This is a genomic window from Mycobacterium sp. NGS41 (assembly GCF_059812725.1).
Genome location: NZ_JCALDF010000006.1, coordinates 1 through 114,923, shown reverse-complemented (window position 1 = coordinate 114,923; position 114,923 = coordinate 1). Strand labels below are relative to the sequence as shown.

The 114,923-nt window shown below is 66.6% G+C and carries 105 protein-coding genes and 6 pseudogenes (1 of these 111 running past the window's edge); 38 read left to right on the top strand and 73 right to left on the bottom strand.

All coding sequences use genetic code 11. The features are described 5' to 3' along the window. Positions 1-547: the 5' portion of a riboflavin synthase gene (locus AC5Y21_RS08290; RefSeq protein WP_499911189.1), read on the bottom strand. 92 nt of this gene lie to the left of the window's left edge; 547 of the gene's 639 nt are visible here — the first part of the coding sequence; the start codon lies at positions 545-547; the stop codon falls past the left edge of the window. An 84-nt stretch (positions 548-631) separates the two neighbouring features. Here AC5Y21_RS08290 and AC5Y21_RS08285 point away from each other — a divergent pair, with 84 nt between their 5' ends. Together AC5Y21_RS08285 and AC5Y21_RS08280 are read left to right on the top strand one after the other, a co-directional pair. Further along, positions 632-1,348, top strand: a complete 717-nt coding sequence (locus AC5Y21_RS08285) for an LppX_LprAFG lipoprotein (RefSeq protein WP_499911187.1) — start codon at positions 632-634, stop codon at positions 1,346-1,348. Between the two features lie 5 nt (positions 1,349-1,353). After that, positions 1,354-2,961, top strand: coding sequence for an MFS transporter (locus AC5Y21_RS08280; RefSeq protein ID WP_499911185.1), 1,608 nt, complete (start codon positions 1,354-1,356; stop codon positions 2,959-2,961). Between the two features lie 12 nt (positions 2,962-2,973). Here the strand turns inward: AC5Y21_RS08280 and ribD are convergent, their stop codons facing one another. Genes ribD through AC5Y21_RS08255 form a run of 5 tightly spaced genes read right to left on the bottom strand, consistent with a single transcriptional unit; the run spans position 2,974 to position 7,561 of the window. Further along, positions 2,974-3,999, bottom strand: a complete 1,026-nt coding sequence (gene ribD / locus AC5Y21_RS08275) for a bifunctional diaminohydroxyphosphoribosylaminopyrimidine deaminase/5-amino-6-(5-phosphoribosylamino)uracil reductase RibD (RefSeq protein WP_499911183.1) — start codon at positions 3,997-3,999, stop codon at positions 2,974-2,976. Further along, positions 3,996-4,697 carry a ribulose-phosphate 3-epimerase gene (gene rpe, locus AC5Y21_RS08270; protein WP_499911180.1) on the bottom strand — a complete coding sequence of 234 codons (702 nt, stop codon included), beginning with the start codon at positions 4,695-4,697 and terminating at the stop codon, positions 3,996-3,998. Before rpe ends, ribD begins: the two co-directional genes overlap by 4 nt. Before the next feature lie 10 nt (positions 4,698-4,707). Continuing rightward, the gene (locus tag AC5Y21_RS08265) at positions 4,708-6,102 is read right to left on the bottom strand and encodes an RsmB/NOP family class I SAM-dependent RNA methyltransferase (protein WP_499911179.1); all 1,395 of its coding nucleotides are present in this window, start codon (positions 6,100-6,102) and stop codon (positions 4,708-4,710) included. Beyond that, positions 6,099-7,037, bottom strand: coding sequence for a methionyl-tRNA formyltransferase (gene fmt / locus AC5Y21_RS08260; RefSeq protein WP_499911177.1), 939 nt, complete (start codon positions 7,035-7,037; stop codon positions 6,099-6,101). Before fmt ends, AC5Y21_RS08265 begins: the two co-directional genes overlap by 4 nt. A gap of 44 nt (positions 7,038-7,081) precedes the next feature. Next, a complete protein-coding gene (locus tag AC5Y21_RS08255) occupies positions 7,082-7,561 on the bottom strand; it encodes a MarR family winged helix-turn-helix transcriptional regulator (RefSeq protein ID WP_499911359.1) in 480 nt (159 codons plus the stop codon). A gap of 200 nt (positions 7,562-7,761) precedes the next feature. Between AC5Y21_RS08255 and AC5Y21_RS08250 the strand changes: the two are divergent. Beyond that, positions 7,762-8,590 (top strand): annotated as a pseudogene (locus AC5Y21_RS08250) (class I SAM-dependent methyltransferase). 15 nt (positions 8,591-8,605) lie between these two features. On the opposite strand, the gene AC5Y21_RS08245 reads toward AC5Y21_RS08250, so the two are convergent. After that, positions 8,606-10,564, bottom strand: coding sequence for a primosomal protein N' (locus AC5Y21_RS08245; RefSeq protein WP_499911357.1), 1,959 nt, complete (start codon positions 10,562-10,564; stop codon positions 8,606-8,608). Positions 10,565-10,699: 135 nt separating this feature from the next. Then, positions 10,700-11,464: a lysoplasmalogenase gene (locus AC5Y21_RS08240; protein ID WP_499911176.1), complete on the bottom strand. Its 765-nt coding sequence runs from the start codon at positions 11,462-11,464 to the stop codon at positions 10,700-10,702. Between AC5Y21_RS08240 and lipI the strand changes: the two genes are divergently transcribed. Together lipI and AC5Y21_RS08230 are read left to right on the top strand one after the other, a co-directional pair. Continuing rightward, positions 11,463-12,428, top strand: a complete 966-nt coding sequence (gene lipI, locus AC5Y21_RS08235) for an esterase LipI (RefSeq protein WP_499911174.1) — start codon at positions 11,463-11,465, stop codon at positions 12,426-12,428. The two genes, AC5Y21_RS08240 and lipI, sit on opposite strands and share 2 nt — an antisense overlap. Positions 12,429-12,485: 57 nt before the next feature. After that, complete coding sequence (locus AC5Y21_RS08230; RefSeq protein WP_499911172.1) at positions 12,486-13,451, top strand: alpha/beta hydrolase; 966 nt, start codon at positions 12,486-12,488, stop codon at positions 13,449-13,451. Here the strand turns inward: AC5Y21_RS08230 and AC5Y21_RS08225 are convergent. Further along, positions 13,448-14,476, bottom strand: a complete 1,029-nt coding sequence (locus AC5Y21_RS08225) for an AraC family transcriptional regulator (RefSeq protein WP_499911170.1) — start codon at positions 14,474-14,476, stop codon at positions 13,448-13,450. The two genes, AC5Y21_RS08230 and AC5Y21_RS08225, sit on opposite strands and share 4 nt — an antisense overlap. A 76-nt stretch (positions 14,477-14,552) precedes the next feature. On the opposite strand from AC5Y21_RS08225, the gene AC5Y21_RS08220 reads away from it, so the two are divergent. Beyond that, positions 14,553-15,947: a cytochrome P450 gene (locus AC5Y21_RS08220; protein ID WP_499911168.1), complete on the top strand. Its 1,395-nt coding sequence runs from the start codon at positions 14,553-14,555 to the stop codon at positions 15,945-15,947. Continuing rightward, positions 15,948-17,432: a flavin-containing monooxygenase gene (locus AC5Y21_RS08215; RefSeq protein WP_499911166.1), complete on the top strand. Its 1,485-nt coding sequence runs from the start codon at positions 15,948-15,950 to the stop codon at positions 17,430-17,432. Between the two features lie 209 nt (positions 17,433-17,641). Here AC5Y21_RS08215 and AC5Y21_RS08210 read toward each other — a convergent pair whose 3' ends face one another. After that, positions 17,642-19,261: a GMC oxidoreductase gene (locus tag AC5Y21_RS08210; RefSeq protein WP_499911165.1), complete on the bottom strand. Its 1,620-nt coding sequence runs from the start codon at positions 19,259-19,261 to the stop codon at positions 17,642-17,644. Positions 19,262-19,591: 330 nt separating this feature from the next. On the opposite strand from AC5Y21_RS08210, the gene AC5Y21_RS08205 reads away from it, so the two are divergent. Together AC5Y21_RS08205 and AC5Y21_RS08200 are read left to right on the top strand one after the other, a co-directional pair. Continuing rightward, a complete protein-coding gene (locus tag AC5Y21_RS08205) occupies positions 19,592-20,650 on the top strand; it encodes an alkane 1-monooxygenase (RefSeq protein WP_499911163.1) in 1,059 nt (352 codons plus the stop codon). Between the two features lie 48 nt (positions 20,651-20,698). Further along, complete coding sequence (locus tag AC5Y21_RS08200; RefSeq protein WP_499911161.1) at positions 20,699-21,265, top strand: pyridoxamine 5'-phosphate oxidase family protein; 567 nt, start codon at positions 20,699-20,701, stop codon at positions 21,263-21,265. Positions 21,266-21,355: 90 nt separating this feature from the next. Here the strand turns inward: AC5Y21_RS08200 and metK are convergent, their stop codons facing one another. From metK to mihF, 5 genes are all read right to left on the bottom strand, one after another. Beyond that, positions 21,356-22,567 (bottom strand): methionine adenosyltransferase, encoded by a 1,212-nt coding sequence (gene metK / locus AC5Y21_RS08195; protein WP_499911158.1) that lies wholly within the window; start codon positions 22,565-22,567, stop codon positions 21,356-21,358. Between the two features lie 94 nt (positions 22,568-22,661). After that, complete coding sequence (coaBC, locus tag AC5Y21_RS08190) at positions 22,662-23,927, bottom strand: bifunctional phosphopantothenoylcysteine decarboxylase/phosphopantothenate--cysteine ligase CoaBC (protein WP_499911157.1); 1,266 nt, start codon at positions 23,925-23,927, stop codon at positions 22,662-22,664. 16 nt (positions 23,928-23,943) lie between these two features. After that, positions 23,944-24,276 carry a DNA-directed RNA polymerase subunit omega gene (gene rpoZ, locus AC5Y21_RS08185; RefSeq protein ID WP_499911155.1) on the bottom strand — a complete coding sequence of 111 codons (333 nt, stop codon included), beginning with the start codon at positions 24,274-24,276 and terminating at the stop codon, positions 23,944-23,946. Between the two features lie 43 nt (positions 24,277-24,319). Beyond that, on the bottom strand, positions 24,320-24,970 hold the full coding sequence (gene gmk, locus AC5Y21_RS08180) for a guanylate kinase (RefSeq protein WP_499911154.1): 651 nt from the start codon (positions 24,968-24,970) through the stop codon (positions 24,320-24,322). A gap of 72 nt (positions 24,971-25,042) precedes the next feature. Then, complete coding sequence (gene mihF, locus AC5Y21_RS08175) at positions 25,043-25,360, bottom strand: integration host factor, actinobacterial type (protein WP_003407240.1); 318 nt, start codon at positions 25,358-25,360, stop codon at positions 25,043-25,045. A gap of 431 nt (positions 25,361-25,791) precedes the next feature. Here mihF and AC5Y21_RS08170 point away from each other — a divergent pair, with 431 nt between their 5' ends. Further along, a complete protein-coding gene (locus tag AC5Y21_RS08170) occupies positions 25,792-26,214 on the top strand; it encodes a TOBE domain-containing protein (RefSeq protein ID WP_499911115.1) in 423 nt (140 codons plus the stop codon). A 71-nt stretch (positions 26,215-26,285) separates the two neighbouring features. Here the strand turns inward: AC5Y21_RS08170 and pyrF are convergent, their stop codons facing one another. The 7 genes from pyrF to pyrR form a co-directional block, all read right to left on the bottom strand. After that, the gene (gene pyrF, locus AC5Y21_RS08165; RefSeq protein WP_499911112.1) at positions 26,286-27,107 is read right to left on the bottom strand and encodes an orotidine-5'-phosphate decarboxylase; all 822 of its coding nucleotides are present in this window, start codon (positions 27,105-27,107) and stop codon (positions 26,286-26,288) included. Then, positions 27,104-30,466, bottom strand: coding sequence for a carbamoyl-phosphate synthase large subunit (gene carB, locus AC5Y21_RS08160; protein WP_499911111.1), 3,363 nt, complete (start codon positions 30,464-30,466; stop codon positions 27,104-27,106). Before carB ends, pyrF begins: the two co-directional genes overlap by 4 nt. Before the next feature lie 105 nt (positions 30,467-30,571). Beyond that, positions 30,572-31,699 carry a glutamine-hydrolyzing carbamoyl-phosphate synthase small subunit gene (gene carA / locus AC5Y21_RS08155; protein ID WP_499911109.1) on the bottom strand — a complete coding sequence of 376 codons (1,128 nt, stop codon included), beginning with the start codon at positions 31,697-31,699 and terminating at the stop codon, positions 30,572-30,574. Further along, complete coding sequence (locus AC5Y21_RS08150) at positions 31,692-32,309, bottom strand: PH-like domain-containing protein (RefSeq protein ID WP_499911107.1); 618 nt, start codon at positions 32,307-32,309, stop codon at positions 31,692-31,694. The genes carA and AC5Y21_RS08150 overlap by 8 nt, the downstream gene beginning before the upstream one ends. Next, entirely contained in the window at positions 32,306-33,598 is a 1,293-nt protein-coding gene (locus AC5Y21_RS08145; RefSeq protein WP_499911105.1) for a dihydroorotase, read from the bottom strand. The genes AC5Y21_RS08150 and AC5Y21_RS08145 overlap by 4 nt, the downstream gene beginning before the upstream one ends. Beyond that, entirely contained in the window at positions 33,595-34,554 is a 960-nt protein-coding gene (locus AC5Y21_RS08140) for an aspartate carbamoyltransferase catalytic subunit (RefSeq protein ID WP_499911355.1), read from the bottom strand. Before AC5Y21_RS08140 ends, AC5Y21_RS08145 begins: the two co-directional genes overlap by 4 nt. Beyond that, positions 34,551-35,120: a bifunctional pyr operon transcriptional regulator/uracil phosphoribosyltransferase PyrR gene (gene pyrR / locus AC5Y21_RS08135; protein WP_499911103.1), complete on the bottom strand. Its 570-nt coding sequence runs from the start codon at positions 35,118-35,120 to the stop codon at positions 34,551-34,553. The genes AC5Y21_RS08140 and pyrR overlap by 4 nt, the downstream gene beginning before the upstream one ends. Before the next feature lie 202 nt (positions 35,121-35,322). Between pyrR and AC5Y21_RS08130 the strand changes: the two genes are divergently transcribed. Beyond that, positions 35,323-35,985 carry a class I SAM-dependent methyltransferase gene (locus AC5Y21_RS08130; RefSeq protein WP_499911101.1) on the top strand — a complete coding sequence of 221 codons (663 nt, stop codon included), beginning with the start codon at positions 35,323-35,325 and terminating at the stop codon, positions 35,983-35,985. A 5-nt stretch (positions 35,986-35,990) separates the two neighbouring features. Here the strand turns inward: AC5Y21_RS08130 and AC5Y21_RS08125 are convergent, their stop codons facing one another. The 4 genes from AC5Y21_RS08125 to AC5Y21_RS08110 form a co-directional block, all read right to left on the bottom strand. Further along, the gene (locus AC5Y21_RS08125) at positions 35,991-37,010 is read right to left on the bottom strand and encodes a sulfotransferase domain-containing protein (protein ID WP_499911099.1); all 1,020 of its coding nucleotides are present in this window, start codon (positions 37,008-37,010) and stop codon (positions 35,991-35,993) included. Then, on the bottom strand, positions 37,010-38,191 hold the full coding sequence (locus AC5Y21_RS08120) for a type III polyketide synthase (protein WP_499911098.1): 1,182 nt from the start codon (positions 38,189-38,191) through the stop codon (positions 37,010-37,012). The genes AC5Y21_RS08125 and AC5Y21_RS08120 overlap by 1 nt, the downstream gene beginning before the upstream one ends. Then, complete coding sequence (locus tag AC5Y21_RS08115; RefSeq protein ID WP_499911096.1) at positions 38,188-39,654, bottom strand: fatty acid desaturase; 1,467 nt, start codon at positions 39,652-39,654, stop codon at positions 38,188-38,190. The genes AC5Y21_RS08120 and AC5Y21_RS08115 overlap by 4 nt, the downstream gene beginning before the upstream one ends. A gap of 121 nt (positions 39,655-39,775) precedes the next feature. Then, complete coding sequence (locus AC5Y21_RS08110; RefSeq protein ID WP_499911095.1) at positions 39,776-40,381, bottom strand: LppX_LprAFG lipoprotein; 606 nt, start codon at positions 40,379-40,381, stop codon at positions 39,776-39,778. Between the two features lie 623 nt (positions 40,382-41,004). On the opposite strand from AC5Y21_RS08110, the gene AC5Y21_RS08105 reads away from it, so the two are divergent. The 3 genes and pseudogenes from AC5Y21_RS08105 to AC5Y21_RS08095 form a co-directional block, all read left to right on the top strand. Next, a complete protein-coding gene (locus tag AC5Y21_RS08105; RefSeq protein ID WP_499911094.1) occupies positions 41,005-42,210 on the top strand; it encodes a serine hydrolase domain-containing protein in 1,206 nt (401 codons plus the stop codon). A 14-nt stretch (positions 42,211-42,224) separates the two neighbouring features. Next, positions 42,225-42,764 carry a GNAT family N-acetyltransferase gene (locus AC5Y21_RS08100; protein WP_499911090.1) on the top strand — a complete coding sequence of 180 codons (540 nt, stop codon included), beginning with the start codon at positions 42,225-42,227 and terminating at the stop codon, positions 42,762-42,764. A gap of 123 nt (positions 42,765-42,887) precedes the next feature. After that, positions 42,888-43,121, top strand: a pseudogene (locus AC5Y21_RS08095) (NAD(P)-binding protein); the annotation flags it as partial. Here the strand turns inward: AC5Y21_RS08095 and AC5Y21_RS08090 are convergent. The 3 genes and pseudogenes from AC5Y21_RS08090 to AC5Y21_RS08080 form a co-directional block, all read right to left on the bottom strand. Then, positions 43,115-43,186, bottom strand: a pseudogene (locus tag AC5Y21_RS08090) (4Fe-4S dicluster domain-containing protein); the annotation flags it as partial. The pseudogenes AC5Y21_RS08095 and AC5Y21_RS08090 overlap by 7 nt on opposite strands. After that, on the bottom strand, positions 43,183-43,950 hold the full coding sequence (locus tag AC5Y21_RS08085) for a GntR family transcriptional regulator (protein ID WP_499911353.1): 768 nt from the start codon (positions 43,948-43,950) through the stop codon (positions 43,183-43,185). The pseudogene AC5Y21_RS08090 and the gene AC5Y21_RS08085, both read right to left, overlap by 4 nt. A 191-nt stretch (positions 43,951-44,141) precedes the next feature. Then, complete coding sequence (locus AC5Y21_RS08080) at positions 44,142-45,608, bottom strand: FAD-dependent monooxygenase (RefSeq protein WP_499911088.1); 1,467 nt, start codon at positions 45,606-45,608, stop codon at positions 44,142-44,144. A gap of 83 nt (positions 45,609-45,691) precedes the next feature. On the opposite strand from AC5Y21_RS08080, the gene AC5Y21_RS08075 reads away from it, so the two are divergent. After that, positions 45,692-46,306 carry a TetR/AcrR family transcriptional regulator gene (locus AC5Y21_RS08075; protein WP_499911087.1) on the top strand — a complete coding sequence of 205 codons (615 nt, stop codon included), beginning with the start codon at positions 45,692-45,694 and terminating at the stop codon, positions 46,304-46,306. A 14-nt stretch (positions 46,307-46,320) separates the two neighbouring features. Here the strand turns inward: AC5Y21_RS08075 and AC5Y21_RS08070 are convergent, their stop codons facing one another. The 12 genes from AC5Y21_RS08070 to efp form a co-directional block, all read right to left on the bottom strand. Then, positions 46,321-46,740, bottom strand: a complete 420-nt coding sequence (locus tag AC5Y21_RS08070) for a type II toxin-antitoxin system VapC family toxin (RefSeq protein WP_499911085.1) — start codon at positions 46,738-46,740, stop codon at positions 46,321-46,323. Next, positions 46,737-46,961, bottom strand: coding sequence for an antitoxin (locus AC5Y21_RS08065; RefSeq protein ID WP_499911084.1), 225 nt, complete (start codon positions 46,959-46,961; stop codon positions 46,737-46,739). Before AC5Y21_RS08065 ends, AC5Y21_RS08070 begins: the two co-directional genes overlap by 4 nt. Before the next feature lie 64 nt (positions 46,962-47,025). Continuing rightward, positions 47,026-48,204, bottom strand: a complete 1,179-nt coding sequence (locus AC5Y21_RS08060; RefSeq protein ID WP_499911083.1) for an AAA family ATPase — start codon at positions 48,202-48,204, stop codon at positions 47,026-47,028. Between the two features lie 58 nt (positions 48,205-48,262). Next, positions 48,263-51,100, bottom strand: a complete 2,838-nt coding sequence (locus tag AC5Y21_RS08055) for an aminotransferase class I/II-fold pyridoxal phosphate-dependent enzyme (protein ID WP_499911081.1) — start codon at positions 51,098-51,100, stop codon at positions 48,263-48,265. A 336-nt stretch (positions 51,101-51,436) separates the two neighbouring features. Further along, positions 51,437-51,901 carry a GreA/GreB family elongation factor gene (locus AC5Y21_RS08050; RefSeq protein WP_499911080.1) on the bottom strand — a complete coding sequence of 155 codons (465 nt, stop codon included), beginning with the start codon at positions 51,899-51,901 and terminating at the stop codon, positions 51,437-51,439. Next, positions 51,898-52,248 (bottom strand): GreA/GreB family elongation factor, encoded by a 351-nt coding sequence (locus AC5Y21_RS08045; protein ID WP_499911078.1) that lies wholly within the window; start codon positions 52,246-52,248, stop codon positions 51,898-51,900. Before AC5Y21_RS08045 ends, AC5Y21_RS08050 begins: the two co-directional genes overlap by 4 nt. A gap of 94 nt (positions 52,249-52,342) precedes the next feature. Then, positions 52,343-53,641: an NAD(P)/FAD-dependent oxidoreductase gene (locus AC5Y21_RS08040; RefSeq protein ID WP_499911077.1), complete on the bottom strand. Its 1,299-nt coding sequence runs from the start codon at positions 53,639-53,641 to the stop codon at positions 52,343-52,345. Positions 53,642-53,770: 129 nt separating this feature from the next. Further along, positions 53,771-54,388 carry an Rv1733c family protein gene (locus AC5Y21_RS08035; RefSeq protein ID WP_499911075.1) on the bottom strand — a complete coding sequence of 206 codons (618 nt, stop codon included), beginning with the start codon at positions 54,386-54,388 and terminating at the stop codon, positions 53,771-53,773. 127 nt (positions 54,389-54,515) lie between these two features. Next, entirely contained in the window at positions 54,516-56,042 is a 1,527-nt protein-coding gene (locus AC5Y21_RS08030) for a PucR family transcriptional regulator (protein WP_499911073.1), read from the bottom strand. Positions 56,043-56,079: 37 nt separating this feature from the next. Beyond that, on the bottom strand, positions 56,080-56,466 hold the full coding sequence (locus tag AC5Y21_RS08025) for an antitermination protein NusB (protein ID WP_499911071.1): 387 nt from the start codon (positions 56,464-56,466) through the stop codon (positions 56,080-56,082). After that, the gene (gene nusB / locus AC5Y21_RS08020; protein ID WP_499911070.1) at positions 56,463-56,993 is read right to left on the bottom strand and encodes a transcription antitermination factor NusB; all 531 of its coding nucleotides are present in this window, start codon (positions 56,991-56,993) and stop codon (positions 56,463-56,465) included. The genes AC5Y21_RS08025 and nusB overlap by 4 nt, the downstream gene beginning before the upstream one ends. A 3-nt stretch (positions 56,994-56,996) precedes the next feature. After that, on the bottom strand, positions 56,997-57,560 hold the full coding sequence (gene efp / locus AC5Y21_RS08015) for an elongation factor P (protein WP_499911069.1): 564 nt from the start codon (positions 57,558-57,560) through the stop codon (positions 56,997-56,999). A gap of 658 nt (positions 57,561-58,218) precedes the next feature. On the opposite strand from efp, the gene AC5Y21_RS08010 reads away from it, so the two are divergent. Next, positions 58,219-59,856, top strand: a complete 1,638-nt coding sequence (locus AC5Y21_RS08010) for a serine/threonine-protein kinase PknH/PknJ (protein ID WP_499911067.1) — start codon at positions 58,219-58,221, stop codon at positions 59,854-59,856. After that, entirely contained in the window at positions 59,853-60,014 is a 162-nt protein-coding gene (locus AC5Y21_RS08005; protein WP_499911065.1) for a sensor domain-containing protein, read from the top strand. Before AC5Y21_RS08010 ends, AC5Y21_RS08005 begins: the two co-directional genes overlap by 4 nt. Before the next feature lie 34 nt (positions 60,015-60,048). Here the strand turns inward: AC5Y21_RS08005 and AC5Y21_RS08000 are convergent, their stop codons facing one another. After that, on the bottom strand, positions 60,049-61,170 hold the full coding sequence (locus AC5Y21_RS08000) for a M24 family metallopeptidase (protein WP_499911064.1): 1,122 nt from the start codon (positions 61,168-61,170) through the stop codon (positions 60,049-60,051). Between the two features lie 33 nt (positions 61,171-61,203). Here AC5Y21_RS08000 and AC5Y21_RS07995 point away from each other — a divergent pair, with 33 nt between their 5' ends. Further along, positions 61,204-61,977, top strand: a complete 774-nt coding sequence (locus AC5Y21_RS07995) for a B-4DMT family transporter (RefSeq protein ID WP_499911062.1) — start codon at positions 61,204-61,206, stop codon at positions 61,975-61,977. A 200-nt stretch (positions 61,978-62,177) separates the two neighbouring features. Here AC5Y21_RS07995 and aroQ read toward each other — a convergent pair whose 3' ends face one another. The 10 genes from aroQ to AC5Y21_RS07945 all read right to left on the bottom strand — a co-directional run bounded on the left by aroQ (position 62,178) and on the right by AC5Y21_RS07945 (position 71,671). Further along, entirely contained in the window at positions 62,178-62,612 is a 435-nt protein-coding gene (aroQ, locus tag AC5Y21_RS07990) for a type II 3-dehydroquinate dehydratase (protein WP_499911060.1), read from the bottom strand. After that, positions 62,609-63,706, bottom strand: coding sequence for a 3-dehydroquinate synthase (gene aroB / locus AC5Y21_RS07985; RefSeq protein ID WP_499911058.1), 1,098 nt, complete (start codon positions 63,704-63,706; stop codon positions 62,609-62,611). Before aroB ends, aroQ begins: the two co-directional genes overlap by 4 nt. Then, the gene (locus AC5Y21_RS07980) at positions 63,703-64,269 is read right to left on the bottom strand and encodes a shikimate kinase (protein WP_499911056.1); all 567 of its coding nucleotides are present in this window, start codon (positions 64,267-64,269) and stop codon (positions 63,703-63,705) included. Before AC5Y21_RS07980 ends, aroB begins: the two co-directional genes overlap by 4 nt. Before the next feature lie 5 nt (positions 64,270-64,274). Further along, positions 64,275-65,483: a chorismate synthase gene (gene aroC, locus AC5Y21_RS07975; protein WP_499911054.1), complete on the bottom strand. Its 1,209-nt coding sequence runs from the start codon at positions 65,481-65,483 to the stop codon at positions 64,275-64,277. Positions 65,484-65,504: 21 nt separating this feature from the next. Next, entirely contained in the window at positions 65,505-65,924 is a 420-nt protein-coding gene (locus tag AC5Y21_RS07970; protein ID WP_499911052.1) for a prepilin peptidase, read from the bottom strand. A gap of 11 nt (positions 65,925-65,935) precedes the next feature. Continuing rightward, complete coding sequence (locus tag AC5Y21_RS07965) at positions 65,936-66,772, bottom strand: shikimate dehydrogenase (RefSeq protein ID WP_499911049.1); 837 nt, start codon at positions 66,770-66,772, stop codon at positions 65,936-65,938. Then, entirely contained in the window at positions 66,750-67,994 is a 1,245-nt protein-coding gene (locus tag AC5Y21_RS07960) for an endolytic transglycosylase MltG (protein ID WP_499911047.1), read from the bottom strand. The genes AC5Y21_RS07965 and AC5Y21_RS07960 overlap by 23 nt, the downstream gene beginning before the upstream one ends. Further along, on the bottom strand, positions 67,987-68,466 hold the full coding sequence (gene ruvX, locus AC5Y21_RS07955) for a Holliday junction resolvase RuvX (protein WP_499911046.1): 480 nt from the start codon (positions 68,464-68,466) through the stop codon (positions 67,987-67,989). Before ruvX ends, AC5Y21_RS07960 begins: the two co-directional genes overlap by 8 nt. Further along, on the bottom strand, positions 68,467-71,190 hold the full coding sequence (gene alaS, locus AC5Y21_RS07950; RefSeq protein WP_499911044.1) for an alanine--tRNA ligase: 2,724 nt from the start codon (positions 71,188-71,190) through the stop codon (positions 68,467-68,469). A 91-nt stretch (positions 71,191-71,281) separates the two neighbouring features. After that, complete coding sequence (locus tag AC5Y21_RS07945; RefSeq protein WP_499911351.1) at positions 71,282-71,671, bottom strand: secondary thiamine-phosphate synthase enzyme YjbQ; 390 nt, start codon at positions 71,669-71,671, stop codon at positions 71,282-71,284. Positions 71,672-71,852: 181 nt separating this feature from the next. Between AC5Y21_RS07945 and AC5Y21_RS07940 the strand changes: the two genes are divergently transcribed. Further along, positions 71,853-72,473 (top strand): hypothetical protein, encoded by a 621-nt coding sequence (locus tag AC5Y21_RS07940; protein WP_499911043.1) that lies wholly within the window; start codon positions 71,853-71,855, stop codon positions 72,471-72,473. A 126-nt stretch (positions 72,474-72,599) separates the two neighbouring features. Here AC5Y21_RS07940 and AC5Y21_RS07935 read toward each other — a convergent pair whose 3' ends face one another. Both AC5Y21_RS07935 and AC5Y21_RS07930 read right to left on the bottom strand, forming a co-directional pair. Continuing rightward, positions 72,600-72,935 carry a hypothetical protein gene (locus AC5Y21_RS07935; protein WP_499911041.1) on the bottom strand — a complete coding sequence of 112 codons (336 nt, stop codon included), beginning with the start codon at positions 72,933-72,935 and terminating at the stop codon, positions 72,600-72,602. Further along, positions 72,932-74,293 carry a replication-associated recombination protein A gene (locus tag AC5Y21_RS07930; RefSeq protein WP_499911039.1) on the bottom strand — a complete coding sequence of 454 codons (1,362 nt, stop codon included), beginning with the start codon at positions 74,291-74,293 and terminating at the stop codon, positions 72,932-72,934. Before AC5Y21_RS07930 ends, AC5Y21_RS07935 begins: the two co-directional genes overlap by 4 nt. Positions 74,294-74,431: 138 nt before the next feature. Here AC5Y21_RS07930 and AC5Y21_RS07925 point away from each other — a divergent pair, with 138 nt between their 5' ends. After that, complete coding sequence (locus tag AC5Y21_RS07925) at positions 74,432-75,487, top strand: hypothetical protein (RefSeq protein ID WP_499911037.1); 1,056 nt, start codon at positions 74,432-74,434, stop codon at positions 75,485-75,487. Positions 75,488-75,658: 171 nt separating this feature from the next. Next, positions 75,659-78,328 carry a circularly permuted type 2 ATP-grasp protein gene (locus AC5Y21_RS07920; protein ID WP_499911036.1) on the top strand — a complete coding sequence of 890 codons (2,670 nt, stop codon included), beginning with the start codon at positions 75,659-75,661 and terminating at the stop codon, positions 78,326-78,328. A 101-nt stretch (positions 78,329-78,429) separates the two neighbouring features. On the opposite strand, the gene AC5Y21_RS07915 is transcribed toward AC5Y21_RS07920, so the two are convergent. Beyond that, positions 78,430-79,449, bottom strand: coding sequence for a zinc-binding metallopeptidase family protein (locus AC5Y21_RS07915; RefSeq protein WP_499911035.1), 1,020 nt, complete (start codon positions 79,447-79,449; stop codon positions 78,430-78,432). Continuing rightward, a complete protein-coding gene (locus AC5Y21_RS07910; protein WP_499911033.1) occupies positions 79,442-80,374 on the bottom strand; it encodes a transglutaminase family protein in 933 nt (310 codons plus the stop codon). The genes AC5Y21_RS07915 and AC5Y21_RS07910 overlap by 8 nt, the downstream gene beginning before the upstream one ends. 45 nt (positions 80,375-80,419) lie before the next feature. On the opposite strand from AC5Y21_RS07910, the gene AC5Y21_RS07905 reads away from it, so the two are divergent. Both AC5Y21_RS07905 and AC5Y21_RS07900 read left to right on the top strand, forming a co-directional pair. After that, positions 80,420-81,661 (top strand): esterase/lipase family protein, encoded by a 1,242-nt coding sequence (locus AC5Y21_RS07905; protein WP_499911031.1) that lies wholly within the window; start codon positions 80,420-80,422, stop codon positions 81,659-81,661. A gap of 95 nt (positions 81,662-81,756) precedes the next feature. Then, a complete protein-coding gene (locus tag AC5Y21_RS07900; RefSeq protein WP_499911030.1) occupies positions 81,757-82,146 on the top strand; it encodes an MmcQ/YjbR family DNA-binding protein in 390 nt (129 codons plus the stop codon). Positions 82,147-82,162: 16 nt separating this feature from the next. On the opposite strand, the gene AC5Y21_RS07895 is transcribed toward AC5Y21_RS07900, so the two are convergent. Together AC5Y21_RS07895 and AC5Y21_RS07890 are read right to left on the bottom strand one after the other, a co-directional pair. Next, positions 82,163-83,245, bottom strand: a complete 1,083-nt coding sequence (locus tag AC5Y21_RS07895) for an FUSC family protein (RefSeq protein ID WP_499911028.1) — start codon at positions 83,243-83,245, stop codon at positions 82,163-82,165. 36 nt (positions 83,246-83,281) lie between these two features. Next, complete coding sequence (locus AC5Y21_RS07890) at positions 83,282-83,713, bottom strand: nitroreductase family deazaflavin-dependent oxidoreductase (RefSeq protein ID WP_499911027.1); 432 nt, start codon at positions 83,711-83,713, stop codon at positions 83,282-83,284. Between the two features lie 199 nt (positions 83,714-83,912). On the opposite strand from AC5Y21_RS07890, the gene AC5Y21_RS07885 reads away from it, so the two are divergent. Then, positions 83,913-84,266 carry a DUF4189 domain-containing protein gene (locus tag AC5Y21_RS07885; RefSeq protein WP_499911026.1) on the top strand — a complete coding sequence of 118 codons (354 nt, stop codon included), beginning with the start codon at positions 83,913-83,915 and terminating at the stop codon, positions 84,264-84,266. A gap of 67 nt (positions 84,267-84,333) precedes the next feature. Here AC5Y21_RS07885 and aspS read toward each other — a convergent pair whose 3' ends face one another. Beyond that, positions 84,334-86,106, bottom strand: a complete 1,773-nt coding sequence (gene aspS, locus AC5Y21_RS07880) for an aspartate--tRNA ligase (protein ID WP_499911024.1) — start codon at positions 86,104-86,106, stop codon at positions 84,334-84,336. Positions 86,107-86,199: 93 nt separating this feature from the next. Between aspS and AC5Y21_RS07875 the strand changes: the two genes are divergently transcribed. Next, positions 86,200-87,096 (top strand): oxidoreductase, encoded by an 897-nt coding sequence (locus AC5Y21_RS07875; RefSeq protein ID WP_499911350.1) that lies wholly within the window; start codon positions 86,200-86,202, stop codon positions 87,094-87,096. Positions 87,097-87,224: 128 nt separating this feature from the next. Beyond that, positions 87,225-88,109, top strand: coding sequence for a KPN_02809 family neutral zinc metallopeptidase (gene ypfJ / locus AC5Y21_RS07870; RefSeq protein WP_499911023.1), 885 nt, complete (start codon positions 87,225-87,227; stop codon positions 88,107-88,109). A gap of 12 nt (positions 88,110-88,121) precedes the next feature. Here ypfJ and AC5Y21_RS07865 read toward each other — a convergent pair whose 3' ends face one another. After that, entirely contained in the window at positions 88,122-89,015 is an 894-nt protein-coding gene (locus AC5Y21_RS07865) for a dihydrodipicolinate synthase family protein (RefSeq protein WP_499911021.1), read from the bottom strand. Between the two features lie 17 nt (positions 89,016-89,032). Continuing rightward, a complete protein-coding gene (locus AC5Y21_RS07860) occupies positions 89,033-89,818 on the bottom strand; it encodes an aldolase (RefSeq protein ID WP_499911019.1) in 786 nt (261 codons plus the stop codon). 91 nt (positions 89,819-89,909) lie between these two features. On the opposite strand from AC5Y21_RS07860, the gene AC5Y21_RS07855 reads away from it, so the two are divergent. Beyond that, positions 89,910-90,416, top strand: coding sequence for a helix-turn-helix domain-containing protein (locus tag AC5Y21_RS07855; protein WP_499911018.1), 507 nt, complete (start codon positions 89,910-89,912; stop codon positions 90,414-90,416). 19 nt (positions 90,417-90,435) lie between these two features. Here the strand turns inward: AC5Y21_RS07855 and AC5Y21_RS07850 are convergent, their stop codons facing one another. Continuing rightward, positions 90,436-90,888, bottom strand: coding sequence for an Rv2576c family protein (locus AC5Y21_RS07850; protein ID WP_499911016.1), 453 nt, complete (start codon positions 90,886-90,888; stop codon positions 90,436-90,438). Between the two features lie 106 nt (positions 90,889-90,994). Beyond that, on the bottom strand, positions 90,995-92,023 hold the full coding sequence (locus AC5Y21_RS07845; RefSeq protein WP_499911014.1) for an Rv2578c family radical SAM protein: 1,029 nt from the start codon (positions 92,021-92,023) through the stop codon (positions 90,995-90,997). Positions 92,024-92,071: 48 nt separating this feature from the next. Here AC5Y21_RS07845 and AC5Y21_RS07840 point away from each other — a divergent pair, with 48 nt between their 5' ends. The 4 genes from AC5Y21_RS07840 (at position 92,072) to AC5Y21_RS07825 (ending at position 94,212) form a co-directional block, all read left to right on the top strand. Continuing rightward, the gene (locus AC5Y21_RS07840; RefSeq protein WP_499911012.1) at positions 92,072-92,224 is read left to right on the top strand and encodes a hypothetical protein; all 153 of its coding nucleotides are present in this window, start codon (positions 92,072-92,074) and stop codon (positions 92,222-92,224) included. Between the two features lie 30 nt (positions 92,225-92,254). After that, a complete protein-coding gene (locus AC5Y21_RS07835; protein ID WP_499911010.1) occupies positions 92,255-92,905 on the top strand; it encodes a hypothetical protein in 651 nt (216 codons plus the stop codon). A 224-nt stretch (positions 92,906-93,129) separates the two neighbouring features. Then, the gene (locus tag AC5Y21_RS07830; RefSeq protein WP_499911008.1) at positions 93,130-93,456 is read left to right on the top strand and encodes a hypothetical protein; all 327 of its coding nucleotides are present in this window, start codon (positions 93,130-93,132) and stop codon (positions 93,454-93,456) included. A 165-nt stretch (positions 93,457-93,621) separates the two neighbouring features. Continuing rightward, entirely contained in the window at positions 93,622-94,212 is a 591-nt protein-coding gene (locus AC5Y21_RS07825) for a hypothetical protein (RefSeq protein WP_499911006.1), read from the top strand. Here the strand turns inward: AC5Y21_RS07825 and hisS are convergent. Both hisS and AC5Y21_RS07815 read right to left on the bottom strand, forming a co-directional pair. Next, positions 94,209-95,474 (bottom strand): histidine--tRNA ligase, encoded by a 1,266-nt coding sequence (gene hisS / locus AC5Y21_RS07820; RefSeq protein ID WP_499911004.1) that lies wholly within the window; start codon positions 95,472-95,474, stop codon positions 94,209-94,211. The genes AC5Y21_RS07825 and hisS overlap by 4 nt on opposite strands. Positions 95,475-95,477: 3 nt before the next feature. Further along, entirely contained in the window at positions 95,478-96,146 is a 669-nt protein-coding gene (locus AC5Y21_RS07815) for an MBL fold metallo-hydrolase (protein WP_499911002.1), read from the bottom strand. Between the two features lie 74 nt (positions 96,147-96,220). Between AC5Y21_RS07815 and AC5Y21_RS07810 the strand changes: the two genes are divergently transcribed. The 4 genes and pseudogenes from AC5Y21_RS07810 (at position 96,221) to AC5Y21_RS07795 (ending at position 100,622) form a co-directional block, all read left to right on the top strand. Next, entirely contained in the window at positions 96,221-97,102 is an 882-nt protein-coding gene (locus AC5Y21_RS07810; RefSeq protein ID WP_499911000.1) for a peptidylprolyl isomerase, read from the top strand. A gap of 20 nt (positions 97,103-97,122) precedes the next feature. Further along, positions 97,123-97,878, top strand: a pseudogene (locus AC5Y21_RS07805) (serine/threonine-protein kinase); the annotation flags it as partial. Between the two features lie 351 nt (positions 97,879-98,229). After that, positions 98,230-98,871: pseudogene (locus tag AC5Y21_RS07800) on the top strand (peptidylprolyl isomerase); the annotation flags it as partial. Between the two features lie 47 nt (positions 98,872-98,918). Continuing rightward, on the top strand, positions 98,919-100,622 hold the full coding sequence (locus tag AC5Y21_RS07795) for a protein kinase domain-containing protein (RefSeq protein ID WP_499910999.1): 1,704 nt from the start codon (positions 98,919-98,921) through the stop codon (positions 100,620-100,622). Between the two features lie 15 nt (positions 100,623-100,637). On the opposite strand, the gene AC5Y21_RS07790 is transcribed toward AC5Y21_RS07795, so the two are convergent. From AC5Y21_RS07790 to yajC, 7 genes and pseudogenes are all read right to left on the bottom strand, one after another. Beyond that, positions 100,638-103,025, bottom strand: coding sequence for a RelA/SpoT family protein (locus AC5Y21_RS07790; RefSeq protein ID WP_499910997.1), 2,388 nt, complete (start codon positions 103,023-103,025; stop codon positions 100,638-100,640). A 54-nt stretch (positions 103,026-103,079) separates the two neighbouring features. Continuing rightward, positions 103,080-103,619: an adenine phosphoribosyltransferase gene (locus AC5Y21_RS07785; RefSeq protein ID WP_499910995.1), complete on the bottom strand. Its 540-nt coding sequence runs from the start codon at positions 103,617-103,619 to the stop codon at positions 103,080-103,082. Positions 103,620-103,629: 10 nt separating this feature from the next. Continuing rightward, positions 103,630-105,282: an ABC transporter substrate-binding protein gene (locus tag AC5Y21_RS07780; protein WP_499910994.1), complete on the bottom strand. Its 1,653-nt coding sequence runs from the start codon at positions 105,280-105,282 to the stop codon at positions 103,630-103,632. A gap of 15 nt (positions 105,283-105,297) precedes the next feature. Then, positions 105,298-106,566 (bottom strand): protein translocase subunit SecF, encoded by a 1,269-nt coding sequence (gene secF, locus AC5Y21_RS07775; RefSeq protein WP_499911348.1) that lies wholly within the window; start codon positions 106,564-106,566, stop codon positions 105,298-105,300. Between the two features lie 342 nt (positions 106,567-106,908). Next, positions 106,909-107,691, bottom strand: a pseudogene (locus tag AC5Y21_RS07770) (serine/threonine-protein kinase); the annotation flags it as partial. 3 nt (positions 107,692-107,694) lie between these two features. Continuing rightward, positions 107,695-109,443 (bottom strand): protein translocase subunit SecD, encoded by a 1,749-nt coding sequence (gene secD / locus AC5Y21_RS07765; RefSeq protein WP_499910992.1) that lies wholly within the window; start codon positions 109,441-109,443, stop codon positions 107,695-107,697. 111 nt (positions 109,444-109,554) lie between these two features. Next, positions 109,555-109,938, bottom strand: a complete 384-nt coding sequence (yajC, locus tag AC5Y21_RS07760; RefSeq protein ID WP_499910990.1) for a preprotein translocase subunit YajC — start codon at positions 109,936-109,938, stop codon at positions 109,555-109,557. Between the two features lie 186 nt (positions 109,939-110,124). On the opposite strand from yajC, the gene gabT reads away from it, so the two are divergent. After that, a complete protein-coding gene (gene gabT, locus AC5Y21_RS07755) occupies positions 110,125-111,465 on the top strand; it encodes a 4-aminobutyrate--2-oxoglutarate transaminase (protein ID WP_499910989.1) in 1,341 nt (446 codons plus the stop codon). Here gabT and AC5Y21_RS07750 read toward each other — a convergent pair. Then, a complete protein-coding gene (locus tag AC5Y21_RS07750; RefSeq protein ID WP_499910988.1) occupies positions 111,462-112,295 on the bottom strand; it encodes an alpha/beta fold hydrolase in 834 nt (277 codons plus the stop codon). The genes gabT and AC5Y21_RS07750 overlap by 4 nt on opposite strands. 60 nt (positions 112,296-112,355) lie before the next feature. Between AC5Y21_RS07750 and AC5Y21_RS07745 the strand changes: the two genes are divergently transcribed. Beyond that, entirely contained in the window at positions 112,356-112,820 is a 465-nt protein-coding gene (locus tag AC5Y21_RS07745; RefSeq protein ID WP_499910987.1) for a MarR family winged helix-turn-helix transcriptional regulator, read from the top strand. A 132-nt stretch (positions 112,821-112,952) separates the two neighbouring features. After that, positions 112,953-114,923, top strand: a 1,971-nt coding sequence (locus AC5Y21_RS07740; protein WP_499910985.1) for an AMP-binding protein, incomplete at its 3' end; no start/stop codon positions are given.

Below are 114,923 nucleotides of genomic sequence, written 5' to 3'. Positions count from 1 at the left end.
TCACCTGCGCTCCGACCGGCGCACTCCCGAGGGTGGTCAGTTCCCGGGTGGTCGGGATCAGCGAGACCTCGAACCACTCCCCCGGCTCGGCGCCCAGTCCCGAGACCGTCAGCGAAATCCCGTCGACTGTGATGGATCCCTTCTCCACCACGTAGCGGGCCACCGCGGCGGGCACTTGAATCCGCACCACTTCCCAGTGCTCGGACGGTGTACGGGACACCACCTCGCCGGTGCCGTCCACATGCCCCTGCACGATGTGCCCGCCCAGGCGGCTGTTGACGGCCGCCGCGCGCTCCAAGTTCACCCGGCTGCCGACCCGCAGTTCACCCAAGTTGGACCGATTCAGCGTCTCGGCCATCACATCGGCACTGAATTGGCCGTCCGGCAGCACTTCTACGACCGTCAGGCACACACCGTTGACGGCGATCGAATCTCCGTGACCGGCGTCGGCGGTGACGACGGGACCGCGAACGACCAATCGCGCGGCATCCGACAGGCTCTCCCGGCCGGTTACCTCTCCGAGTTCCTCGACAATTCCGGTGAACATCGCACCAGGTTAACGGCCATTGCGACGCTCCCGCACCCTACTGGTTCACCGGTCTGGTCACCAGCACCCTCTACGATGCAGACTATGCAGACCCGCTGTCGCCGTCTTTTCGCTGTCCTCGCCGCCCTGAGCCTCGCCGTCGCCCTGATTGCCGGTTGTTCGGGCTCCAAAAAGAGCGGCGCACCACTTCCGGACGCGAAGACGTTGGTCAAGCAGTCCGCCGACGTCACCAAGACCGTCAAGAGCGCACACCTGGACCTATCGGTGGCCGGCAAGATCCAGGGGCTCCCCCTCAAAACGCTGACCGGCGACCTCACCACCGCCCCGACCACCGCCGCAAAGGGCAACGCCAAGATCACGGTCGGCGGCACGAATGAAATAGACGCCGACTTCGTCATTTTGGACGGCGAGCTCTACAGCAACGCTCTCAGCCCGGGCAAATGGGACGACATGGGGAAGGCCGACGACCTCGTCCATTACGACCCTTCGTCGATTCTGAACCCGGACACCGGTCTCGCCAACTTGTTGGCAAACCTCACCGACCCCAAGGCCGAGGGCCGCGACACCATCGGCGGACAGCCCACGATCCGCATCAGCGGAAAGGTCAGCGCGGACGCCATCAACAAGCTCGCGTCATTCCTGAATGCGTCCCAGCCGATGCCGACCACCGTTTGGATTCAGGAGACCGGCGATCACCAGCTGGCGCAGGTGAAGATCGACAAGGGCTCGGGTAATTCGATTCAGATGACCTTGTCGAACTGGGGCCAGCCCGTGGACGTCAAAAACCCGACGGCAGGCTGATCAGCATGCGGGCCGGACGCAGAGTCGCGATCAGCGCGGGCAGCCTCGCGGTATTGCTGGGTGCCCTGGACACGTATGTCGTCGTCACGATCATGCGCGACATCATGGGTGACGTTCACATCCCGGTTAACCAGCTCCAGCGGATCACCTGGATCGTCACGCTGTACCTGCTGGGCTACATCGCCGCGATGCCGCTGCTGGGCCGCGCTTCCGACCGATTCGGCCGCAAGATGCTGCTGCAGGTCAGCCTCGCGACGTTCATGGTCGGGTCGGTGATCACCGCGCTGTCCGTGAAACTAGGCGACTGGAGTCTGACGATCGCCGATCACGACATCCTCGCCGCGGACCCCAACAGGGCCTTCCATGTATTGATCGTCGGCCGCACCATCCAAGGCATCGCCAGCGGTGCGTTATTGCCGGTCACCCTGGCGCTGGGAGCCGATTTATGGGCACAGCACAACCGCGCCGGCGTACTCGGCGGCATCGGAGCCTCACAGGAATTGGGCAGCGTGCTGGGCCCGTTGTACGGAATCTTCATCGTCTTTCTGTTCCACGATTGGCGATACGTGTTCTGGATCAACGTCCCGCTGACCCTGATCGCCATGGCGATGATCCATTTCAGCCTGCCGTCGCACGACCGGAGCTCCGAGCCGCAGAGAATCGACGTGATCGGTGGTCTTTTGCTGGCGATCACACTGGGTCTCGCGGTCATCGGGCTGTACAACCCCAAGCCCGACGGCAAACAGGTGCTGCCCAGCTATGGGTTGCCCTTGGTGATCGGCGCGGTCGTGGTGGCGGTGCTCTTCTTCGCGTGGGAGCGTTTCGCGCGCACCCGGCTCATCGACCCGGCCGGCGTCCAGTTCCGGCCGTTCCTGGCCGCGCTGGGCACGTCGATCGCGGCCGGCGCGGCGCTGATGGTGACGCTGGTCGACGTGGAGCTGTTCGCACAGGGCGTGCTGCTCAAAGATCAGACCGACGCCGCAGGCATGCTGCTGTGGTTCCTCATCGCACTGCCGATCGGGGCGGTCCTGGGCGGGTGGATCGCGACCAGGGTTGGCGACCGCACGGTGACCTTCGTCGGGATGCTCATCGCCGCCTACGGATATTGGCTGATTCACTACTGGCGGCAAGACCTGCTGGACCGCCAGCACAGCATCCTCGGGTTGTTCAACGTGCCTTGGGTGCACACGGATCTGCTGGTCGCCGGTTTGGGGCTGGGCCTGGTGATCGGACCACTGTCGTCGGCCACCCTGCGCGTAGTTCCATCAGCGCAGCACGGCATCGCCTCGGCGGCCGTGGTGGTGGCCCGCATGACCGGCATGCTGATCGGTGTGGCTGCGCTGAGCGCCTGGGGCTTCTACCGGGTCAACGAGATCTTCGCGGACAAGTTGGCCAAGCTGCCGCCGGACACCAGCCGCGGACTCGGACGACTGGCGGTGCAAGGACAACTGATGCTGGAGTCGTTCGCGGAGATGTACGGGGGCATATTCACGGCCACCGCGGTCATCTGCGTCGTCGGTGCGCTGCTGGGCTTGCTGATCGGCGGTCGCAAGGAGCACGCCGAAGAACCGGAAGTCGTCGAGGAAGCGGAGCCGGTCGCACCCACAGTGTGAGGGCCCTCAGGACTAACCGCCCTTCGACACCAGGCTGAGCACCAGATCGGGACCGAGGCGGTCCACGCTGTCGAACTGCCAGCGCAGCGCCCGCGAAATGCTGGACACTCCCACGTCGTCGACCGCAACGACGGGACCGCCCAGCAGGATCGGCGCGACATAAGCCAGGATGCGGTGGATTGCCCCCTCCCGCAGGAACGCACCGGCGAGAGTGGGACCACCCTCCAGCAGTACATCGGTGCGGTCGGAGAGCGCCTTGAGCACCTCCTGGGGATCGTGGGTCCGGATCACCATGGTGCGCGCATCGTCGTTGAGAACCTTTGCCTCCGAAGGTATTTCACGCCTCCCCACCACCACGCGCAGCGGTTGCCGCTCGGCCAGTGAGCCGTCGGGCAACCGCGCCGTCAAAGCCGGATTGTCGGCCAGCACGGTGCCGGTGCCGACCACGATCGCGTCGGCAGCGGCGCGGCGCCGGTGCACGTCGGTGCGCGCGGCCTCACTGCTGATCCATTGGCTGGATCCGTCGGCGGCAGCGCTGCGCCCGTCGATGCTGGCGGCGTACTTCCACGTCACGTGCGGCAGCCCGGTCCGCTGCTTGTGCAGCCACTCCCGCAGCGGACCGCTCGCCACCTGATCGGCCAGCACGCCGGCGCGCACCTGCACGCCCGCCGCAGACAGCCGGTCCGCCCCACCCGCCGCGATTCCGTTCGGGTCGGTGACCGCGTAAATCACCGTCTTCACTTGCGCTTCGATCAAGGCGTCGACGCACGGCGGAGTCTTGCCGTAGTGATTACACGGCTCAAGAGTCACCACCGCCGTGCCGCCGGCGGCCAGACCGCCCGCCCGGCGCAGCGCGACCACCTCGGCGTGGTCGCCGCCCGCCGGCTGGGTGCCACCGACGCCGACCACTCGGCCTTCCTGGTCCACGATGACGGCCCCGACCGGCGGGTTCGGATAGGTGCTGCCCTTGACTTGGTAGGAGTGCTCGATGGCCAGACGCATCGCGGCATCGATGCTGTCGACCTGCTCGTCGCTCATCTGCCGCTCATACGGCCCAGATGTGGTGACGCGGCACCGGCCTGGCGCCGAAGTGCCTCGACCGCGGCCTCGGGGTCGTCCGCGGCGTAAACCGCCGACCCGGCGACAAAGCAGTCGACGCCAGCCTCGGCTGCCTGCTCGATGGTGTCCTCGTTGATGCCGCCGTCGATCTCGACCAAGATGGTCAACTCGCCCGCATCGACCATCTTGCGCACGATGCGCACCTTCCCCAGCACTTCGGGGATGAAGTCCTGGCCGCCGAAGCCGGGCTCTACCGACATGATCAGCAGCGTGTCGAAGTGCGGCAAAATATCCAGGTAGGGCTCCAGCGGGGTTCCCGGCTTGACGCTGATCCCGGCTTTGGCGCCCGCGGCCCGGATATCGCGCGCCACCCCAATCGGATTGTCGGTTGCCTCGGCGTGGAAGGTGACGTTGTATGCGCCCGCCTCGGCGTACGGCGGCGCCCAACGGTCCGGATTCTCGATCATCAGATGGCAATCCATCGGGATGCTGGTGGCCGCCAACAGGCTCTCCACCACCGGCAGACCGATCGTCAGATTCGGCACGAAGTGCGCGTCCATCACGTCGACGTGCAACCAGTCGGCGCCGTTTACCGCGGCTGCCTCGTCAGCGAGCCGAGCGAAATCAGCGGCCAGGATCGACGGCGCTATCAGCGGTCGCGTGTTGCCGGCAGACATGTGCGCCACACTACTGGCGCCGTAGCGCGGCCGCGAACATTGCGTCGGTGCCGTGCCGGTGCGGCCAAAGCTGTACGGACGGGCCGTCCCCCAAGCCCTCGCGCAACGGCTCGAACAGCGGCCGGGTGTCCAACGCGCACACCGGATGACGGCGCAGCGCGTCGGCGACAATGCCGGTGGTTTCGGCCAGATGCGGCGAGCAGGTCGCATACAGCACCACTCCCCCCGGCCGGGTCAGCGCGATCGCGGCCGCCAGCAGCTCGCGCTGCAGCCTGGCCAGCGCCGGCACGTCTGACGGCTGGCGCCGCCAGCGGGCCTCGGGTCGACGACGCAATGCGCCCAACCCGGTGCAGGGCACGTCGACGAGCACGCGGTCGAAAACGGGCTCGAGATCGGTATGCCGCCCGTCTACCTGCAGCACGTCGACGGGCAGCCCGCGGGTGTTCTCGGTCACCAGCTCCGCGCGACGCGACGACGGCTCGACGGCGGTGACCCGGGCCCGCGGGCCGGCGCTTTGGCTCAGGAGCGCGGCCAGCAGCGCGGTCTTGCCTCCCGGCCCCGCGCACAGGTCCAGCCAGCGTCCGGTGTCGCCGTCGACCGGCGCCAGCGTCAGCGCGCGAGCCACCAATTGGCTGCCCTCGTCCTGGACCAGCGCCGTACCCTCGCGCACCGGCGCCAGCTGTGCGGGGTCGCCGCCCGGCAGGTATACCGCATACGGCGAATACTGTCCTACGGTGCCGTGCACCGTATCGGCCAATTCGGCGGCGGTCAGCACTCCAGGGCGGGCCGCCAGATGTACCTGAGGCCGTTCGTCGTCGCTGGCCAGTACGGCAGCGAGATCCCCGGCCGCCGCGCCCAGCGCATCGGCGAAGGCCTGGGCGATCCAGCGCGGGTGAGCGTGAACGAAAGCGGCGTGGCCGACGGGATCGCGCGACGGGTCGGGAGCCAGCTCGTCGACCCAGGACCGCTCGTCCCGCGCGGCGATGGTACGCAGTACACCGTTGACGAAACCAGCTCGCGCCGAATCGAATTCGATGCCAGCCTGCTCCACAGTGGTGGATACAGCCGCGTATGCGTCGACGCGAGTGCGCAGCAGCTGGTAAGTGCCGAGCCGCAGCAGGTCGAGCAGCACCGGATTGATCGCTTCCGTCGAGCGGCCGGCGGCCGCACTGATGACCGCATCGAGCAGGCCCTGCGTGCGACAGGCGCCGTAAGTCAACTCGGTGGCAAACGCGGCGTCACGTCCGCTGATACCGCGCTGACGCAGCAGCGCGGGCAAGGCCAGGTTCGCGTAGGCGCTGCGTTCGCTGACGGCCCGCAGCACATCGAACGCTGCGCGACGTGCAGGGTCCAGCGGCCGGCGGCGCGGCTTTGGCCCCGGGGTTTTTGGTCGGGGCGGGGTCATGACGCCCGCGCGGCGGGATCGAGCCGGGCGCCACGAGCCCAGTCGACGGCGTTCATGACTTTCTTGCCAGGCGGCTGAATCTGGCTCAGCCGCACTGGATCTGAGCCGGTACCGATCCACACGCTCTTGCGCTCTACACGAATTCCGCCGGGCGGCAAGGATTCTGGAGTCGACGAGCTCGAACCGAGATGCACGGGCCCAAGCTTTACTCGCAGGTCTCCGATGAGCGTCCAGGCACCGGGATTGGGCGTGACGGACCGAATCCGGCGCTCGACGACCGGCGCCGGCAGATCCCAACGCACCCGGGCCTGCTCGACGGTGATCTTCGGGGCCATGCTGACTCCGTCTGCGGGTTGGGGTCGCGGTGTCAGCGTCCCATCGGCGATGCCGTCCAGGGTCGTCGACAGCAGGACAGCACCTGAATTCGCCAGCCGGCCAAGCAAATCGCCCGCGGTGTCGGTCGGCTGGATCGTCTCGGTGACCACGCCGTAGACCGGCCCGGAGTCCAGCGTTCGCTCGATCTCGAACGTCGTCGCTCCGGTGATCGTGTCCCCCGCCGCGATCGCGGCCTGCACCGGCGCCGCGCCGCGCCAAGCCGGCAGCAGCGAGAAGTGCAGGTTGACCCAGCCGTGCGGGGGGACCGCCAGCAACGCGTCGCCGAGCAGCGCACCATACGCCACCACCGCGCAACACTCCGGCGCCAGCTCCGATAGCTCGCCGACGAACTCCGGCGAGTTCGGCCGCGACGGTCGCAGCACCGGGATACCGCGGTCGAGCGCCTCGCGGGCCACCGCCGACGGCGCCGGCTTTCCCCGCCTGCCGGAGGCGGCATCGGGGCGGGTCAGCACGGCCACCACGTCGTGGCGCGGCGAGTCGACGAGGCGACGCAGGGCGGGCAGTGCGGTTTCGGGGGTGCCGGCGAAGACGAGGCGCACTGGCACAGTTTAGAAACCGACGTGCGTCCGAGGGCCGGCCGAGTCTAAATGTCGTCGTCGAGGTACGCCGGCTCACCGCCGGCGGTGGTGAACGCGGTGAGCGCGCGCACCAGCCCGTGCCGATCCTGCGGCGGCATTTGCTCCACGATGCGGGCAATCTCGGAGCGCCGGTGTGCGGTGACCTGCCGGACGATCTTGCGTCCATGTGGCGTCAGCGCAGCCAGTAACTCACGCCGCGAGGTCGGGTGCGGCATCCGGTCGATGAGCCCGGCGCTGACCAGCCGATCGACCATGCGGCCGGTGGCCGAGGGCTTGACGCCCAACAGTCCGGCCAGCGTCGCGAGGTTTATCGGGCCCTGGTTGGACAGGATCACCAGAGTCCGGAACTGCGGAATGGTGATGCTCTCGTCCACCAGAGCGATTGAGCGGGCCGAGATGCCCACCAACAACCGGGACGCGGTCAGCAACGCATCGGTGATCGCGTCGAGTGATTCGTCGACCGGTAAGGCGTTTTCCGCCGGCAACGTGGGTTCCCCCTTTTCCCGAGCCGTGAACTTCGTCACCGCGCCACCCAAAAGATATGGCTCGGTGAGTCTAGCAAAGCCCAAATGTAGTATGTGTATACTATTGTCTATACAAACCGTAGCTGGCGCCAACGACGACGAGGTCGGCGGGCACCGGCTTTTCCTCTCGCTTCTCCCCTTTCCATGCCCCAGGAGGTCTGATGACGACAATCGACACGCCTATTCGCGAGGACGACAGCCTCGCGGCCACCCATCGTGCCGTGTGGGCATCCGGCGACTATGCCCTGATGGCCGAGGACGTCATGGCCCCGCTCGGCCCAATCCTGGTGGCAGCGACCGGAATTGGCCGAGGCCAGCGGGTGCTGGACGTCGCCGCCGGCTCTGGCAATTATTTCGCTGCCCGCGACCAAGGCGGGCGGCATCGTGATGTCCACCGACCTCACACCCGAGCTGCTTGATCGGTCTCGGCTCAGGGCCGCGGAGCTGGGCCTGACCCTGGACTGGCAGCAGGCCAACGCGCACGCGCTGCCCTTCGCCGACGGCGAGTTCGACACCGTGATATCGGCGATCGGGGTGATGTTCGCGCCGGAACAGCAGCGCGCGGCCGACGAGCTGGCCCGCGTATGCCGCCCCGGCGGCACCATCGGCGTGATCAGTTGGACACCAACGGGATTCTTCGGGCGGATGCTGGCCGCTATCCGGCCGTATCGCCCGACCCTTTCGGCGTCCGTCCCTCCGGCGGCGTTGTGGGGTCGCGAGGACTACGTCCTTGGGCTGCTGGGCGATCGGGTCACCAATGTCAGCGCGAGCCGAGACATGTTGACCGTCAATCGATTCGACAGCGCCGAGGATGTGCACTACTACTTCAAGAATCACTACGGCCCGACGATCGAGGCCTTCGCAAACATCGGCGATAATGCGGTGCTGGCGGCCGCGCTCGACGCGCAGCTGATCGAACTCGCGCAGGAGTTTCTGGTGGACGGCGTCATGGGTTGGGAATATCTGATTGTCGTCGCCCGCAAGCTTTGAGGCGGAGCAGCCACGCTAGCCGACGTGCAGTGGGTCGATCTGTACCCGAACCGGCTCGTGGGTTTGCCTGGTGCTGAGCACGCTGACGCCGCGCCGCAGCGCCGCTGCCAGCTCCAGGCCGCGCTCGCGGCGGACCCGGACCAACATCCTGGTGACCGTGGCGCCAGCAGGGGTGCCCGCCGGGCGGCGTGACCCCGGCGGCAGGTCGACCGGACCGAGCAGGTCGGCTTGCAGGCGCTGCAGGTCCGGCGATTGGACCGCGTCGAGCAGGGCCGCAACACCTTCGGCACTGCCGTCCAGCGCGGCCAGGTGCACGCTGGGCGGCAGGCCGACTTCGGTTCGGGCCGCCAGCTCGGCGTCCGCATGACCCACCGGATCCCACCGAATCAGCGATTGCACCGTCGGGATGGATGCGTCGGCGACGACGGTCACCACACCGCCGTCGCCGCGGGCCCGCACCAATGCCGCCGCGGTCATCCATCGCCACAGCGCGTCCTCGGCGGCGCGCAGGTCCTGTCTGCCCAGCAGCGCCCAGGTATCCAGCAGCAGCGCCGCCCCATATCCGCCCGACGCGCGGGGTTCGGCCCCCGGGGTGGCTACCACCACTGCCGGGCGGGCGGGGACCTCGGATACGACGGCCTCCCCCGCCGAGGTGACGACGGGCGTACCCGGGAATGCCCGGCCGAGCTCCTCAGCGGTGCGTCGGGCCCCGACGACGGCGGCGCGAACCGAATCCGATCCGCAGCGCGTGCATTTCAGCGTCGAATCCATGCGCCCGCACCAGCGGCACGCTGTCCCTGGTGCACCACGGTCCTGCAGCGCCAGCGGACCGGTGCAATGCCGGCAGCGCGCGATCTTGCGGCAACGCGCGCAGGCCAGCGACGGCACATACCCGCGCCGCGGCACCTGTACCAGCACCGGTGCCCCGGCTTCCAGCGCCGACCGGGCGGTACGCAGCGCGATGGACGGGAGCCGCGCAGTGCGCGCCGCGGGGTCGCGTTCGTCGGCGTATCCGCTGTCGTCCAGCGCGACGACCCGGGGAGTGCGGGACCGTACCACCGGCCGTGCCGCGACGATGTCGTGCGCCCATCCGGTGCGCACCAGCGCGTGGGCTTCGGCGGTCCGCGCATAGCCACCGATCAGCGCCGCGCACCTCGCCTGATGCGCGCGCAGCATCGCCACCTCCCGGGCATGCGGATAGGGCGCCCGCGGCTCGGCCAGCGTGTCGTCGGCGTCGGACCAGACCATGACCAGGCCCAGGTCGCTCAGCGGCGCGAACACCGCGCTGCGGGTGCCGATCACCAGCCGTGCGCTGCCCCGCAACGCGGCCAGCCAGCGCCGATAGCGCGCCGCCGGCCCCCGGCCCGCTGACAGCGCCACCACACTGTCCTCGTCGATGCGAGCCGTCACCGCCTGCCACAGCGCGTCCAGATCCCGCTGATCGGGCACGATCGCCAGCGCCGAACGTCCTGCCCGCACGGTTTGCGCGGCGGCGTCGGCGAATCGGTCCGCCCACGGCTCGCCGGGCAGCGCCTGCCAGACGGCGCGGGCGGCACGCGATTCCGCCAACGCGGTCAGGAACTGCCCGCCGCGGCCGTAAACCTCCCACCCACCGGGGTCGACCGGCGCGATCGCCGGCCGCGCAGGGATCACGATGGGTTCGCGTTCGGCCTTGGCGTGGCGGGCCGGCACCGCCAGCCGCAATACGTCCGGCCGGGTGCCGGCGTAGCGCGCCGCGACCGCGTCGACCAACCGGCGAATTTCCGGAGTGAGCACGGGTTCGGGCGAGACGACCCGGTCGAGCCAGCCCAGTTTGCCGGTGTGGTCGGTGTCGTTGCGCCGCTCCAGGAGGAACCCGTCGACCAGCCGGCCGTGAAATCGCACCCGTACCCGCACTCCGGGCTGCGCGTCGTCGGACTGCTCGGCGGACACCAGGTAGTCGAACTCGCGGTCCAGGTGCGGCAACGACAGCATCGGCAGCACTCGCGCGATCGGCTCTACCTCGAGGGGTGTGCGAGCTGTGCCGTCGCGCGTCACCGATTACCGTCCGGCGCGGCGAGATTCGCTGTTACACAACATCGCTCTAGTGATACCGGAAGCCACCGACAATCAGTCGCCGCCGGTGACCGCGACGTCGTCGGCGGCGGATTCATCGGCGGATTCGTCGGGGACCTCGCGGCCGAAGAAGAACCCGGCCGTGATCAGGATCTGGGCCGCCGCGTACGACCACCAGATCGGCACCGCCAACGCCTCGTTGCCGAGGATGAACCTGCCGATGGCGATCATCGCGTCCGACACCGCGAAACAGACCGCCCCCACCGCGGTCCAGATCGTCGGCAGCTTCGCCAGCAACGCCGTGCACACCATCACGCACAGCACAGCGATGTAGACGGTCACCGGAAAGGTCAGCTTTTCCGCGCCGAGGTGGGGCCAGAACCAAATCAACAGCGCCACGCATACCACGACCATCACCCCGACGGCCGCGATGCGAACCCGCGACGGCCCCGACCGCCACGCCAGCGGGAGCAGTGCACCGAAGAAACACCAGTGCGCGAAGAGGAATGCACCCAGCCCGAAGAGGAACGACAGCGTCCACCACGGGATCGCCAACAACCAGTCGCCGATCGCTGACAGGAGCAACGCGGGCATCAGCCACCTTCGCTCGCGCACGATGGGATGCACGGCGGCAGCCAACATCAGCAACACCGCCATCGACGCTTTGAACGGCGGTTGCAGAACCCAGTGACCAGTCAGTTCGGCACCGGGAGGTGAGCGCAACGCGAGCACGGTCAAGTACACGCCGTAGGCGATGCCGACCCATCCGGCGACCACCCAGCCGCCAGCCACCAATCGAGGTGCGTACGGTTCCTCCATGCCCAGTTTGGAAAAAACTGCCGACGAGAAACCCGCTATCGACCCCATCTTGATGAAGGTACTGGATAAGGTTCCGTTCCAGCTATCGGCGCACGACGGGATCGACGCAGCCCGGCAACGATTGCGCGACCTCAAGCGCCGGACGGTGCACCCCGAGTTGCGGGTCGAAGATCGCGCCATCGATGGACCCGAAAGTTCGATCGATCTGCGGATCTATTGGCCGCCAAGTGATTCCGAGTATGGCGCGGCACCGCCGGCGGTCGTCTTTTTCCACGGCGGCGGCTTCGTCATGGGTGATCTGGACACGCACGACGGAACTTGTCGGCAGCATGCGGTTGGCGCCGGCGCGGTGGTGGTGTCGGTCGGCTACCGCCTGGCACCGGAGCATCCCTACCCCGCTGCGGTCGAAGATGCTTGTGCCGCAACGGTATGGGTTGCCGATCACGGCCCGGAGATCGGTGCCGACACGACCCGGCTGGCCATTGCCGGGGATTCGGCGGGCGGCACCATCGCCGCGGTGGTCGCGCAGCGGGCCCGGGACGAGGGAGGTCCGCCGATCGCGTTCCAGCTGTTGTGGTATCCCTCCACGCTGTGGGACGTTTCACTGCCGTCCTTCACCGAGAACGCGACCGCGCCGGTCCTCGATACCGCCGCAATCGCCGCGTTCTCCCGTTGGTACGCAGGCGAAGTCGACCTATCCGACCCGCCGGCGGGGATGGCGCCGGGCCGGGCCAAGAACCTGGGCGGCCTGCCACCCGCCTACATCGCTGTCGCGGGCTACGACCCGCTGCGCGACGACGGCATCCGCTATGGCGAGCTGCTGTCGGCGGCCGGCATTCCGGTCGAGGTGCACAACGCCGAGACGATGGTGCACGGCTACCTCGGTTACGCCGGCGTGGTGCCCGCCGCAACCGAGGGAATGGAGCGCGGACTGGCCGCGTTGCGGGCTGCGCTGCACGCCTAGCTCAGCCGCAGAGCAGGGGTAGATCGACTTGAATCAGCCATTGCGTACGGTAGGCCCATGACCGACCCGACCACTGCCCGGCAACCCATCGATCCGGCTTTCAAGGCGCTGCTCGATGCGGTTCCGCTGACGTTCAACGCCGCCGAAGGCGTCGAGGTCGCACGCGCCCGGATGAAACAGCTCCAAGCGCCCCCGGAAATGCTTCCCCAGCTGCGGATCGAGGAGCGAACGGTCGGTTACGGCGAGCTCACCGCCATCCCGGTCCGCATCTACTGGCCGCCGGTCAGCGCGGACGAGGGCCTGCCCGTCGTCGTCTTGTACCACGGCGGCGGCTGGTCGATCGGCGACCTGGACACCCACGACCCCGTCGCCCGCATGCACTCGGTCGGCGCGGAGGCGATCGTGGTGTCCGTCGACTACCGACTGGCGCCGGAGCATCCGTTCCCGGCCGGGATCGACGACAGCTGGGCGGCACTGCGCTGGGTCGGCGAGCATGCCGCCGAACTGGGCGGCGACCCCGACCGGATCGCCGTCGTCGGCGACTCCGCGGGCGCCAACATAGCGGCGGTCATGGCGCAGCTGGCGCGCGATAACGACGGGCCGCCGCTGGTTTTCCAGTTGCTGTGGTATCCGTCGACCACGGCCGACCTGTCGTTGCCGTCGTTCACCGAGAATGCCGACGCACCGATCCTGGACGGCGACGTCATCGACGCATTCATGCAGTGGTACATCCCCGGCGTCGACATCACCGACCACGCGACGCTGCCCGCCACCCTCGCCCCCGCGAACGCCGCCGACTTGTCCGGCCTGCCCCCCGCTTTCATCGGCACCGCCGAACACGACCCGCTGCGCGACGACGGGGCTCACTACGCCGAGTTACTCCGGGCGGCCGGCGTGCCCGTGGAGTTGCGCAACGAGCCGGACCTGGTGCACGGGTACGTCAGCTTCGCGCTGGTGGTTCCGGCCGCCGCCGAGGCCGCCAACCGGGGCGTGGCGGCGTTGAAGAAGGCGCTGCACGGTTAGACCTGACGGGAATATGCGCTGGGCGCCACGCCGTACCAGCGTTTGAACGCGTGCGAAAACGTCGAAACCTCGGTGTAGCCCAACCGCTTCGACACCTCCTCCACCGTCAGCCCGACGTTGCGCAGCAGGTCTACGGCCACGGTGGAGCGCGCTTCGTTCAGCAGTGCGCGAAAAGAGGTACCTTCTTCGGCGAGTCGCCGGCGCAGCGTGCGCGGATGGACGTCGAGTTCGCCGGCGATATCGGGAAGCGTTGGGAAGGAACCGGAATCGCGGAACAGCTTGGTGCGCACCAGCGCGGTGATCCCTTGGCGGCGCTCGCTGCGCTGCATCAGCACGTCGCACTGCGCCATGCACATCTCCAGCGTGTGACGGTCGGCCTGCGGCAGCGGCTCGTCGAACATGGCGCGCGGGAAGTGCAATCTGTTGTGTGCCCGGCCGAATGCCACGTCGTGCACCGGTAGCACGTCAAGTAGCGGACGTAACAGCTCCTCATGGATTGCGACTTCGGCCAAGACCTGTTCGGCATACTTTTCCGCTACCGGCAATGCGAAACTGGTTGTGGTGGCGATGATTCCAGCAATATCTCGTTCGATGAAGAATCCGCGCACGTCTTCGGGCAAATGGGCGGCGCCGAATTCCACCAGGCAGTCGTCGGCGGTCTCGAAGACCGCGACGTCGATGTGCATCATCGTCAGGGCGAAGTAGCGCGTCGTGACGTCGAGAAGTTCACGCAGGGTGCCGCACGACATGGCCGCAAACCCGAACAACCCGAAGTGGGTAAGTGTGAACCGGCTGCCCACGTCGATGCCGATGCCGGTCTCATCGGGTAGCCGGGCCAACAGCCGGCGCACCGCCTGGATCTCGTCGAACCCGCTGACCATGGCATTCGGATCGTCCAGATCGGCCGGTTCGATCGCCGTGCCCGCCAGCACGTCGCTGGTGGGCACCCCACGTTCAGCGGCCACCTCGCACAACACCCTGGTCGCATAGACCGGGTGGGTCACCTCGCGCGGCGTGTGGGCCATCAGCTTGTCCTAAATTCCCAACTCTGTGTCCGATACTCTCATTACCCCGCGCAGTCGTCATCCATACAGTGGAGTAATGGCCACCGTGACCGCCGGGCGGCCGCGCAGCGGACCCGCCAGACGGCTGAACACCTGGACGATGACGCGCGAGGCCATCACCATCGGATTCGACGTGAGCGATGGCTTCGTGGGCCGGTTGAACGACAGCGACATCTTCCGATTTCGTTGTGCTGGACGGCGTTTCGTCTCCATCAAGCATCCCGACTACGTCGATCACGTGCTACACGAAGCGCGCCTGCGCTACGTCAAGTCCGACGAATACGAGCCCATCCGGGCCGCGGCGGGCATCAACCTGCTCACCGACGAAGGCGATTCCTGGGCCAGCCACCGCGGGGCGCTGAACCCGACATTCGCCCGGCGCCACCTCAATGGTCTCGTCGATTTGATGATCGAACCGATCGCCGACGTCATCGACACGCTGAGAACCGATCAGTTCGACATCCACGAGACGATGGTGGAGTCGACTCTCCGTGTGGTCGCCAATGCCCTGTTCAGCCAGGACTTCGGGCCGCTGGTGCAGAGCATGAGCGACCTGGCGACCCGGGGGCTGCGGCGTGCCGAGAAGTTCGAGCGGCTCGGGCTGTGGGGCCTGATGCCGCGTCCGGTCTACGACGCGCTGAACTGGTGTGTCTATTCCGGTGTCCACCTGCCGCCGCCGCTGCGTGACGTCCAGGAAATCGTGTTGACGCTGGACCGGTCGGTCAACTCGGTGATCGACCAGCGCATGGCGCACCCAACCGACTCCGCCGACCTGCTCAACGTGTTGCTGCATGCCGACGGGGGAACCTGGCCCCGTCAGCGGGTCCGCGACGAAGCCCTCACCTTCATGCTCGCCGGACACGAAACCACCGCGAACGCCATGTCTTGGTTTTGGTACCTGATGGCCCTGCACCCCGAGGCCCGCGACCGGTTGCTCGCCGAGATCGACGACGTGCTCGGCACCCGCCGCCCCACCGCCGACGACCTGAGTCGGTTGCCATGGACCACCGCGTGCCTGCAGGAATCGCAGCGCTGCTTTTCGGCGGTGTGGCTCATCGCACGGCGGGCGATCGTGGACGACGTCATCGGCGGCACCGGCGGGGCTCACCACATTCGTCGCGGCACCACCGTCATCATCCCGATCCACCACATTCACCACGACCCCCGCTGGTGGCCCGAGCCGGAAACCTTCGATCCCAGCCGGTTTCTGGCCGTGGACCGCACCCGTCCGCGTTCGGCATACCTGCCGTTCGGCGGCGGCAGACGCATCTGCATCGGCCAGAGTTTCGCGTTGATGGAGATGGTCCTGATAGCCTCAATATTGAGTCAGCGCTTCATTTTTGACCTCGCCCCCGGCCATCGGGTCGAACCAGAGGCGACGCTGACCTTGCGGCCCAAGTGTGGCGTGCATGTCGTCGGAAGGAGACGTTGAATGAGTGCGCAGCCCGATCACCACGTACTGATCGTCGGCGCCGGATTCTCCGGAATCGGCTCCGCGATCCAGCTCGACCGGGCAGGATTCGACGATTTTCTGATAATCGAGGCTGGCGACGGAGTCGGCGGCACCTGGCACTGGAACACCTATCCCGGTATCGCCGTTGATATTCCGTCCTTTTCCTACCAGTTCTCCTTCGAGCAGAGCCCGGACTGGACGAGAACCTACGCGCCCGGCAACGAGCTCAAGGCATACGCCGAGCACTGTGTCGACAAGTACGGCCTGCGCTCCCGAATCCGGTTCAACACCAAGGTCATTTCCACCGAGTACGACGACGAGCACAGCCTCTGGCGCGTACAAACAGACCCCGGCGGCGAAATCACCGCGAGGTTCGTGATCAGCGCCAGCGGCGTCCTCACCGTGCCGAATCTGCCCGACATCGACGGGGTGGACTCTTTCGACGGCATCACCATGCACACCGCCCGCTGGGACCACAGCCAGGACCTGACCGGCAAGCGGGTAGCCATCATCGGCACCGGCGCTTCAGCCGTGCAGGTGATCCCCGAGATCGCACCGATTGTTTCCCACCTCAGCGTGTTTCAGCGCACACCGATCTGGTGCTTCCCCAAACTCGACGTCCCGCTGCCGACCGCGGCCCGCTGGGCGATGCGGATTCCCGGCGGCAAAGTCGTGCAACGGATCCTCAGCCAGGCTTTCGTCGAATTGACGTTCCCGATCTCCGCTCAGTACTTCACGGTGTTTCCGTTGGCCAAAAGGATGGCGGACGCGGGCCGCAGCTACCTGCGTCAGCAGGTAGAAGATCCGGAGGTGCGCGAGCAGCTCACCCCGCAATACGCGGTCGGCTGTAAACGGCCCGGCTTTCACAACGGCTACCTGGCAACGTTCAACCGCGACAACGTTCGTCTGGTCACCGAGCCGATCGACAAGATCACCCCCGGCGCGGTGGCAACCACCGACGGCGAAAACCACGAGATCGATGTGCTGATACTGGCGACCGGCTTCAAAGTGATGGACACCGATAATGTCCCGACCTACGCCGTCGCGGGCACCGGTGGCCGGTCCTTGAGCCGCTTCTGGGACGAGCATCGACTGCAGGCCTACGAGGGTGTCAGTGTTCCCGGGTTCCCCAACATGTTCACCGTGTTCGGCCCGTATGGGTACGTGGGGTCGTCGTACTTCGCGCTCATCGAGACGCAGACCCACCACATCGTGCGCTGCCTGAAGCGGGCTCGGCGTAACGGCGCCACTCGGGTCGAGGTGACCGAAGAGGCCAACGCGCGATACTTCGCCGAGATGATGCGCAAACGGCACCGGCAGATCTTCTGGCAGGACAGTTGCCGGCTGGCCAACAGCTACTACTTCGACAAGAACGGCGACGTCCCCCTCCGCCCGACCACGACGGTGGAAGCCTACTGGCGCAGCCGGCGTTTCGATCTCGACGACTACCGGTTCACCGGGTAACGCGAAGCCAGCGCGATCAGCTCAGCGCGCCGCAGGCGGGGCGGATTCGCAGATGCTGCGCGAGCAGCGTGAAGCTAGGGCGTTCGGTGCGAAGCTAAGGCGTCGATCCGGCGCGAGTTTGTACCCAGACTGCACGCGCAAAGCCAAGAATTCACACCCAAAGCCAACGATTCACCCGCAAAGCCAAGGATTCACAGCCAAAGCCGAGATCACTTGCGACCCTGCAGGATCGCTTCGATATTGCGTTCCGCCAGCGCGGTGATGGTCATGAAGGGGTTACAGCCGAGGTAGCCGGGCAGCAGTGACGCATCGTTGACATAAAGCTTGTCATACCCTTTGACCCTGCCGTAGCCATCGGTGGCCATGCCCCGAACAACCCCACCCATCGGATGAACAGTGTTGGGCGCGAACGCCTGTCCCTCGAATAAGTCGTCGCGATAGTCCACGCCGTTGGCGTGCGTCACCTTGTCGAAAACCAGCTGTGCTTTCGCGCGCAGCTGATCGGTGTGGCCCGCCGACCAGTCGATGGCGATCGAATCCTTGGCCCGGTCGTAGCTGATGTCAGCGCGATCGCCGGTCCGCACCATCACGTAATAGCCCAACGCGTAGGTCTCGACCGGAAGCGGAAGCGAGAACATGCTGGCGTATACGGGATTATCCGGATCGTCTCGGCCGTCGAGGTTGATCATGCCCATCAAGGACTGCTGAGTACCCGCGGGATCGCCGGGCTGCAGCATGTGAGACACCATGATGTCGCCGTTGTTCCCGTATCCACGACCGATCTCTTGGCTCAAGTCGGGCAGCGACCCCGTCTCGCGAGCCCGCAGCAGGAGTTCATTGGTGCCGATTACCCCCGCACTGAGATACAGCTGATCACAGGCGATTTCGACGCGTGCAACCTCTTTGCCGAACCGGTCGATCTCACGGGTGGACAGCACGTACTCGCCGGAACGCTCGCGCCGGATGCCGATGACCTCGGTGAGCGGCTTCAGGGTGACCTTGCCGGTCGCCAGCGCGGCAGCGATATACGTCTGGTCGACGCTGCCGAACCTGCCGTAGTTGTTGCCATACTGTTGCTCAAAGTCCAGAGCCGAACGTGGAACCTGGCCCGCCTCTTCTTTTCTCATGTAGTCGAACGAGTAGGCGCTGCCGTTGTAGTCGACGCGGTAGCCGGCTGCGTCCGCGTACTGCCGCCCCACTCTCGCGTACTGGAACCAGGGTGTGCGCTCGAACCAATCCATGTCGCGATAGCTGATTCGCAGCATCGTCTTCGCGCGTTCGATGTACGTGCCCAGGAAAACGGCGGGGTCGATGTCGGGGAACGCCGCACGGACCTGGGCCGCGGTCGGAATCGCGGCAATTGCCGCGTTGACCATCGATCCCCCGCCGACTGCGGTTCCGCGAAACACCGTGTGCGCGCCGTGGACAACCTTTTCGCAGATCCCGGCCTGGACCGGCTGCGGCGACGGCGCGCGCTTGGCTACGTCCGCCATCGAAACGCCACGAAAGGACGGCACCAGGCTGGGCGGCACCGACGTGAACCAGCCAGCGCGGTTGTCCGCGGGCAACATTCGCGAGAAGCGTTTGCCGTCGGTGTCGGCGGTGCTCCACTGCCTGCCCTTTTCCAGAATCAGGGTGTCGATGCCGGCTTGGCCGAGCCGTAGCGCCGAAACGCCACCACCGTAGCCGCTGCCCACCACGATGGCCCGGTAGTGAGGCCGCAGGGCACCTGCGTCGCTGCGTCTTCCGAGTTCGACGGCCCCAGCACCCAGAGCACCCGCGGCAACTCCGGCGGCGACACCGAGAAAACGTCTGCGCGACAGAGTCATTCAGCGCCTCCACTAGTGCATCGGGCCCAGTCGGGTCCCTCGGGTCCAGTCGAGCCCACGGCCAAGCCCGCGCGTCCTCACAGCCCACCTAACCAACTGTGATTCATATAACTTCCATATAACGATACCATAAGTATGTGATAACTGCTACTTTGAATAAGCATGGCAGGTCGAACGGCGATATTTGGACTTCTTGAATGTTATTGGACACAAGTACCATTTATCAACGCTCGCGTAAGCGGCGGGCGGGAGCAGCCGTCGGCTGCTAGCTGGAGGCAACCCAAGAGGTACCTGTGGCTAATCGCGGCGGCCATCCCGACGCTTGTCTACGTGTCATGGTTCGGCGTATGGGCGACCGGCCTCGGCGTGTTCTGGTGGACGAGCCCCATCCTGGCGTTCGGGGTCATGCCGATTCTCGACCACGTGACCGGGCGCGACGCGAACGATCCGTCCGACGGTCTCGTCGCATGGCTGGAGAGCGACCCCTTCTACCGCTGGGTCACCTATCTCTACCTGCCCAACCAGTACCTGTCACTGATATTCGCCTGCTGGCTGTGGGCCGGCGGCGGCTGGGTGACAATGTCTTTCCCCGACAAGCTTGGCCTGATGGCAACAACCGGGCTGGTCGGTGGCCTCGCCATCAACGTCGCGCACGAACTGGGACACACGCGCGAACAACGTGAGAGACGGTTGAGCAAGGTCGCGCTGGCGCAGACCTGTTATGGGCATTTCTTTGTCGAGCACAACCGCGGCCACCATGTCCGGGTCGCTACCGCTGAGGACCCCGCGAGCGCGAGGTTCGGCGAAAGTCTCTACGCGTTCCTGCCACGGTCGGTCATCGGCGGCCTGCGCTCTGCCTGCAGCCTGGAAGCCACCCGGTTGTCCAGGATCGGCAAATCCCGCTGGTCACTGCGCAATGACGTGCTTAATGCCTGGCTCCTCACTTTCGGGCTGTTTACCGTACTTGCGGTATGGTTTCGCCCCGTAGTGCTGCCCTGGCTGATCGGGCAGGCGATTTTGGGCTTTTGCCTGCTGGAAACCGTCAACTACCTGGAGCATTACGGTCTGCGGCGGCAGAAGCTGCCCAACGGCCGCTACGAAAGGGTGCGACCCACGCACAGCTGGAACAGCAGCACGTGCATGGCCAACATCCTGCTCTTCCACCTGCAGCGGCATTCAGATCACCACGCCAATCCGTTGCGGAACTACCAGGTGCTGCGTCACGTCGACGAGGCACCCCAACTCCCGAGCGGCTACAGCGCGATGCTGCTGCTAGCGCTGTTCCCCCCGCTGTGGCGCCGGGTGATGAACCCGCGTGTCATCGACTTCTACGACGGCGACGTCAGATTGGCCGCACTCAAGCCCGGCGACATTCTGCTCCCGGGTTAGGCTGGCAGTCGATTCTGGACTTGGAGTGCGCTTGGAAAGGACACCTCGATGGCGAAGGAGTTTTCGCATATCGACGGGTCGCTCCGAGCGTTCATGCAGAGCCAGGCCATGTTCTTCGTCGCCACCGCCCCGTCGGTAGGCGGCCGAATCAACTTGTCGCCCAAGGGTTACCGCGACACATTCGCAGTGCTCGACGACCACACGGTGGCTTATCTGGACCTGTTCGGCAGCGGCACTGAGACGATCGCGCACCTACGCGACAACGGCCGCATCACCATCATGTTCTGCTCGTTCACCCGCAACTCGCGGATCTTGCGGCTGTTCGGCACTGAGCGGGTCGTCCGTCCGGATGATAGCGAATTCGATACGCTGCGAACGCATTTCGGGGACACGCATCCGGGTCTGCGGGCCGCCGTCGTCGTCGATGTGGAGCGAATCGCCGACGCCTGCGGCTACGCGGTGCCTTACTACGAGCTCATCGACGAGCGGCCGGTGCTCGACGCGCATCACGCGAAGGCGCCTGAGGAAACCTACGTTCGGACGCGCACCCGCAACCAGCACAGCATCGACGGGCTGCCCGCGCTGGACCCCGACCACCCGTTGCCGCCCCGGTAGCGCACAGCCCCGGCCCCACTCGCCGAGCGTGACAGTGCAGTCACAGTGAGCGCCGAACGTGACTGCAGCGTCACGTTCGAGGGCCTACGCCTAGATGGCGCGCTTGAGGTCGTCGACCTTGTTGAGCTGCTCCCACGGCAGTTCGATATCGGTGCGGCCGAAATGACCGTAGGCGGCGGTCTGCGCGTAGATCGGGCGCAGCAGGTCCAGGTCGCGGATGATCGCACCGGGCCGCAGGTCGAACACCTCGGGCACGATCTTCTCGATCTTGACCGGGTCGACGATCGCGGTGCCGAACGTCTCGATGAACAGCCCCACCGGGGCGGCCTTGCCGATGGCGTAGGCCACCTGCACCTCGACGCGCTCCGCCAGGCCGGCGGCAACGATGTTCTTTGCCACCCAGCGCATCGCGTAGGCCGCCGAACGGTCCACCTTGGACGGATCCTTGCCGGAGAAGGCGCCGCCGCCGTGGCGGGCCCAGCCGCCGTAGGTGTCGACGATGATCTTGCGGCCGGTCAGGCCCGCGTCGCCCATGGGGCCGCCGAGGACGAACTTGCCGGTCGGGTTGACCAGCCCCCGGGTCGCCGACGAGTCGAGGGTCTCGTGGGCCAGCTCGTCGAGCACGGTCTTGAGCACGTGCTTGCGGATGTCGGGGTCCAGCGTCTTCTCCAGGTCGATGCCGTCGGCGTGCTGGGTGGAGACGACCACGGTGTCCAGCCGCACCGGGACGTCGTCCTCGTAGGCGATGGTGACCTGCGTCTTGCCGTCGGGCCGCAGGTAGGGCAGCGTCCCGTTCTTGCGGACCTCGGTCAGCCGCCGCGACAGCCGGTGGGCCAGGGCGATGGGAAGCGGCATCAGCTCCGGGGTGTCGTTGATCGCGTAGCCGAACATCAGGCCCTGGTCGCCGGCGCCCTGGGAGTCCAGCGGGTCCGCGGCGCCCTCGACGCGTGCCTCGTGCGCGGTGTCCACGCCCTGGGCGATGTCGGGCGACTGCGCGCCAATGCCGATGTTCACCCCGCACGACGCCCCATCGAAACCCTTGTCGGACGAGTCGTAGCCGATCTCGAGGATTCGCTCGCGGACGGTGTTGCTGATGTCGGCGAACGCCGTCTTGGCCGTCGTCGTCACCTCACCCACCACATGCACCTGCCCGGTGGTCACCAGCGTCTCGACCGCGACACGTGAGTGGGGGTCCTCCGCCAGCAGCGCATCGAGGACGGAGTCGCTGATCGCGTCACAGATCTTGTCGGGATGGCCCTCGGTCACCGACTCACTGGTAAACAGCCGACCCTTCTCGCTCACCCTGTCATCCTTCCGTCCTGCGTAAACTTAGTTAGGCAAATTATTTTAATGGCCGCTGCTCGAACCGGCCAAGCCGGGCGTCCTGACTAGGGCGTTATCCGGTTTCGCTTTGCAGAAATGCAACGATCGCGTCAACGATACGGCTGGCCATCAGCGTCTTCGAGCCGTGCTGCAGCGCCGACTCGGTACCGTCGGACGCCAGCAGCCAGCCGTCGTTACTGTCCACCTCGAAGGCCCTGCCCTCGCCCACGGCGTTGACCACCAACAGGTCGCAGCCCTTGCGGCGCAGCTTTTGCCGGGCGTGGAAGAGCACGTCGCCATTGGCGTCGCCGGTCTCGGCGGCAAACCCCACGATGGCCCGCATATTGGGCAGCTCTCCGTGAGTACGCGCCCGCACCGCGCCGGCCAGCACGTCGTCGTTGCGCACGAGTTCGATCGTCGGCGCTTCGTCCTGACTGTCCGGGCGTTTCTTGATCTTCGCGGCGGCCACCTGCGAGGGCCGGAAGTCGGCGACCGCCGCGGCCATCACCAGCACGTCCGCTTCGGGAGCGTGCTTGGACACCGCGTCGCCGAGTTGTTCCGCCGAGCTGATGTGCACCACGTGGACACCAGCAGGGTCGATGAGCCCCGCGGTGTGCCCGGCGATCAGCGTGACCTCAGCGCCCCGCTGGGCGGCGACCCTGGCGACCGCATAACCCTGCTTTCCGGAGCTGCGGTTACCGATGAAGCGCACCGGATCGATGGGTTCGCGGGTGCCGCCGGCGGTCACCAGGACGCGGCGGCCGGCGAGGTCATACGGCAGGGCGTCATGGCGCTCCAGCAGCAGATGGGCCAGGGTGGTGATCTCCTCGGCCTCGGGCAGGCGGCCCGCGCCGCTGTCGGTGCCGGTGAGCCGGCCCCATGCGGGTTCCAGCACCACCGCGCCGCGGCGGCGCAGCGTGGCCACGTTGTCGACGGTGGCCGGGTGCAACCACATCTCGGTGTGCATGGCCGGCGCGAACAGCACCGGGCACCGGGCCGTGAGCAGCGTCGCGGTCAGCAGATCGTCGGCACGGCCAGCTACCGCGCGGGCCAGCAGGTCGGCCGTCGCCGGCGCCACCACCACCAGGTCGGCCTGCTTGCCGAGCTGAACGTGGGGTACCTCGGGAACGTCGTCGAAGACGTCGGTGTGGACCGACTGACCGGAAAGGGCCTCAAAGGTGGCGGCCCCGACGAAGCGCAAGGCCGATTCGGTGGGGATGACCCGGACCAGATGACCGGCCTCGGCGAGCTGACGGACGACGGTGCACGCCTTGTATGCGGCGATGCCTCCGGAGACGCCGACGATGACTTTTTTCGCGACCCGATCGCGGTTGTCCACGCCCGGCCCTGCCCTGTTACTCGCCCTCGGTGTGCTCGAGCAGGTCGGCGTGGATCTCGCGCAACGCGATGGACAGCGGCTTTTCCTGCAGTCCGGGCTCGACCAACGGGCCAACGTATTCGAGGATGCCCTCACCGAGTTGGTTGTAGTAGTCGTTGATCTGCCTGGCCCGCTTCGCCGCGTAGATCACCAGCGCATACTTGCTGGAAACCCGGTCCAGCAGCTCGTCGATGGGCGGGTTGGTGATGCCCAGGGGGGTGTCGTAGGCGCCTTGACCACCCGCGGACGGGTCGAACTGATCCACGGCAGCGACGGCGGCCAGCGACGTGTCGGACTGGGGAATACTCACGTAGTCAATCTCCTGGGATGGCGTAAAAGCGGTTTGAAAGCGGCTAAGAACTCGGGTCCGGCGCGGTTCCCACCAGCAAGGATACCAATTCGGCGCACGCAGACTCCAATCGACTGTTCACGACGACCTCGTCGAAGTCGCCTTGAGCAGCCAATTCGGTGCGCGCAGTGTCGAGGCGGCGCCGGATCACCTCCGGTGTCTCGGTACCCCGGCCGGTTAGCCGCGACTCCAAGTCCTCCCAGCTGGGCGGCGCGAGAAACACGGCGACCGCTTCCGGCATCGCTTGCTTGATCGCCCGCGCCCCGGCCAGGTCCACCTCGATGAGCACCGGGACACCCGCCGCCGTGGCGTCGCGCACCGGCTGGGCCAGGGTGCCCGATCGGTGCAGTCCGCGGTGTATCTCGGCCCACTCCAAGAGCGCGCCCTGGTCGATCAGCTGCTGGAACCGGGCCGGACTGACGAAGTGGTAATCGACGCCGTCGACCTCGCCCGGCCGCGGTGCCCGTGTCGTGGCCGAGACACTGAAATGCAGGTTCGGGATCCGCTCCCGCAGACACTTGACCACGGTCGACTTGCCGACCGCGGAGGGACCGGACAGCACGACCACGCGTCCTGGTGGTGGCGACCCGCTTCGCCCGGCTGCGCCGCGCTCGCGATCGCCACGTGCTGATTCCGGTCCCCCGCGGGCGCTCACCGGCGCTCCCGGCCGCGTCTGATTGCCGGCCTCCACCTCAGGCCTGCCGGCCTGCATCGTCGGCCGGCGGGGTTAGGCGGAGCCGAACTTTTCCAGCAGTGCCTTGCGCTGACGATCGCCCAGGCCACGCAGTCGGCGGGTCGGCGCGATCTCCAGCTCGGTCATGATTTCTTGCGCCTTGACCTTGCCCACCTTCGGCAACGCCTCGAGCAGCGCAGACACCTTCATCTTGCCCAAGACTTCGTCGCTCTCGGCATCCTTGAGCACCTGCGTGAGGTTAGTGCCGCCGCGCTTCAGCCGATCCTTGAGCTCAGCTCGAGCTCGACGTGCGGCAGCAGCCTTCTCCAACGCGGCCGCCCGCTGCTCGTCGGTCAACTGGGGAAGAGCCACGATTCCTCCGTCTCTCATCGATAACAATCGATCTTTTCTTGTCTCAGCCGGGTACTCCAGCCAGCGGGAACGACCGTACTCAGGCTCCCTGACGAAATCTAACCCGCCCCCCTGGTTGAGGGCATAAAACGCCCAGCGTGGGCACGGCACGCGCGACGGACAGCGGCCCTCCTCGGGCCGCTGAAAGCCGCTGCACGCGGCGTCGATGCCGCAGCCGCATTCCCTCGCGACAGGCTCGCACACGCCTCCTACCAGCGGTTTTAGGCCGCAGGCCAGCTGGCCATACGCAACCGGCAAGCCACCGCGCCGCCAGCCTGCGGGCGGCGATAATCCCCCAGTGCCAAGAATCACGGATTGTCGTGGCGTGTCGCGCGTGTCGCGGTGCGCGTAAGGCGACGCCGGCCGCGCGCCCGGCGAGCTACGATCATCCGGTGCCGAACCTGCGGATACGTCAGGCGGCCGAGTTGCTGGGGGTCAGCGACGACACCGTTCGGCGATGGATCAACAACGGCACGTTGGCGGTCAGTCTCGACTCATCCGGCCGCAAGGTCATCGCCAGCGAGGAACTGGCCCAGTTCTCGCATACCAACGCGCCGGCACCGCCGCCCAACCCCTTGGGCGTCGGCAGCTCGGCCCGCAACCGATTCGTCGGCCTGGTCACCAAGGTCGTCAGCGACAAGGTGATGACCCAGGTCGAGATGCAGTGTGGCCCCTTCACCGTGGTTTCTCTGATGAGCACCGCGGCCGCCCAGGAGCTGAACCTGCGGCCGGGGAGCGTGGCCGTGGCCGTCGTCAAGGCCACCACAGTGATCGTGGAGACCGCGGAGTCAGGCGAAGCTTCAGCTCCGGAATGAGCTAACCAGCGCGAACAGACGCAAAAGCCCCTTCTTTCGGCACGAAACGGGGCCTTTCGCGTCTGCTCGCGCTACTTGGCGAGGTAGGCGACGGCGTCCAGCATCCGTTCACCGGCGGTCCGCAGCTCCGCCACGTCGGGGCCGGCCCGCAAAACCTCCCGCGCCACCGCCGGCAACAACTCACCCGGCGCGGCCCCACCGAGGCCGCGCAGCGCCTCCGGTCGCCCGCCCTGGGCGCCCACGCCCGGCACCAGCACCGGTCCGCCCAGCGCGCTGAGATCGGGCGCTTGCAGGGTCGTCGCGCCGACGACGACGCCGACGGATCCCGGCTCCGGCCCCATCGACGCATTGGCCGCCGCGACGTGGTCGACGATCAGCTGGGCCACCGTGCGGCCATCGGCATCGGCGCGCTGAACGGTCGAGCCCTCCGGGTTGGAGGTTGCCGCCAGGACGAACACCCCGCGGTCATGGGCCGCGGCGACCTCCAGCAACGGCCGTAACGAGCCGAACCCCAGATAGGGCGAAGCCGTCACCGCGTCGACGGCCAGGGGCGAGTCGCCGGCCCAGGCCGCGGCGTATGCCGCCATCGTCGTCCCGATGTCGCCGCGCTTGGCGTCGGCCAGCACCAGCACCCCTGCCTCGCGCAACGCGGCAATGGTGCGCTCCAGCACCGCGTACCCGGCCGCGCCGTAAGCCTCGAAGAACGCCACCTGCGGCTTGACCACGGCGAAACCGGCGAACGCCGCTACGCAGGTCTCGCAGAATGCGGCCAGCCCGTCGGCGGTGGTCGGCATGTCCCAGGCCCGCAACAGCTCGGGGTGCGGGTCGATACCCAGGCACAGCGGGCCTCGGCTCGCCTTGGCCTCGGCCAGCCGGGCACCGAAGCCGGTCACTTGCCGGCGCCTCCTGCGCCAATGCTGCGGTGCAGCTCTTGCAGCGACCGCACTCCGATGTCGCCGCGAATGCCGGCCTCGATGCCCTGTACGGCCGCGGAGGCGCCCTGAACCGTTGTGACGCAGGGAATGTTGACGGCCACCGCCGCCGACCGGATTTCGTAGCCGTCGATACGCGGACCGGAGTTGCCGTAGGGCGTGTTGATCACCATGTCGACCTCACCGGCCTTGATGGCGTCGACGGCAGACGCGGCGGGTCGGCCCGGTTGTGGCTCCTCGAAATGCTTGCGCACTACGTCGCAGGGAATTCCATTGCGGCGCAACATCTCTGCTGTGCCTTCGGTGGCAAGGACACGAAAGCCCAAGTCGGCCAACCGCTTGACCGGAAACACCAGCGAACGCTTGTCCCGGTTGGCGACGGACACGAACACGGTGCCGCGGGCCGGCAGCGATCCATAGGCGGCGGTCTGACTCTTGGCGAAGGCGCTGCCGAAGTCGCGGTCGATCCCCATGACTTCGCCGGTCGATTTCATCTCCGGGCCAAGCAGAGAGTCGATGGCCGCTCCGTCCGCGCGGCGGAATCGGTGAAACGGCAACACTGCCTCTTTGACGGCAATGGGTGCGTCCTCGGCCGCATTGGCACCGTCTCCGCAAGGCGCCAGCAGTCGCTCGTCGCGAAGCTGAGAAATGCTGGCCCCCAGCATGATCCGGGCACATGCCTTGGCCAGCGGGATCGCGGTGGCCTTGGATACGAAAGGGACGGTACGGCTCGCTCTTGGATTCGCCTCCAGCACGTAGACCACGTCGTCCTTGAGGGCGTATTGCACATTGATCAGCCCGATCACGCCGATGCCATGGGCGATGGCCTCGGTGGCACGGCGTACCTTCTCGATGTCGCTGCGGCCCAAGGTCACCGGCGGCAGCGCACACGCCGAGTCGCCGGAGTGGATGCCGGCCTCCTCGATGTGCTCCATGATGCCGCCGATATAGACCTCGGTGCCGTCGCACAGCGCGTCGACGTCGATCTCCACCGCGTCCTCGAGGAAGCGGTCGACGAGCACCGGATGCTCGGGAGACAACTCGGTGGCGCGGGTGATGTACCCCCTCAGCGTCTCCTCGTCGTAGACGATCTCCATGCCGCGACCACCCAGCACATAGGACGGCCGCACCAGCACCGGATAGCCGATGTCCGCGGCGATCCGCCTAGCTTGATCGAAAGTGGTTGCGGTGCCGTACTTGGGAGCCGGCAAACCCGCGGCGTTCAGCACGTCGCCGAACGCGCCGCGGTCCTCCGCCAGGTCGATCGCCTCCGGCGGGGTGCCGACAATCGGAATTCCGGCGTCGGCGAGCTGTTGCGCCAGCCCGAGCGGGGTTTGGCCGCCAAGCTGGACGATCACGCCGACGACACCGGGCCCGCCGGCGCCGGATTGCGCTTCGGCGCGGTACACCTCGAGGACGTCCTCGAAGGTCAGCGGCTCGAAATACAGCCGGTCGGCGGTGTCGTAGTCCGTGGAAACCGTCTCCGGGTTGCAGTTGACCATCACCGTCTCGAAACCGGCCTGCGACAACGTGGTTGCCGCGTGCACACAGCTGTAGTCGAACTCGATACCCTGGCCGATGCGGTTGGGCCCCGAACCCAGGATCAGCACCTTTGGCTTCTCGGTCTGCGCAGCCACCTCGGTCTCCGCGGCGGGGTCGAGCTCATAGCTGCTGTAGTGGTAAGGGGTTTTGGCTTCGAACTCCGCCGCGCAGGTGTCGACGGTCTTGTACACGGGGTGAATGCCCAGCCGCTCGCGCAACGACCGCACCCCGTCTTCTCCGGCCAATTCCGGTCGCAGCGCGGCGATCTGACGATCCGACAGCCCGCTGTGCTTGGCACGCCGGAGCATGTCGCCATCAAGGACGGGCGCGTCGACCAGCTCAGCGCGCAGCACCACCAGCTCGCCGATCTGCGCGACGAACCACGGGTCGACACCGGTGGTCTCGGCGACCTGATCGATCGAGGCGCCCAGCCGCAGCGCCAGTTCGATGTCGTAGAGCCGGTCTTCGGTCGGGGTCTGCAGCCGGGTCAGCACCTCGTTCAGATCCGCTTCCGAGCCTTCGGCGTCGGGCGCCGTCCAGAACCCGCTACGAGGGGTTTCCAGGGACCGCATCACCTTGCCGAGGGCTTCGATAAAGTTGCGGCCCAACGACATTGCCTCGCCGACGGATTTCATCGTGGTGGTCAGGGTGGGATCGGCACCGCGGAATTTCTCGAACGCGAAGCGCGGCGCCTTGACCACGACGTAGTCCAGCGTGGGCTCGAAGCAGGCCGGGGTTTCCTTGGTGATGTCGTTGACGATCTCGTCCAGGGTGTAGCCGATGGCCAGCTTGGCCGCGATCTTGGCGATCGGGAAGCCGGTGGCCTTGGACGCCAGTGCGCTGGACCGCGACACCCGCGGGTTCATCTCGACCACGATCAGCCGCCCGTCGCGCGGGTTGACCGCGAACTGGATGTTGCAGCCGCCGGTGTCGACGCCGACCTCGCGCAGGATCGCGATGCCCAGGTCGCGCATCCGCTGGTATTCGCGGTCGGTCAGGGTCATGGCCGGTGCGACGGTGACCGAGTCGCCGGTGTGCACTCCCATCGGGTCGACGTTCTCGATCGAGCACACCACCACCACGTTGTCGTGGCCGTCGCGCATCAGCTCGAGCTCGAATTCCTTCCAGCCGTAGATCGATTCCTCGATCAGCACGTTGGCACTGGGCGAGGCGGCCAGCCCCGCGCCGGCCATCCGGTCGACCTCCTCGACCGATCGCGCCATGCCCGAGCCCAGCCCGCCCATGGTGAAACTGGGCCGCACCACGACGGGCAGGCCCACTTCTTCGACTGTCTCCCGGACCTCGTCCATGGTGAAACACACGCGGCTGCGGGCGGATTCGCCGCCCACCTTGGCGACGATGTCCTTGAACCGCTGGCGGTCCTCGCCGCGCTGGATGGCGTCGAAGTCGGCGCCGATGAGCTCCACCCCGTAACGCTCCAGCGCCCCGTTCTCATAGAGCGCCACCGCCGTGTTGAGCGCGGTCTGCCCCCCCAGAGTGGCCAGCAGCGCGTCGATCTTGTTGCCGCGCTGGGCCTGCTGCGCGATCACCCGCTCGACGAACGTCGGGGTGATGGGCTCGACGTAGGTGAAGTCGGCGTACTCGGGGTCGGTCATGATCGTGGCCGGGTTGGAATTGACCAGGCTGACCTGCAACCCCTCGGCCCGCAACACCCGGCAGGCCTGGGTGCCGGAGTAGTCGAACTCGCAGGCCTGTCCGATGACGATCGGCCCCGAGCCGATCACCAGGACGTGGTTGAGGTCAGTCCGCCGCGGCACTAGCGGTCCCCTTTCTCGGCGCGAGCGTGCGCAGATGTACAGCATTTGCGGCGTGTCGGCGTACAACCACGCACGCTCGCGGAAAGGACGGCGGTGTCATCGGTGTCATCGGTGAGCCGCCATCAGGTCGACGAATTGGTCGAACAGGTACTCCGCGTCATGCGGGCCAGCGGCGGCCTCCGGGTGGTATTGGACCGAAAACGCCCGTCCGTCAACGAGTCTGACTCCCTCCACCACTCCGTCGTTGGCGCAGGTATGGCTGACGACGGCCGGGCCGAACGGCGTGTCGAAGGATTGGCCCGCCTCGCCTTCCAGTGCGAAGCCGTGGTTCTGCGCGGTCACCGCGACCCGCCGGGTGGCGTGGTCGATGACCGGGATGTTGATCCCGCGGTGACCGAACACCATCTTGTAGGTCGACAGGCCAAGCGCCCGCCCCAGAATCTGGTTGCCGAAACAGATTCCGAACAACGGGATTCCGGCGTCCAGCACCGCGCGGGTGAGCGCCACGACGTGATCGGCGGTAGCCGGATCCCCGGGGCCGTTGGACAAGAACACGCCGTCCGGCTTGATGTCGGCGATCTGCTCGAAGGTGGCCGACGCCGGCAGCACGTGGCTGCGGATGCCCCGCCGGGCGAAGTTGCGCGGCGTGTTGGTCTTGATGCCCAAATCCAGCGCGGCCACGGTGAACCTGGCCAGCCCCGGCGCCCCTTCGGGCCCCACCACATAGGTCTCCGGAGTGCTGACCTCGCCGGCGAGATCGGCACCCAGCATCGGCTTCTGGGCCCGCACCCGCTCGACAAGCTCACCCGAGTCGGCGAGCGCGGCACCGGAGAACAGCCCCGCCTTCATCGAGCCGCGGCTGCGCAGATGGCGCACCACGGCCCGGGTGTCGATGCCTGCGATCCCGACGATGTGCTGGCGGATCAGCTCCTCCTCGAGCGTGCCGGTGGCACGCCAGTTGGACGGACGCGGTGACGGGTCGCGTACCGCGTATCCGGCGACCCAGATTTTGTCGCCGCGGCTCTCGGCGTCCTCGCCGTTCCAGCCGGTGTTGCCGATCTGCGGCGCGGTGGACACCACGATCTGGCGGTGATAGCTGGGATCGGTCAGCGTCTCCTGATAGCCCGACATGCCGGTGCTGAACACCGCTTCGCCCAACGTTTGGCCGATGTCCCCGAACGGCCGTCCGGTGAAGACGCGCCCGTCCTCGAGTATCAACTGGGCTTTACTCATGGCGCCGCTCCTCCTCATCGCTTCGCTCTGCATCGTCGCGGCGCGACTCATGGCGCCGCTCCTCCTCATCGCTTCGCACTGCATCGTCGCGGCGCGACCCACGCCGCCGCTCCTCCTGCCGGCCGTCCAACCAGTCGGCGTAGTCGTCACGGCTCCTTGCGCGAAAGCCGGTGTCCATCTCCACGCCCGACGGCAGTCGCCAGCGAATGGCCAAGATCGCGTTGCGAGGACCAACCCTGCCGACAATGCCGCGTTCGGTGCGGATTGCCGAAATCGCTTCGCCCGCGATCCAAATCGGACGGGCGCCGATGCGTTCAATCAGAATGCCTTCGGGGTGGCGGCTCATCACCGCCTTGCAGCGGTACCCCAGATCGCCGACGGCGACGCGGTCGTGCCAGTTCGGCGCCAGAGTGCAGCCGCAATAATGGCCGCGGGTGGTGACCGTCGCCGGTCCGACCTCGCCGGGCAGTTCGGGCAGGGCGCCGATCAGCTCCGCCTGGCGCTGCGCGCGATTGCGCCAGCCACGCATCATCAGCTGGATCACGAAGGCGATCACCACCACCAGTACCGCGGCGAAAATCAGTGACCCGACCAGCGTGCCCGAATTCATGCCGGACTCTTCCCGTCCCGGGCGGTGACCTTCCCGCGCAGCAGGGTGGCGGTGACGGTCGCGGGCAACGTCATCGCCTCGTACGGCGTGTTGGCTGACCGGCTGGCCAGGTCAGCTCCGGCGATGGTCCAGCTGGCGTCGGGGTCGACCACGGTGAGGTTGGCCGGCTCCCCCACCTCCAGCGGCCGGCCGTGGTCGGGCAATCCGACAATGCGTGCGGGATTCTCACTCATCACCCGGGCGACATCGCGCCACGACAACAGGCCGGGCTGCACCATCGTCTGCACCACCACCGACAGCGCCGTCTGCAACCCCAGCATGCCGGGACGCGCCGCGGAGAACTCGACACATTTCTCGTGCTCGGCGTGCGGAGCGTGGTCGGTGGCGACACAGTCGATGACGCCCTCGGCCAGCGCCTGTCGCAGCGCTACCGCATCGGCCGCCTCGCGCAGCGGCGGGTTGACCCGATTCACGCCGTCGTAGCTGGCTAGTCTGCCGTCGTCGAGCAGTAGGTGGTGCGGCGTCACCTCGGCTGTGATCGAAATTCCTTGCTGCTTAGCCCATTTCAGTATCTCGACGGTGCCTGCTGTGGACGCGTGGCAGATGTGTACCCGGGCGCCGGCGTCGCGGGCCAACAGAGCGTCGCGGGCGACAATCGCTTCCTCGGCGGCGCGGGGCCATCCGGACAGCCCCAGCCTGGCGGCCGTGGGTCCCTCGTGTGCGACGGCGCCGACCGTCAGCCTGGGCTCCTCGGCGTGCTGAGCGACCAACACCCCGAGGCCGGTTGCGTACTCCAGGGCGCGGCGCATCACCTGCGGGTCGTGCACGCAGATGCCGTCGTCGGAGAACATGCGCACCTGAGCGGCACCGGCCGCCATCATGCCCATCTCGGTGAGCACCTCGCCGGCGAGGCCGACGGTGACCGCGCCGACGGGATGCACGTCGACCAGGCCGACTTGCTGGCCGCGGTGCCAGACGTGGTCGGTGACCACCGGGCTGTCCGCAACCGGGTTGGTGTTGGCCATCGCGAACACCGCGGTGTAGCCGCCGAGAGCTGCTGCGGCCGAACCGGTTTCGATGTCTTCGGCGTATTCGCGGCCGGGCTCGCGCAGGTGGGTATGCAAGTCGACCAAGCCGGGTAGCAGTACGTGACCGGTGGCGTCGATGACGTCGGCCGTTTCCGGGATATCACGCCCTGCGGCGATTTCAGCGATCTGGCCGTCATCGACCAGCACGTCGACCCGGTCACCCTCGCCATAGAGCCGCACACCGCGGATCAAGACCTTCATGCTGCGGCCTCCTCCGCTCCGACCAGCACGTGGAACAGCACCGCCATCCGCACATGCACACCATTGGAAACCTGTTGCAGCACAGCTGATTGCGATGAATCAGCCACCGAAGACGAGATCTCCATGCCACGCACCATCGGCCCGGGGTGCAGCACCGCTGCATGGCCGGGCAGCATCGCCTGGCGCCGCTCGGAGAGCCCGTACCGAACCGAATACTCGCGCACCGACGGGAAGAAGCCGCCGTTCATCCGCTCGGCCTGCACCCGCAACATCAGCACCGCGTCGGCGGCGGGCAGCTCCGCGTCGAAGTCGTAGGAGACGGTCACCGGCCAGCCGTCCACCCCGACCGGCAGCAAGGTGGGCGGCGCCACCAGCACCACCTCCGCACCCAACGTGTGCAGCAGCATGACGTTGGAACGGGCGACCCGGCTGTGCAGGATGTCGCCGACGATCACGATGCGCCGACCCTCGATGCCGCCGAGGCGCTGGCGGATGGTCAGCGCATCGAGCAGCGCCTGGGTCGGATGCTCATGGGTGCCGTCGCCGGCGTTGATCACCGACGGGCCGGACCCATCGGCGGTCGTTGCCGTCGAAGTCCATTCGGCCAGCAGATGCGCCGCGCCGGAGGCCGGATGCCGGATGACCAGCGCGTCGGCGCCGGCCGCGCGCAGAGTCAGCGCGGTGTCGCGCAGCGACTCCCCCTTGCCCACCGACGATCCGGTGGAGCTGACGTTGATCACGTCGGCGCTCATCCACTTGCCGGCCACCTCGAACGACACCCGGGTGCGGGTCGAGTTCTCGTAGAACATCGTGACCACGGTCCGTCCGCGCAATGTCGGCAGCTTTTTGATCTCGCGACCGACCAGCGCCTGCGCGAACCTGTCGGCGTCGTCGAGGATCGCCGTGGCGTCATCGCGGCTCAGGTCGCCGGCGGCCAGCAGATGGCGGCTCATCAGGCACCGTCCCGGGAAATCACCACGCCGTCGCGGCCGTCGTGTTCGCTGAGCAGCACGTGCACACTCTCGCTGCGCGAGGTCGGCACGTTCTTGCCGACGTAGTCGGCACGTATCGGCAGCTCGCGGTGGCCGCGGTCAACCAGCACCGCCAGTTGCACCACCCGCGGCCGCCCCACATCGCGCAGCGCGTCTAGGGCGGAGCGCACCGAGCGCCCGGAGTACAGCACGTCGTCGACGAAGACCACCAGGGCGTCGTCGACGCCGCCGGCCGGGATCGCGGTGGCCTCCAGCGGCCGAGGCGGCTTGCTCCGCAGGTCGTCGCGGTACAGGGTGATGTCGAGCGCGCCGTGGCCGACGTCGACGCCGCTGAATTCGCGGATATTGGCGGCCAGGCGCCCGGCCAGGATGACACCGCGGGTCGGGATGCCCAGCAGCACTACCCGTGGCGCGTCGGGCCCATCCAGCGCGGTCTTTTCGATGATCTGATGCGCAATACGGGAAATGGTTCGACCGACGTCGGCCGCTGACATCAATTCTCGGGATTCCCTGCCGGAAGCAGCACCCATACGAGACCTTGACCTCCTTCTCCGCCTCTCCGGACGGATCGTTAAAGGATGTCGACTGCGGGGCAGCGTAGCACTGCGCGCCCCGCCGGGGGCGACTCGGGCGGCGTGGCGGGGTTTGCCGTGGCGCCTGTAGTCACTTCTGCCACACTGGCCTCTGCTAGGGGCGCGGCACCGAAAAGCACACCGGGCTATCCTGGCGGAAATGACAGACTCTTTCCCCGCCCGCTCTGGCCGGCCGCTCATCGACTTCGATGCCCTGTACCGCGGCGAGAGCCCCGCCGAAGGCATCCCACCGATGACTGCACCGCCATGGGATACCAAGGCGCCCAAGGAGAATGTCATCCGGTGGCAGACGGGCGGCTACGTTCACGGTGACGTCCTCGATATCGGCTGCGGGCTCGGCGACAACGCCATCTACTTGGCCAAGAACGGCTACCAAGTGACCGGATTGGACATCTCCCCGACCGCCTTGATCACTGCCGAGCGCCGGGCCAAGGATGCCGGAGTCGACGTGAAGTTCGCGGTGGCCGATTCCACCAAGCTCGACGGCTACACCGACGCGTTCGACACCGTCTTCGACAGCGGCATGTTCCACTGCCTGGACGACGACGGAAAACGCAACTACGCCGCCGCTGCGCATCGGGCCACCAGGTCCGGGGCCACCCTGCTGCTCAGCTGCTTCTCCGATGCCAACCCCGACGACGCCGAAATACCGCTACAGGTGGTGTCCGAGCAGACATTGCGTGACGTGCTCGGCGGCGCGGGCTGGGATATCGAGTCGCTGGAACCCGCAACAGTGAGCCGCGAGCGGGACGGCACCGAGGTCGAGATGGCGTTCTGGTATGTCCGCGCGCAGCGCCGCTGAACCGCTCAGTCCGGACGACAGGCTCGGCGGCCCTCGTGCGCCCAGGCCAATAGGTCCCGTGCCGCAAGCTGGTCGGCGCGGTGGATATAGCGCCGTAGCGCATCATCGGTAACGAATTCTCGCCATTCACCACGACCGCCGGCCCGGAAGAACCGCTCGTTGCTGTGCCAGATTCCTTCGGTGGAGTCGGGGGCCAACTCGGCTGCGCGAGCCCGCATGGCTTGCAGCGTGGCGTGCTGCGTGAGCTCCTCGGCACGATCGCGTCCGAGGTCGACGCCGAGAACAGCAGCGAGACGGAGCAGCTCGCCGACGAGGTCGAGCTGGTAGTCGGCGTAGTGGAAGAGGGCCACATTGGGCAGATGCCGCCTGTCCCACAGCGACGCGAAGTGGTGCAGGATGTTGGCCAGCGAGCCCATCCCCTGTGCGGGAGGCTTGTGTCCCATCCCCTCGAGAGGCGGCCCAAATCGCTCGCGCGGCTCGAACGGCATCCCCCCTGGGGGCACTCCGCCGATCCCTTCGGGGGCTGTGATCGGTCCTTCCATCCAATCCCGGAAGGCCTCGCCCGGGCTGGGGAGTCGGGCGTCGGGCGCGGGCGGCAGTGGGGCGTCGGGCGGGCCAGCGTGGAGTTGCCGTATGCGCTCGAGGTTCATGTTGTCCAACTGGCGCAGCTCCGACACGGCGGCGTCGCGCGGATCACGGCCGACTCCGATGTAGGTGACCCGGTCGTCGAGCACCAGACCGTCCAGCGGTGTGTGGGTCTTGAGGAACCGTCGGTGATCCTGGGCATCGAGGGTGGCGACGACTTCTTCGATTGGTCGGATGTTCAGGTCGACCCACGGCGACACCGTCGACAGTGGCCCCGGTAACTTCGGCCCGTCGAAGACGAGCAGCGACACCAGGCGTTGGGTCCAGGTCACACCGCACTTCGACGGCGCCGAGATGACGATGTCGCCCTCGCGTAGCTTCAGCGCATCCCACCGCATGTTGTCGCTCATCCACGAGCGGTACATCACCCGGTTGCGCATCAGCGGCGGACGATGTCGAACAGCATGCCCTCGACAGTCACTCCCGGGGCGAACGCGAACGCCACTCCGGTGGAAATTTCCTTGGCCGAATCCAATTGCCGCACCATGGTTTCCAGCACGAAGATCAGGGACACGCTCAGCATGTTGCCGAACCCGGCCAACACCTCCCAGCTGGGCGCTGCCCGCTCCGCCGGGATTGCCAGCGAACGCACCGATTCCTCAATGATCCTGGGACCTCCCGGGTGAATCGCCCACAGGTCGATGTCGGGCATCTGCAATCCATTGTCTGCCAACATCTCTGCGACTACCGGAGCAACCCCGGCGTAAATGTAATCGGGCAGGTTCTCGGACAGCTCGCAGGTGATGCCATTGTGGTTGACGCCGAGCACGATGCCGTCCGCCGCGCCGTCGAGCAGCCTGCTGAAACTGGCGCGGATCACCACTTTGCCCGGTTCAAGCTTTTCGTGCACCTGGCTGGCGCCGATCACCAACGCCGCGCAGCCGTCGCCGAACAGACTGTGCGTCACCACCTCGTTCACGTCATCGCCGAAAACCGCATTCACCGAACACAATTCGATGCACACCACCATTGCCTTCATGTCCGGGTGGGCCCGAACATAACTCGTGGCAATGCGAACGGCGTTTATCGCCGCCGCGCAGCCCATGAAATTCAGTACGACCCGCGAAACCGACCGTGACAGTCCCAGTTCCTGGACGATTGCCACGTCCACACCCGGAGCGATGAATCCGGTGCTGGTCACAAACACCAGCAACCCGACCTCGTCGGCCGTGTACGGGAGACCGGCCAGCGCCCGTCCGCCCACCTCGACGGCCAGCGGAACCGCGTGCCGGTAGAACATGTCCATCCGCCCCCGGATCGTCGCGGGGTTCCGGCGAAACGGCTCGAACTCGGCATCGAGGGGATCAATGGCCATCCGGCGGGTGGCGACCTTCGTCTTCGCATACACGCGCAGAATCCGGTCCCGCTGCTTTTGGTCGGTGAAGAGGTCCGCGACCCGATCAGCCGCCGCGCGCTGATCCACCACGCGGTGCGGCGCGCCGGTCGCGATGCTTTCGATCACCGCGACCGTGGTCGGCGGGGCCGGTGGCAACTGGGCAAGGCTGTCGTCTTGCTGCTCAGGGGTTCCCGGGCGCCGGACTTCGTCCTCCGAAGTGCTCATACCGTACCGATTCCGACGAATCCCTGAATCACATAGTCGGCACTGGCTTTCCATGCTGCAGGCGAGCAATGTTCGCGAAGGAAGCCCCAATTCAGCTCCCTGGCCTGTCGCGAGGGTGACGTCAGATACATCCGGCACAGCTTCGGAAGCCGATCGGTGACGAAACTCTTGGCGGGAACCCACTCGATGCCGAATTTGGCCGCCTCTTCGGCCAGTACGTCCTCGGTGGCGATGTTGGCGAACCCGCTGCGCTGGAACGGCAGCACATGATGGACGCGGTGCGAACTCAGCCCGGCCGACAGGAAGCAATCGACGTAACGATTTCCGACCACCTTCAGGTCGTCGGCGTGATCGAGTTGATCGGTACCCCAGTCCTGCTCGCCGTCGGCGGCAGGCTCGCCGGCCTGTTTCTCGAAATCATGGCTGGCGACCACCAGGAAGGTACTGATCCACAACGTCGCGACGAATTGCAAAGCCCAGGCCAAGAACTCACCGGCCACGACGAACGCCACCAGTTCCCCGACGAGCAGCAGGCGCACCCCGGAGGATCCGACGAAGTGCGGGAGCGCCCCTCGCCAACTTCCATAGGACTCCTCGACGCCGACTTTCCAAGTGAGGCGCCAGACGTCGGCAATCCGGACCGCCATGCCGGTCAGCATGTGGCCGAATTTGTGGATGGTGTGTAGCGGCACCCGATACAGCCGGGGCAGCCGCATCATCATCATGAAAACGTTCTTCTTGATGTCGACCGCACTCTGGGTATACGGGTGGTGCAGCAGGGTATGCCCGTCCGCGGTGACCAACGCCAACGCGACGTAGTTCATGTCGAAGGTGTTTCCGAGGACCCGGTTCACGCCGCGCTGCGCGCGATGCAGCGAATAATGCCCGAACCCGGCCAGCGAACTGCGCAGCAGCACCATTGCAATCACGAAGAGCGGCAGTGGCATCCAGCCGGGTTCACCCAGCCGCAGCACCTGAACCGCGAAATAGGCGACGGCCAGCAGCACCGCCACGATGTTGAAATACTTGTCCATGCGCTTGATCCGGGCTGCCAGCGCAGGCTCGTTCAGCCGGGCTTTGACGCGGTGCAGCAGATCGTCGTGGTTGTCGAATCGGTACTTCGGGGTGTCTCGCCAGCTGTTGAAATCGTCGGCGAAAAGGAATGGCGGGGCGTTGTGCTTCGGGTGGATGTCCTGCGGCGTCGCGTCGCGGTCTAACGCATAGCGCCGCTTCAGGATTCGTTCGACCTTTGCCGGATCGCGGTGGTAGGACGCGACGATGGCGGTGATGTCGCGGTTCTTGGTTCGCCCGATGAAGAAAGCGCCACCGGGGTGCTTGCTGATCCAGTCACTCAGGTCATAGGCACGCCCGTTGTAAACCCATACATCTGACAGCCTCGGCCCACCCGGAGGAGGAGCGGGTCTGGGGTCGCGCTCCTGTATTTCAGGGAGGTCGTTTGTCATTCGCGTTCCTCCAGCTCTGGCGTCGGTGGAGGGGTACCAGGTGTAACGGGGTTACTAGGGGCGGGAACCGGCCCAGAACTTCGGGCCGGCTCCCAATCCGGACTTCAGACGGTGGCGTCGGTTACCCCGTCGGGTTGGGGATGTTGACCGGCTGTCCCCATGCCGACAGGGTGATGGTGACGTGGCCTTGGCCCTTTTCGACCACCAACCGCACCAGGTTTGCCGCGTTGCCCGGCGTCGCTTTCAGGTCGGTGATGTACAGCGTGATCGGAAGGGGCGCGGTCGCGTCCTTGCCGATCTGCGGGATTATCGGGTCGAGCACCGCGGCATCGATGGTTCCGCTCACCTTCACGGTGGCCACGCCGTTGATGTTCTCATTGCCGGTCACCTGCGGGTTCTGGACTTTGCCGATGGCGCTGCCCAATCCTTTGTCCTTGTCGAGGAGGATGCCCGGGTCGTAGATTTTCTCGGCCGGTCCCACCGAGACATAGGCTCCGGTGTCGTTCTTGATGTACATGGTCTTGTTGGTGACCAGGAAGTCCTTGGGGACCGCCGGGCCCTGCGGCTGCAGCCGGACACTGGCATGGCCGACCGCCCGCCCGTTGCCCTCAGGCTGGTTGGTCACGTCGGCGTCAACGCTCTCCATCGGGAGCGTCGTGATGTTGGTCGTCGCCAGAATCAGATGGAGCGAATGCAGGATTGTGGTTGCTTTGGAAGCGTCCTGCACGAGCTGTCCGGCTTGAGCTGATGGTGCTCCGGACGTCGCCGCCGAACTGGATGTTCCAGAAGCGCCCGAGGTTTGGGACGTTTGGGACGTCGCCGTCGACGACTTGTTCCCACAGCCCGCAAGGGCGGCCACGACTAGTGCTGCCGCGGCGACGATCGCAACAGACCGGGAGGGTGCGTGGGTCACTCGTTTGGACGAGATTTGCGCTTGATGTGTCAAGCCATTCATTTCCAGCCTTTACTGAGTTATCTGGTCGGTCGGAATGAGCCGCGATTCGCTTCGCTCGCGTACAGCCCGGACGAGTCCCCCAGAATCTGAGCTCTCGTCGGTGGTCCCGGGTCTCGGTGACTGCATACCCGCACCCTGGCTCGCCGGCAGCGCCAACGTCTTTCGAGGCATGCGCCGCCCTCCCAGCTTGTTCACCAGATCGCATCGGCCGGAGAGCAGCGAGACTAACATGTGGCAGGCTGCGCGAGTAACGGTTTCGGCAAAGCAGCAATCGAATTGGTATCGCTGCTTGACCGGTTAAGGGGCGCGGCCGAGCACACCGGATATGCGTTGCCAGCCGGTTCCTGCGGTCTCCGCGCGTAACGTCGGGCACCCGCGCGACTACCCTCAACCGGGTGAAGCTCGACGCCAATCAGGCCGCTATCCGCGAGGTTTGCGATGCCGGCCTGCTCGCCGGTGCGGTAACGGTGGTCTGGCAGCACGGAGAACTGCTGCAACTCAACGAGATCGGCTACCGCGATGTGGACGCGGACCTGCCGATGCAGCAAGACACGCTGTTTCGCATCGCGTCGATGACCAAGCCGGTCACGGTGGCAGCGGCGATGAGCCTGGTCGACGCGGGCAAGCTGGCGCTGCACGATCCGATCGCGCGCTGGACACCGGAGCTCGCCGATTTGCGCGTGCTGGACGACCCCGGTGGTCCGTTGGACCGGACGCATCCCGCCCGCCGGCCCATCCTGCTCGAAGACCTGCTCACCCACACCAGCGGTCTGGCCTATAGCTTTTCGGTGTCCGGACCGCTCTCCCAGGCGTACATGCGGTTGCCGTTCGACCAGGGTTCGGACACCTGGCTGGCCGAACTCGCCGCGCTGCCCCTGGCCCATCAGCCGGGTGAGCGGGTGACCTACAGCCACGCCATTGACGTGCTGGGCGTGATCATTGCCCGGGCCGGCGGCAAACCGTTCTACCAAGTCCTTGACGAGCGGATCCTGGGTCCGGCAGGCATGACCGACACCGGGTTCTTCGTACCGATGGAAACGCGGCGACGTGCCGCCACCATGTACCGGCTTGACGGCGAGGGGCAGTTGCGGCACGACGTGATGGGGCCGCCGCACGTCAAGCCGCCGTCGTTCTGCAATGCCGGTGGCGGGCTGTGGTCGACCGCCGGCGACTACCTGCGGTTCGTGCGCATGCTGCTCGGTGACGGTTCGGTCGACGGTGTTCGGGTGCTCTCACCGGAGTCGGTGCGCCTGATGCGCAGCGACCGGCTTACCGACGAGCAGAAGCGGCACAACTTTCTGGGAGCGCCGTACTGGGTCGGGCGCGGATTCGGACTGAACCTGTCGCTGGTGACCGAGCCGGCGAAGTCGGTGCCGTTGTTCGGGCCCGGCGGTCTCGGAACGTTCAGCTGGCCCGGCGCCTACGGGACGTGGTGGCAGGCCGATCCGACTGCGGACCTGATCCTGCTGTACCTGGTTCAGAACTGTCCCGATTTGTCCGTCGACGCGGCCGTGGCCGTGGCCGGCAACACCTCGCTGGCCAAGCTACGGACGGCGCAACCGAAGTTCGTCCGCGAAACCTATCGGGCGCTGGATCTATAGCGGACAGCCCGCCGATGGTCGACTACCCACCTGACCGCATCGCCGGACCACGGCTGCTGCTGCGGCTGCCCGCGCCGGACGACGCCGGCGCGTTGTTCCAGAGAATCGCCCGCGATCCCGAGGTGACCAGGTATCTGTTGTGGAGCCCGCACCCCGACGTGGCGGCAACGCGGCGGGTGATCACCGAGAAAATCAATGTCGGTGACGGCGAGCGGACCTGGGCCATCACGTTGCGGCACAGCGACGAGGTCATCGGCCTGACCAGCTGCCGGCGCCCGGTGCGGCACTCCGTCGAAATCGGTTACTGCATGGCGCGGCGCTGGTGGGGCAAGGGTTTGATGACGGAGGCGCTCGAGATGCTGATGGCCGCGCTGGAAGCCGACCGGGACGTGTACCGCGTCTGGGCCACCTGCAACGTCGACAACGAGCGGTCGGTGCGATTGCTGCAGCGAGCGGGTTTCGTGCCGGAGGGCCGGCTGGCCCGGCATGCCGTCTATCCGACAATCGGGCCCGAACCGTGCGACAGCCTGCTCTACGCCAAGGCGCTGCGGTGAGCCTTAGGCTGAGCCGCATCCGCCGAGGCTGCGGTGGGGGCGCGGTTCTGGCGGGATATCCAGCCCTGTACGCAGTCTCGATGCCGTCACTACAGGCTCGGTGGCCGTCGTAGTCTGACCACTGTGCGACAACCGACCGTCCTGATCAGCGGTGCGGGGATCGCCGGGCCATCGCTGGCGTATTGGCTCACCCGTTCGGGCTTCCGGGTGGTGGTCGTGGAGCTCACCGACGGCATCCGTCCAGGCGGCCAGACTGTCGACCTGCGCGGCGCCGGGCGGGCGGTAGTCGAGCGGATGAGACTGCTCGATCAGATGCGGGCCCGTAGTCTGCACCAGCGCGGCGTGGCCTGGGTGCAACCGTCGATGCACAGCGACTCGTCGATGGTGACCGACACGTCGGCGCGATTGTTGACCAGCGTCATGGGTTACTCCTAATCGGCTCGGCTCTTAATAAGTTGCCGCGCATGGTGATTCGATCTCCCCGCATCCGGATGTACTCAAGGTCTACGGGCCGGCCGTCGTCGAGGCGGGTGAGTCGCTCCAGCATGAGTAGCGCCGCACCGTCGGGCACTTGCAGTGTGGCCGCGGAATGCGCGTCGGCGGGAATGGCTTCCAGCGCCAGCGACGCCGAGCCCAGTCGGTGTCCGCTGACCTGCTCTATAAGCGCGAACAGGTCTTGAGTTTCTAAGGGGTTTTCCAGCGGGCAGTCCAGAATCTGGGTTCCGATGTCCGGGGTGAGGTAGGTCAAGTCGAGGCTGAGCGGCAGGTCGCCGAGATAACGCAGCCTTTCGATAAACACCGCCCGCTCACCCGGTTTCAGCTGCAGCCGATCCGCCACCGCCGGCGGGGCGGCCACCGCCATTGCGGCCCGCACCTCGTTGCGGACCTCCCCCAGGTGTTTGAAGGTTTCCTTCAGCCCCAGCAGCGCGTCGAGCCCGTGGTGATACTTGCGCTGCGCGACATGGGTGCCGACTTTGGGTCCGCGGTCGATCAGGCCTTCGTTTTTCAGCACCGTGAGCGCTTCGCGAATGGTGTTGCGGGAGACGAAAAATTCAGTGGCCAATTCGCTTTCGGTAGGCAGCCCGTCGGGGTAGGCGCCGGCGTGGATCTGCTGGCGCAACACGTCGGCGGTCCGGCGGGCACGGTCTGCCCGGGGTCCGCGGATCGGAAGGGGCGCTTCAGTCATGGCCACGTCGTCACGCTAATGCCGCTCGGCGGCATGTTCCGGGTGACCGATTGCGGCCTGTAGTGGCCGGTCAGGCTATTGCGCCGGGCCCGATTCGGCTACGACCAGCCAAAACCCGCGCCCGGTCGGCCATTGCGCCACTTTGCGCGCCGGGCCGCCTTTCTGATCCCGGTGAGCGGAACCCAGTTGTTTCAGTCGGGCAGTAGCCGGCTTGCGTAGTCCGCGAGTGCGGCCGGTTGGATCGTGATGGCGCCGATGTAGCCGTCGGGGCGGATCAGAACAGTGCCGCCTTCCTTGGCGCCGTAGGCCTGGTCGATCAGACCGTCAGCGTCGAGGATGTCGCTGCCGATCTCGTAGGCGTGCACGCAGCGGCTGTCCACGCGCGGCGCGTCGGGCCCAAATCGCAGCAGCGTCCAGTGCGGACCGGCGCAAAGCGGGAACAGCCGCCCCGGTTGGCCGTCGGGGCAGAGGCACGTCGCGTCGGGTGCGCGGTCACCGGCGGCCAGCACTGCGCTGGAGCCGTCGTCGAGGGTCAGTGGGCCGCCTCGGTAGTTCAGGTCGAGTTGGCGGGTTTCGGCGCCGCGTTCCAGTGCGTCGTCGCTGCCGCGCAGCGTCTTGGCAAGCAGCTCGGTGCTGATTCCGAGCACGCGCGACGCGATTGGCAGCCGTTCTGCTTGGTAGCTGTCGAGCAGCGCCTCGACGTCCAGGGAGGTCCCCGCCAAAACCGTGGCGAGTTTCCAACCGAGGTTGTAGGCATCCTGCACGCCGGTGTTGAGCCCCTGCCCCCCGGTCGGCGGGTGCACATGGGCGGCGTCACCGGTCAGGAAGGCGCGGCCTTGCCGAAATCGTTGCGCCAGACGCACATTCGGGCGCCAGATGGTGGCCCAGGTCAGTTCACGCAACTTGATGTCGGTCCGGCCGGACGCGGTGTCGACGAGGCCCTGCAGCGCGGGCAGCGTCGGTTCCAAGCCGGGCGCGGTGGTATTCACCACAAAGGTGTCGCCGCCTCCCGCGAGCGGAGTGAAGCCGAAAAAGCAGCGGCCGTCGAGCATCCAGCCGTGCCCGTACTCGTGGTCCAGACCCTCGACTCGCACGTCGACTTGAACCATCCCAAGATCGTCGTCGGTCGTGCCGATAAACGGGATCGCGAGCTGTCGGCGGATCGTGCTGCGCCCGCCGTCGGCGCCGACCAGGTAGGCGGCCCGCACGGTTTCACCGCTGTCCAGCCGAGCCGTCACCGCGTCGTCGTCCTGCTCTACCCCCGAAACCTCGCTGCCCAACTCGACGCTGATCCCGTACTCCGCGAGCCGTGACCGCAGAATCTGCTCGGTCCGCCACTGCGGCACGAACCACAGGTTGGGATAAGGCACATCGCTTCGCGGCGGCTCGGGCTCGGCCATCTGCTGCTCCCAGACCACAGAATCTCCGTCGTAGATTCGCATCACCGGCGCACCGATGCCGGCCGCGAACACCTCATCCAAAACGCCGAGGTCCTCGAAGACCTCAAGCGTGCGTGGCTGCAATCCGTCAGCGCGAGAGCCGATCGCGAACCGCTCCGCCTTATCGACGATGCGCAGTTCAACTCCTCGACGGGCCAGTTCGATGGCCAGCGTTAGGCCGGTCGGCCCGGCCCCGACGATCAAAACCTGAGTATCCATGTGGGCTTTCTCTAGATGAATATGTATTCAGTGAATAGTGATTCAGTCTGATGTGATGCTAGCTTTCTGTCAAGGAGGTGACGGTGAAACGCGTGGAACAGGCCGCCGGCACCGAGGCGGCGCTCAAGGACGCCGCCCGCCGCGTGTTCGCGCAGAAGGGCTATCTGAACACCAAGATCACCGACATCACCGCCGAGGCCGGGCGCGCCGCGGGATCGTTTTACAACCACTTCACCAGCAAAGAAAACCTGCTCAAGGGGCTGCTCGCAGACATGCTGGCCGAAAGCGACCGTGATGTCGCCCTGAGCTCCGAACACACCGGGGACTTCACCGACCGCGCCGCGGTGCGATGGCATGTCGCGGTGTATTGGCGCTTCTACACCGGCCACGCCGTTGAGCTCACCGCGCTACGTCAGGCGGCGTTGGTCAACGCCGAGTTTGGCGTCCAGATTCAGTCATTGATGAACGAAGACATCAGCCACATCCGCGATCATTTGGACCCCATTACCGCGGCGGGTCGTACCCTGCCCGGGCGTCCCGACGTGGTTCTGGCGATGGTCGCCGGGCTGCTCGACGGATTCGGATCACACTGGCAGATGTCGGGTGGCCGGCTCGGCGAGCGTCACGTCGACGAGGACGAGGCCATCGATGCGTTGACCGACTTCGTCTACCGCGCGCTGAACGGACCGCCGGGTTAGTCAGCCGGCGCGAGTCACAGCACCTGCACAACACCGCTGGGCGCCGAATCAGGCAGGGCCGCATCGAAAGTGACTAGCCGGCCACCGTATCGGATCGCCAAAGCGACGAGATGACGATCTGTGACCTGACGATGGTTTGACACAGCTTGGCGATCGACGTCCCGCCCAACGACCAGCGGCACATCGTCCGCCCAGAAGGTGTGCCCTGGAAGAGCCGTCATAGCGTGCAACGCAGCAATCGCGGTTGCCGGCGTGGCCGAAACCTGGGCCACCCTCCGATTGCTTGAAATCCGTACAAACCCCAGCTCCGTCACCGGTGTGGTGGCCCACCCCTTCGACGAGAACCGTGCGAACCATCGTTGCGCAGTCGCATGATGAACATGGTTGGGCCAGGCCAACGCAATTAGAACGTTGACATCCAAGAGGGCCGTCACGCATCTTCCTCGAGGGCACGTGCAACATCGTCGGAGGTGATAACCGGCGCATCCGGAGGAACGTCAAATACGGGAAAACCGTCAACCTCGATAATTCCGACCGGCCGAAGTGATCGGCGTGCTAGCTCAGAAATCACTGCGCCGATCGAACGGCCCTCAGATCGTGCGATGTTGCGCGCATCTTCTAGGACATCATCATCAATTTGCAGCGTGGTGCGCATAGCATCAATTCTACTGGGATTCTGCTGTCGGCGTGCGCCGCGAACAGCCGGGGTCGCACCCGAGTCAGCGTTTGCCCCAGTCCCATCGCGGCGTTCTCAGCGGGCCCTGTCCCTTGATGCGTGTCTCGCCCCATTCCTTGTACAGCTCTATCTCGACGGCGCGGTCGTTGGCGGCCTCAACCGTCTCCGCCGCCGGGACGGTGTCGAGGAAGTCCAGCAGTAGCCGGGAGTGGGTGACCACCACGACCTGGGTGTGTGACGCCGCGGCGTGGATCAACGACGCGAGTGGGGCCACCAGGCTGGGGTGCAACGAGGTTTCCGGTTCGTTGAGCACCATGAGCGACGGCGGCTGCGGGCTCAGCAGCGCGGCGGCCCACAGCAGGAACCGCAAGGTTCCGTCCGACAGTTCGGCCGACCGCAGGGGCCGCAGCATGCCGGTCTGGCGCAGCTGCAGATCGAATACTCCGTCGTTGACGGCGACCCTGATCGTGGCACCGTCGAACGCCTCGGCCACGGTGCGGTCCAGGTCGTCGAAGCCCGCCTCGATGATGGTCTGGATCGCGGCGGCGAGGTCGCTGCCGTCGTCGCTGAGCACCGGAGTGCGTGTACCCACCTGCCGGTGCCGCGCGGGCGCACCCTGGTCGACCCGGAAGCCGTCGTAGAACCGCCAGCCGCGGAGCCGCTCACGGACCGCGGCGAGTTCGGGCAGCGCGTGCGGGTGGGCGTACTCGGCCAGCACACTGCGGTAGGTAGGCAACGAGCGGGACAGCTCGACAAAGCCGCCGGAGTCGCCGCTGACCTCGGCGAAATCGCGTACCCGACGGACCAGTGTGGCACCGTTGCGCAGCACCGGGCCGGCGAACACCGCTTCCCGCTTGATCTCCGGATCACGGGCGAACTCCGACTCGTGCCCGGCGGACTGCGGGATGCCGAGGTCCACCAGGTAGCCGAAATCGTCTGCAGCGAAGCCCATTTCGAGTGATACCGGCCGGGTCCGCACGGTGCCTTCGGCCTTTTCGGCCCTCGGCTGTTCCGGGCCGGCCCACAGCACCGACTGCAGCCCGCCCTCGCGCGCCAGCGAGCCGATTACCTCGCCGCGGCCGCAATCGGCCAGTAGCCGCAATGCGCGGTACAGGGACGACTTCCCCGAACCGTTGGCGCCGATGACGACAGACAGCCGGCGCAGCGGCAGGATCACCTCACGCAGTGAGCGGTATCCGCGGATCGCCACCGTCTGCAACACGAGCCGACTCTACGGGTCGGCATGGCTCGCCGACTGTGAAATCTCCGACGCGACACGCCTAGCGGGTCAGATGGCGTCGCGCGGCGTCCTCGCCGTTGAGCCCCGACACATCCGCCGGGATCTCAAACGTCGCCGCTGCATCGCCCACCGCGGCCATCGCGGCATTCCGTTGAGCCTCAAGGCGTTTCAGCGCACTCTGGGTAAACACGGACAAGCCGAGGTCGTGGTTGTATCCGTGGATCTCTTTGACATCGAGCTGGGCGAGGAACCAGATGATCTCCTTGGAGACCACCTGGCCGGGGACCAGGACCGGGAAGCCCGGCGGGTAGGGCACCACGAACGTCGTCGACACCAGCGTCTTCCCCTCGGCGAGCCGTCGTCCGGCCGTGCCGATCAGCACGTACTCGCGGTCCGACTCCTCGTAGCCGGCGTAGAAAGCCGACCGGGTGTCGCCGAACATGCAGGCATCGTCGGGACGGAAGGCGACGTCGAACTCGCTGAAGTCGGGCAGGTGCGGCAGATCCTGGGTGATCTCCTCGACCCGGCGCTCATGCAGTGCCCAGTCGGCCGCGCTGGCCGCCTCCTTCTCCCGATCGAAGTCGGAGGCCACCCGACGCAGCACGTCGAGCAGATGGTGGACACTCGACCAGGTGACGCCGATGGTGAAGATCAGCAGCACGCTGTTGATCGAAGTCTTGTTGATCTGGATGCCGAACCGGTCCATCAAGATCTTCTCGCGGAAGTCGTAGCCGTTCATTCCGGTGTTGCCGAGAAACAGCGTGACCCGCGTCGGGTCCAGCACGAACTGATCGGATCGCCACGCCTCGTTCCACTCGTCCAGGGCACCCTGCCTGACTTCGCGATACGAGCTGACATGAGATGCCCGGAACTCCTCGGGCACCAGGTCGGACTCGTCGAGGATGCGGAACCACTTGCTGATCAGCCGGTCTTTGCGGACGCGGTGACGGAATACCAGCGCCATGTCGTAGACCTGACGGACCAGCTGGAAACCTTCGATATCGACCTGACGGCGCGCCAGGTCCAGCGATGCCAGCAGTTGCTGATTCGGCGACGTCGACGTGTGGGTCAGGAACGCCTCACCGAACGCGTCCCGCGCCCGCGCATTGAAATCTTGGTCGCGGACGTGGATCATCGACGCCTGCCGAAACGCCGACAGTGACTTGTGGGTCGAATGCGTCGCATACACCCGGACCCGGGCGCGGGCGGGGTCGGGCATCAGCCGATGGTCAGCCCACTCCGAGCGGGGGATCCCCTCCATCGATGCGCGCCATTCGGCGTACTCCTCGGGGTATTCGCGCGACGCCAACATTTGTTCAAGACGGTCGGCCGACACCATCGCGGTACGCTGCCGGGCCCACGGCACGGCGGTGGCAAACGCATACCACGCCTCGTCCCACAGGAAGCAGATGTCCGGCTTGATCGCCAGCACCTCCTCCATCACCCGGCGGGGGTTGTAGACCACGCCGTCGAAGATGCAGTTGGTGAGCAACAGCATGCGCACCTTGTCCAGTTGTCCGGCCGCCTCGAGGTCCAGCAGCGCCTGTTTGATGGTGCGCAGCGGTACCGCCCCGTAGATCGCGAACTGCGGCAGCGGATAGGCGTCCAGGTACAGCGGATACGCGCCGGCCAGCACCAGGCCGTAGTGGTGCGACTTGTGGCAGTTGCGGTCGATCAGGACGATGTCGCCAGGCCGGGTCAACGACTGCACGACGATCTTGTTCGCGGTGGAAGTTCCGTTGGTGACGAAGTAGGTGTGGTTGGCGTTCCAGGTGACCGCGGCCTTGTCCATCGCCTTCTTGATGTTGCCGTGCGGGTCCAGCAACGAGTCCAGACCACCCGAGGTGGTCGAGGTCTCGGCCATGAAGATGTTGCGCCCGTAGAACTCCCCCATGTCTTCCAGCGACTTGGAGTTGAAGATGCTGGCGCCTCGCGCGACGGGAAGGGCGTGGAACTGGCCGACCGGAGCCGCCGCGTAAGCACGCAATGCGTCGAAAAACGGTGTGGAGAAACGGTTTCGCAGGCCCGCGATCACGGTGCTGTGCAAATCGGTGACATCGTTGAGCCGATAGAAGGTGCGGTCGAAGACGTCCGGGTCGTCGTCGCTGCCTGCTGCAATCGACTCATCGGTGAGTAGATACAGGTCGATGTGTGGCCGCAGCTCCCTGATCCACTCGCCGCACTCAACCCAGTCATGCGCGCGACCGGAAATTGCCACGTCTTTTGGATCGTTCAACCCCAGCAGCGTGTTCATCAACGGCACCCGGTCACGCGAACGCAGCGGCAGGTCATGGCGGACGATCGCGGCCTGGATCTCGCCGTTCAGCGCCACCGCGGTGATGGCGTCCTCGACGCTGGCGGCCACCAGGATCTCGAACTGGACGTCGTCGGCCGGGTTGCGCAGCATCCGCAGACACTCGACCAGGCTCTCGGGCGCTGTAGGCGGCGCATCGTCGGCCAGCAAGACGGTGTAGAACTGCTGCTGCTTGGCCTTGGCCACCAGCTCTTGGTCGGCCAGCGGGGCGGTAGTATCGAAAAGCGCTGTGCGGTCACCGTATTCAGACAGCAAGCGCACCGCCAGCGACACCTCCTCGCAGAGACGTACCGTGGACCGGCTCTCCAGGTGGGCGCGGAAGGTCGCCAAATTCTCCGAACCGGGATACAGCCAGTACCGCTCGTAGGCGCCGATGCGGTCCATCAGGCGCTTCACCTTGGCCAGGTCGTGGCAGATGTCCATCCCGGCCAGGTCGACCTCGGCCAGGCGACGGCACGCGTCGTCTAGTTGGTTCCAGGTGTCGACGCGCGTGTACGACGGGTTCGCGACCGCCGCCAATGCGGAAACCCGAAGTCGTCGCGGCTGAGCACTGTCTCGAGTCATGTCGTCACCTGTTCTTCTGCTGCGGGCCACCCCTGTCGGTCGGTACTGGCATCCGGTACCACCAGCAGCCATTCTGTCTCGCCTGCGCGCAAAGCGCGATCATTCCGGCCAGGTCGGCCGTCATCGCATTTCAGCTGCGACCATTGCGCCCATAGGCGACGGCCATGATGAGTCCCAGCACCGCAAACAGAAGAAACAGCATCGCGACGGGGTCGATCAGCTCGAACAGCATGTGATCACCTCCGCATGCGTCCGGTGCGGGTAGCTCGCCGGATGCGGCGAGACTCTCGTAATGGCCTGTACCGGCGTCTGTTTGGATTTGATCACGTAGTGACTTCAGCCCAAGCCGGCCATATGGACGCCGTACGGGACGGCTGCCAAGACGGTGAGGGCCGCGGTGGCGCCGCTGGGCAGACGGTAGGTGCGCCGCTCACCGCGCACCGCGCCGGCTACGGCCGCGCCCAACGGCGACTGCGTCGAGTAAACCTCGATGCCGTCATGGGCCGCGTCGCGCACACCCAGCAGGAATGTCTCGGTATTCCCCGTGTCCTCGTAGCGGATGGTCAACACCATGCCGGGTTCGGCGATCCCGTCGTCGGGTGGGTCCTCGCCAACCACGGCTTGGACCAGCAGGTCATGAATCCGCTGAATTCGTAACTGCCAGGCGCGCTGCACCTCGGCAGTGTTGTCGTCGGGCTCACTGCCGGTTCGATGAGCACACAGCTCGCGAAGGCCGGTCAGCTTGCGCTGCAGGCGGTCATAGTGCTGCTGGGAGATCCACACCCGTCGCGTGGCGGTCATGCTCTTTCCTTTCCGCCCGAAGGCGCAGAGCCACAAGCCATCTCGTAAGGCACCGCGTTGATCACGGTCAAGCGGTGTTCCGGTCCCTGCGGCATCGAATAGATTCGCCGCTCGCCGACATGCGCTCCGGCGATCGCGTGGCCCAGTGGCGAGAGCGTCGAGTACACCTTGATGCCGGCATCCTTTCCGCCGCGCCTGCCCAGCAGAAAGGTCTCCGTCTCGCCGGTGTCGTAGCGGATGGTGACCACCATGCCGGCTTTGGCGACCGGGCCGCCGACCTGATACTGGCCCGCGCGTGCGGAGGCATCCTTGTGTCGCGTCGTCCAAATGCGTCGTCTGTCAATCATTTTCTGTGTCCTTTCGTAGGGTGAGGGTTGTCGCCAGGGGCGGGCCAACGTAGAGCAGCCGCCCCTGACGACTCGGCGCCCTCGGGGGGAAGGTTCAGGCGGTAGCGAATCCGCGGCTACGGGCTACGCCAGCGCCGGTTCTGCGCAGCGGATCGAACTCGGCAAGGGCTTGAGGCTGTTTACCGGTGCTGATTTGCTCGGCCAGCAGCCGGCCGGTCACAGGTCCGTGCGCCATTCCCCACATGCCGTGTCCTCCGGCCAGGTAGACCCCGGGCGACACCTGCCCGATCAGCGGACGGCCATCGGACGTGATGGGGCGTGCGCCAACCCACACGTCGCTGCGCTGCTCCCAGCGGACGCCGTCCAGCAGCGGACCGGCGGCGGCGCAGATGGACTCCACCCGTCCCGGTTGGACACCGTCGCGGGCGTGCCCAAACTCCATCACGCCCGAAACCCGCAGGTCGCCCCGGTAGGGCGTGCACGCCACCCGCACGTCCGGCAAATAGATGGGGCCGGGTAACGGGCGGTCCACTGGGACGGTGAACGAGTAGCCGCGGCCGCCCTGCAGGCGGACGTGCAGCCGGGCGTCCGCCAGCTGCGGCAACCGGGCACCGGTGGCGATCACGGCGGCCTCGGCAGCCACCCGCGGGCCGCGACGCGGGTGCACCGCAACGCCGCCGTCGGAATTGGTGACGCTGACGACATCCAGGTTGCGGATCGTCGCACCACGAGCCAGCACAGCACGGCCCAGGGCATGCACGAATCGGCCTGGGTCGACGAAGCGCTGCCCGTTAATGCTCAACCCGGCGGTGACCTGCGCCGACGCCAACGGCACTTGTTCATGTAGTGCGTCGCCGAACAAGGCGGTGACATCCGTTGTCTGCCCAGCGTTTTCAAGTTCACGCAACTCGGTCAACAGTCGCTCGGCCTGCGCGGCGGTGCGGAACAACGCGGTGATCGGGGTATCGGTAACCGGCACGTCTACCCCGTTTGCGACGAGCACGTCGAAGGCTTCGATGCATTCCTCGTTGAGTGCGACGTTGGCCTTAACCGCCCGCTTCCAGGACAGCGACCCGCTATTCGCGGCGAACCGCAGCAGAAACGCTGCCAAGCCTGCGTCGGCGGTCAACGGGATGTGCAGCGGGGCGCTCGACCTGAGCAGAGCGCGCAACCCCTCACGGCGCACCGCCGGGGAGTTCAACGGAAGGATCAGCCCGGGAGCGATCCAGCCCGCGTTGCCCCAGGACGCGCCGGCGGCGAAGCCGGTGCGGTCCACCACCGTGACATCGACACCGCGCTCCTGCAGGAACCACGCCGTCGACAATCCGGCGATGCCGGCCCCGACGACGACTACCGACCTGGGTCCGCCGTCAATTCGCTCGACGCCGCCCATCACACACCTCCGCAACTGGACTTCGGATTGCTACTTCCCATGGTGGTGCGGGTGGATGCGGCGACGCTTGCCGGAAGCGGACAACCGGGCGGTGGGCCGTTGTCGGGATACGACAACGCCGGTGCCGGCTTACCGTTGGCCGAGCAGGTTGTCGAAGTCGCGTTGCCATCGGGCGCCGCGCGCCCGGTCAAGAGCCATCCGGGCGCCGAAGTACAGGGCGACTGCCGAGCAGCTCACGCCGAGCCAGACCCCCAGGGCGGACGCCACTGCTTCGTCGACGGCAGTGGTGCTGGATCGGTCGACCGGGGAACCGTTGTCGTCCAACCAGACCTCGACCGTGTCGCCCACCTTGGTCTTCCGCGGCGCGACGACGTCGCCGGCGTGTTCGGTACCGGCGATGAACCATCTGGCGGGGACGGTGATTGTCGGGCGTTCGATGTTTTGGCGGGGGTTGCCGTTGCCGACGACGGTCGCAGTGACCGTGCGGTATTTCGCGGCCTGCTGGGCGTAGACGCGGCTGCGAGAATCGTGGACCGCGGTGCCCACCGCGGCGGCGACAGGCACGGTGATCAGCGACACTGCGACGACCAACACCACAATCAATGCCTCTAGCCGGTCGCTCGGGCGGATCAGGGGGTTACGGCCGAACAGCCGCACAAACAGCCTCGATGGCAAGCGCACGGTGAAGCTGTCCAGCGCGGCATCCGGCCCGCGTGCGGCGCGCCGCTGATGATCGGGGGCGGTCATAGGGCTTTCCTGTCGATGGGTCGCCATGGGCGGGACAACTCCATGGTGGTGGCCACGGCCCATGCAGGCTTTGCCGCAGCAGCACAATGCCGTCGCCCCACGTTGTCGGGCTGGGACAGAGGGACTTTCAATCGGTATCGGTGGCCGCCAGCTCGATCGTCATGGCCAGCCGCTTCTTGGCGTCGTCCAGCGGCAGATTGGTTATCTCGGCCATCTTGCGCAGCCGGTACCGCACGGTGTTCTCGTGGACGCCCAACCGCTCACCGGCTTGCGCTGGGTCGCCCTGCGCCTCCAGCCAGGCCCGCAGCGTGGCCACATAGTCTGTCGCGTTGGCGCGGTCGTGGCGGCGTAGCTCGGCCACCGGTCCGCGGTCCGGAGTCCGACCGGACCGCGCCGCCCGATGCAATCGCTGCAGCAGGATGTCATCCCACGACTCGTCGTATGCCGGTGGCGCGGCGCGCTGCGGGGATACTTCGTGGAGCGCCAAGCACTCGTCGGCCTCGTGGCGTGCCGCGGCGAGGTCGGCCACTCCCGCGGCTCCGCTGATGCCGGCGAAGACCCTGACCTGCTCGGGTAGGGCGGCGCACAGACCGCTGACCCAGTGTCGTGCCGACGCCGCCTCTTCGCTGGGAAGCAGCGTGTAGACGGTGTTGCCGGCCAAGGCGCTGCGACCGGGCCGTGACCAGCCGAAACCCGTCGTTGCGCGGTCGAAGACCAACAGCAGGGCGGCATCGCGCTCGTCGCCGATGAACGCCTGGAGCGCAATCACCCGTAGCGGGCTGTGCGGCAGGCCGAGTCTGCTGGCCACCGTGGCGGCGTCGATCGCGCCGTCGAGCAACCGAATCACCAGTTCCGATTCGACCTGGCGCTCCAGGTCCGCGCTGGCGCGTGACCGAAGCAGATGTAGCGCCACCGTGTGCGCGCCGTCGCTCAAAGCGGTGCGCTCGGCGCCCGTCAAGGGCTCCGTGCACGCCACCCAGACGGACCCCAGAATCTCGCTTCCGGACCGCACCGCGATGGCCATTCGCCCGGTAAGGCCGTGTGCGTCGTCCGCGCCGACGAACAGCGGGTCGTCGGAGGATTCAAAATGCGCGAATACCCCACGGCTGTCGAAGAATTCGCGCAGCTGTTCCGGAGCTTGACGGCCCAGGATGGTCGCCGCCCGAGCCGGGTCGGCATGTTGCTGCAGCCGCGAATACGCCAATACCCGCAACAGCTGATCCTCGATCGTCACCGCGCCACCGGTCGACTCGGCGAGGCTGTCGGCCAAGGCGAACAAGTCCGTGGGGCCACGACCGGATTCGGTCTCGCGGCCCTCCAGCACCAGCCCGTAGACCACTGCGGCAACCTCGCTCCAGGACGCCGACTCGTCGAGCATCATCACCGCGCCGTCCCATGCGCCATGGTCGAACGTCATCGGCCCGTCAACGTCACGCGCCAGCACCACCACAGCGCGCGCCGCCGCCGCCCACTGCACCGCTTCCTGCAACGAGCCGGCGCCGATGGCCAGCAAGACGTCGCCCGTGACCGTGCGCTGCTGCGCCGCTTCGTGGATCACCACGCTGCGCAGTTCGGTCGATCTGGGTACCGATGACCGACGCAAACGGACCCCGTAACCCCCCAGCACGTTGATCAACCGGTCGAACGTGATCACGAACCACTTCCAATCCCGGGTCGGAGGACGCCAGCGGTCAGCGATCCGGCTCGTCGTCGCTTTCCGCGATCCGCGGAGTACCGCGTGGGCCCAACCACCGCAGCACCGGCAGTTCCAGTCCCCGCGCGGGAAGTTCGGTGACATCGCTCAGCGACCGCACGATGGCCTGCGACAGGCCCATGATGGCGGCCATCACCGGTAGCAACGGCTGCAGCGGCTTGGCCGCCTGGCGAACCGTGCTGATGCGCCGAGCCACGACCAATCGCTCGATCGAGTGATACAGCCAGGCGCCAACGGCCAGCGCATAGATCGACAGCACCGACGCCACGATGGCCTGGCCGAACGCCGCGCATACGACGGCACCCAGCACCACCGTCGCGGCCAGGAAACCGGCGGCGACGACGCGCAGTTCCAACCGGTTCATGAACCTGAGTTCTCCGTCCCGCCGGCGGCCGCCCGGACCGCCTTGGCGGCGGCCCGGATCTGCGGCGTCACCAGCATGACTTGGCCCAGCACGCCGTTGACGAAGCCCGGCGAGTCGTCGGTGGACAGTTCTTTGGCCAGCTCGACCGCCTCGTCCACGGCAACCGGCTCCGGAACGTCGTCGGCATGCAGCAGCTCCCACACCGAAACCCGCAGGATGGCGCGATCCACCGCCGGCAGCCGGTCCAGCGTCCAGCCCTGCAGATGCGAAGTGATCAGGTCGTCGATGTGGGCGATGTGCTCACCGACCCCGCGGGCCACCGCGACGGTGTACGGGTGCAACGGCGCCACGTCCGGCTTGGCCTCGGCCAGCGCGGTCCGGACGTCGACCACCTCGGCCGGGCTCAGACCACGCGCCTCGGCCTCGAATAGCAGGTCGACCGCACGTTTGCGGGCCTGGTGGCGCCCTTTAACGGGTCTCGCCGGTCTGGCCTGCTTCGCTTCCGGCTCTGGTTTTCCGTCGGGCATGACTCAGGCGTTGACCCGGCCCAGGTAGCTGCCGTCGCGGGAATCCACCTTGAGCTTGTCGCCGGTGTTGATGAACAGCGGCACCTGGATCTGTGCCCCGGTCTCCAGCGTGGCCGGTTTGGTGCCCGCGCTGGACCGGTCGCCCTGCAGGCCCGGCTCGGTGTGGGTGACTTCAAGTTCGACGGTCACCGGCAGCTCGATGTACAGCGGTGCCCCGTTGTGAAAAGCCACCTGCACCGGCAAGCCCTCCAGCAGGAACCGCGCGGCATCGCCGACCAGGGATTCGGGCAGCGGGTGCTGCTCGTAGTCCTGGCTGTCCATAAACACGAAGTCGGAGCCGTCGCGGTACAGGTAGGTGGTATCGCGTCGGTCGACGGTCGCGGTGTCAACCTTGACCCCGGCGTTGTACGTCTTGTCGACGACCTTGCCCGAAAGCACGTTCTTCAGCTTGGTGCGCACAAAGGCCGGACCCTTGCCGGGCTTGACGTGCTGAAACTCGGTGATCGTCCACAGCTGCCCGTCGATTACCAGGACAAGTCCGTTCTTGAAGTCAGCAGTGGTCGCCACAGTCGGTGAATCTCCTACAGGATGTGTGAATGAATCGTTGCTGCCGCTCGATCTCGGGGGTTAGAGCAGAGCGGGCACCCGCAAGAGCTTACCCGCGAGCAGATCCGGCAAGATCTGGCCGCGACGATTGCAGACGGCAAAGCCACCGCCAATCCGCGCAGATCGGCGCAGTCCGATCAGCTCGATCAGCAGAATTTCAGGTTCACACCCCACTGGCCCTAGGCGCGGAACGGCGGAGAGTCCGCGGCCGGTGCCACCCCCGCGATCGCTGAAGCTGTCCCAAGTCCTAGCGGGCTATGAGTCTCGCGGACCGCCCAATTCCCAGTACATCAAGTGCCCGCTGTCTGGGAGGTGAGTACAGGTCATCATTCGTCCGTTGCTGTCCTGCGTGGTGGCGTGCCAGTTCCAACACTGGTCGCCCGGGGAGGGCGCCAGGGGCGCCGGGGCGAGGGCGATACCCGCCGCCAGTACTGCGGGTATCCCGAGCCCGGCAATTGTGATCTTCATTGGACTTCCCTCCTCGGGTAGCGGTGGGCTGCCGTTACCGACAGAGTGTCGCAGTTTGTCATGAAGATGATATGGGTTTCGGCAGATTCTCTTGACTTCTATTTCGCAGTTTGGTAGATGCGAGTCTCGCTGAATCACTAGCATCCTGACCGTGGGGACGGACGCGGTAGATGGGATGCCGTTCGGACGCTACCGGCTGGTCGAGTTGTTGGGCCGCGGCGGCATGGGCGAGGTCTGGCGAGCCCACGACACCGAGACCGACCGCATCGTCGCCATCAAGGTGTTGCCTGCGGACCTGTCCGAGGACGAAGACTTTCAGCGCCGATTCCGTCGCGAAGCCCACACAGCGGCAGGCTTGAAAAGCCCGCACGTCATCCCGATCCACAACTACGGCGAGATCGACGGCCGCCTCTACGTCGACATGCGGTTAATCGAGGGCCCCGACCTGGCCACCGTGCTCGCCGAAGGCCCGCTTGATCCGGCGCGCGCGATTCACATCGTTGGCCAAGTCGCCAAGGCCTTGCATGCGGCCCACAAGGTGGGTCTGATGCACCGCGACATCAAGCCCTCCAACATCCTTCTCGATGACGACGACTTCGCTTATCTGATCGATTTCGGGATCGCCCGCACCGTTTCTGACACCCGCCTGACCAGTACCGGAAATACGGTCGGCACCTTCGCCTACATCGCACCCGAGCGGTTGAACAGCCGAACCGAAGACGCACGCGCCGACATCTACTCGCTGGCCTGCGTGCTGTTTGAATGCCTGACCGGGCAGCCGCCATTTCCGGGGGACACGATGGCGTGCCTGATCGCGGCCCACCTCAATACTCCGCCGCCGCGGCCCTCCATCAACCGGCCGAATGTGCCTCGGCAGGTCGATGAGGTCATTGCCACCGGCATGGCCAAAGACCCCGACCAGCGCTACTCCACCACCGTGGAGCTGGCCAACGCCGCACACCACGCCCTCGCCGATGCACCACACCGCACCCCGCTCACCGCGCCCACTCCGCGTGGTTACACCCAACCCGCATCGGTATGGCAACGGCCGGACGCCCCGACTTTCGCTGCAGCCCAACCAAACCCACCCAGCTGGCCGCCGGTCCCGCAATTCCCTCCGGTCGGACCACCCCGCATCGGGCCGGGCCACCCACCGCCACATCAGGCGGCGCCGCGGGTTGACCGCAAATTGCTGGTGCTGGCCGTCGTCGCCGCGCTGGTCGTGGTGGCCACTGTCGTCGCCGCGGGCATCTACGTCGCCAACAAACCCAGCTCATCCGAAGCGACCAGCGGCACAACCACGACCTTCACCACCGACACGACGACGTTCACAACGACCACGCCGAGCACTCCGGCCGGCCCGCGTCCTGTCGTGGACGCGGCCTTGGACGGGCTACTGCTCAGCCCAGACCAAATCAACACCGCCGTGGGCGCGACCGGGATTTCAGTATCTGCACCCGCGGACTGGTCTCCGACGAGCATGGCAGACGACACCTCCCGCGTGGCCGACAAGAACTGTCTGCCCGTGTTTGGCGCCGCAACGGCGACGGGCTACGAAGGCACCGGCTGGACTAATGTGCGGAACCAGGAACTGCACGACGCCGGGCGTTATCGCATTGTCCACCAGGCGGTAGTGCTGTTGCCTTCCGCGCATGATGCCCAGGCGTTCTTCACCGCATCTTCCCAACGTTGGCCGACCTGTACAAAGTTCGTCGTAACCTTCCCGGTCTCGCACAAAGAGAGGCCACGGTCGGGCCCGTCTCCAACGAAAATGGCGTGCTGGGCGTGACATTCAGCGACAGTGCGGGAGAACGCACACAGCGGGCGCTAACCGTGGCCAATAACGTGGTCGTCGACGTCCGGGTAGCCACTGGTGGCAACATCGGGTCGCAGGCCGGCTCCGCGATCAAGATCGCCCAGCAGATCGCCGCCAAAGTATCCACTTAAATGGGCCGCCGGTAGAGCTCTCGCGGCTAGCCTGCTACGTCAGAATGGCCAGTTCTTTCGGGAACCGGGTCAACAATTCCGGGGCCGGCCCCGCGGTTTCCGGGTCTTTTGGCGTCCCGTCAGCCACTACCAGGGTGTCTTCGATGCGCACGCCGCCACGGCCAGGTAGGTAGACGCCGGGCTCCACGGTAACGACGGAGCCCGCGAGCAGCGTGCCGGCGGACGTGGCCCCGATTCCCGGCGCTTCGTGGATCTGCAGGCCGACACCATGTCCCAGACCATGGCCGAACTGCTCTCCGTAGCCTGCGTCGACGATCAGCTGGCGTGCCGCGCCGTCCACGTCGCGCAGGTCGGCGCCCGCCCGAAGCGCCTCCCGGCCAGCCCGTTGCGCGTCGGCGACCAGTCGATAGATCTCCAGCTGCCAGTCCGCGGCCGAACCCAGCACAAAAGTGCGCGTCATGTCGGAGTGATATCCGGCGACCAGCGCACCGAAGTCGATCTTGACAAAGTCGCCGCTGGCCAGCTGCCGGTCGGTTGGCCGGTGATGCGGGATCGCCGAATTCGGCCCGGTGGCAACGATCGTCTCGAACGACACCGCGTCAGCGCCGTGGTCGAGCATCAGCGCCTCCAGCTCGCGGCTCACCTCGCGTTCGCTCCGTCCGGGCCGCAGGCCGCCACGCTCCACCAGATCGGTCAGCGCGGCGTCGGCCGCCTCACAGGCCAGCCGCAGTAGCGCCAGCTCACCGGCGTCTTTGATCTCGCGCAGCGCCTCGACGGTTCCCGAGGCACGCACCAGTTGGGTGGTCTTGCCGTCCAGCTCGTTCGTCAGCGCGTCCAAACCGTCGACCGTCATCACATGGCTCTCGAAGCCCAGCCGGCCCACTCCGTCCTCGGCAGCGCGAGCCGTCAGGTGGCGTCCACAGGCCCGTTCGATGACGACCTCGACGCCGCGCGCCTGCTCCGCGGCCTGGGTGCGGTATCGGCCGTCGGTGGCCAGCACTGGCTCCCGATCGTCGGCGAACAGCAGCAACGCGCCGTTCGACCCGGTGAATCCGGACAGATAGCGAACGTTGACCAGGTCTGTGACCAGCATCGCGTCCAGCCCTTTGGCAACGATTTGGGTTTTAAGGTTGTGTCGACGCTGAGAATGTGTCACGCCCCTTGACGCTACTCGCTACGCTGTTTGCCCATGAGGAACTGGATGGTGCGCGGACTAGCGTTCGCCGGGGCAATGGTCATTCTCCGCCTGATTCAGGGGGCGGTGATCAACGCGTGGCCCACGATGTCCGGGTTGATCAGTCTGGTGTTGCTGTTGCTGTTCGTGATCGGCGTGATCGCGTGGGGGGTCATGGACGGGCGCGCCGACGCCGAGGCCAGTCCGGATCCGGATCGCCGCGAGGACCTGGCGATGACCTGGCTGCTGGCCGGCATTACGGCCGGGATCCTCAGCGGCTTGGTCTCCTCGATCATTGCGATGTTCTACAAGGGGCTCTACACGGGTGGGCTGCTCAACGAGGTGACGACGTTCGCGGCCTTCACCGCTCTCATCGTCTTCGTTCCCGGCATCATCGGCGTCGCTATCGGCCGCTGGCTGATCGACCGTAAGGCTGAGCCGGCCCCCCACCACGACGGATCTCACGACCGGCCGTCAGACACCGACGTGTTCTCCGCGGTCCGCGCCGACGACTCCCCGACCGGCGAGATTCCGGTGGGGCGGGACGGCGCGCAGACCGAGGAGCGGACCGCCGCGGTGGCCACAGCCGAGCGCGAGGCACCCACCGAGGCGCGCCCCACGCACGACGGACGTACCGAAGAGATTCCCACGCACGAGGGGCGTACCGAGGTGATCCCCACGCACGAGTCGCGGACGGAAACGATTGCGACCGGTAGCGAGTCACCGACCCAGGAGATCCGGCTCGACGACGACGCGACCCAGCAGCAAGACAAGCGACGCAGGCGTTAAAGCGTTTCAGTGTGAACTGACGGCCTTCGGTGTGAACTGACGGCTTTCGGGGTGAACTGACGGCTTTCAGTGTGAACTGACGGTGGAAAAACTGCAATTTGCCCGCCCTACACGCACAGCCAAAGCCCTACGCTCACAACCAAAGCCGTGCACTCACACTCAATGCCGACGCGAAACCAAAGCCGACCGTCGACGAACGTCTAGCCGTCCGAACCCAGATAGCGCAGGGCAAGTAAGTAGCCCTGGACGCCCAGCCCGACGATCACCCCCGTCGCCACGGGGCTGATGTAGGAGTGGCGCCGGAACTCTTCGCGGGCATGCACATTGGAGATGTGCACCTCGATCAGCGGGGCGCGTAGTTCCGCGCAGGCGTCGCGCAGCGCCACCGATGTGTGGGTCAGGCCGCCGGCGTTGAGTATCACCGGTTCGCCGGCGTCGGCGGCCTGATGAATCCAATCCAACAGCTGAGATTCGTTATCGCTTTGCCGCACAACAGCTTTGAGCCCAAGCACGGCGGCTTCGGCTTCGACGACCGCCACCAGCTGCTCGTGGGTGGTGCTGCCGTAGACCGATGGCTCGCGCTGGCCCAGCCGGCCCAGGTTCGGGCCGTTGATGATGTTCACCGTGCTCGTCATGACTGCTCGATCCCCACTAGACCCCCGTATGCGGCCGCCAGCAGTGCTGGGTCTGGTCCGGCCAACCGGCCCGGCTTGGCCAGCCCGTCGAGCACCACGAACCGAAGCACACCGCCGCGGGTTTTCTTGTCTCCGGCCATGTACTCCAACAGCTCTGGCAACGCGTCGGCGTCGTAGCCGATCGGTAGACCGAGCGAGGCGAGGATGCTGCGATGCCGCTCGGCGGTGGCGTCGTCGAGCCGTCCGGCCAGCCGGGCCAGCTCCGCGGCGAACACCAGCCCCACTGACACGGCCGCGCCGTGACGCCATCGATAATGCTCGCGACGCTCGATCGCATGCGCCAAAGTGTGGCCGTAGTTCAGGATTTCGCGCAGCTCGGATTCCTTCTCGTCGGCGGCGACCACTTCTGCCTTGACGACGATCGCGCGCCGGATCAGCTCCGGCAGCACGTCACCGGCCGGGTCCACCGCGGCCTGCGGGTCGGCTTCGATGAGGTCCAGTATCACCGGGTCGGCGATGAACCCGGCTTTGACCACCTCGGCCATTCCGGCGACGATCTCGTTGTGCGGCAACGTTTCCAGCGTCGCCAGGTCGACCAGCACGGCGAGCGGCTGATGAAACGCTCCGACCAGGTTCTTGCCGGCCTCGGTGTTGATGCCGGTCTTGCCGCCGACGGCCGCGTCGACCATGCCGAGCAACGTCGTCGGCACGTGCACGATCGACACGCCGCGCAGCCAGGTCGCCGCCGCGAATCCGGCGACGTCGGTGGCGGCCCCGCCGCCCAGGCTCACCAGCGCGTCCTTGCGGCCGATTCCGATGCGGCCCAGCACTTCCCAGATAAAACCCACCACCGGCAGGTCTTTGCCGGCCTCGGCATCTGGAATCTCGATGCGATGCGCGTCGACACCCTTGTCGGCCAACCGGCTTCGGATAACCTCAGCGGTCTGCGCCAGCACCGGCTGATGCAGGATCGCCACCCGATGCCGGCCGGAAAGCAGCTCCTCCAACTCGGTCAGCAGACCGGTGCCGATCACCACGGGATACGGCGGGTCGACGGCCACCTCAACCGTGACCGGCGGTGGGATAGCGGTCATTTGGTCGCCTGCGCCGGAGTAGAAGCGGGACTCGAGGAATCGTTTTTCGTCGGTTTAGCGCCCTCGAGCCGAGACATGATGTAGCGCACCACCGCTCCGGGGTTGCGGCGGTTGGTATCAACCCTGATGGTGGCCACCCGCCGGTACAGCGGAATCCGCTTGGACATCAGGGCGCGGAATTTCTCGGCGCGATCGGGACCGGCCAGCAGCGGCCGCACCGTGTTGCCGCCGGTACGCCGAATTCCTTCGGCGGCACCAATTTCCAGGTAGACGACGGTGTGTCCGGCCAGCGCCGCGCACACGCCCGGGCTGGTGACGGCCCCGCCGCCCAGCGACAGCACACCGTCGTGCTCGGCCAACGCCGCACGCACCACTTCCTCCTCGATACGGCGGAATTCCGGCTCCCCATCATTGGCGAAGATGTCGGCGATCCGACGCCCGGTCCGCTCCTCGATCATCGCGTCGGTGTCGAGCAGGCTGACACCGAGCGCCTTGGACAACCGCCGCCCGATCGTCGACTTGCCCGAGCCCGGCAGCCCGACCAGTACCGCCTTGGGTGCCATGCCGACTAGCCTCCGGAAGCTCGGGCGGCCGGCGCTTCCCGGTCGGCGACCGTGCGCTGGTAGGCCTCGACATTGCGGCGGGTTTCGGTCAGCGAATCGCCGCCGAACTTTTCCAGCGCCGCGCGGGCCAGCACCAGAGCCACCATGGTTTCGACGACCACTCCGGCGGCCGGCACCGCGCACACGTCGGAGCGCTGGTGGATGGCGACCGCCTCGTCGCCGGTCGCCATGTCGACGGTGGCCAGCGCCCGCGGCACCGTGGAGATCGGCTTCATCGCGGCGCGCACCCGCAGCGGTTGGCCGTTGGTCATGCCGCCTTCCAGCCCACCAGCCCGGTTGGTCGAGCGGACGACGCCGTCGGGGCCGGGATACATCTCGTCGTGGGCGCGGCTGCCGCGGCGGCGGGCGGTCTCGAAGCCGTCACCGATTTCCACGCCCTTGATCGCCTGGATTCCCATCACGGCGCCGGCCAGCTGGCTGTCGAGCCGGTTGTCGCCGCTGGTGAACGATCCCAGCCCGACCGGCAGGCCCTGCGCCACCACCTCGACCACCCCGCCAAGCGTGTCGCCGTCTTTCTTGGCCGCTTCGATTTCGGTGATCATCGCCTTTTCGGCTTGTTCGGCAAAAGCACGGACCGGGCTGGCGTCGATCGCGGCCAGATCTTCCGGCCGCGGCGGCGGGCCGTCGTAGGGCGCCGACGCGCCGATCGCGACGACATGGGACAGCACCTCGACCCCCAGCGCCTGACGCAGGAATGCCCGCGCCACCGTCCCCGCCGCAACCCGGGCGGCGGTTTCGCGGGCGCTGGCACGCTCCAGCACCGGCCGGGCGTCGTCGAAACCGTACTTGAGCATGCCCGCGTAGTCGGCGTGGCCAGGCCGCGGCCGGGTGAGGGGGGCGTTACGGGCGAGTTCTTCCAGCTCCGCCGGGTCGACAGGGTCGGCGGCCATCACGGTTTCCCACTTCGGCCATTCGGTGTTGCCGATCTCGATGGCGATCGGCCCGCCCAGGGTGACCCCGTGCCGTATCCCGGACAGCAGGGTCACCGCGTCACGTTCGAACGCCATCCGGGCGCCGCGGCCGTAGCCCAGCCGGCGGCGGGCCAACTGGTCCGCGATGTCGGTGGAAGTGACTTCCACGCCGGCGACCATGCCTTCGACCACGGCCACCAACGCGCGGCCGTGCGACTCCCCGGCAGTGATCCAACGCAACACGTGAACCATCTTCCCACGGCCTCAGCCCAGCAGGCCCAGCCCCGCCGCGCCCGCGGTGGCCGCACACATGGACGGACCGTGCGGGACGGACCGCACCCCACACAACATCCCGCACAGCATCGTGAGCAGCGGCGCGGCCAGCGCGGCCAGAAACCACACCTCGACGCCGAAGCAGCCGGCCAGACCGCCCAGGCCGATCGCCAGCTTGACGTCGCCGGCGCCCATTCCCGCCGGTGCTGCCAAGTGCACCAGCAGATACAGCCCGGCCAGTACCGCCGCGCCGGCCAGCGCCGGCAAGCCACGACCGGCCAGGCCGCCGGACAGCAGGATCACGCCCGCGCCGGGCAGCGTCAACAGATTGGGCAATCGGCGCGTCCGGACGTCGTAGAGGCTCAACACCGCCAGCCAGGCCAGCACCAAGACAGCGAGCGCGATCTGCATGCTGCGGCACGCTAAAGCAATTCCTCCAACGCGCAAGTCATCGCTACCCGGGGTGCGGGCAGCCCGGTGAATTGCTCGACCTGGGCAAAGGCCTGATGCAGCAGCATCTGCAAGCCGTTGATCACCCGGCCGCCCGCGGCGGCCACCGCCGCGGCCAGCGGCGTGGGCCATGGGTCGTAAACGGCGTCCAGCAGCACCGGGATCGGGGCGAAGGTGCCGGCATAGCGCGCGGCCACGTCAGCCGGGATGGTGCTGACCAGCACCTGCGCAGCGGCCACCTCGTCGGCCAGCTCGTCGCTGTCCAGGCCGCAGAACCTGGTCGACGCGCCGATCCGGGTTCCCAGGTCGGCCAGCCGGGCCGCCTTGTCCCGATTACGCGCCACCACGGTGATCCCGGTGACACCGAGGTGCGCCAACCCCACGACGACCGCCGGTGCGGTGCCGCCCGATCCGCACACCAGCGCGTGACCGGATTGCGGCCCCAGCGCTCCGGTGACACCGTCGATGTCGGTGTTGTCGGCGCGCCACCCGTTCGACGTGCGTACCAGCGTGTTGGCCGATCCAACCTGTTCGGCGCGCGCGGTGTGCTCGTCGGCGAATCGCAGGGCGGCGAACTTGCCCGGCATGGTCACCGACACCCCGGCCCATTCGGGTCCGAACCCGCCGACCACGCTCGGCAGCTGCTCGGCACTGCACTCGATGCGGTCATAGGTCCAGTCGTGCAGGCCCAGCGCGCGATATGCGGCCAGGTGCAGCTGCGGGGAGCGGGAATGTGCGATCGGCGAGCCCAGAACGGCTGCCTTTTTAGGGGCATGCCCGCCCGAATTAGCGCGTGCTGTCGAGGACACCGTTGTGCTTGGCCAGCTCGATGTTCGCCAGATGCTGTCGATAATCCCTGGTGAACAGGGTCGTCCCCTGGGCGTCGATGGTGACGAAGTACAGCCAGTCGCCCGGCTCGGGATGCTCGGCGGCGCGCAGCGCGTCCACTCCGGGGGAACAGATCGCGGTGGCCGGCAATCCCTGGGAAACGTAGGTGTTCCACGGCGTCCGCTGCGCGCGGTCCTCGTCGCTGGTGGCCACCTCGCGACGGTCCAGCGGATAGTTCACCGTCGAGTCGAATTCCAGCGTCCGATGCTCGTGCAGGCGGTTGTAGATGACCTGCGCCACCTTCGCGAAATCCTGCGACCTGGATTCCTGCTGCACCAGCGACGCCACCACGAGAATGTCGTAGGGCGACAAGCCCAGGGCCGTGGCGTCGTCCACCAGCCCGGAGTCCGCGTACGCCGCGGCGCCGGCGGTGATCAGGCCCGCCAAGATGCTCTGGGCTGAGGCCGACGGGTCGACATTGAAGGTGCCCGGTGCGATGAGCCCCTCGATGCGGCGATGGTCGTTGCCGAGCTCCGTCACCGGCTGCATCGCCCAGGGTGGTATCGCCAGTGTCGCCGGAACGCTGCTGGCTGCCGCCTTACGAAGGGCATCCGTGGAGACGCAGTGCCGGTCGCCGTCGAGGTCCACACAGGTGGCCCGCGAGATCAGGGTGAATATGCCAGGGTTCACCGCATTGGTCTTCATGTCGGTGGTGTCGTCGAGTTGGCGGCCTTCCGGGATGACCAGCCTGCCCACCCGGTTGCTCGGATCGGTCAGCCGCGCCACCGCGGCGGCCGCGGGGATTTCGGTGCGCATCCGGTAGTAGCCCGGCTGGATGGCCGAAATCGCGGCGTTGCCGCGCGCGGCCCGGACGAATGCCTTGACGGTGGCGACGACGCCGTGGCTGAGCAGGGTCTCGCCAATCGCCGTGGTGGAATCGCCGGCCTGGATCTGGATCATGATGTCCTGCTTGCCGCTACCGGTGTAGTCGTCGCCGAACCCGAACATCGTGTGCCACATCTTGACGCCGACGACGACGGCCGTGACCACGATCACGATGAGCAGCACCAGCGCGACTCTGAGGCCGAAATGCCGACGCCGGCGTCCGCGCTCGGCCTGGATTCGGGCGAGGCGGCTCATCCCCTGCCGGGGCGCTCCGACCGCCTCGGGCTCAGCCCGTTCGGGCGCCTCGCCGTCAGCCATCGGTGACGTCCTCTGCCGCCGCGTCGCTCTGGCGGTTTTGGTCAAGCCAGGTTTGCAGGATTGCCACCGCGGCGGCCTGGTCGATCACCGCCCGCTGGTCCTTGGCCCGCACCCCCGCCGCGCGCAGCGACCGCTGGGCGCTGACGGTGGTCAGCCGCTCGTCGGCCAGGCGCACCGGAACCGGAGCGATGCGTCGTCCCAACGCCTCGGCCAGGTCCATCGCGTCCTGGGCCGATGGGCCGGTGCGGTCGGCGAGCGTCAGCGGCAGCCCGACGACCACCTCGACCGCCTCCAGCTCCGCGGCAAGCGCCGCCAGCCTGCGCACATGCTTACCGGAGCGGTCGCGGCGAACCGTTTCCACCGGTGTGGCCAGGATGCCGTCCGGATCGCTGGATGCCACGCCGATGCGCACCTTGCCGACGTCGATGCCGAGGCGCCGCCCGCGTAGTGCTTGGCTCGTCCGGGAGACCACTCAACCGACCCGCGCTATCACGGCGATCCCGGAACGCACCGCGTCCAGCGCGGCGTCGATGCCGGTCGGGTCCTTGCCCGAGCCCTGCGCCAGGTCGGCCTTGCCGCCGCCGCGGCCGTCGACCGCCGCGGCGAGCTGCTTGACCAGGTCGTCGGCGCGGATCCCCAGATCTTGCGCGGCCCGGTTGGCTGCGACCGCATAGGGGACGTTCCCGTTCTCGCCCGCTGAGTTGTCCGTGATCAGCGCGACCACGGCGGGGTCGTTGCCCAGCTTGCCGCGGATGTCGCCGACCAGCGAGCGCAGGTCAGCCGCCGTCATACCACCCGACATCCGCTGCGCCACCACACGCACGTTACCGATGTGTTCGGCGCCGGTGGCCGCATTGGTCGCAACCGCCCGCGCACTCGCCTGCCGAGCCCGTTCGAGTTCCTTCTCGGCGGCCTTGAGCCGCTCCACCAGATTGGCCACCCGGGCCGGCACCTCTTCCGACGGCACCTTCAGCGACGACGCCAGCCCGGCCATCAGCGCCCGCTCCTTGGCCAGGTGCCGGAACGACTCGAGCCCGACGTAGGCCTCCACCCGGCGCACCCCGGAACCGATCGACGATTCGCCCAGGACGGTCACCGGACCGATCTGCGCCGAGTTGTGCACGTGCGTGCCGCCGCACAGCTCTAGCGAGAACGGGCCGCCGATCTCGACCACCCGCACCTGGTCGGGATAGCTCTCGCCGAACAGCGCCATCGCGCCCATCGCCTTGGCTTTGTCGAGCTGTTCGGTGAACGTATGCACCTCGAAGTCGGCCTGCACGGCCTCGTTGGTGACCTCCTCGATCTGGGTGCGTTGCTCGTCGCTCAACGGCCCCTGCCAGTTGAAGTCGAACCGCAGGTAGCCCGGCCGGTTCAGCGAGCCGGCCTGAACCGCGTTGGGCCCCAGAACTTGTCGCAGCGCGGCGTGCACCATGTGGGTTCCCGAATGTCCTTGGGTGGCACCCTTGCGCCAGCCCGGGTCCACCGTCGCGATGACGGTGTCGCCCTCGACGAATTCTCCCGACTCGACGTTGACTCGATGCGCGTGCAGGGTTTTCGCGATCTTCTGCACGTCGGTGACGGCCGCTCGGGCGCTCTCGCTGGAGCCGGTTCCGCTGATGGTGCCGATGTCGGCGAGCTGGCCGCCGGACTCGGCGTACAGCGGGGTGCGGTCCAGCACCAGTTCCACCCGATCGGCCGCTCGACCTTCGCCGGCGTCGCCGGCGGAAACCACCGGCACCCGCCTGCCGTCCACGAAGATGCCCAGAATCGTTGCCTGCGAAGTCAACTCGTCGAAACCGGTGAACTCCGTGGGGCCGGCGTCGACCAGCTCGCGGTAAGCGGTCAGGTCGGCGTGCGCATGCTTGCGCGCGGCAGCATCGTCCTTGGCGCGCTGCCGTTGCTCGGCCATCAGCTCACGGAAACCCGGCTCGTCGACGGTCAGGCCGGCCTCGGCCGCCATCTCCAAAGTGAGCTCGATCGGGAAGCCGTAGGTGTCGTGCAGGATGAACGCGTCCGAACCGGAAACCACGGTGGCGCCCGACGATTTGGTGGTATCGGCGACGTCGTCGAACAGCTTGGAGCCCGAGGCCAGGGTGCGGTTGAAGGCGGTCTCCTCGGCGACGGCGATGCGATTGATCCGGTCGAAGTCGCTGACGAGTTCGGGGTACGACGGGCCCATCGCGTCGCGCACGGTGCTCATCAGGTCGCCGACGATCGGGGTCTCGATTCCCAGCAGCTTCGCGGAGCGGATCACCCGGCGCAGCAACCGCCGCAGCACATAGCCGCGGCCGTCGTTGCCGGGGCTGACACCGTCGCCGATCAGGATCGCGGCGGTACGGCTGTGGTCGGCGATAATCCGGTAGCGCACGTCGTCGGCGTGGTTTCCGGCGTCATAGGGCCGGGGCGCGCGGTCGGCCACCAGGTCGATCACCGGACGCAGCAGGTCGGTCTCGTAGACGTTGTGCACGTTCTGCAGGACCAGCGCGATCCGCTCCACACCCATGCCGGTGTCGATGTTCTTGCGCGGCAACGGCCCGAGGATCTGGTAGTCCTCTTTGGTGGTTCCCTCGCCGCGCTCGTTCTGCATGAACACCAGGTTCCAGACTTCGAGGTAGCGGTCCTCGTTGACGATGGGACCGCCTTCGGGGCCGAATTCGGGTCCGCGGTCGTAGTAGATCTCCGATGACGGCCCGCACGGCCCGGGGATGCCCATGGACCAGTAGTTGTCGGCCATGCCGCGGCGCTGGATCCGCTCGGCCGGTAGGCCCGCGATCTCCTGCCACAGCCCGGCGGCTTCGTCGTCGTCGAGATAGACCGTGGCCCAGATCCGTTGCGGGTCCAGCCCGTATCCCCCGTCGGAGACCGGATTGGTCAGCAGCGTCCACGCCAGGTCGATGGCCCCGCGCTTGAAGTAGTCGCCGAACGAGAAGTTGCCGGCCATCTGGAAGAAGGTGTTGTGCCGGGTGGTGATGCCCACCTCGTCGATGTCGGGGGTGCGGATGCACTTCTGGATGCTGGTGGCCGTTGCGTAGGGCGGTGTGCGCTGGCCCAGGAAGAAAGGTACGAACTGGACCATGCCGGCGTTGACGAACAACAGGTTGGGGTCGTCGAGGATCACCGAGGCGCTCGGCACCTCCGTGTGGCCTGCCTTCACGAAGTGATCAAGGAACCGCTTCCTGATCTCGTGTGTCTGCACTTTGTCGCCTTCTTAGTTCCGCGCCGGTACTCGATTTCCAGCCTATTCGCAACGACGCATTTCGATGGCCCACAGTACCGGCGGGCAATGTCTAGCCTTCCAGGAAGCTCAATCGCACGGATCGCCGCGGATTGTCCCGGTTGAGGTCGACCAGGACGACGCTCTGCCAGGTGCCCAGCAACGGCTCACCGTCAGAGACCGGCACCGTCACCGACGGCGCGACGATGGCCGGCAGCACGTGGTCGGCGCCGTGACCGAAGGAGCCGTGCGCGTGCCGGTAGCGGTCGTCGCGCGGCAACAGTCGCTCGAGGGTGTCGACCAGGTCGTCGTCGGATCCGGCGCCGGTCTCGATAATCGCGACTCCGGCCGTCGCATGCGGAACGAACACGTTGCACAAGCCATCGCTGTGCTGGGCGCAAAACGACCGCACCGCGTCGGTGAGGTCGACGATGCGGCGACGCGCGGTATCCACATCGAGCACATCGGTGTTCACTCGTCCCACCCTACGGGCGGCCCCCGGCGAGCTGCCAATCTGCGCAAATGCACGCGAATATTGGGCCGCGGAACCTCGCGCAAACTATTGCCATGGCTAATTCGTCGGAGGAACGTATTGGTTTACCGGTGGCGCGCCGGGGCGCCGCCCGAGACGGAGAGGGGCGACCGTGTACGCACGCTCTACCACTATCCAAGCGAAACAAGGGTGCATCGACGCAGGCATTGCGCACGTGCACGATGTCGTCATGCCCGCCCTCAGGGAGATCGAGGGGTGCCTGGGTTTGTCGCTGTTGGTCAACCGGGAGACCGGCAGATGCATAGCGACCAGCTCCTGGGAAAACTTCGGGGCAATGCGCGACAGCGCCGAGCGAGTATGGCCACTGCGCAAGGAAGCCGCGGACCGGTTCAGCGGCTACACCGCCGTCGACCAATGGGAGATCGCGGTGTTGCATCGCGACCACCGTTCAGGTCCCGGCGCGTGTGTGCGCGCCACCTGGGTCAAGGCGCGGCCAGATCGCTTCGCGCCGGCCGTCGACTACTACCGGATGGCCATCGTGCCGGCGATCGAGGAGCTCGAAGGCTTCTGCAGCACCAGCCTGCTGATCGACACCATCTCCGCCCGTGCGGTGGTGTCGACGACATTCGACAGCATGGAGGCCATGGACCGGAACCGGGAGCAGTCCCGCTCGTTGCGGACCGCCCAGCTGCGCAACCTTGGCGTGGACCAGTACGACGTCGAGGAGTTCGAGCTGGCGCTGGCGCACCTGCGGGTACCCGAGCTGGTCTGACGGCGCGGGTCCGCGCAACGGGGCGAGCAGCGGGGCGAGCAGCGGGGCGAGCAGACGCAGAATCGCATCAATCGGGCTGCAAGAGTGCGATTCTGCGTCTGCTCGGCATTAATTCGGCACCACCACCTACCGCAGCCCATCCCCGGGGAACCCGCGGCAGAGGTGCACCTGGTAAGTGAAAACCCCTGCGGCAACCCCGGGGTCGGCGTCCATGATCGCGGCGGTGTGCTCCGGGGTGGCATCGAACATCCCGACGCCGCACACCTCGGACCCGTCGGTCACCGGCAGCACCACCGCCAGCACGCCGTCGTCGCGCAGCCCGAAGTTGCGGCGGCCGTGTTCCCAGACGATCGCGGGCGCCGTCTCGTCGCCGAACTTCGGTCCCTGCTTGAGGATGACCACGCTGTAGGCCTTGGCGCTGGGCAGCAGTTCGCCCATCTCCTCGTCGGTGAAGGTCCTCATGACCGTCCCCTCTTCTTGCGGATGATTGCCCGCAGCCGTTCCAGCCGCCCGGTGATCTCACGTTCTGCGCCGTGGCTGGTGGGCCGATAGTAGTCCACGCCGACCAGCTCGTCCGGCGGATACTGTTGGGCCACAACGCCGTCCGGGTCGTCGTGGGAATACTTGTAGCCCTGCGCGTTGCCCAGTGCCGCCGCACCGGAATAGTGCCCGTCACGCAGATGCGCGGGTACCAGACCGGCCTTGCCCGCCCGGACGTCGTCCATCGCCCTGCCCAGTGCGGTGGTGACCGCGTTCGACTTCGGCGCGGTGGCGAGGTGGACGGTGGCATGCGCCAGCGTCAGCTGCGCTTCGGGCATGCCGATCAGCGCCACGGTCTGCGCGGCGGCGACCGCGGTCTGTAGCGCGGTCGGGTCGGCCATCCCGATGTCCTCGCTCGCCAGGATCATCAGCCGACGCGCGACAAAGCGCGGGTCCTCACCGGCGACCAGCATGCGGGCCAGATAGTGCAGCGCCGCGTCGACGTCGGAGCCGCGTACCGACTTGATGAAGGCGCTGATGACGTCGTAGTGCTGGTCGCCGTCGCGGTCGTAGCGGACCGCGGCCTTGTCCAGCGATTGCTCGATGGTCTCGACGCCGACCTCACCACCGGCCGCTTGGGCGGCTTCGGCAGCCACTTCCAGCGCGGTCAACGCCCGCCGGGCGTCGCCGGCGGCCAATTGCACCAGCAGGTCGACGGCCTCGGCTGATACCGCGACCCGACCACCCAGTCCGCGGGGGTCGTCGATCGCGCGCTGGACAACCGTACGGATGTCGTCAGCGGTCAACGGCCGCAACTGCAGGATCAGCGACCTAGAGAGCAGCGGCGCCACCACCGAGAACGATGGGTTCTCGGTGGTCGCGGCCACCAGCAGCACCACCCGGTTCTCCACCGCGGACAGCAGAGCGTCCTGCTGGGTCTTGGAGAAGCGGTGCACCTCGTCGATGAACAGCACTGTCTGCTCTCCGTGCAGGAGCCCGCGCCTGGCGCTATCTATCACGGCCCGAACGTCTTTGACACCGGCCGACAATGCCGACAGCGCCTCGAACCGGCGACCGGTGGCCTGCGAGGTCAGCGCCGCCAGTGTTGTCTTGCCGCTGCCCGGCGGGCCGTACAGGATGGCCGACGCGACACCGGACCCCTCGACCAGGCGGCGCAGCGGTGACCCGGACGCCAACAGGTGGCCCTGCCCGACCACCTCGTCCAGCGACGCTGGACGCATCCGCACCGCCAGCGGCGCCGATTCCCAACTCCCCGAAACGCTCAAGTCACGGTCGGTCGTCCGCGGCGCGCCGGGCAGATCGAACAGACCGTCGGACACGGTTTAGGCATACCACGCCGTGCCGTCAGCTACGCGAGCAAAACTTCGCTGCGCCCAAACCGCGCGTCATTCGCGCTTATTTGCTAAGTTCCGGGTTGCCAAGTTCTGGTGCACCGACGACAGCGAATGAGGACGGCAATGAGCCAGCCCCCAGACTATCCAGGCACCCCGGCTGATCCCTACGGCCGCAACCCAGGCTCTTCGGGCTACCCGCCCCCCAACTACGGCGCGCCGCCTCCCGGCTATAACCAACCTCCGCAGGGTCCCCCCGGAGGCCCACCCCAGGGCCCGCCCGGGGGCCCTCCCCAAGGTCCACCCGGAGGGTATGGCCCACCTGGTGGCTACAACGCACCTCCGCCACCGCCACCAGGCGGTCCTCCCGGCTATGGCGCATCCCAGGCCGGTTACGCCCCGCCGCAACCCGGCTACGGCGGCCAGCCCGGGATCACCCCGCAGTTCAGCGTCGGCGACGCATTCAGCTGGTCGTGGAACAAGTTCACCCAGAACGCTGTGACGCTGGTCGTTCCGGCCGTCGTCTACTTCATCCCGCTCGGCATCCTTGCGGGCGTGGCATACGCGAGCCTGTTCGCGTCGGGGTTCACGAGCACCACCACCGACCAGTACGGATATGTGCACTCATCCGGGCCGGGCCTCGGCACGTACGCCCTCTCGGGCCTGCTCTACATCGTGTTGTTCGCGGTCGGGGCGTACATGCAAGCCTCGTTTGTGTCTGGCTCCCTTGACATCGCCGACGGAAAGCCGGTGAGCATCGGAACCTTCTTCAAGCCGCGCAATCTTGGGGCAGTGGCAGTCATCGCACTGCTGCTCGGCGTCGCCTCCGCGATCGTCTCGTGCACATTTGTCGGTCCCCTGGTGCTCGCCTTCTTCGCACAGTTTGCAGTCGCCTTCGCGGTCGACAGATCTTTGGCGCCGATCGACGCCCTCAAGGCCAGTTTCGCGACGGTCCGGGGCCAGCTCGGTAACAGTGCGCTGTCGTTTCTGGTTCAGTACGCCGTGATGCTGGTCGGCGAGATTGCGTGCTGCGTAGGCCTATTCGCCGCGTTCCCGGTCGCCATGCTGATCCAGACGTACACCTATCGCAAGCTCACCGGTGGCCAGGTCGTCGCCGAGGCACAGCCCGGATTCCAGCAAGGGCCCCCGCCGGGCATACCGCCGGGACCTCAGTACAGCTGACGCTCGCGACCCGAGCCCGCACGGACCGGACTTCCTGCCAGGCTCAGGTCGGGCACCGGCATCGGCGCGCCAGGCACCCTCGAGTTGTGTCGAATGCGTACCGTTCAGCAGTAATGGCGTCTGAAACTGGCCCCAAACTCGCACTGTGACGGCACCGCAATGGCACTGGACATGAGTAGGCCGTCGGCGGCTGCTAGCACCGCCGGCCAGTATGACGTCGACCGGCTGCTGGCCGGGTACCGCGCCGCACGCGCCCAGGAAGCCCTGTTCGACCTGCGTCCGGCCGGCGCGCGAGGCCCAGGCTACGACGAATTCGTCGACGCCGACGGGAGCGTGCGACCGGCCTGGACCGAGCTGGCCGACACCGTCGCGGAGCACGGCAGGGCCGGGCTGGACCGGCTGCGCTCGGTGGTTCACAGCCTGATCGACAACGACGGCATCACCTACACCGAAGTGTCGGAAGCCCACAGCCGCGACCGGGCCGACAGCGGGCACGGCCCAGAGCCCGGACCGTGGACCCTGGACACGCTGCCGCTGGTGGTCTCCGCGGCCGACTGGGACGTGCTGGAGTCGGGGCTGGTGCAGCGCTCACGCCTGCTCAGCGCCGTGCTCGCGGACTTGTACGGGTCCCGCCGTCTGCTCACCGATGGCGTTCTGCCCGCACAACTGGTGTTCGGCCATCCGGCTTACGTGCGGGCGGCCATCGGGATCGAAGTGCCGGGGCGTCATCAGCTTTTCATGCACGGCTGTGATCTGAGCCGGCTGCCCGACGGCGGCTTTCAGGTCAACGCCGACTGGACGCAGGCGCCGTCAGGAGCCGGCTACGCGCTGGCCGACCGCCGCGTGGTGGCGCATGCGATTCCCGACCTCTACGAAAGGATCGCGCCGCGGCCGACCACCCCGTTCGCCCAGGCGCTGCGGCTGGCGCTGATCGACGCGGCACCCGACGTCGCCCAAGACCCCGTCGTGGTGGTGCTCAGCCCGGGCATCTATTCGGAGACCGCGTTCGATCAGGCGTATCTCGCGACGTTGCTGGGGTTTCCGCTGGTCGAGAGCGCGGATCTGGTGGTGCGCGACGGCAAGTTGTGGATGCGCTCGCTGGGCACGCTCAAGCGGGTGGACGTCGTTCTGCGACGGGTCGACGCGGAGTATGCGGACCCGCTGGATCTGCGCGCCCGATCCAGGCTGGGCGTGGTCGGACTGGTGGAGGCACAACACCGCGGAACGGTCACCGTCGTCAACACCCTGGGCAGCGGCATCATGGAAAGCCCTGGGCTGCTTCGGTTTTTGCCCGAGCTCGCCGAGCGATTGCTGGGTGAAGACCTCCTGCTGCTCACCGCGCCGGCGTATTGGGGCGGCATCGCCAGTGAACGTTCCCACCTGCTGGCGAAGCTCTCGTCGCTGTTGATCAAGTCCACCATCGGCGGCGAAACCCATGTCGGGCCAGCACTTTCGTCTGCACAGCTGGCTGAGCTGACCGCGCGCATCGAGACCACGCCATGGCATTGGGTCGGCCAGGAACCGCCGGAATTCTCGTCGGCACCGAGCGACCATGCCGGCGTGCTGTCGTCGGCCGCGGTCGGGATGCGATTGTTCACCGTTGCGCAACGCAGCGGCTACGCGCCGATGATCGGCGGGCTGGGCTATGTGCTGGCGCCCGGCCCGGCCGCGTACACGCTGAATACCGTTGCGGCAAAAGATGTCTGGGTACGGCCGACGGAGCGCGCACGCGCCGAGACGGTCACTTTACCCTCGTTGGAGGCACCGGAGCGGCATCCGGCGAAGAGCGGCGCCGGCACGCTGGGAGTGAGCTCGCCGCGGGTGCTGTCCGACCTGTTCTGGATGGGGCGCTACGGCGAACGCGCGGAGAACATGGCCCGGTTGCTGATCGTGGCTCGCGAGCGCTACCACGTGTACCGGAACCAGCAGAACATCGACGAAAGCGAGTGCGTGCCGGTGCTGATGGCCGCACTGGGCCGTATCACGGGCACGGACACCGGAACCCGCGACGACCACGCCGAGCTGGTCGCCGTCGCCCCCTCGATGCTGTGGTCACTGACCATGGACCTGGACCGGCCGGGATCGCTGGTCGAGTCGGTGGACGGGCTGGCTCTGGCTGCCAGGGCGGTGCGCGACCAGCTGTCCAACGACACCTGGATGGTGCTGGCCAACGTGGAGCGCGCGGTGATCCAGCGGTCCGACCCGCCGCAGTCGCTGGGCGAGGCCGATGCCTTGCTCGCGTCGGCTCAGACACAGACGCTGGCCGGAATGCTGACGTTGTCGGGAGTCGCCGGCGAGTCGATGGTGCACGACGTCGGCTGGACCATCATGGATGTCGGCAAGCGTATCGAGCGCGGCCTCTGGCTGACCGCATTGTTGCGGGCGACGCTGGTCAGGGTACGCAGCGCCGCCGCCGAGCAGGCCATCGTCGAGTCCACCCTGGTGGCGTGTGAATCGTCGGTCATCTACCGGCGCCGCAACGTGGGCACGGTCAGCGTTGCCGCCGTGACCGAGCTGATGCTGTTCGACGCGCACAACCCGCGGTCGCTGGCTTACCAGCTGGAGCGGCTGCGGGCCAACCTGAGGAACCTGCCGGGATCGTCGGGCTCGTCGCGTCCGGAGCGCATGGCCGACGACATCAGCACCCGGCTGCGTCGCTCGGATCCCGCCGAGCTGGACGAGGTCACCGAGGGCCGCCGCGCGGAGCTGGCGGAACTGCTCGATGCGATCCATGCCGCGCTGCGCGACCTTGCCGACGTCATCACGGCCACCCAGCTGGCGTTGCCGGGTGGAATGCAGCCGCTGTGGGGGCCCGACGAACGCCGGGTCATGCCCGCCTAGCGTGCCGATCCGCGTGCCGAGCGTGACGTTGCAGTCACGCTGGCCGCCGAGGGTGACTGCAACGTCACGCTCGAGTCACGCTCGAGGCCAGCTTGGCCCGCTTACGAGCCGTCGATGACGGTGTGGATGAACTGCATCTTGTCCAGCACCGCAACCGGCAGCACGAACGGGTACAGGTCGTCATGTCCCATCGAACGGTTCACCATGTTCAGCGACCAGGACAACGGCAGCCACATCTCAATGATGTTCGGAAAAGCGCTGGGGCCCAGTGCCGGTCGGTCGAAGGTCGCCGTCGCCGGTGCCAGGCCGCACCAGGCCGAGGTGTCCAGCGTGTCGCGGATGTGCAGGTAATGGGCGAACGTCTCGGCCCAATCCTCGGCGGGGTGCATGGTCGCATAGGACGACACGAAGCGTTCCTGCCAGCCCTCGGGTGGCCCCTCGTTGTAGTGCCGGTCCAGGGCCTCTTGATAGTCGGCGTCGGGATCGCCGAACAGCTCGTTGAACCGCGCCAAATATTTGCTCGACCGGGCGACCAGTCGGTAGAAGTAGTAGTGCCCGACCTCGTGGCGGAAGTGCCCGAGCAGCGTCCGGTACGGCTCCTCCATTTCGACCCGCAACTGCTCGCGATGGACGTCGTCGCCCTCGGCCAGATCCAACGTGATGACCCCGTTGTCATGTCCGGTCGTCACCGCCTCGAATGCACTGGACAGCAGCCGGAATCCCAACCCCTGATCTGGATCCCGGTCACGCCCGACGATCGGCAGCTTCAGCTCGTGCAGCTCGGTGATCAGCCGCCGCTTTGCCGCCTCGGCTCGGGCGAACGCCGCCAGGCCGTCGGTATCGGTATCGTTGGGCCGTTCCAGAGTGAGCGCGCACGACGTGCACAATCCGCCGGGGCGGTCCTTGGGAACAAGCCAATTGCATTCGGCCAGATAAAGATTGGCGCATAGCTGATAGTCGTCGGCAGCCACGACGCCGGCGTGGTCGGTCTTTCCCTGCTGAGCGATCACCACCAGGGCCATCTGCTCCAGCGAAAATCCCAGCGCGCTGCCGCAGGACAGGCAGGCCGAATTCTCAAATGTCAGGCGCTGACCGCAGTTCGGACAGTGAAAGTCACGCATCGAGCGCATCGCCTTCGAAGGGCACCACGTCGACGGCGACGTCGATCACGCTGTGCTCGGAGTTGGTGTAGATGATGCCGCGCAGTGGCGGCACGTCCGCGTAGTCGCGGCCCCGGCCGACCACGATGTAGCGCTGGTCGACCAGCTGATCGTTGGTCGGATCAAGCCCCAGCCACTCGAATTGCCCTGGCTGTTGAGGTGTCCACACCGACGCCCAGGCGTGGGTGGCGTCAATGCCGATCATCCGGTCCTTTCCGGGCGGTGGGTCGGTTGCCAGGTACCCGGATACGTAACAGGCCGCCAGACCGTTGGCTCGCAAGCAGGCTATCGCCAGCCTCGCGAAGTCTTGACATACCCCTTCCCGGGCCGCCAGAACCTCACTGACCCGGCTGGATACCGTCGTGGACCCCGACCGGTAGATGAAGTCGTTGAAGATCCGCGTCGCGAGGTCGCCCAGCACCTCGACCAACGGGCGTCCGGGCTGGAAGCTTTGGGCCGCGTATTCGCGTATCTCGTCGGTGATCTCGGGCGGATTCAGGTCCAGCGTGAAGTCGACCGCCAGCGCACCCTGCGCCCCGACCGGCCGGGCGGCCTCCCACGGTTGCAGCGCCGGCCCGCTGGCGTACCGGCTGGGATGCTGAGGGGTCACGTCGACGATCGAGTCGCTGGTGATGGTCAGGGTCCGGTGCGGCTCGGTGACATGGAAATAGGAGCTGATGTTGTCGTAGGCGTCGCGGCTGGTGGAGCTGTCGGCAGGAGTCGGCTCGATGGTCAGCCGGTGGGCGACGCAACGCTGGCGCAGCGAGTCGCGCGGTGTGAGAAAACCGCGGCCATAGGAGCTGGTCACGACGTCGGAGTAGCGGTATTCGGTGCGGTGCCTGACGCGGTAGCGGTGGGTGGCGGAGTCGAACAGCGCGTCGGTCACACCGCGATTCTGACTAATTGCGGGCTACTGGGACAAAATGGGAGCGTGCAACGAAACGAAATCCGATCATTGGCCGATCTCGCGGGCGAGGGCACCCGAGTCCTGACCGCGTTGGTCCGCGACCTACACAGCGGGATCTCGAGTCGCGTCTTCGACGCGGTAGGACCGGCGTCCAAACCCGTACAGGTGATTCACGACGCCACCGCGGCCGTCAGCTACCGCCTTGTCGACGGCGCGATCCGGGGATCGCTGCACGGTGCCGGCGCGCTGGCCGCCGAGGCCTGCAGCAACGACAGTGACGAGACAGTCCAGGCGCGCCCCCGGGTCGCCGGTGCCATCGCCGCGGTCAACGGGATCTACGGGGACCAGTTGGCCAAGCGAGGCAATGGGTTCGCGCTCTCCATGGGAATCCGCCGGCACGGGCAACCGGTCGCAGTGACCGCCGACTCCATCGCGACAGCGTTTCCCGAGGCCACCGGGCGGATCGTGGTCTTCCTGCACGGCTGGTGTCTGACCGAACGTTCGTGGTGGCGCAGGCCGCGCACCGGCGAAATCAATGATCCGTACGGCACCGGGTTGCACACCGACCTGGGCTTCACCCCGGTTTATCTGCGCTACAACACCGGGTTCCACATCTCCCACAACGGCCGGACGCTGGCCGAGTTGCTGAACCAGCTGCACGCGCTGTGGCCGGCGCCGGTGGACGAAATCGCGCTGGTCGGGCACTCGATGGGCGGCCTGGTGGTGCGCAGCGCCTGCCACTATGGGCTCGAGCACGAGCAGCACTGGACCGGCAAGGTTCGGCACGTCGTCTGCCTCGGTTCGCCGCATTTGGGCGCCGACCTGGAGAAAGGCGTCAACGTCGCGTCGTGGGCGCTGGCCAAGCTCCCGGAGACCCGCGGAATTGCCTACTTTCTGAACCGGCGCAGCTCCGGCGTCAAGGACCTGCGGTACGGCGCGTTGCTCGACGAGGACTGGCGCGACTGCGACCCCGACGAGTTTCTGCAGGACCGCTGCCACGAGGTGCCCTTCCTGCCGGATGCCGTTTATCACTTCGTCGCCACCTCCGCCGCGCCGCGCGCGGTGGGCCTGCTCGTCGGCGACAGCCTGGTGCGCCCGAAGAGCGCGTCCGGTCTGGGCAGGTCACGGAAAATTCCGTTCGAGTCCGCGCACGGACTGACCCTGACCGGTCTGCACCACTTCGACCTGCTCAATCACCCTTCGATCTACCAAAAACTGCTGGACTGGCTCGGTCAGCCACCCGCGGTGCCGGAGTCCGCGAGCTAATTCGAGGGCATTAGCGACAGCCTGCGATTCTGCCCCGGGCGCCGGATAACCGCGGAAACATGCCATAGCTGCGGCGATCGGAGCACAATTGACATGTGGCCACCTGGCACGATGTCGCCCGCATTGTCGGTGAGCTCCCGCTGACCGTGGAGCCGGCGCCGCACGACTGGCGGGTAGGCAAGAAACTGGTGGCGTGGGAGCGGCCCCTGCGCAAGTCCGACAGCGAGGCACTGCACCAGCTCGGACTGGAGCCGCCCGAGGGCGACATCCTCGGTGTCCGGGTGTCCGACGAAGGCGTCAAGTTCGCCTTGATCGCCGACCAGCCGGAAGTGTATTTCACTACCCCGCATTTCGACGGCTACCCGGCGGTGCTGGTCAAACTGGACGAGATCGAAGTGATCGACCTCGAGGAGCTGATCACTGAGGCCTGGCTTACGCAGGCACCGAAAAAGCTGGTTCAGGAGTTCCTCGCCGAGTCGTCCTGAGTCGTTCAGGACTCGCTCACGTTTGTCTAAGGTCGATCACTCGTTGCAGGTCGTCGACGCAAGCCTGCACAACGCCCGCGAGCATCACCTCGGTTTTCTCCCGGGCGCGTGACTGCAGCGCCGACGCATGCCGCAGCGCGGCGTCGACATGTGCGCCCGCCGTCGCCGGATCCGACTCGGACAGCGAGGTCGCTTTCGCGAGATCGGCGAGCACCGCGTGCACGGGTTCCGGGAGCCAGTCGCGTTCGTGCAGGGCGGGCGCTCGTTCTATCAGGACCCGGGCAAGTTGCATCACCGAACCTGCGAGCAGGGCCACGTACAGAGCCTGGTGATCCGCCGCGTACACGGATTGACGCATCCCCCATCGACGCGGCGCCACTCGCACCGCTTGGCGGGCGGTGGTGCGGGCTTGGGTGAGACTGCCGAGCTGTTCGTGCACGCGGTCGACGGCCGAAAGCGGCCAGTCGGACGGCACGGTCCTGCGACCGTCGGCGTAGTCGGCAGTGCGGCACAGGACGTCGTACAGCGCGTCCAGCACTCCGGTGCGGGCACCACTGAGCACGATCAGAGGGTTGGCCGGAAAGAGCAGGATGGCAAAGATCATGGCCAGGGCGCCGCCGACCAGGGCGTCGTAGATGCGTTCCGGACCGATGCCGCTGCGATATAACGACAGCACCAGCACAGCCGAAACCGTGGTCTGATTGACGAACATCAGGCCCTGCCCGATGAAACCCTGCCCGATCACCACCGCGACGGCGAGTGCGAGCAGCGCCGTGACCGCGATGGGTATGGCGCCGGTTCCCATGAGCCCTTGCACGAGGGTGCCGATCCCGATACCCGCCGCCACGCCGAACATCATCTGGATGGCCCGCTGCGCGCGTAAGACATTGCTGGCCGACAGACAGACCGCGGCAGCGATCGGCGCGAAGAACGGCTGCGGATGGTCGAGCAGATCGTGGGTGATGTACCAGGCTAGACCGGCGGCCACCGCGGTCTGGAGGATGGTCCACCACACGTCGCGAAGCCGGTGCAACCCGGCCCGACCGCCTTCGGCCGCCTTACAAAGCGACGTCAGCAGCGTCAGCCGCGAGGTGCTCATCAAGCTTGCTTACCGCACCGCGGGGCGGCGCGCCTGTCAGACCGGCTGCAGCTCGAACAGCGGAATCACCCGGCTGGTCTTCGACTGGTATTCGGCGAACCCCGTCGCGGTGGCGGCGACTTGTTCGAAGAGCGCGTCGCGCTCGTCGGACGGCAGTTCGCGAGCGGTCACGTCGAACGCGGCGGTGCCGATCTCGATGTGCGCTCCCGGGTTGGCGCGCAGGTTGTGCACCCAGGCCGGATCGACGTCGGCGCCCGCGAAGGATCCGATGACGATCAGCTTGCCGTCGATGCGGAAGTACGCCAGCGGCGACACCCGCCGTTGGCCGGACTTGGCGCCCGTCGTGGTGAGCAGCAGCAGGTCCTTGCCTTCGAACGGGCCACCGACTATTCCGTCGTTGCCGCGAAACTCGTCGATGATGTTCTGGTTGAACGTGTTGAGCTGCTGGCCGTCCGGAGTCTGGGTCATGCCTGCTCAACCTGTTTGGGCTTGACGTCTATTCCGGACTTCTTCCTGGCCGGCAGTTCCCGTTAGCTGCGTTGGCTGTTGCGTTTGCTCATTGCGGATTAGTTTTACTCGTTTTGGAGAAATTGCGGGCCTACCGCAGTTAAATTGATGTGTCTCAGATCGCGTAGGGCTGGGCATCAGTCGAGGGGGAATGAAGGCAATGACGAAGAAAAAGTTGGCGGCAGGAGCAGCGGCGGGCCTGATTGCTGCCGGATTAGCTGTGGCGCCTCCGGCGCACGCGTCGGGTTGGCAGTCGATCTATGGCTCGCCGTCGGGGAAGTGGGGCGAGGCGCACGGCTACAACACGAAAGGCGATGCGCAGGCGGCGGCCTTGGGCCGATGCGTGCAGACCGGTGCGTCAGGTTGCGGCGAGGCTGCCACGTCGCAAATGTGCGTCGCGCTGGCCTACAACTCCAATACCTGGCACGGCGGTTACGGGCCGACGCCTCAGGCGGCTCAAAATGCTGCGCGCGCGGTCAATGGCGGCGGCAACATCCTGGTCACCACCTGCTGATTCCTCTCAAAAGAGAGGCGAATGCAAGTGAAGCCGCCTTCCCCAGCGGGAGGTGAGCACCAGCGCGTCAGCTGGGTTTGGGCTTGGCGTCTATTCCGGACTCCCTGCGCTGCTGGGCGGTGATCGGCGCCGGCGCGTCGGTGAGCGGGTCGACACCACCGCCGGTCTTGGGGAACGCGATCACGTCGCGGATCGAGTCCATCCCGGCCAGCAGCGCGATGATGCGGTCCCACCCGAACGCGATCCCGCCGTGCGGCGGGGCGCCAAACGTGAACGCCTCCAACAGGAAACCGAACTTCTCCTCGGCCTCGGCCTTGTCCAGGCCCATCACCGCGAACACCCGCTCCTGAATGTCGCGGCGGTGGATACGGATCGAGCCGCCGCCGATCTCGTGGCCGTTGCAGACGATGTCGTAAGCGTCGGCCAGCACGTTGCCGGGCTCGCTGTCCAGCGCGTCCTCGTGCTCGGGCTTGGGCGCGGTGAAGGCGTGGTGCACCGCGGTCCAGGCCCCCGAGCCCACCGCCACGTCACCGGCAGCGGTCGCTTCGTCGGCTGGCTCGAACAGCGGCGGGTCCACCACCCAGACGAACGCCCAGGCGCTCGCGTCGATCAGCCCCAGCCGGTCGGCGATCTCGCCTCGGGCCGCACCCAGCAATGCCCGCGACGGCTTGGGCGGACCGGCCGAGAAGAAGATGCAGTCGCCGGGCTTCGCCCCGACGTGCGCGGCCAGCCCGTCACGTTCGGCGTCGGTCAGGTTCTTGGCGACCGGACCGCCCAGCGTGCCGTCCTCGCCGACCAGCACGTAAGCCAGCCCGCGGTGCCCGCGTTGTTTGGCCCAATCCTGCCACCCGTCCAGCGTGCGCCGCGGCTGCGCGGCGCCGCCGGGCATCACGACGGCGCCGACATACGGCGCCTGGAACACGCGGAACGTGGTGTCGGAGAAGAACTCTGTGCACTCGACGAGCTCCAGCCCGAACCGCATGTCGGGTTTGTCCGAGCCGAACCGTCGCATCGATTCCGCGTAGCTGATCCGCGGGATGGGCGTGGGAAGCCGGTAGCCGATCAGCGCCCACAGCGCGGTCAGGATCTCTTCCGAGACCGCGATGACGTCCTCGGTGTCGACGAAGCTCATCTCCATGTCGAGCTGGGTGAATTCGGGTTGCCGATCGGCGCGGAAATCCTCGTCGCGGTAGCAGCGGGCGATCTGGTAGTAGCGCTCCATCCCGGCCACCATCAGCAGCTGTTTGAACAGCTGCGGACTCTGCGGCAGGGCATAGAACGTACCCGGCCGCAGCCGGGCGGGCACCAGGAAGTCGCGCGCCCCCTCCGGCGTCGAGCGAGTGATGGTCGGCGTCTCGATCTCGACGAAGTCGTGCCCCGCCAGCACTTCACGGGCGGCGGCATTGACCTTGGAGCGCAACCGGATTGCCGCCGCGGGGCCGTCGCGGCGCAGGTCGAGGTAGCGGTACTTCAGCCGCAACTCCTCGCCCGCGGGCTCGTCCAGCTGAAACGGCAGCGGCGCGCTCTCGCCGAGCACCGTCAGCGAGGTCGCGTTGACCTCGATGTCGCCGGTCGGCAGCTCGGGGTTGGCGTTGCCCTCCGGGCGGATCTCGACCACGCCGGTCACCGCGATGCAGAACTCGGCGCGCAGCCGGTGCGCCTGCGCCAGAACGTCAGGGTCGCGAAACACGACCTGCGCAATTCCGGAGGCCTCGCGCAGGTCGATGAAGATGACGCCGCCGTGGTCGCGGCGACGATCCACCCAGCCGGCCAACGTCACCTGCTGCCCGGTGTCCTGGGTCCGTAGCGAACCAGCGGCGTGGCTGCGCAGCACCAACACTCCCTTTCACGCGGTTTTGAAGCGGTTTTGAACGATTGCCCAGTTTAGAGGGCCGCACTATCGGCATCCGCCACGCAGGGTACGTTCAGTCACATCTCACCCAGCATCGCTCTCGTCGGTCCCGGCGCCGTCGGCACGACGGTCGCCGCGCTGCTGTACAAGGCTGGACATCCGGTATTGGTCTGCGGTCACACCCCGCGCCCAGCCTTCCAAAGCATCGAACTGCGGCCCGACGGCGAGGATCCGATCGTCGTCCCCGGCCCGGTGCACACCGACCCGAACGAGGTAGACGGCCCGGTCGACGTCCTCGTACTGGCGGTGAAAGCGACCCAGAACGACGACGCCGCCGGCTGGCTGGCCCGCCTGTGCGCCGAACACACCATCGTCGCCGTGCTGCAGAACGGTGTCGAACAGGTCGAGCAGGTAGGGCCGCACTGTCCGTCGTCGCCGGTGGTACCGGGCATCGTGTGGTACTCGGCCGAGACCCAGCCCGACGGCTGGGTGCGGCTGCGCGGCCAGGCCAGGCTGGTGCTGCCCAGCGGACCCATGGCCGACGAGCTTGCCGGGCTGTTGCGCGGCGCCGGTTGTCACGTGGACTGCGACCCCGACTTCATGACCGCGGCATGGCGCAAGTTGCTGGTCAACGCGCTAGCCGGCTTCATGGCGCTATCGGGACGGCGGTCGGGCATGTTTCGCCGCGACGACGTCGCCGAGCTGTCACGTCGCTACGTCGCGGAGTGCCTGGCGGTCGCTCAGGCCGAGGGAGCCCGGTTGCCCGACGAGTCGGTCGACGAGCTGGTCGAAATGTTCCGCCAGGCTCCCGAAGACATGGGCACCTCGATGCTGGCCGACCGGGAAAGCCGCCGCCGGCTGGAATGGGACATCCGCAACGGCGTGATCGTCCGCAAGGCGCGCACCCATGGCCTGGCCACGCCGATCAGCGATGTGGTAGTCCCGCTGTTGGCTGCGGCCAGCGACGGCCCCGGATAGGTTGATTCGCATGTACCCGTGCGAGCGCGTCGAGCTGAGCTTCACCGAGAACGCTTACACCGACGTTCGGTTCGCCACAACGCAACAGCGCTAGGCTAATTCGAACAACCAAATTCCGGGAGCGTGCCATGACCTTCAACGAGGGTATGCAGATCGACACCAGCACGGCGACATCTTCCGGCGGCGGTGGTGGCGGCGGGATGATCGCCATCGGCGGCGGCCTCGGTGGGCTGGTGATCGTGCTGTTGGCGATGTTCCTCGGAGTCGATCCCGGTCGCGTGATGAACCAGCAGGGGATGAACACCAGCGACTACTCGGCGCCCGGATTCGACCTGAGTCAGTGCAAAACCGGAGCCGACGCGAACAAGTACGTCCAATGCCGCGTGGTGGCGACCGGCAACTCGGTGGACGCGGTATGGCACCAGCTGATGCAGGGCTACACCCGCCCACAGGTGCGGCTGTTCACGGGTTCGGTGAGAACCGGCTGCGGTGCGGCCACCAGCGAAGTCGGGCCGTTTTACTGCCCGGTGGACAAGACGGCATACTTCGACACCGACTTTTTCAAGGTGCTGGTTGACCAATTCGGTTCCAGCGGTGGGCCCTTCGCACAGGAGTACGTGGTGGCCCACGAATACGGCCACCACGTGCAGAACCTGCTGCACGTGCTGGGCCGCGCCCAGCAGGGCGCGCAGGGTGCGACGGGCAACAGCGTGCGCACCGAGCTGCAGGCCGACTGCTACGCCGGCGTGTGGGCCCACTACGCGTCCACGGTCAAGCAGGAGGGCACCGGAGTGACTTACCTGCAGCCGTTGAGCGACAAGGACATCAGCGATGCTTTGTCGGCCGCGAAATCGGTCGGCGACGACTGGATTCAGCGGCAGACAACCGGAACCACCAACCCCGAGTCCTGGACCCACGGCTCGTCGGAGCAACGACAGCACTGGTTCACCGTCGGGTATCAGAACGGTGATCCGAAGAAGTGCGATACCTACAGCGCTCCCGACCTCGGGTAGGACTCACCCGGTTTAAGCGCGGGTCAGCAACCCCTGCAACTCGGCGCGGCCCTGGTTGTCGAGCGGCAGCAGCGGCGCACGCGGATCCCCCGCCGGAAGCCCCAGCAGATCCAGGCCAGCCTTCACGGTGGTGGCCAGCCCGCCGGCGACGATGAACTCCAGCAGCGGCTTGAGGTCGTCGTAGATCGCCTGCGCCTTGTCGAGATCGCCCGCGCGCACCGCGTCATACAGGTCGAGGCACGGCTGGGGCCGCAGGTTGGGTGCGGCCGTGCACCAGCCGGAGGCGCCCGCGGTCAGCGCGTCGAGCACCAGCGGATTGCTGCCGTTGTAGAAGGGCAGCTGGCCGCCGGAGAGTTCGGCGATGCGCTGCATTCGGGACAGGTCGCCGGTGGATTCCTTGACCATGGTGACGTTGTCAACGGTGTCGAACATGTTGACCAGCAATTCAGGTCGCATGTCCACACCGCTGGTGGCCGGGTTGTTGTAGGCCATGATCGGGATGCCGATGGCGTCGCCGATGCTGCGGTAATGCTGGACGATCTCGCGTTCGGTCAGCTTCCAGTAGGACACCGGCAGCACCATCACCGCGTCGGCGCCGGCCTGTTGCGCATACCGGGCCCGCCGAATCGTCTTGGCGGTAGTCACATCTGACACACCCGCGACCACCGGCAGCCTGCCGTCGACGGTGGCGATGGTGGTGTCGACAACCGTGTCGAACTCGGACTCTTCCAGGTAAGCCAGTTCGCCGGTGCTGCCCAGCGGGGCGATCGCGTGGACTCCCGAGCCGACGAGCTTGTCGACCAGAGCGGCCAGCCGCTTGGTGTCGATCGTGTCGTCGCCGGCGAAAGGGGTTACCGGGTAGGCGAGTATTCCATGAAAGATGCCGTGGTTGTTCGGCTCTGGCACGGACAGGCTCCTTTGCGTCAGCTGGTCAAAACGTCGGGGTGATGGCGCAGGGCGCGGCGGGCGTAGTAGGCGAAGTTGGCTTTGCTGCGTGCGGGCGTCAGCGTCCAGTCGTGGGCCTCGCGGGCCAGCTGCTCCGGGAGTTCCTTGACGGTCCCCGCGGCCATGGCGGCCAATTGCAGTTTCGCGGCACGCTCTATCAGGATCGCCAGGGAGCAGGCCTCTTCAATGCTGGCACCGGCCACCACCTGGCCGTGATGCGCCAGCAGGGCCGCCTTCTTGTCGCCCAGGGCAGCGCTGATGATCTCCCCTTCCTCGTTGCCGACCGGAACACCCGGCCATTTCTCGAGGAACGCGCAGTCGTCGTAGAGCGGCGTGGTGTCCATGTGCGAGACGACCAGTGGGACTTCGAGCATCGACAGTGCCGCCACATGGAAGGGGTGGGTGTGCACGATGCACTGCACGTCCGGCCGCGCACGATAGATCCAGCTGTGAAAACGGTTGGCGGGGTTGGGCATTCCGTCCCCGTCAAGAACATTCAGGTCTTCGTCGACCACCAGCAGATTGTCTTCGGTGATCTCGTCAAACCCGAGACCCAGGCGCTGGGTGTAGTAAGTGCCCTCGACTTCCGCGCGGGCGGTGATTTGCCCCGCCAGCCCGGAGTCGTGCCCGCCGTCGAACAGCGCCCGGCAGGTCAGCGCCAGCTTCTGCCGGGTGGTCAATTGCGACTCGACCGTCTGGGCGGTCAGCTGCTCCTGAGACCGACGCATCAACTCGGACTTCGAATCGGTGAAGGTGGTTGCCATGAGGGCTCCCGGGTATCGCAGAATGTGTGACAGCTTTTGTGACACAATGGTAGCACTATAGGAAACTCTGTGTCATGAGGAGAAGCCGCCGGTGACCGCACTACTGCGCGCCGTCCGCAGACAACGTGGCCTCACTTTGGAGGGGCTCGCCGCGCAGACCGGGCTGACCAAGAGCTACCTGTCCAAGATCGAGCGCGGACAGAGCACACCGTCGATCGCTGTCGCCTTGAAGGTCGCGCGGGCCCTCGATGTCGATGTCGGGCGGCTGTTCTCCGACGAGGCCGCCGAAGAGAAGATCACCGTCGACCGAGCCGGGCCGGCCGACGGGCGATACCGGGCGCTAGCCTCGGCGCTGCTCGGAAAGTCCATGTCGCCGTTCGTCGTCCAGCCGACGGGTAACCCGTCAGACGATGCGCATGCCGAGCACACGGGTGATGAGTTCGTGTTCGTGCATGCCGGGACGATCGAGCTTCAGTACGGCGACCAGACCCTGAGGCTCGGCACTGGCGACAGCGCCTACTTCGATGCGTCGCTCCCCCACAAGATCCGGGGAATCGGTAGACAGCGCGCCGAAGTGGTCGTGGTTGCGTGCCGCTAGCCGATGGCTACCCGTTCAGCTACCAAGGCCGCGTCGAGCACGTCACGCCGGTAGTGGCGCTTTGCGTCGCCACCACCTGGCCGTCCACGGCGATCTCGCAGTGGAGTTCGGGAGTGGCTCCCGAGCCGCAGTCGGGCCAGTGACACCCGCCGCTGGCGGCGACGTACGCCCACTGGTTCGGGTTGGCCAGTGTCGTGGTGTAAACCAGCGGCTGGTCGGGGGTGAACGGCGTCTGCACGGTGTTCATGAACTGCGCTGAATTCGCGTTGAACGCCGCCTGGCTGGGCGGATCGCTGTTGATGTAGCGGACGTTGCCGGTCAGATTGCCGGTGCTGGTGATCGTGTAGGTCACCTGGTGTCCGGCCGGATCCGCGTGCGCGGCCGCCGGGGTTAACGCGACTGCGGCGACTCCGAGAGCCGCGGAAAATGTCGCCGCCGCAATCCCGCGTGTCACTTTGTGCACTTTGGTCATATCGAAAACGCTACCGGATTCGTTACCGAGGTCTTTCGCTGGCGCGAGGGTGCGCAGAATGCCGGGTTTTGCGGCGTGTCGGCGAACAAACGCGCACGCTCGCCGGTCAAAACAGCGTCTGCTGCAAAGGTTCCGGCACTGCGGCCGCTTCGGCCTGCGGCGACGACGGGCGCTGGTCACCGCCCAGCCGATACTTCGCGACCAGCGGCGCAGCTCGTTTGCGCAGCAGGTCGCGGTAGGCCGGCGGCAGATAAGCTCCGCGCCGGTACAACTCGCCGTAGTCCGCGACCAATTCCGGATGCGCACGAGCCAGCCATGACATGAACCAGCCGCGCGTCGAGCCCCGCAGATGCAGTCCGAAAACTGTTACGCCGGTGGCGCCGGCCGCCGCGATCTGGCCGAGCAGCCAGTCGAGGTGCTCAGTGGAATCCGTGAGATACGGCAACACTGGGGCGACCATCACGTGACAGTCCAGGCCGGCTTCGCGGATCGCGGTGACGAGCCGCAGTCGCGCCTGCGGCGTCGGAGTGCCCGGCTCGACGTCGCGGTGCAACTCCGCATCGCCGACCGCCAGTGACACCGCCACCGATATCGGCACCTGGCGGGTCGCTTCGGCGATCAGCGGCAGGTCCCGCCGCAGCAGGGTGCCCTTGGTCAGAATCGACAACGGCGTCCCGGATCCGGCGAGCGCACCAATGATGCCCGGCATCAGCGCGTAGCGGCCCTCGGCGCGCTGGTAGGGATCGGTGTTGGTGCCCAGCGCGACGGTTTCGCGCCGCCATGACGGCCGGTGCAGCTCGCGGCGCAGCACCTCGGCGACGTTGGTCTTCACCACCACCTGGGTGTCGAAGTCGTTGCCGCAGTTGAAGTCCAGGTATTCGTGGGTGGGGCGCGCGAAGCAATAGCGGCAGCCGTGCGAGCAGCCGCGGTAGCCGTTGACCGTGTACCGGAAGGGCAGTGCCGCCGCGTTGGGCACCTTGTTCAGCGCCGACTTGCACAACACCTCGTGGAAGGTGATGCCGTCAAAATGCGGCACGCGCACGCTACGGACGAAGCCGATGCGCTGCAGCCCCGGTAGCGCACCGTCGTCGACGGGCGCCCCGTTCACCGCGACAGCCTGGCCGGACCAGCGCATGTGTCTATTCGAACACCAGTTCGATACCCAAGTCAAGGTCTTCGGCAGATGCAGTACCTGGCTAAAGAGCACTTTAGCCAGGTAGGTGCCGACCGCTCCCCTTACTACGGCGCCGATTGCAAGAAACTCGCCAAGATTCTTTCAAGAGTCCTGTCGTACCTTGCCGCATTGTCGGCCACCATGACCGGCCTCGGAGCATGATGGGGCACATCCGCAAGAAAGGACTCATAAATGTCCCAGTACTGGTGGATCGTAGTCGCCATCGTGGTGATCTGCCTGATGGCGGGCATGACCGCGAGGAGCATCGCAAAAAGCCTGAGCGGACTCGATAAAAGAGAGAAGGCGGTAGTGCGTCGTGCGTGGGGGCCGTCGTCCTTTGTCAGCGACGGCGGCGGTGAACTCTTCTTCCTCGACTTCGTCGGGTTGAATTTGCTCGTAGCGTTGTGGTGGTTTGGCCATTACAAGCACCGCGCCGCCGTCAAGAAAGTCGTCGGCTTTGACCCGAGAGAACAGAACCGCATGGAGGGCGCCATCTTTTCGTTCTACGAGCTTCGCATCACTAGGACCGAGTTGATCAAGGGCTACGGGGAGAGTGCCCAGCGCATTCCGCTGCGAGGGCTCACCGCCGCGGTCACAAAGACCGACACTGTTGATATCACGATCAAAGGGCCAAACACGAAGTTCGTGTACTCCATTCCGAATGACGTTTTTGCCGGTGTCAACCTCAGGAGCGCGCGGCAGTTCGCCGCCCTCCTGAATTTCGAGGCGAGTCGCCGGCCCACACCGGCTCCGGCACAGCATCAAGACGGCTGTATGTGCGGAAGGTGCTGTCAGCAGCGTGTCGCCGCACCTCGACTATCCCGCGAAGACTTTCGAAAGTGAGATGTAAGAAATTGCCAGCATGTCCAGGTGCTACCGATTGGCGAAAGAACACTTCAGCCGAGACCCACATGACCACAATTTCGTACCGCCAGCGCGCCATGACAATCACAAAGCTCGCGCTGATCGCACCGGCGACTGTTACGGCAACGATTGGCCTGGCGGGCCCCGCATATGCAAATGATGAAATCGATTTTCGGTCTCCGTCAGGAGACATCCTTTGCGCCATGACACAGGGACATGACATCAACGACCCGGTGCACTACGGCAAAGGCGCTGTTGCCTGCCAGGTCTTGAATCACACCTATCCCCAACCACCTCTGGTGGACTGTCCTGTGGCGGGGCGTGAATACGATCTCGAGCAAGGGACCCCGGCATACCTGGGCTGTCAGGGAGGGGTGATCGTTGCTCCCCTGCCCCCGAAGTTCGACAACGGCCAAAGTTGGTCAGTCGGCACGATCACTTGCGACATTGCGCCACCAGGGGTGACGTGCACCGACAGCAGCACCGGTCACTTCCTCCGCCTCTCGCGCGATTCCTACCAGCTGGGATGATACGCAGCATCAGGGGCGCGGCGGTTCGTCCGGATGTGGCTAGAAGCCGTTGCCTTTCCAGCCCTAGAAGGCCCTGGTGGGGCCGATGACACCGGCACAAACATTTCAGGTTGGCTCACGATCCGTTTGTCCGATACGGGAAACGGGGAATGGGACCATTGGCCTGTGAATCAGGACGATCCCGAGAAGCGAATCGCCGGTCTGGAACATCGGCTCGCCGAGCAGAACCAACGCCGTTTCGTGGCAACCGTCATCCCGAGTGCCCGGCAGAGGTACGCCACCTTCGGATCGTTGTTTGCGGTGTCCGCGGTGTATCCCATTTCCCAGGAGTTCAAGGGCGGATTCGACCTACTGACTGATTACGGAACGTTCATCTTCCCCGCCATGTTGGTGGCGCTGGCCGTCCTGTGGGGCTTGGCGCTGCGTCGGCTCTTCATGAAGAAAGTCGTTCTCTGCGTAACGACCGACGGCCTGACCGTCGATCAGCGGCCGGGTGAGACTTTCTTGCTGCGTGATGCGGAGCTGGGTCAATGGCGAGGTGGCTGGGGGCGCGGCAGCTACCGGGCCGGCAGGGCGCTTTGCCTGACAGCGGGGTCGCACCGCTTCGTGCTCGCCGATGGGGATTCGCACCCCACCCGCGAAGTACCAATCGAAGGGCCGCAGGTCAAAGCCAAGCATCTCGACGCGTGGACGACGACCCCGGCCTTCGACGAGCTTCTCGCGATCGCAGACTCCGCTCCAGGCAAGCGCGGCTAGCTTTCCAACCGCGAAAGTACCTCGGCGACAACCGAATCGATAGCCACTGAAACCTGATCGCCGGTCGACAGGTCCTTCACCCCGACTGTGCCGGCTTCGAGATCACGGTCACCGGCGACCAGTGCGATACGGGCACCGGAACGGTCGGCCGCGCGCATCGCACCCTTGAGCCCGCGGTCGCCGTAGGCCAGGTCGACGCGGGCACCCGAACCCCGCAACTGCCTAGCCAGCACCGCCAGCCGCAACTTGGCCGCGTCGCTCAATGGCACCGCGAACACGTCGCACCGAGCCGAATCCCCCACGCTCTTGCCTTCGGCGCGAAGGGCTAACAGGGTCCGGTCGACTCCGATCCCAAACCCGATGCCGGACAGGTCTTGTCCGCCGAGTTGACGCATCAGCCCGTCGTAGCGGCCACCTCCGCCGATGCCGGATTGCGCGCCCAGGCCGTCGTGCACGAACTCGAAGGTGGTTTTGGTGTAGTAGTCCAGCCCGCGCACCATGCGCGGATTGATGACATAGGGCACCCCGAACGCGTCCAGGTGCGCCAGAACGGTGTCGAAATGCTGCTTGGCGGCATCGGACAAGTGGTCAAGCAGCACCGGCGCGTCGGCCGTCATCGCACGAACCGCGGGCCTCTTGTCGTCAAGCACCCGAAGCGGGTTGACCTGCGCGCGCCGTCGCGTCTCTTCGTCGAGGTCGAGCCCAAACAAGAACTCTTGCAACAACTCCCGGTATTGCGGACGGCAGGTGTCATCGCCCAGCGAGGTGAGTTCCAGCCGGAACCCATCGAGGCCCAAAGACCGGAACCCGGCGTCGGCTACCGCGATCACCTCGGCGTCCAGCGCCGGGTCGTCGACGCCGATCGCCTCGACGCCGACCTGCTGCATCTGACGGTAGCGGCCGGCCTGCGGACGCTCGTAACGGAAAAACGGGCCCGAATAACGCAATTTCAAGGGCAGGGCGCCGCGGTCGAGGCCGTGCTCGATCACCGCGCGCACCACCCCCGCAGTGCCCTCGGGCCGCAGTGTGAGCGAGCGGTCGCCGCGGTCGGTGAAGGTGTACATCTCCTTGGTCACCACGTCGGTGGACTCCCCTACGCCACGGGCAAACAGCGCGGTGTCCTCGAATATCGGGAGTTCGATGTGGCCGTAGCCGGCCCGTCGCGCCGCGGCCAACAGGCCGTCGCGCACCGCGACGAACTGTGCCGAGTCCGGCGGGACGTAGTCCGGTACCCCCTTAGGTGCCGAGAAGGCGTCCGTCACCGGCTACAGGCCTTCGAGGAACGGGTTGAGACGCCGCTCGGCGCCGATGGTGGTGGCGTTGCCATGTCCGGGTAGTACCACGGTCGTGTCGTCGAGCACCAATAGTTTGTCGACGATCGAGCGCAACAGATCGCGGCCGCTGCCGCCGAACAGGTCGGTGCGCCCGATCGAACGCTCGAACAGCGTGTCGCCGGAGAACACGACGTCCGCGCCGGTCTCGGCCGCCTGCAGGACCCGGAAGCAGACCGATCCGCGGGTGTGCCCCGGGGTGTGGTCGACGTTGACCGACACGGCGCCCAGGTCGATCTTGTCGCCGTCGCGGTCCAGCTCGACGACCTGCTTGGGCTCGCGGAAGAACGCGCCGGTGATCAGCTGCGCCATCCGCGGGCCCATGCCGTAGATGGGGTCTTTCAGCATGAACCGGTCCTCGGGATGGATGTAGGTGGGGCAGCCGAATGTGTCGGACACCTTCTGGGCAGACCACATGTGGTCGATGTGCCCGTGCGTGAGCAGTACCGCGGCCGGGGTCAGCCGATTTTCGTCGAGGATGCGCCGCAACTGGCCCATCGCACGTTGACCTGGGTCCACGACGACGGCGTCCGTTCCCGGCCGTTCGGCCAGCACGTAACAGTTGCAGGCCAGCAAGCCGGCGGGAAATCCCGTGATCAACACGCTTCCCAGTTTCCCATCCCCGGCCCCCGGCGACGGAGCGGGCCTTCCCGAAACCGTATGGAAAGATATCGGCCGTGCCGACCAACCAACAGCGACGTGCGACAGCCAAACGCAAACTCGAACGGCAGCTGGAGCGCCGCGCCAAGCAGGCCAAGAGGCGCCGGCAATTGACGATCATCGGTGCCTCGGTCGCGGCGCTGGCCGTGATCGCGGGGATAGTCGCGTTCGTGGTGGTCAACAAGAAAGACCACAAGAGCACCACGGCCGCTCCGACGAGTGGTACCACCAGCAGCGCGGCCCCGAGCAAACCGCTGGCTCCGCCGCTGCCGTCGTTCAAGGCGCCGGCCAACCTGGGAGCTAACTGCCAGTACCCACCGTCGCAAGACAAAGCCGCCAAGCCGGTCAAACCGCCGCGCTCCGGCAAGGTCCCGACCGATCAGGCGACCGTCAGCATCAGCATGGTCACCAGTCAGGGACATATCGGCCTGCTGCTGAACAATGCCCAATCACCCTGCACCGTCAACAGTTTCTACAGCCTGGTCAACCAGAAGTTCTTCGACGGCACCAAATGCCACCGGCTGACCACCGAACCCGGCCTGGCGGTGCTGCAATGTGGCGACCCGAAGGGCGACGGCAGCGGCGGACCCGGCTACCAGTTCGGCAACGAGTATCCCACCGATCAGTTCCCGCCCGACGACCCCAAGTTGCAGCAGAACGTCCTCTATCCGCGCGGTACCTTGGCCATGGCCCACAGCCGCGGACAGCACGACAACGGCAGCCAGTTCTTCCTGGTGTACAAGGATTCGGTGCTGCCGCCCGACTACACCGTGTTCGGCAAGATTCAGGATGACGGGCTGGCCACTCTGGACAAGATCGCCAAGGCCGGTGTCGTCGGCGGCGAGTCGGATGGACAGCCGGTCGCCGAGACGGTCATCACCTCGGTGCTTCCCGACTAGAGGCCGGCTAGAGAAAGCCAGTGGGCGCAACGTCATTTGGCCGGTACCAGCTTCTTGAACCGCTGGGCCGGGGCGGAATGGGTGAGGTGTACCGCGCACATGACACTGCCACCGAGCGCATCGTCGCGGTCAAGCTGCTGCCCGCGGACCTGGCCGGGGACCCGGCGTTCGAGATGCGATTCCGCCGCGAAGCACGCACGGCTGCTGCGCTCAACGATCCGCACGTAGTGCCCATCCACAACTATGGCGAAATCGACGGCCGGTTGTACGTCGACATGCGGCTGATCGAGGGACGTGATCTGGCCACGCTCATCGCAACCGAAGGCGGCCGACTGAGCCCCGAACGCGCCGTCGCGATCATCGAACAAGTCGCTGGCGCGCTCGATAGCGCGCACCAGGCGGGATTGGTCCATCGCGACGTCAAGCCGTCGAACATGTTGGTCACCGAGCGCGACTTCGCCTACCTCATCGACTTCGGAATCGCGCGCGCGAACACCGACACCGCCATGACGGGCACCGGTCACATGATCGGCACCTTGGCGTACATGGCCCCCGAACGCTTCAACGGCACAACGGATCCCACCGCCGACGTGTATTCGCTGGCCTGCGTGCTGCACGAGTGTTTGACCGGAGACAGGCCGTTCCCGGGTGACAGCTTCGAACAGCAGATCGCCGGCCACTTGACCGCTCCCGTTCCGCGGCCGTGCGCAAGATTCCCGGACATTCCGTCGGCCTTCGATGCGGTGATCGCGCGGGGCATGGCAAAAGACCCGCAGAACCGCTTCCAAACGGCGTCCGAATTCGCCGCTGCCGCACGAGCAGCCCTGACCAGCCCGCGTGGAACGCCGAATTCGAGCACGCCCCTGCAGGCGCCGACCCAACAAGCGCCACTGCCTGGCACCGCATCTCCGACTATTCGCACGCAGGCCGTTCGGCCCTGGCCGGCCGCGCCGCCGGTGCCCGCGAGACAGACCCGAAAGCGCTGGACGATCGTCGGCATCTCGGCTGCGACAGCTGTGATCGTCGCGATCGTGCTCATCGTCGCCCTCGGCGGTCACGACCAGACGAGCAGCTCCGCGGGCACGACGGCCAACGCCTCCTCGCAGGAGCCCAGCCCGACAGACCAGGTTGCAGCGCTGCCGCCGTTCCAGCCGTCGGCCAGCGTGGGCGCGAACTGCCAGTACCCGCCGTCGCAGTTTCCGGCCGCCAAACCCGTCAAGCCGCCGCGCTCCGGCAAGGTCCCAACCGAGCCGGCCACTGTAAGCGTCAGCATGATGACCAGTCAGGGAAATATCGGTCTGCTGCTGGCCAACAACGAATCCCCGTGCACGGTCAACAGTTTCGTCAGCCTGGCCACCCAAGGCTTTTTCAACGACACGAAGTGCCACCGGCTGACCACCGCGGCGGCGCTGGCGGTACTGCAATGCGGCGACCCGAAGACTGACGGGACCGGTGGTCCCGGCTACCAGTTTGCAAACGAGTACCCCACCGACCAGTACCCGCCGAGTGACCCCAAATTGCAGGAAACTGTCGTGTATCCACGCGGCACGCTGGCGATGGCCCGCAGCAACCAACCGAACAGCAATGGCAGCCAGTCCTTTCTGGTCTACCGCGACTCGAGACTGCCGCCGGACTACACCGTCTTCGGCAAGGTTCAGGACGACGGGCTGGCCACCCTGGACAAGATCGCCACGGCCGGCGTTGCCGGCGGCGGCACAGACGGCAAGCCGGCGGCCGAAGTGACCATCAAGTCGGTGCTTCTCGACTAAGCGGACCTCACCCGTCCCACTTGTCCCATACGGCATATGGTCGTTGGGTGGCGACCCCACGCTCATTCGGGCGATATCAACTACAGGGAGTGTTGGGCCGCGGCGGTATGGGGCACGTCTACCGCGCCTATGACACCACCACCGGCCGGGTAGTGGCTCTCAAGGTGCTCCCCCAGCACGTGGCGGAGGACCGCGAGTTTCAGCAGCGATTCCGGCGCGAGGCCCGCACGGCCGCAAGCCTCAACGACCCCAACATCGTGCCCATTCATGGCTTCGGCGAGATCAACGGCCAACTCTATGTCGACATGCGGTTGATCGAGGGCCGGGATCTGGCCAGGTACATCGTCGAAAATGGTGGACGGCTGAACCTCTCGCAATCAGTCGCGGTGGTCGAACAGGTCGCGGCCGCACTGGATAGCGCCCACCGCGTGGGCCTGATACACCGCGATGTCAAGCCGTCGAACATTCTGGTCGCCAACGCGCGGGACTTCGTATACCTCATCGACTTCGGGCTCGCCCGCTCCGCGAAGGACACCGCGCTGACCCGCAGCGGCGAGGCCATGGGGACTTTGGATTACATGGCCCCCGAACGCTTCTGGGGCACAGCGGATCTGCGCGCCGACGTGTACTCCCTGGCCTGCGTACTGTACGAGTGCTTGACCGGACGCCGCCCCTTCCCCGGCGGCAGCGTCGAAGAACAGCTCAGGTGTCACATGGACGTCCCGCCGCCGCGACCGTCGACCATGGCACCGGGCATACCCCCCGCGTTCGACGAGGTGATCGGCCGGGGCATGGCCAAGGACCCCGCCCAGCGGTACCAGACCGCGCCGGCGCTCGCCCACGCGGCCAAAGCGGCATTGGCAAGTGCACCCGTGTCGCGCGTACCGCCGCTACCGCAAGCGCCCACCCAGCACGCCCCACTGCCGCATGGGCGACCATCGACGCGCAGACCCGCAATCCTGACCACGGCTCTGGTCGCCGGGCCCATCCTGGCGCTGGTCGCGGTGATCGTCCTGGTCGCCGTGCTCGCGACGCACCACGACAAGGCCGCGACCGGCACGGGAGCGACGACGTCGACCGCGACGACCGATTCGACCGAACCGTCGTCGCACGTGCCGCCGCTGCCTCCGTTCCACCCTCCGACCGACCTGGGTGACAACTGCCAGTACCCGCCGGCCCCTGAGCCGGACGCCAAGCAGGCCAAACCGCCGCGAGCGGGCAAAGTGGCCACCAAGCCGGTCCAGGTCAATGTCAGCATGATGACCGACCAAGACGAGATCGGGCTGAACCTCGACAACGGCAAATCGCCGTGCACGGTAAACAGCTTCCTCAGCTTGGCGCAGCAGGGATTTTTCGACGGCACTCGTTGCCTTCGGTTGACCAACTCGCCGACGTTCGGTGTGCTGCAATGCGGCGCCCCGAACAGCGACGGAACCGGTGGCCCCGGCTACCACTTCGATGACGAATATCCCACCTACCAGTACGAACCCGGCGATCCGGCGTTACATCGGCCGGTTCTCTACCCACGCGGGACGGTGGCGATGTGGAACAAAGAACCAAACAGCAACGGCAGCCAGTTCTTCCTGGTCTATCGGGACTCCGAGCTACCGCCGCAGTACACGGTTTTCGGCAGGATCGACCCGTCGGGCCTGGCCATCGTCGACATGATCGCCAAAGCCGGCGTCGTCGGAGGCCGAGAGGACGGAGTTGCGGTCACGCCGTTGACGATCAAGTCGGTGCGGCAGGACTGAGGGGATGAACGAGCGTCACGCCGCAGACGTCACGCGGTAGACGTCGTAGACGCCCTCCACATTCCGGACGACGTTGAGCAGGTGCCCGAGATGCTTGGGGTCGCCCATCTCGAAGGTGAACCGGCTGATCGCCACCCGGTCGCCCGAAGTGGTGACCGAGGCGGACAGGATGTTGACCTTCTCGTCGGCCAGCACGCGGGTCACGTCCGACAGCAGACGGTGCCGGTCGAGCGCCTCGACCTGGATCGCCACCAGGAACACCGACGACGGCGACGGCGCCCAGTGCACCTCGATGATCCGCTCGGCCTGCTGCTGCAAGGACGCGGCGTTGGTGCAGTCGGTGCGATGCACACTGACGCCGCCGCCGCGGGTGACGAAGCCCATGATCTGGTCGCCGGGCACCGGCGTGCAGCACTTGGCGAGCTTGGTCAGCACGCCCGGGGCGCCCGGTACTGAGACTCCGACGTCTTCGTTGCTGCGCGGGCGGCGCAGCATGGTCGCGGGCGTGGACCGCTCGGCAAGCTCCTCTTCGGCCTGGTCGATGCCGCCGAGCTCGGCCAGCAGGCGCTGCGCGACGTGCCGGGCCGATACATGCCCCTCACCGATCGCGGTGTAGAGCGCGGACACGTCAGTGTAGTGCAGCTCCCGGGCCACGGCCCCCATTGACTCGCCATTCACCAAGCGCTGCAATGGAAGTCCGCCCCGGCGTACCTCCCGGGCCATGACGTCCTTGCCGGCCTCCAGCGCCTCCTCGCGCCGCTCCTTGGCGAACCACTGCCGGATCTTCGTCTTGGCGCGCGGTGATACCACGAACTGCTGCCAGTCCCGCGACGGCCCGGCATTGGGCGCCTTGGACGTGAAAACCTCTACGACTTCGCCGTTTTCCAGCTTGCGCTCCAGTGCCACCAGCCGGCCGTTGACCCTGGCGCCGATGCAGCGGTGGCCGACCTCGGTGTGCACCGCGTAAGCGAAGTCCACCGGCGTGGATCCGGTCGGCAGTGTGATGACGTCACCCTTGGGGGTGAACACGAAAAGTTCTTGTACCGCAAGGTCGTAACGCAGCGACTCCAGGAACTCGCCGGGGTCGGCGGCCTCCCGCTGCCAGTCGAGCAGCTGACGCATCCAGGCCATGTCGTCGATCTCGGCGGCGGCATGCGGGTGCGGAACCCCGTTGCGGCCCTTGGCTTCTTTGTAGCGCCAGTGCGCGGCGATGCCGTATTCGGCGGTGCGGTGCATGTCGCGGGTGCGGATCTGCACCTCCAGTGGTTTGCCTTCCGGCCCGACGACCGTGGTGTGCAGCGACTGGTAGACACCGTATCGAGGCTGGGCGATGTAGTCCTTGAACCGTCCGGCCATCGGCTGCCACAGCGAATGCACTACGCCCACAGCGGCATAACAGTCCCGGATTTCGTCGCACAGGATGCGAATGCCGACCAGGTCGTGGATGTCGTCGAAGTCGCGGCCCTTGACGATCATCTTCTGATAGATCGACCAGTAGTGCTTGGGACGACCCTCCACTGTCGCCTTGATCTTCGATGCGCTGAGAGTGTTGTCGATCTCGGTGCGGACCTTGGCAAGGTAGGTGTCGCGGGACGGTGCGCGGCCGGCGACCAGCCGAACGATCTCTTCGTACTTCTTGGGGTGCAGGATCGCGAAGGACAGGTCCTCCAGCTCCCACTTAACGCTGGCCATACCCAGCCGATGCGCCAGCGGCGCAATCACTTCCAGCGTCTCGCGGGCCTTGCGCGCCTGCTTTTCCGGCGGCAAAAAGCGCATGGTGCGCATGTTGTGCAGCCGGTCGGCCACCTTGATCACCAGGACCCGCGGATCGCGGGCCATCGCGGTGATCATCTTGCGGATGGTCTCGCCTTCGGCGGCACTGCCCAGCACGACGCGGTCCAGCTTGGTCACGCCGTCGACGAGATGGCCTACCTCTTCGCCGAATTCCTCGGACAGCGCCTCGAGCGTGTACCCAGTGTCCTCGACGGTGTCGTGCAGCAGCGCTGCGACCAGTGTGGTGGTGTCCATGCCGAGCTCGGCCAGGATGTTGGCGACGGCCAGCGGGTGGGTGATGTAGGGATCGCCGGAATGTCGCAACTGGGTGGCGTGTCGCTGGTCGGCGACCTCGAAGGCCCGCTGCAGCATCGACAGGTTCGCCTTGGGATAGATCTCGCGGTGCACCGCCACCAGCGGTTCGAGCACGGGATTGGTGGCGCCGCTGCGGGCGGTCATCCGTCGGGCCAGCCGGGCCCGCACCCGGCGGGACGCGCTGCTGGTGGTCTTGAGCGTTTCTACCGCCGGCTCGGCTGCTTCGGCGGCGGGGTCGACAACCGCCGGGGTTTCCGTGGGAGGTTCGGCGGGCGGCGCAGCAACGGCTTGCGCTGTGCTCTGGTCATCCGCCACTTCAACCTCCGAAAGTCGCCTCCGCCCCTCGAGGATATCGCTGAACCCGATTCTTTAGGCGAGGCTCAGGCTGTGCACGGTCATTGGAGCGAGCGCCTCGCGACCGCCCAGCGCCTGAAGTTCCACGAGCACCGCGGCCGCGAGCACATTGGCCCCGGCGCGCTCGAGCAACCGCCGCGCCGCACCGAGGGTGCCACCGGTGGCCAGCACGTCGTCGATGATCACGATGCTGCGTCCCCGCAGGTCGAGGCCATCGGCGGGAATCTCCATCGCGGCGTCCCCGTATTCCCTGGTGTAGTGCTCGCTGAGCACCGGCGGCGGCAGCTTGCCGCTTTTACGGATGGACAACACGCCGGTGCCGAGCCGGACGGCGACGGCCGCCGCCACCAGTGACCCGCGGGATTCGATGCCGGCCACCAACTCGGCTTCGGATGCGATGCCGGCCAGCGCGACGGTCACCGCCGCCATGCCGTCCCGATCGACGAACAGCGGGGTGAGGTCCTTGAACTGCACGCCGGGCTTCGGAAAGTCCGCGACATCGCGGGTCAACGAGGCGATGAGCTGGGCCACGGGGGCGTCATGTTCGGCACCCATCACCGCACCGTCATTGCATCAGGGCCCATCTGTCCATGTTCCAGCCCGCGCCCCAGCGGGTCGGATTCTTGCTCACTGCGTACATTTTCTTCGACATCAACAGCGTGCGCTGTTGCCGGTACAGCGGCAACGTCGGCATGTCGCCCCAGAGTATGGGCGCGCTGTCGGTCAGCAGCCTGACCCGCTCGGCCGGATCGGCCGACACCGCCAGCGCGTTGATATTGCCGTCGATCTGGGGGTTGGCGTAGCCGGAGAGGTTGTTTCCGTTGCCACTGTGCAGCGTGTAGGCGTCCATCGCCGAAGATCCGCTGGATCCGCTGCCGGTGGCTCCGCCGGTGCTGGCCAACAGCACGTCGATCTTTCCGTCCCGCAGCGCCTGCGGTCCCGGGGAGTCGATGGCGACGCCGGTCACGGTGATGCCCGCCGCGGCACAGGACTTGGCGATCGTGCCGACCGAGGCCGCCAGCCGGGCGTTGGGCCCCTGGTAGCCGAGCCGCACCGCCAGCGGCGCGCCGTTAAGCGAATTGCGGGCCGCGACGGGATCCGCCTTGCTGAATTGGCCGGCCTGCGCGGCCCCGTCGGCCTGCGAGATGGCATCGTCGGACACCGGCGCCAGCCGCGAGTTGGCGATGGGCACTCCCGCGTCTCTGGCGATCACGTCGCGCGGGGTACACAGCGCGAACGCGCGTCGCTCACGAGCCAGCGCGAGTGGTCCCTGCAGCGCGAAGATCAGCTGCTCGATGCCGGCCGAGGGCGAATCGATGCGCTCGTAGTTGTCCGGGGTGGCCAGCGATCCCGACGACCCGGCCGCGACGTCGACCACGTCCACGTTGCGGTGGTTGACCCGGTCCTGGATGTCGGGTCCCTGCGACCGCACGGTGATCCGCTTGGTGACCGCCTTAGGGCCCCACCAGCGATCGTTGGCGGTAAGCACCACGGCGCCACCGTCCAGGACCGATTCGATCTTGTACGGGCCCGACGACGGGAAACGCTTGAGAATCTCGTCGGCTTTGAGACCGGGCTTGAGATCCCACATGGTGTTCCACAGCTTGCCGATCTCGTTCACCAGCTGGATTTTGTTGCCCAGCAGCGCCGCCGTCACGTCGATCTTCAGCTGGTCGGCGATGACGTGCGACGGCGTCATCGTGGTCGCGGCGAAGAGCTGCGCGTAGTCGACCACGCTGCGGTCCGGGACGAACGACACCCGGGCCTTCTTCTGCCCGGGTATGCACTCGATGTTGGCGATGTCGACGTAGCCGGCTCGGGTGGCGGCTTCGAAGATGGGGAACTTGCCGGATTGGGCGGCCCAGGTGAGCACCAGGTCGTCGCAGGTCACGGGCTTGCCGTCGGAGTAGACGGCGTTGTCGGCGATCTGATAGTCGAGCACCAGCGGCGCGCCGCCCACCACGGAGACGGTGCCGAAGTCGTGATCGGCAACGACCTGCCCGTCGGGGCCGTGATAGCCGAAGCCGGTGAGCGTGCGGGCAAACGCCTGCGCGCCGGCAGACGCGGCACCGACGACGGTGTTGGTGTTGTAGGTGCTCAGCGCGCCGTCGACGACGTAGTCGATGTGTCCCGCGGCGCTGCTGGAACACGCCGTCAGCGTGAAAGTTGCCGTCAGAGTCGCCGTCAGACCAGCGAGTGTCCACCGGTAACCGGCCATCGTGAGCAGCCTTGTCTAACGCCGGCCGGCGTTTCGTTTGCCAGTGGGACGCCGGGTGCCGGTGGGCCGCACCGGACGCGCACCGGGCGCCGGCTTGTTCGACGCCGCGGCCTTGGTGGCGGTGGCATCCGGCTTTGAAATGGCTTCCGTGACGGCCTCGGTGGTCGCGTCCGCCGCGTCGTCGTCAGCAGCGGGCTTGGTCTCTTTCTCGGTTTTGTCGGTCTCGTCTTTAGCACTTGCCTTTGACGAACCGGGGCTTCGCCGTCTGGTGACCCGGCGGCTGTGGGTGCGTACCAGTTCCGTGCGCTCGCGCAGGCTGACCAGCAGCGGGGTGGCGAAAAAGATCGACGAGTAGGTGCCCACCAGGATCCCGACCAGCTGCACCAGCGCCAAGTCCTTCAGCGTGCCCACGCCGAGCAGCCATACCGCAACCACCATCAACGCCAGGATCGGCAGCACCGAGATCAGGCTGGTGTTGATCGAGCGCATGAACGTCTGGTTGATCGCCAGGTTGGCCTGCTCGGCGAAGGTGCGACGGGTGGTGTGCTGGAAGCCGTGGGTGTTCTCCTCGACCTTGTCGAACACGATGACGGTGTCGTAGAGGGAAAAGCCGAGGATTGTCAGCAGGCCGATGACCGTCGCCGGGCTGACCTCGAAGCCCACCAGTGAGTACACGCCGGCGGTGACGGTCAGGTCGAAGAGCATGGTCGTCAGCGCGGAGATAGCCATGTACCGCTCGTACCGCACCGTGATGTAGACACTGACCAGCGCCAGGAACACCACCAGCGCGATCAGCGCCTTCTTGGTGATCTGTCCGCCCCAGGTCTCCGATACGGCCGAGTCGCTGATCGCCTGCTTGCTCGGCTTGCCGTCGGCGCCCTTGGGCTGGAAGGCGTCGAACAACGCGGTTTTCAGCTTGGCCGTCTGGTCGTTGGTCAGGGTCTCCGAACGAATCTGCACCGTTGCCGAGGCGCCGCTGCCGACAATGACGACCGATTCGGCGTCACGGCCGATGACCTTCCGGAAAACATCCTGTACCTGGGTGGTCTGAGCTCCGCCTTTCCCGCCCGTGACGGGCATGGACACCTTGGTGCCACCATTGAAATCGATCCCGAACGTGAAGCCGCGCAACAGGATGCTGAGGATCGCGACGGCGACGATCGCACCGCTAATGCCGTACCAGAGTCGGCGCCGTCCGACTACCTCGAACGCGCCGGTCCCGGTATAGAGCCGGGACAGAAGGTTGTGGTGGGGCAACTGAGTGCGTGGTTGGCGCGCAACCACCGTGGGGGCCGCGGCGTCTGATTCGGTGAGTTCGACCGCGGTCGCGGTCGTCTTAGCCGTCTTGGCCGGCGCGGCGGGCTTCGTCGTGGTCTGTTCTGACGCCGATTTCGTGGCCGGTTTCGAGGCTGGCTTCGCGGCTGGCTTGCCGACCGGCTTCGCGACCGATTTCGCGGCCTTCTGAGGGGCGGGTGTTGCGCCCTTTTTTCGGGCCTGACTCGGGGTCTTTTTCGGGGCCTGACTTGAGGCCTTTCGGGTGGCTTCTATTGGCGGCGCGCTGGTTGCCGCCTTGCTGTCGGACCCGCCTAACGCCGCCCGGGCAGCTTGCGCAAGCTCTGATGCCGTTGCGTAGCGCTCGTCAGGTTCCTTGGCCATGCCCCGTGCGATCACCGCATCAAAGCCCTCCGGTATGTCCGAAGAAACGCTCGACGGACGGGGCAATTCACCGGTGAGGTGTCCGGCGATCTGCTGTTCCATGCTGTCTCCGGGATACGGCCGCTCTCCGGTCAGGCACTCATACAGCACGCACGCCAGTGAATAGACGTCCGATGAGGCATCGGCTGTTCCGTTGAACCGCTCTGGCGCCATATACGCGAAGGTGCCTACGGTGTGCCCGGTGCCGGTCATGGCGGTGTCGGCGGCGGCACGCGCGATTCCGAAATCGATCAGGTAGGCGAAATCGCGCGAGGTCATCAGAATGTTCGACGGCTTGACGTCGCGATGTACCAACCCTGCTTCGTGGGCCGTATCCAACGCCGACGCGACCTGCTCGATCACCCCAACGGCACGTGCCGGACTTAGTTTGCCGCCTTCGTCAGAGATGAGCCTCGCCAGATCGCGGCCTTCGATCAGCCGCATGTCCACGTACAACTGGTCGTCGATCTCGCCGTAACTGTGAATGGGAACCACATGCGGGTCGTTCAAGGCAGCTGCTGTGCGTGCCTCACGACGAAAGCGCCTTTGAAAGTCCGGGTCTTCGGCGAGATGCGTCGGGAGCACCTTGACGGCCACGATTCGGTCGGTTTCGCTGTCATAGGCGCGGAACACCTCGCCCATGCCGCCGCGGCCTAACAATTCGCGAAATTCGTATCGGCCGAAAGACCTGATCGTCTGCGATTCAGATGCCATCGGTCACACCCGTTCCGTCGATTGGGCCGAGGCCCGGCGTTCGCGGGCAACCTGCTGAACCGCGCCCAGCCCGTTGTACGCCGGTTTCGACAGGGTCGACGACTTGGAGGCCAGGTACACCAGCGGCCAGGTCACCAGGAACACCACCACCAGGTCGAGGATCGTGGTGAGACCCAGCGTGAAGGCGAACCCCTTCACCTCGCCGATCGCCAGGAAGTACAGCACCGCGGCGGCCAGGAACGTGACGGCGTTGCCCGAAACGATCGTCTTGCGGGCCCGCGTCCAACCTCGGGGAACGGCCGACCGGAACGAACGGCCTTCGCGGATCTCGTCTTTAATGCGTTCGAAGAAGACGACGAACGAGTCCGCCGTCGTGCCGATACCGATAATCAGACCCGCGATACCGGCCAGGTCGAGGGTGTAGTTGATATATCGGCCCAGCAGCACCAGGATCGCGAAAACCATTGCGCCGGAAGCGATCAGTGACAACGCGGTGAGCAGGCCGAGCACCCGGTAATACACCAGCGAATACAGCAGCACCAGGATCAACCCGATCCCACCCGCGATCAGGCCGGCTCGCAGTGACGTCAATCCCAGTGTGGCCGAGACCGTTTGGGCCTCGGATGCTTCGAAGGACAGCGGCAACGAACCGTACTTCAGCACATTGGCCAGTTGACGCGCGGTCGAGGCGGTGAACGGCGGATCACCACCGTTGATCTGGGTTCGTCCGCCGGGGATTGCTTCCTGAATCACCGGAGCACTGACGACCTGCGAGTCCAGGGTGAACGCAGTCTGGGTGCCGACGTGAGCAGTGGTGAAATCAGCCCAGACACTCGCCGCGCCGGACTTGAATTGCACGTCCACGACGTAGCCCAGGCCGCGCTGGTTCATGCCCGACGACGCATCCTGGATCTGGTCGCCGCTGATGATCGACGGAGCCAGCAGATACGCCACCTTATGGTCGGTCGAACATGTCACCAAAGGCAGCTTCGGGTCGTCGTTGCCGGCCAGGATGTCGGTTTTGTCGCACTGGGTGGACTGATAGCGCAACGCCAGCAACTGAACGTACTGCTGGGTGCTCTGCCGCCAGCCCTTCTCCTCGGTAATGCGATCCGCGAGTTCCTTGCGTGGATCGGGCGGAGCGGGCTGTTCACCCGGCGGCGCCTCGGCCGCCGGCGGTGCCCCGGTTGCCGGCGCGGGTGCCGGGGCCGGGCTGGGCGCGGGTGTCGGGTCCTGGGGGTAGGGCCGCGGTTGCGGCGCGGGCTGCCCACTGGGCGCGGGCCCGCTGGGCGCAGGCTGCTCACCAGGGGCGGGCTGCCCGCTGGGCGCCGGTCCGGCGGGCTGCTTGGGCTTCGCCGGCTCTTTGGGCTGCGCCGGAACCGACTGGATCACCGGGCGGATGTACAGCCGCGCGGTCTGTCCCAGGTTGCGTGCCTCGTTACCGTCGTTGCCGGGCACGGTGATGATCAGGTTGTCGCCGTCGACGACGACCTCGGAACCGGAGACGCCAAGCCCGTTGACTCGCGAGCTGATGATCTGCTGCGCCTGTGCCAAGGCCTCACGGCTCGGGCGGGAGCCGTCCGGCGTGCGCGCAGTCAGCGTGACGCGGGTACCGCCTTGCAGGTCGATGCCGAGCTTGGGGGCGGCTTTCTGGTCGTCGGTGAAAAAGACCAGGAGATACGCCCCGACGAGCAGAAGCAGAAACCCCGACAGGTAGCGGGCAGGGTGCACCGGCGCCGAAGACGATGCCACGTTGCTTGTATCTCCTTGCGAATCGGTTATCAGCCACGACGGAGCCTCCGAAAAGACTACGTGTCGCGTCCACCTGCCCTTCGGGCAAGCGGTTAATCGGCCAGTCCTGGGTCAGGAATCCTTGCTCGCGCGACTCTCGGTCACCGCTGCGTCTGGTTCGTCGGCTTCCTCTATTTGGTGGTCGGCTTCCAATGTCACGTCGTCCAGATCGTCCGCGTCGTCGAGATCGGGTTCGTCGGGCAGGATCCGGTCGCGGATCGCCAGCTTCATCCAGGTAGTCACCACTCCGGGCGCTATCTCGAGGTCGACGGTGTCGTCGGTGATGGCGGTGACGGTCGCTTCCAGGCCCGACGTGGTGTGCACCCGGTCCCCCGGCTTCAACGAGTCGTGTAAGTCGATCGTGGCTTGCATGGTGCGGCGCTGGCGGCGCGACGCGAACCACATGAACCCACCCATGATGAGCAGGAACGGCAGGAATACAACCAAACTCTCCATCAACGCGCCTATCTTTCGGTACCTCGTTAACCGTCCAGTGTGCCCGTCCAGTCTGGCAGGCCCGGCGGCGAGCCGTTGATCGCCCGCTGGAGCCGCGCTGGGAGCCGGCTAACGGCTAGGCTTTATTCGCGCTTTCTTTGGGGCCCAAAAAGCTGTAGCGGGCACGCCCGCGGTGAGGAGAATTTAGTGGCCAGCCTCGAGCAGAATCGCCATCTGGCCACCGAAATCCCCGGTCCCGCATCGCTGGAACTGACCAAACGCCGAGTGGCGGCGGTGTCGCATGGCGTGGGCATCACCATGCCGGTGTTTGTGACCCGCGCCGCCGGCGGCATCCTGGAGGACGTCGATGGGAACCGGCTGATCGACCTCGGTTCGGGGATCGCCGTCACCACCATCGGCAGTTCCTCGCCACGCGTGGTGGACGCGGTCCGCGAACAGGTGGCCGAGTTCACCCACACCTGCTTCATGGTGACGCCGTACGAGGAATACGTCGCCGTCGCCGAGGAGCTCAACCGGATAACCCCGGGCAGCGGCGAGAAGCGGTCGGTCCTATTCAACTCCGGCGCCGAGGCGGTCGAGAACGCCATCAAGGCCGCCCGCTCGTATACCCACAAGACCGCCGTAGTGGCGTTCGACCACGCCTACCACGGCCGCACCAACCTGGCGATGGCTCTCACCGCCAAGTCCATGCCCTACAAGAGCGGCTTCGGCCCGTTCGCACCGGAGATCTACCGGGCTCCGCTGTCCTATCCGTACCGCGACGGCCTGGTCGACAAGGAGCTGGCCACCGACGGTGAACTGGCCGCGGTCCGGACCATCGGCTTCATCGAAAACCAGGTGGGCGCCGACAATCTGGCCGCTATCATCATCGAGCCAATCCAAGGCGAAGGCGGCTTCATCGTTCCGGCTGAGGGGTTCCTGGCCGCCCTGCTGGGCTGGTGCCGAGACAACAATGTGGTGTTCATCGCCGACGAGGTGCAAACCGGGTTTGCGCGCACCGGTGCGATGTTCGCCTGTGAGCACGAAGGCATCGAGCCTGATCTGATCGTCACCGCGAAAGGCATTGCCGACGGGTTGCCGCTGTCGGCGGTGACCGGCCGGGCCGAAATCATGGACGCCCCGCACACCAGTGGCCTGGGCGGCACCTTCGGCGGCAACCCGGTCTGCTGCGCGGCGGCCCTGGCCACCATCGAGACCATCGAACGCGATGGCCTGATCGAGCGGGCCCAGCAGATCGAACGGCTGATGATGGACCGGCTGACGCGTTTGCAGGCCGCCGACGACCGGATCGGCGACGTGCGGGGACGCGGCGCGATGATCGCCATCGAGCTGGTGAAGTCCGGGACCGCCGACCCCGACCCCGACTTGACCTTCAGGCTGACCACCGCGATCCACGCCGCGGGCGTTATCGTCTTGAGCTGCGGCATGTTCGGCAACATCATCCGGCTGCTGCCCCCGCTGACCATCAGCGACGAGCTCTTGGCCGAAGGCCTGGACGTGCTGGCCGAGCGGCTGGGCGAGCTCTAGACCGCGGGCGAAGCGCTCCAGAAGTCGGCCAGCGTTCGGTCGATCAGTTCGGCATCGAGCAACAGCGGCGCCACTCGGGCGCTGCCGGACACCACGGCGGTGCGCGCGTTGGGCATCGCGGCGCAGGCGGCCTCGGCCTGGTGCAGCGGCCAGCCTTCGTCGTCGTCGCGGGCGGCCAGCATCAGGGTCGGGGCAACGATGCGTGGCAGACGATCGCTGAGATCCGGCCGCTTCAGCATCATGGAGCGCATCGCGTGATACATGCCGGATCGGTCGGCCTGCCGGAACGCGTCGATGACGAGGTCAGCCAGATTCGGTTGCGCTGCTGTGGCTTCGGGCCCCAGCAGGGAGTCGGCGAGCGCATCGCACAAGAACCGCGTCGGGCCCGACAAGCGGTACAGCGCCACCAGCGGCCAGGCCTTCGTCCAGCGGAATCGGGCGCTCAGCGCCGGCACCGGGGTTCCGATGGTGGTCAGCGTGCGGATGCGCTGCGGTTGGGTCGCGGCCAGCAGAAGCCCGATGTGTCCGCCCCACGCGTTGCCGACCCAGTCGACCGGGTCGTCGATGCCGAGTTCGTCCAGCGCCACGGCGGCGGCCTCGGTGCACTCGTCGAAGGTGAAGTCGCGGCTGACGGGTTCACTTCTGCCATGGGAAGGCCCGTCGATCGCGACCACCGTCCGTTGCCGCGCCAGTGAGTCGAGCAGCGGTCCCCAGGACCAGGAGTCGACGAAGAGGCTGTGCCATAGCACCGCGGTCGGCCCGGTCCCCCTGCGTCGCACATGCAGCCGGCCGAGTGTGGTGCGAACGAAATCGTCATCGCGGATACCCATGACACTCTCCAATTTACTTCGGAACCCGAAACTTCGGTATCCGTAGTATCGTCTGCACGCATGGCGGCGTCAAGCAACTTGCCGGCGAACCGGCAGGCGGTGGGTCAGCTGTTGGTGAGGTTGACGCGGGAATTTCGCCGGGACCTGGCCGCGCCGCGCGCCGAGCGCGGCTACGCCGACATTCGGGACCCGCACCTGCAGATCTTCGGCAACATCCGAACCGGCAGCATCCGCCTCACCGAGCTGGCCGCGCGGGCCCAGCTCAGCCTCGCGGCGACCTCGGAACTGGTGAACGACCTTGCTGCGCTCGGATATCTGACCCGGCGACCCGATCCCGAGGACGGACGGGCCAAGCTCATCGAACTCACCGATCGCGGACGACACCTGCTCGCCGACGCGGGCGAGCGGGTGGCCGATATCGAGGCCCGGTGGTCGGAATTGGTGGGTGCCAAGGATTTCGCGCACATGTGCGCCACCATGCAACGGCTGCTCGACGCACTCGATCCCGAAGACTCCCGCCGCTGACCCGCCGCGGGGTACTCAGAGCCGATTTTCAGGGGTAGGCTATCGAGGAATACCATTAGCTTGGGTAACGTTCTATTGGTCTGCGCAGTGTGGCGCAAGAACCCCTATTTCTCAGTAATTCTAGGAACTGTCATGTCGACTATTACTCGCGACCAGCGGCTCGAACGCCGCATCGAGGACCTGACCGCCAACGACCCACAGTTCGCCGCCGCCAGGCCCGACCCGGCGATTGCCGAAGCCCTGGCGCAGCCCAGCCTGAGACTGCCGCAGATCGTCCAGACCGCGCTGGACGGCTATGCCGACCGCCCGGCTCTGGGCCAGCGCGCCGTGGAGTTCGTCAAGGACCCGAAGACCGGACGCACCGTTCAAGAGATGCTCCCCCGCTTCGAGACCATTACTTACCGTGAGTTGGGCGAGCGGGTCGGCGCCCTGGCGCGCGCGCTGACCGCCGATTCGGTGCGGGCCGGAGACAGGGTCGCCGTAATGGGTTTCAACAGCGTCGACTTCACCACCATCGATGTGGCGCTGGCCCAGATCAGTGCCGTGGCGGTTCCGTTGCAGACCAGCGCGGCCCTCACGCAGCTGCAGCCGATCGTGGCCGAGACCGAGCCGACCGTCATCGCGGCGAGCGTGAACCAGCTGCACGAGGCCGTCGAGCTGATCCTGAGCGGCCTGGAAAGCGGCACGCCCCCGGCCAAGCTGGTGGTGTTCGACTACCACCCCGAGGTCGACGACCAGCGCGAGGCCGTCGAGGCCGCCGGCGCACGCTTGACGGACACCGCGGTGAGTGTGGAGATCCTGGCCGACGTGCTGGACCGCGGAAGGGCGCTGCCGCCCGTTTCTGAGCCGGTCGCCGCGCCCGACGACCCAGACCCGTTGGCGCTGCTCATCTACACCTCGGGCAGCACCGGCGCACCCAAAGGTGCGATGTACCCGCAGCGCAACGTTGGCAAGATGTGGTGCAGGTCGAGCAAGAACTGGTTCGGCGAAAGCGCCGCGTCGATCACCCTCAACTTCATGCCGATGAGCCACGTCATGGGACGCGGGATCCTCTACGGGACGCTCGGCAACGGCGGCACGGCGTACTTCGCGGCCCGCAGTGACCTCTCGACGCTGCTGGAGGACCTCGAGCTGGTGCGGCCCACCGAGCTGAACTTCGTGCCGCGCATCTGGGAGACCCTGTTCGCGGAATACCAGCGCCAGGTCGACCAGCGGCTTGTGGAGGGTGGCACGCGTGAGGCCGTCGAAGCCGAGGTCTTGGACGACGTGCGCCAGTACCTGCTGGGCGGACGGTTCATCTTCGCGATGACGGGCTCGGCGCCGACCTCCCCGGACCTGAAGGCCTGGGTCGAGTCCCTGCTCGACATGCACCTATTGGACGGCTACGGCTCCACCGAGGCCGGGATGGTCCTGTTCGACGGAGAGGTGCAGAGCCCGCCGGTGATCGACTACAAGCTGGACGACGTCCCGGATCTGGGCTACTTCGCCACCGACCGGCCGCATCCGCGGGGCGAGTTGCTGCTCAAGACCGAGAACATGTTCCCCGGCTACTACAAGCGGCCCGAGGTCACCGCCGGCGTGTTCGACGCCGACGGCTTCTACCGGACCGGGGACGTCGTCGCCGAGGTCGCTCCTGGCCGGCTGGTGTACGTCGACCGCCGCAACAACGTGCTGAAGCTCGCGCAGGGCGAGTTCGTCACCGTCGCGAAGCTGGAGGCGGTGTTCGGCAACAGCCCGCTGGTCCGGCAGATCTACGTCTACGGCAACAGCGCGCACCCGTACCTGCTGGCGGTTGTGGTGCCGACCGAGGAGGCGTTGGCGCGTTATGACGTCGAGGCGCTCAAGCCGCTGATTGCCGATTCGCTGCAGGACGTCGCCAAGGAGGCGCACCTGCAGAGCTACGAGGTGCCGCGTGACTTCATTGTCGAGACGACGCCGTTCACGCTGGAGAATGGTTTGCTGACCGGCATCCGCAAGCTGGCGTGGCCCAAGCTGAAGCAGCACTACGGCGAGCGGCTGGAACAGCTTTACGCCGACCTGGCTCAGGGCCAGGCCAACGAGCTGAGCGAGTTGCGCCGCAGCGGAGCCGATGCGCCGGTGACC

Bases quoted from the DNA above. Each gene is read 5' to 3' on its own strand.
- AC5Y21_RS08285 (WP_499911187.1), top strand. From the start codon at position 632: ATGCAGACCCGCTGTCGCCGTCTTTTCGCTGTCCTCGCCGCCCTGAGC.
- AC5Y21_RS08280 (WP_499911185.1), top strand. From the start codon at position 1,354: ATGCGGGCCGGACGCAGAGTCGCGATCAGCGCGGGCAGCCTCGCGGTA.
- ribD (WP_499911183.1), bottom strand. From the start codon at position 3,999: ATGAGCGACGAGCAGGTCGACAGCATCGATGCCGCGATGCGTCTGGCC.
- rpe (WP_499911180.1), bottom strand. From the start codon at position 4,697: ATGTCTGCCGGCAACACGCGACCGCTGATAGCGCCGTCGATCCTGGCC.
- AC5Y21_RS08265 (WP_499911179.1), bottom strand. From the start codon at position 6,102: ATGACCCCGCCCCGACCAAAAACCCCGGGGCCAAAGCCGCGCCGCCGG.
- AC5Y21_RS08245 (WP_499911357.1), bottom strand. From the start codon at position 10,564: ATGCTGTCGTTGCCGCACCTGGACCGCGAGTTCGACTACCTGGTGTCC.
- lipI (WP_499911174.1), top strand. From the start codon at position 11,463: ATGCCCAGTTTGGAAAAAACTGCCGACGAGAAACCCGCTATCGACCCC.
- AC5Y21_RS08240 (WP_499911176.1), bottom strand. From the start codon at position 11,464: ATGGAGGAACCGTACGCACCTCGATTGGTGGCTGGCGGCTGGGTGGTC.
- AC5Y21_RS08230 (WP_499911172.1), top strand. From the start codon at position 12,486: ATGACCGACCCGACCACTGCCCGGCAACCCATCGATCCGGCTTTCAAG.
- AC5Y21_RS08225 (WP_499911170.1), bottom strand. From the start codon at position 14,476: ATGGCCCACACGCCGCGCGAGGTGACCCACCCGGTCTATGCGACCAGG.
- AC5Y21_RS08220 (WP_499911168.1), top strand. From the start codon at position 14,553: ATGGCCACCGTGACCGCCGGGCGGCCGCGCAGCGGACCCGCCAGACGG.
- AC5Y21_RS08215 (WP_499911166.1), top strand. From the start codon at position 15,948: ATGAGTGCGCAGCCCGATCACCACGTACTGATCGTCGGCGCCGGATTC.
- AC5Y21_RS08210 (WP_499911165.1), bottom strand. From the start codon at position 19,261: ATGACTCTGTCGCGCAGACGTTTTCTCGGTGTCGCCGCCGGAGTTGCC.
- AC5Y21_RS08200 (WP_499911161.1), top strand. From the start codon at position 20,699: ATGGCGAAGGAGTTTTCGCATATCGACGGGTCGCTCCGAGCGTTCATG.
- carA (WP_499911109.1), bottom strand. From the start codon at position 31,699: ATGAGTAAAGCCCAGTTGATACTCGAGGACGGGCGCGTCTTCACCGGA.
- AC5Y21_RS08150 (WP_499911107.1), bottom strand. From the start codon at position 32,309: ATGAATTCGGGCACGCTGGTCGGGTCACTGATTTTCGCCGCGGTACTG.
- AC5Y21_RS08145 (WP_499911105.1), bottom strand. From the start codon at position 33,598: ATGAAGGTCTTGATCCGCGGTGTGCGGCTCTATGGCGAGGGTGACCGG.
- pyrR (WP_499911103.1), bottom strand. From the start codon at position 35,120: ATGGGTGCTGCTTCCGGCAGGGAATCCCGAGAATTGATGTCAGCGGCC.
- AC5Y21_RS08130 (WP_499911101.1), top strand. From the start codon at position 35,323: ATGACAGACTCTTTCCCCGCCCGCTCTGGCCGGCCGCTCATCGACTTC.
- AC5Y21_RS08125 (WP_499911099.1), bottom strand. From the start codon at position 37,010: ATGCGCAACCGGGTGATGTACCGCTCGTGGATGAGCGACAACATGCGG.
- AC5Y21_RS08120 (WP_499911098.1), bottom strand. From the start codon at position 38,191: ATGAGCACTTCGGAGGACGAAGTCCGGCGCCCGGGAACCCCTGAGCAG.
- AC5Y21_RS08115 (WP_499911096.1), bottom strand. From the start codon at position 39,654: ATGACAAACGACCTCCCTGAAATACAGGAGCGCGACCCCAGACCCGCT.
- AC5Y21_RS08100 (WP_499911090.1), top strand. From the start codon at position 42,225: ATGGTCGACTACCCACCTGACCGCATCGCCGGACCACGGCTGCTGCTG.
- AC5Y21_RS08085 (WP_499911353.1), bottom strand. From the start codon at position 43,950: ATGACTGAAGCGCCCCTTCCGATCCGCGGACCCCGGGCAGACCGTGCC.
- AC5Y21_RS08080 (WP_499911088.1), bottom strand. From the start codon at position 45,608: ATGGATACTCAGGTTTTGATCGTCGGGGCCGGGCCGACCGGCCTAACG.
- AC5Y21_RS08065 (WP_499911084.1), bottom strand. From the start codon at position 46,961: ATGCGCACCACGCTGCAAATTGATGATGATGTCCTAGAAGATGCGCGC.
- AC5Y21_RS08055 (WP_499911081.1), bottom strand. From the start codon at position 51,100: ATGACTCGAGACAGTGCTCAGCCGCGACGACTTCGGGTTTCCGCATTG.
- AC5Y21_RS08050 (WP_499911080.1), bottom strand. From the start codon at position 51,901: ATGACCGCCACGCGACGGGTGTGGATCTCCCAGCAGCACTATGACCGC.
- AC5Y21_RS08045 (WP_499911078.1), bottom strand. From the start codon at position 52,248: ATGATTGACAGACGACGCATTTGGACGACGCGACACAAGGATGCCTCC.
- AC5Y21_RS08040 (WP_499911077.1), bottom strand. From the start codon at position 53,641: ATGGGCGGCGTCGAGCGAATTGACGGCGGACCCAGGTCGGTAGTCGTC.
- AC5Y21_RS08035 (WP_499911075.1), bottom strand. From the start codon at position 54,388: ATGACCGCCCCCGATCATCAGCGGCGCGCCGCACGCGGGCCGGATGCC.
- AC5Y21_RS08025 (WP_499911071.1), bottom strand. From the start codon at position 56,466: ATGAACCGGTTGGAACTGCGCGTCGTCGCCGCCGGTTTCCTGGCCGCG.
- nusB (WP_499911070.1), bottom strand. From the start codon at position 56,993: ATGCCCGACGGAAAACCAGAGCCGGAAGCGAAGCAGGCCAGACCGGCG.
- AC5Y21_RS07995 (WP_499911062.1), top strand. From the start codon at position 61,204: ATGAGGAACTGGATGGTGCGCGGACTAGCGTTCGCCGGGGCAATGGTC.
- aroQ (WP_499911060.1), bottom strand. From the start codon at position 62,612: ATGACGAGCACGGTGAACATCATCAACGGCCCGAACCTGGGCCGGCTG.
- aroB (WP_499911058.1), bottom strand. From the start codon at position 63,706: ATGACCGCTATCCCACCGCCGGTCACGGTTGAGGTGGCCGTCGACCCG.
- AC5Y21_RS07980 (WP_499911056.1), bottom strand. From the start codon at position 64,269: ATGGCACCCAAGGCGGTACTGGTCGGGCTGCCGGGCTCGGGCAAGTCG.
- AC5Y21_RS07970 (WP_499911052.1), bottom strand. From the start codon at position 65,924: ATGCAGATCGCGCTCGCTGTCTTGGTGCTGGCCTGGCTGGCGGTGTTG.
- AC5Y21_RS07960 (WP_499911047.1), bottom strand. From the start codon at position 67,994: ATGGCTGACGGCGAGGCGCCCGAACGGGCTGAGCCCGAGGCGGTCGGA.
- AC5Y21_RS07935 (WP_499911041.1), bottom strand. From the start codon at position 72,935: ATGAGGACCTTCACCGACGAGGAGATGGGCGAACTGCTGCCCAGCGCC.
- AC5Y21_RS07925 (WP_499911037.1), top strand. From the start codon at position 74,432: ATGAGCCAGCCCCCAGACTATCCAGGCACCCCGGCTGATCCCTACGGC.
- AC5Y21_RS07920 (WP_499911036.1), top strand. From the start codon at position 75,659: ATGAGTAGGCCGTCGGCGGCTGCTAGCACCGCCGGCCAGTATGACGTC.
- AC5Y21_RS07915 (WP_499911035.1), bottom strand. From the start codon at position 79,449: ATGCGTGACTTTCACTGTCCGAACTGCGGTCAGCGCCTGACATTTGAG.
- AC5Y21_RS07895 (WP_499911028.1), bottom strand. From the start codon at position 83,245: ATGAGCACCTCGCGGCTGACGCTGCTGACGTCGCTTTGTAAGGCGGCC.
- AC5Y21_RS07890 (WP_499911027.1), bottom strand. From the start codon at position 83,713: ATGACCCAGACTCCGGACGGCCAGCAGCTCAACACGTTCAACCAGAAC.
- AC5Y21_RS07885 (WP_499911026.1), top strand. From the start codon at position 83,913: ATGACGAAGAAAAAGTTGGCGGCAGGAGCAGCGGCGGGCCTGATTGCT.
- ypfJ (WP_499911023.1), top strand. From the start codon at position 87,225: ATGACCTTCAACGAGGGTATGCAGATCGACACCAGCACGGCGACATCT.
- AC5Y21_RS07860 (WP_499911019.1), bottom strand. From the start codon at position 89,818: ATGGCAACCACCTTCACCGATTCGAAGTCCGAGTTGATGCGTCGGTCT.
- AC5Y21_RS07850 (WP_499911016.1), bottom strand. From the start codon at position 90,888: ATGACCAAAGTGCACAAAGTGACACGCGGGATTGCGGCGGCGACATTT.
- AC5Y21_RS07845 (WP_499911014.1), bottom strand. From the start codon at position 92,023: ATGCGCTGGTCCGGCCAGGCTGTCGCGGTGAACGGGGCGCCCGTCGAC.
- AC5Y21_RS07840 (WP_499911012.1), top strand. From the start codon at position 92,072: ATGCAGTACCTGGCTAAAGAGCACTTTAGCCAGGTAGGTGCCGACCGC.
- AC5Y21_RS07835 (WP_499911010.1), top strand. From the start codon at position 92,255: ATGTCCCAGTACTGGTGGATCGTAGTCGCCATCGTGGTGATCTGCCTG.
- AC5Y21_RS07830 (WP_499911008.1), top strand. From the start codon at position 93,130: ATGACACAGGGACATGACATCAACGACCCGGTGCACTACGGCAAAGGC.
- AC5Y21_RS07785 (WP_499910995.1), bottom strand. From the start codon at position 103,619: ATGGGTGCCGAACATGACGCCCCCGTGGCCCAGCTCATCGCCTCGTTG.
- AC5Y21_RS07780 (WP_499910994.1), bottom strand. From the start codon at position 105,282: ATGGCCGGTTACCGGTGGACACTCGCTGGTCTGACGGCGACTCTGACG.
- yajC (WP_499910990.1), bottom strand. From the start codon at position 109,938: ATGGAGAGTTTGGTTGTATTCCTGCCGTTCCTGCTCATCATGGGTGGG.
- AC5Y21_RS07750 (WP_499910988.1), bottom strand. From the start codon at position 112,295: ATGGGTATCCGCGATGACGATTTCGTTCGCACCACACTCGGCCGGCTG.
- AC5Y21_RS07745 (WP_499910987.1), top strand. From the start codon at position 112,356: ATGGCGGCGTCAAGCAACTTGCCGGCGAACCGGCAGGCGGTGGGTCAG.